Here is an 84,967-nt window from a genome sequence, read left to right as displayed (position 1 = left end):
GGACGGGCGGAAGGGGAGGGGCGCGTGAGTAAGGTGCCGGCGGCGGAGAACACGCTGCGGATACTGGAGTACTTGAGCGCGCAGCGCGGGCCGGTGCCGGCGGCGACGGTGGCTACGGCGCTGGGGTTGCCGCGGTCGACGGTCTACCACCTGCTGACGGTGCTGGGCGATCACGGGTTCGTGCTGCACTTCCCGGAGGCGAAGCGGTACGGGCTGGGGGTCGCCGCGTACGAGCTCAGCTCGGCGTTCTCGCGGCAGGAGCCGCTGAGCAGGCTGGGCCGTCCGATCCTGGCTTCGCTGGTCGACGGCATCGGCGAGTCGGGCCACGTGGCCGTGCTGCACGGGCGAGACGTCGTCTACATCGTCGAGGAGCGCGCGCCGCGCCGCCCGCGGCTGGTGACGGATGTGGGCGTCCGCCTGCCGAGTCACCTCACCGCGAGCGGCAGGGCGTTGCTCGCCACGCTCCCGGCCGGACAGCTGCGCGCGCTCTATCCGGATGCTGCCGCGTTCGAAGACCGCACCGGCGCGGGTCCGCACACCTACGGAGAGTTGAAGCGGGTCGTCGCCGAAGTGCGCGAGCGCGGCTACGCGACAGAAGACGGCGAGGTGACACCCGGCTTCGCCTCGGTCGCGGTGCCCGTGCGCGACCACGCCGGGTGGCCGGCGGCGGGAATCGCCGTCACATTCCCGCGAGAGAATATAGCGCGGAACCAGTGGGATGCGCTGGCCTCCCGGGTGGCGGACGCCGCCGCGGAGCTGTCGCGGCGCATCCGGGGCAGCTGACCGCTACCCCTCCGCGAGCGTCACCGTCGTCGTGTGACGCTGGCCCGCGCGCTCGAACTCGACCTTCACCGTGTCGCCCGGTTTGCTGGTGACCTGGATGGCGGTGAGCACGTCGATGCTGACCGCCGGCGCTCCGTCGATGGTCGTGATGATGTCGCCGGGGCGGATGCCTGCGGTCGCGGCGGGTCCTCCGCGAACCACCGACTGGACGAACAGGCCGTCGCTCAACCCGTAGTGCTGGGCGACCGCGTGCGGGATGGGGACCGCATCCAGCCCGGCGGTCGGGTAGCTGACGCTGCCGGTGTCGATGAGCTCCTTCGCGATCGGCATGGCCAGGGCCTGCGGGACGGCGAACCCGATCCCGACGCTGCCGGTGCTGCGCTGGCCGTCCTCGCCGGGAACGGTCGCGATGGCCGAGTTGACGCCGACCAGGCGGCCGTCGCAGTCGACGAGCGCGCCGCCGGAGTTGCCGGGGTTGATCGACGCGTCCGTCTGGATGGCACCCACCAGGATGGCGTTCCGATCGTCGTCGCTCGGAACGGGAACGGTGCGGCCGAGCGCGCTCACGATGCCGGCGGTGACCGTGCTCGACAGGCCGAGCGGGGCGCCGAGGGCGACCACCGGCTCTCCGACCACGAGGCGGCCGGAGTCGCCGATGGCGATCACGGACAGCGACTTCTCGTCCTCCACCTTGATGACGGCGAGGTCGGTCTTCGGGTCGCGGCCGGTGAGGGTGGCCTCTGCGGTGTGGCCGTCGCTGAACCGCACGGTCAGCTTCCCGCCGGAGGCGGCGGGGGAGATGACGTGGTTGTTGGTGAGGATGTAGCCGTCGCTGCTGATGACCTGCCCGCTGCCCGTCCCCGAACCCGCCGGGCCGACGACGTTGATGGTGACGATGCTCGGCAGTACTCGGTCGGCGACCGCGGCGGCGTTGCAGCTGCCGCCCGAACCCGAGGACAGCGCGACGGTGGTGACGGTCCCCGCGATGAAACCGCCGGCGATCAGGATGAGAGCCGCGGCGGTCACGAAACCGGCGATCAGCCAGGCGCGGCCGCTGGCGGAGGGGGTGCCGGATGGGGTGACAGATGGGGTGTTACTGGGACCGTCGTCACCGGGCGGCGTCGCGCCCCTCGTCTCGTCGCTCATCGCCGGCCCCTTCCCTCGATGGCGCCAGGCTAGCGCTCAGGCGTCGCCGCCGCTAGAGAACACGGGCCTGCGCGAGCCGCTTGGCGTAACAGACGGAGTGCGGGTCGCCCACGTACGGGCCGAAGTTCGGGACGCGCGCGTACCCGTTGCGCTCGTACAGCGCGATCGCCGCATCCTGCAGCGGACCCGTCTCGAGCTGCAGCGTCTCGACACCGGCCGTCACCGCTGCGCCCTCCACGGCGGCGAGGAGGGAGGAGGCGAGGCCGCGGCCCCGCGCATCCGGGTGGACGAACATGCGCTTGAGCTCGGCGGAACCGTCAGGCTTCACGACGAGGGCGGCCATGCCGATCGCGCGTCCCGTCTCGTCGCGGCCGACGAACACGGTCACGCCGGGCGCCTCCAGCTCGGACACGTCGAGCAGGTAGCAGCTGTCCGCCGGGTACAGCGCGAAGGTGAACTCGTCGCCGAGGCGCAGCAGTTCCTCCACGTCGGGCGTGCGAGGTGGCTCTGCGGCGATCGCGGTGTGCATGCCCACGATCGTACCGAGCCCGCGGCGGCAGTGGATGCGCGCCGAGCAGCGCGCGCGGCGGACGCGCGGCGCACCGGGTGGATGCGCGCGCCGACGCCTCAGGCCGCCGCGAACCGCCTGGCCGACCGCTCTTTCAACTTCGCGGCCTCCTCGTCCCGGTTCTTCGGCGGCGCGTTGGTGACGAGGTCGTCGAGGAGGTGCTGCGTGAGGTGGGCGATCTCGGCGACCGCGCGGTCGAAGGCCTCTGCATTGGCTTTCGACGGCTTGGTCGTTCCGCTGATCTTGCGCACGTACTGCAGGGCGGCCGCGTGGACTTCGTCGCTCGTCGCGGCCGGTTCGAAGTTATGGAGCGTGTGAATGTTCCGGCACATGCCGACCAGGGTACGCCGCCGCTCGCCGAATGGTCGGGCGATTGGTCGGCTTGCAGGCGGCGAGGGGAGCGCCTATAGTCTCTGTAAACGTTCTTGTAAACGTTTACGAACCACCTTCGATGATGCAGGGAGCACCATGGCTGAGAGCAGGAAGTCGACGCTCGTCCTCGTGGCGGAGCGCGCGGGAGTCTCGATCGCCTCGGTCTCCCGGGTGCTCAACGGGCTGCCGGCCTCTCCCCAGCTCACCGCGAAGGTGCGCGAAGCGGCGGATGCGCTCGGCTACGTCCCGGACGCCACAGCACGCTCCCTCAAGGTCGGCCGCACCGACCAGATCTCGTTCGCCGTGGCCGACGTCGGAAACCCCGTCTACGTGGCGATGATGCACGAGGTCTCCCGCGTCGTCTCCAAGGCGGGCTACCGCCTCGTGCTCTCCTCGACCGGCAACGACCCGCAGGACCAGATCGACCTGCTCAGCAGCCTCAACCGCGGGTTCGTCGACGGGCTCCTGCTCAGCCCGCTGCGCGTGACGGAGCCCCTGGTGGATGCGCTGCGCGCCAGCCGCCTCCCCATCGTCATCATCGGTTCGCTCCCGGCGGGCGTCGAACTCGACAACGTGCGCGCCGACTCCGTCGCGGGCATCGGCCTGGCCGTCGAGCATCTGGTCGGCCAGGGACGCAAGCGCATCGCGTTCGTCAACGGCCCCGTCGACACCGTTCCTGGTGCCGCCCGACTCAGTGGGTACCTGACCGCGATCGAGCGCTTCGGACTCAGCACGAGCGCCGACGTGCAGGTCGCGGCGTCCGACTTCACGTACAAGGCCGGTCGCAAGGCGGCCGCGAAGCTGCTGCGCCAGTCGACCCCGGATGCGATCGTCTGCGCCAACGACCTCCTCGCCGTCGCGACGCTGAAAGAACTGACCAGCCGCGGCGTGCGCGTTCCGGAGGACGTGGCCGTGGTCGGCATGGACGACACGGACGCCGCCGAGCTCGCCAACCCGTCCATCACCAGCGTCGACCTCGGTTCTGGCAAGCGTGCGAAGGCGGCGGCGAAGCTGCTGCTGCGTCGCCTCGCCAACCCGGATGCTGCGGTCAAGCAGGTGGTGATCGAGCCGACGCTCTCGGTGCGCGAGTCGTCTGTCGTCGGAGGCAAGAGCACCGCCGTCGCCGCAGCGACCGCCGCCCCCGTCGCCGTCGTCCCCGCCCCCGACACAGCCACCACCGAGGAGGTGCAGGCATGACCACCTCCGCCCCCGTGATCCTCGCTCCCGGCGACGCAGCCAAGACCCCGAAGCGCCGCCGCCGCAACCGCGGCGGACCGGCGGGCGGAAGCGGCCGCGACGCCTGGCTGCTCGTCCTTCCCGCGCTCATCCCCGTCGTGCTGTTCAGCGTCTACCCGCTGGTGCAGGGCATCTTCCTCGGCTTCACCGACGCGCGCGCCGGACTGAACCTGCCCGTCAACTTCAACGGCGTCGACAACTACGTCAAGCTCGGCTCCAACCAGCTGTTCTGGAACTCGTTCGGCATCGGGCTGGTCTGGGCGTTCAGCGTCACGATCCTGCAGTTCCTCGCCTCGCTCGGCCTCGCCCTGCTGCTCAACCTCAATCTCCGGCTGCGCTGGCTGGCCCGCACGCTCGCCCTCGTGCCGTGGGCCATGCCCCCGGTGATCATCGCGATCATGTGGCGCCTGATGCTGAACCCGAGCTACGGGCCGATCAACCAGATGCTGAAGGCCGTCGGGCTGCCGAGCGACATCAACTGGCTGGGGAACGCATCCATCGCCCTGCCCGTGGTGATCATCGTGGGCGTCTGGGCCGGGATGCCGCAGACCACCATCACCCTGCTGGCCGGGTTGCAGAGCGTGCAGACCGAGCTGCTCGAAGCCGCCGCCATCGATGGCGCGGGCACGTGGAGCAGGTTCTGGCACGTCACCCTGCCTGCGCTTCGCCCGATCATCGTCGCGATCACCACGCTCGACCTGATCTGGAACTTCAACTCGTTCGCCCTCGTCTACGTGCTGACGGCGGGCGGGCCGGGAGGCACGACGATGCTGCCGATGCTGTTCGCGTACAACGAGGCGTTCCGGTACGGCAACTTCGGGTACGCCGCCGCGATGGGCAACGTGATGGTCGTGGTGATCGCGATCTTCCTGTTCGCCTACCTGCGCGGCCAGATGAGGAGCCGGAACTCATGAGCGCCACGAACACCAGCATCCAGAACACAGCGGCGGAGGGCCAGCACCAGGTCCAGCGCCAGCGCCAGGGCGGCCGTAAGCCGGAGTCGTCTCAGAGCGGTTCGCTGCGCCGCGGCAGGATGATCGGCCGCCCGCTGCAGTACCTCGCGCTGTTCGCGTACATCGTCTTCCTCGGGTTCCCCCTGCTGTTCCTGCTGACGGCCGCGTTCAAGACCCCGCGCGAGCTGCAGTCGCCGAACCCCGGGTTCTTCCCGTCCACGCTCAACTGGGACAACTTCGCGCAGGCGATCGAGAAGGCCAACCTGTTCACGGCCGCGGGCAACAGCCTGATCGTCGCCGTCTGCACCACGGTGCTGGTGACGCTCATCTCACTGCCTGCCGCATACGCGCTCGCCCGGTTCCGCACCAAGCTGCGCGGGCTCGCGACCGGCTGGATCCTGCTCAGCCAGGTCTTCCCGTTCATCCTGATCATCATTCCGCTGTTCCTGGTGCTGAAGAACATCGGCCTCATCAACAGCCTGTTCGGGCTGATCCTCGTCTACACGGTGTGGTCGCTGCCGTTCGCGCTCTGGATGCTGCAGGGCTACGTGGCCGGCATCCCCGTCGAGCTCGAAGAGGCCGGAGCGATGGACGGAGCCACCCGGTTCCGCACGCTGCGATCCATCGTGCTCCCGCTGCTCGCGCCCGGGCTCGTCGCCACCAGCCTGTTCACGTTCATCTCGGCGTGGAACGAGTTCTTCTTCGCCCTGGTGCTCATCCAGGACCCCAACCTGCAGACCCTGCCGCTGGCGCTCGCCCGCTTCGTCGGTGCGGAGGGCCAGGTGCAGCTCGGGCAGCTCGCCGCCGCCTCGCTGCTCGCGACCATCCCGAGCCTGGTCTTCTTCATGCTCATCCAGAAACGCCTCACGTCCGGTCTCCTCAGCGGAGCCGTCAAGGGCTAGAACACCCGCATCACCCCCACCACATCGAGAGTCGAATCAACAGAAAGAGGTGTGCAATGCGCACAACAACCTTCGCCCGCCTGGGCGTTGCGGTTGCCGGCATCGTGGCCGCGTCGCTCGCACTGTCCGGATGCTCCACGTCTGGCAGCTCCGACGCCTCCAGCGGCGGCAAGGTCACCCTGACCTTCCAGTCGCTGGCCTACCAGGACACCACGGTCGCCGCGACGAAGGAGATCGTGGACTCCTGGAACAAGAAGAACCCAGATATCCAGGTGAAGCTCCGCCAGGGCAGCTGGGACAACGTGCACGACCAGCTGGTCACGCAGTTCCAGGGCGGTACGGCCCCGGACATCATCCACGACGAGTCGGCGGACATCATGGGCTTCGCCAACCAGGGCTACCTCGCCGACCTCAGCAAATACCTCGACGCCGACGTCAAGAAGCAGGTCTCCAAGGACGTCTGGAGCTCGGTCACCACCGGAGACGGGAAGATCGTGGCGGCGCCGACGCTGCTGCAGTCGTACGTGGTCTTCGCGAACACCGACGCGATCAAGGCGGCGGGCGCCGAGATCCCGAGCGGCAAGACGCTCAGCTGGGACGACTTCCAGGACCTCTCGAAGAAGCTCACCTCCGGCGGCAACTTCGGCACGGGATGGGGTCTGAAGCAGCCGACCGCCACCGTCATGAACCTCGCGCTCGGCTTCGACGGTACCTTCTTCACCAACAAGGACGGCAAGTCCACGATCAAGGTCGGCGACGACGAGCTGCAGGTGCCGAAGCGCATCAACGAGATGGCGTACACGGACAAGTCGCTCGACCCGACCTCGCTGACGCAGAGCGGCACGGATGTGCTTCCCGGCTTCTTCGGTGGCAAGTACGCGATGTACGTCGGCGGCAACTACGTCGCTCAGCAGATCACCGAGTCCGCGCCCGCCGGCTTCAACTGGGCCGTCCTCCCGCCCCTGGCCGGCTCGGACGGCACTGCGCAGGCGGCCAACCCGCAGACGATGTCCGTCTCCGCGCAGAGCAAGCACATCGAGCAGTCCGCGAAGTTCATCAACTACTTCATGGATGCGGCCAACCAGGCGAAGCTCGCAGAGGGCGACTGGCTGATCCCGGCATCGGCCGCCGCGCGCGACCAGGTCGCGAAGGACACCTCCGGCAAGAACGGCTGGGAGGCCATCCTGAAGTCGGGCGAGGCGCTGAAGGCCGCACCGTTCCAGGGGGCGACGAACTACCCGCAGTGGAAGGACCAGTACGCGACTCCCGCCCTGCAGAAGTACTTCGCCAACTCGATCTCGCTGGACGAGCTCAAGAAGCAGCTGACGGACGGCTGGTCGGCCGTCGGCTGACCTGGCCGGCCTGCTGACCTGCTGACCACGGCGACAGAGAACAACGGAAACAAGGAGAAGGATCGATGGACGCGCTGGTGATGAAGGCGACGGGGGCACTCGCGGGAGCGGCTGTCGGCGACGCGCTCGGAGGAGCGGCTGAGGGCAACACACCGGAAGCCATCCAGGAGCGCTACGACGGCTTCATCACCGGCATCGTCCCGCCGTTCCTGGAGGACTGGCGCAACGCCAGGCCGATCGCGCCGTACCACAAGGGCGACGGGCACGTCACGGACGACACCCTGATGACCACGGCGCTCGTCGACGTCTACGACACTGTGCGCGACCACCTGGATGCGTACGCCATCGCCGACCACCTGGTGCCGCTGCTGATCGGCGAGAAGCGCTGGATCCCGGAGTTCGAGTCGGAGGGGTTGCTGCTGCACCGCATCTTCCTCGCGGAGAAGTGGCTGGTGACGAGGCTGCACTACGGGCACATCGACCCGCGCGAGGCCGGGGTCGGCAACATCGTCAACTGCGGCGCGACCATGTACGTCGCCCCCATCGGCATCGTCAACGCCGGGGCCCCGGATGCGGCGTACGCGGAGGCCATCGACGTGGCGGGGGCGCACCAGTCCAGCTACGGCCGCGAGGCGGCGGGCGTCTACGCCGCGGCCGTCGCCGAGGCGATGCGCCCAGGCGCGTCGGTCGGCAGCGTCGTCGAGACGGCGCTCCGGCTGGCGAAGGACGGCACCAGGGACGCGATCGAGTCCGTCGTCGAGGCTGCGGCGACGGTGACGGACTGGCGCTCCGGTCTCGGCGTGCTCCGCGCCGCGGTCGAGCCGTTCGACACGGTCGGCCCGCAGTACCGGCAGCCGGCGAAGGATGCGCGCATCCCGAGCAGGACGAAGTCGATCGAGGAGCTGCCGGTGGCGCTCGGGATGCTCGTGGCTGCGCAGGGCGACTACCGCGAGGCGGTGCTCGGCTCGATCAACTACGGCAGGGACTCCGACTCGATCGCCGTGATGGCCGGCTCGATCGCCGGTGCTCTCGGCGGGGTGGACGTGGTGCCCTCCGAGTGGATCGACGGCGTGAGCGACGGCAGCAGGATGGACATCACGGCGACGGGACCGGTCGTCGCGTCCGTCGCGCGGGAGGTGTGGGCGGCGGACGCTGCCCGCGCCCGCGCGGTGGAGTCCGTGCGCGACGCCTTCGCCGCCGACCTCGAGGTGGCGTAGTGCTCAGGCTCAGCTGGACGCAGCCGGAGGACCTGCTGCCGCACGCGCTGGTCGCCGCCGAGCTCGACGGGCGGCCGGTGGCCGATCTTCGGGAGCGGTGGGAGGCGGCAGGCGGCGCGCCGACGGCGGCGGTCAGCGGCGCGACGGCGGAGCCTGCGCCCCCGGCGCTGGTGGCGCTGGCCAGGGAGCTGCTGGCGGAGATCGATGAGCGCGACGACCCGGATGCGCTGCTCGCGGCGGAACCGGATGCGCTCGACGCGATCCTGGCGGAAGCGCCGGTCGGCGCAAGCGGCACGGCCGACGGTGGTCGCTCCGCCCGGTCCGGTGACCCCGGCGACCCCGCCGACCTCGGCGACCGCATCCTGGGCGCGTGGCTGGGCCGCGCATCCGGATGCCTGCTGGGGAAGCCGGTGGAGAAGATCTCGCTGGAGGGCATCAGGGCCATCGCGCGGTCGACGGGCAATTGGCCGCTACGGTCGTACTTCACCGAGGTCGGGCTCGACCCCGAGGTCGCAGCGCGCTACCCGTGGAACCGACGCAGCCGCCCGACCAGCCTCGTCGAGAACATCGACGGGATGCCGGAGGACGACGACCTGAACTTCCCGCTGATCGCGCTCGGCCTGCTCGAACGCTCGGGCGACGCCTTCACGACCGACGATGTCGCCCAGGCGTGGCTGGACAGCCTGCCGGGCGGCCGGGTGTTCACCGCGGAGCGGGTGGTCTACCGCAACCTGCTCGACGGCTACGAGCCGGAGCAGGCCGCCGCCGCGCGCAACCCGTTCCGGGACTGGATCGGCGCGCAGATCCGCACCGACGTGTACGGCTGGGCGCACCCCGGCGACCCGGTCGCCGCTGCACGTCTCGCCTGGACGGACGCCCGCCTGAGCCACGCCCGCAACGGCGTCTACGGCGCGATGTTCGCCGCGGCGGCCTGCTCGGCCGCGGTCGTCGCAGACGGCGTCGTCGAAACCAGAGTCGCCGAGGCGATCCGGGCCGGGCTGTCGGTCGTGCCCACCGGCAGCAGGTACGCCGCCGCCATCCGTCGCGGCGTCGAACTCGGCACGAGCGACCTCGACGACGAGGCGGCCGTGGATGCGCTGCACGCCGAGTTCGGGCACCTGCACTGGGTGCACGTGCTCGGCAACTCCGCCGTGCTGGCGTTCGCGCTCACCCGCGGCGCAGGCGATTTCGAGCGGACGATCACGCTGGCGGTCAGCGGCGGCTGGGACACGGACTCCGTCGGCGCGACCGCCGGATCCATCGCGGGAGCCGTCACCGGCGCCCGTGCGCTCCCCGCGCGGTGGATCGACCCGCTGCACGACACCCTCGCCACCAGCGTTCCCGGGTTCTCCGGGGTGCGGTTCAGCGACCTCGCCGCGCGCACGCTGCGCCTGGCGGAGGGCGGGGAGCACCCGGAGCGTCAGAAGCGCACGGAGCGCCCGCGATGAGCGTCGTGGTCCTCGGCAGCGCCAACCTGGATCTCGTCTACCGCGTCGAGCGCATCCCGTCGCCCGGCGAGACGGTGCTCGCGCTCGGGTCGGACTCCGCTCCGGGCGGCAAGGGCAACAACCAGGTGATCGCCGCAGCCAGGGCGGGTGCTCCGTCGGCGTTCGTCGTCGCACTCGGCAGGGATGCTGCGGCCGAGCGGCTTATCGCGAGCCTCGCCGACGCGGGGGTCGACCTGCGCGCTCGCCGGGTGGACGCCCCGACCGGCACCGCCATCATCACCGTCGACGACGGAGCGGAGAACGCCATCGTCGTCGACTCAGGAGCCAACGGGATGCTCGACCGCCTCGACCAGGCGGAGCGCGACCTCGTCGCGGCGGCCGACGTGCTCCTGCTGCAGCTCGAGACGCCGCTCGCCACCGTGGCCGAGGCCGCAGCCGTCGCGCACGCCGCGGGGACGACCGTGGTGCTCAACGCCGCGCCCATCCGGTCGCTGCCCTCCGCTCTGCTGGGCGACGTGGACGTGCTCGTGGTGAACGAGCACGAGGCGGCGCACCTCGCCGCCGAACTGTCCGGCGAGCCTCTGCACGACGCGAGCGGCGAAGACCTCGCCGGGGTGCTCAGCAGGCTCGGCCTCGCCGTCATCGTCACGCTCGGCGCCCAGGGCGCCGTCGTGCGCGTGCCGGACGAGCCGCCTGCACACGTCGCGGGGCTCCGCGTCCAGGCCGTCGACACGACAGGAGCGGGCGACACCTTCTGCGGCGCCCTCGTCGCCGAACTCGACCGCCGCCGCGGCCCCGCCGAGCGATCCGGAAGCACAGCCGGCGCCCGCCCCGACCTCGGCACGCTTGTGCGCGCCGCCGAGTTCGCGACGGTCGCAGCCGCTCTCTCTGTACAGCGCGCAGGCCCCGTTCCGTCCATCCCCACTCTCGAGGAGATTCACGATTTCCACTCGGCCAGCTGACCAGGCTCCCGCTCCCGTCGCCGCGTTCGACCCGGACGAGGAGAACACCAACGACTTCGATCCGCTGGTGCCGCGCGCGATCGACCGGCCGACTGTGCTGCCGCGCGGCGGCGCCATCGACCCGGCGGTGGGCGACATCGTCAAGATCTTCGCGGCCCCCGACGATCCGGCGGACTGGCCGGCCTGGCGCTCCGACCTGGCCGCCTGGCGCGACGAGGCCCGGGCCCGTCTCGACTACGACGGCGCCGTGTACGAGCGGGCGGAGACCGGCTGGGCCCGCCGCGCCTACAGCGTCGCGCAGATCTGGCTCTGGGACGAGCGGCTGTTCGACCACGAACGCCAGGAGTTCACGGTCGACGCCTTCCTCGCGGCGACAGCGGACCACGGCGGCTTCGACGGCGTCGTGCTCTGGCACGCGTACCCGGTCATCGGCATCGACGACCGCAACCAGTTCGACTTCTACCGGGACGTGCCCGGCCTGGATGCCGTGGTGGCGGCCTTCCACGACCGCGGCGTCCGCGTGTTCATCGACTACAACCCCTGGGACACCGGCACGCGCCGTGCGCAGCACGCCGACCCGGAGGAGCTCGCGGCGATCGTCGGAGAGCTCAGTGTCGACGGCGTTTTCCTCGACACGATGAAAGAGGGTGACGCCCGCCTCATCGACGCCCTGCTGCAGGCCACGCCGCCGCAGGTGCTGGAGGGCGAATCCCGGGTGCCGAACCAGCGCATCCAGGATCACCAGCTGAGCTGGGCGCAGTGGTTCTCCGACTCGGCGGCGCCCGGCGTGATGCGGGCGCACTGGTTCGAGCGCAGGCACATGATGCACTCGACCCGCCGCTGGAACCGCGACCACAGCGAGGAGCTCCAGTCTGCGTGGATGAACGGCACCGGTCTGCTGGTGTGGGATGCGGTCTTCGGCGTGTGGGTCGGCTGGAACGAGCGCGACAAGGCCACTCTGCGCAGGATGCTCCGGGTGCAGCGGGCGTACGGCGACGTGCTGGTGGACGGCGAGTGGTCCCCGCTGCTCGGCGCGACGGAGGACGCGCTCGCGGCCGGGATCTACGTGTCCCGGTTCGCCGCGGACGGCGTGACGCTCTGGACGGTCGTGAACCGCGGAGACGCCGACTGGACGGGCGATCCCCTCGCCGAGCCCGCGGCAGCGGGTGCGCGCAGGCACGACGTGACTGGGGGCGTGGCCGACGTGACGACGGTGCGGGTGCCCGCGCGGGGTGTGACCGGGGTGATCGAGGTCGCTGCCGGGGGCGCGCATCCGGAGTCGCTGCTGCTGGCTGCCGCCGCGGACACCGCCGCGGACAACGAAGCAGGCGACGCCCGGTTCCCGGCGCGCGAGGCGGTGCGCACGGTTCCCGCGCTCGCGCCTGCGACGCGCATCCCGGCGGATGCGGTCGTCGTCGAGCAGGGGACGCGCGAGCTGACCGTGACCTTCCGCCGCCGCGAGACCGGTTTCTACCAGGGTGCGCCGTATGTGGAGGAGTGGAAGCCGCTGCCTCCCCGGCTGCACGACGACCGGAGCGAGACGCTGACGGTCACGATCCGGGGACGCGTCGCCGTCGCGGCCCGCGAGGTCACGGCGGCCGAGTTCCGCGCGTTCGTGGAGGAGACCGGGTACCGGCCGCTGGTCGCCGACCGGTTCCTGGTGGGCGTCGCCTCCGGCGCTGCACCGGTGACCGGCGTCTCGCTGGCGGACGCCCGCGCGTATGCGGCCTGGGCGGGCGCCAGGCTCCCCGACGAGTTCGAGTGGCAGCTCGCGGCCGAGCAGCCCGGATTCGGCAGGGCCGAACCGGCCGTGTGGAACTGGACGGAGAGCGAGCACACCGACGGCATCACCCGGTTCGTGATGCTGAAGGGCGGCAGCGACCACGTCACGACCGGCTCGGACTGGTACACCGACGGCGGACGACGCGACGCGACGTTCAGCCTCAAGTTCCTGCTTCCCGGTCTCGGCGTCGAGCGCTCCAGCAGCATCGGATTCCGGCTGGCGTGGGACGTAGCGGGGGACCTGGAGAGCGACCGATGACCGCGCCGGCCCTCGATGGTCTCCGCGTCCTGGATGTGTCGACGCTGTTCGCCGGGCCCCTCGCCGCGACCTTCCTCGGCGACTACGGCGCCGACGTGATCAAGGTCGAGCATCCCACCCGGCCGGATGCCGCCCGCGGGCACGGCCCGGCGAAGGACGGCGTGAACCTCTGGTGGAAGACGCTCGGGCGCAACAAGCGCACGGTCACGATCGACCTCGGATCGCCGGAGGGCGCGAAGCTGCTGCTCGCGCTCGCCGCGGACGCCGACGTGCTGATCGAGAACTTCCGGCCGGGCACCCTCGAGCGCTGGGGCATCGGCCCGGATGCGCTGCACGCGGCCAACCCGCGGCTCGTGATCGCGCGGGTCACCGCGTTCGGCCAGTTCGGCCCGTACTCCGGGCGGCCGGGGTTCGGCAGCCTGGCGGAGGCGATGAGCGGCTTCGCGGCACTCACCGGCGAGCCGGACGGTCCTCCGACGCTCCCGCCGTTCGGGCTGGCAGACGGCATCGCCGCGCTGTCCACCGCGTACGCTGTGATGGTCGCGCTGCGGGCTGCGGAGCGTGACGGGCACGGGCAGGTGATCGACCTCGCCATCATCGAGCCGATTCTGATGCTGCTCGGCGGGCAGATCACCGCGTACGACCAGCTCGGCGCCGTGCAGCCGCGCACCGGCAACCGCTCGGTCAACAACGCGCCCCGCAACGTCTACCGCACGGCGGACGGCGACTGGGTGGCGGTGTCCACCAGCTCGCAGTCCATCGCGGAGCGCGTGATGCGGCTGGTCGGGCGGCCGGACGTGATCGACGAACCGTGGTTCGCGACCGGGCACAGCCGGGCGGAGCACGCCGACGAACTGGATGCGGCGGTCGCCGCCTGGATCGCGGCCCGCCCCACCGAGGAGGTCGTCCGCGAGTTCGAGGAGGCGCAGGCCGCCATCGCGCAGGTCTACGACGTGCGCGGCATCCTCTCCGACCCGCAATACCAGGCGATCGGCACCGTGCAGACGGTCGACGACGACGAACTCGGGCCGGTGAAGATGCAGAACGTGCTGTTCCGGCTCTCCGGGACGCCGGGCGCGATCCGCTGGGCGGGGAGGCAGCACGGCCGCGACACCGACGACGTGCTCGCGGAGATCGGCGTGACCAGGGAACAGCTGGACGCACTGCGGGAGAAGGGGGTCGTGCGATGACGACGGACGAACGACGGATCGTTACCGGCCTGTACGTGCCGGGCGACCGGCCGGACCGCTTCGACAAGGCGGTCGCCACGGGAGCGGACCTCGTCATCCTCGACCTGGAGGACGCGGTCGCACCGGAGGCGAAGCCGGCGGCGCTGGATGCTGTCACGGCGTGGCTGCACGGGCGCGCATCCGGTGGACCGCTCGTCCAGGTGCGGGTGAACGCCGGAGCAGACCACGAGCTCGCCGCGCTGCGCGACCTCGGCGTCGCCGTCGAGCTGCGGGTGCCGAAGGTGGAGAGCGCCGCGGACATCGACAGGGTGGTCGCCGTCGCGGGAGACCTGCCCGTCGCCGCCCTGGTGGAGTCCGCGCTCGGTGTCGAGAACGCCGGGGCCATCGCCGCGCATCCCCGGGTCGTGTCGCTCGCCCTCGGGGAGTCGGACCTCGCGAGCGACGTCGGCAGCCGGGACGCCACCGTGATCGACTACGCGCGGACGCGCCTGCTGTTCGCCGCCCGTGCCGCCGGGCTGCCGGCGCCGATGCTGTCCGCATACCCGGACATCCGGGATCTCGACGGCCTCCGCGCCGACACCGAGCGCGGGGCGCGACTCGGCTGGTTCGGCCGCACGGCCGTGCACCCCAGCCAGTTGGCCGTGATCGCCGCGGTGTTCGCGCCGAGCGAGGCCGACCTGGCCTGGGCGCGCGCGGTGGTCGCCGCGGTGGACCGCGGAGGGGTGGCGACGCTGGACTCCGGCGAGATGGTCGATCCGGCCATGCTCGGCCGCGCCCGCGGCATCCTCGCCGCGCAGCCCGGCCGCTGAGGCAGAGCCGCGGCGACAGAGGCACCCGGATGCTGGAACAGCGCTCGTTCGTCAGCCCCGTGATCGGGCCGCTGACGTACACGCTGCTCACGCCGGAGCGCGCGGACGGCCCGCTGCCGATCGTCTACCTGCTGCACGGCCGCGGCGACAGCGCGGCGTCGTGGGCTCCCGTCATCGACGACCTGCTCGCCCTTCCGCTGATCGCGGTGCTCCCGGATGCGCCGTGGAGCGACCGCGCCGGATACTACGTCGACTCCGCCCACCGAGACGGCAGACCCGTCGAGACCGCGTTCACCCGCGACCTGGTCGCGCACGCCGAGGCGCAGCTGCCGGATGGGATCGCGGTGGCGGGGCGCGCATCCCGTGCGGTGGCCGGATACTCGATGGGCGGGTTCGGCGCCCTGCGGTTCGGGCTCGCGCATCCGGAGCTGTTCGGGCGGGCGGTCGCGCTCAGCCCCGCCGCGTACGATCCGGAGCCGCCGGCCGGGTCGTCGGCGCGCGAGCAGGGCGCGTTCGGAGTGGGGGACGCGCTCTACGAAGCAGACCGCTACCGGGCCCTCGGACCGCGCGCCATGCTCGACGCGTTCCACGGCCCGCCGCTCGACCTCGTGCTCGCGGCAGGCGACGCCGAGCAGCCGCATCCTGGTGCCCCCGCTGCGCTCGCCATCGGCCCCCAGACCGCCGCCATCGCGCGCCGTGCCAGCGCGACCCCCGCCATCACCGTCGAGTCCCGCACGTACTCCGGCCCCCACGACTTCACCGTCTGGCGCCCCGCCCTCCTGGACGCCCTCCGCCGCCCCACATAATCGAGTCCGAAGTTATTCACGCGCCACGCCGGGCGCAGGCGTGAACAACTTCGGACTCGATTATTCGGCGGCGCGGCCCTTGGCGACGTATTCGAGGCGGCGGAGCGTCTCGACGTTCCGGATGTGCAGGATGAGGTCGGCGATCGGGCGCGGGATGAGCCGGGCCGGGCCGCCGATCGGGTACTCCTCCATGCGTACGACGCAGCCCGTGCCGCGCGGCTTCACGTCGATGATCACGCGCTCCCTGCCGAACGGCCGGGTCTTGGCCTCCAGCACCATGCGCCGCGGCGCATCCCAGGTGTCCACCACCGTCTCGTCGTCGAGCACGAACGGCCAGACGCCGATCGAGTGGTGCAGGCGGGCGCCCTGGCGCGGGTACGTCGGGTCGGCGGCGCGCAGCCTGGACGCCCCGACCACCCAGGTCGGATAGACCCACGGGTCTTCGAGCACGGCGAAGACCTGCTCGGGGGTGCAGTCGAGTGCGCGCACGGTCACAGACATGTCACTGCTCCGGGAGTCCGTCGGGCCGGAGCGACGCTTCGGCGGGGTCGATGGGGCCGGTCGGGTCCATCCGGCCGGTTGAGTTCGCGCCGGGACGCGTCGACCCGTGCAGCGCATCCCGGTTCAGGTCGTCGGGCGCGAGCGACGGCATGGTGCGCATCCCGAACTCGTGTCGCAGCGCGCTGCGGGCGGCGTAGTACCCGACCAGCCCGTGCACGCCGGGCCCGGGGGCCGCGGCGGCGGAGGCGAGGTAGAGTCCGCGGCCGGGCATCCGCCACGGGTCGGGGGAGGCCACCGGCCGGGCGATCAGCTGCCGCAGGCTGGGCGCTCCCGCCGAGATGTCCCCGCCGACGTAGTTGGGGTTGTACGCGGCCATCTCCACGGCGGTCTTGTGCGCGCTGCCGAGGATCAGATCCCGGAAGCCGGGCGCGAACCGTTCGATCTGGCGCGTGATCGCCTCGGTCTGGTCCACGGGCGACCCGGCCGGCACGTGGGTGTATGCCCAGAGGACGTGCTTCCCGGCCGGAGCGCGGGTGCTGTCGAACAGCGACGGCTGCGACACCAGCACATACGGGTCGTCGCTGTGCCGACCGGCGGCGACCTCGCGCTCCGAGCGGGCGACGGCGGCGCGCGTCCCGCCGAGGTGCACGGTGGCGGACTCGGTGAGTTCCGCGTTCGCCCACGGAACGGGGCCGGACAGCGCGAAGTCGACCTTCGAGACGCCGTTGCCGTTACGGAACGCGGCGATGCGGCGCAGATACGACGGGGGCAGCCGGTCCTCGCCCAGCCGGGCGGCAGCCTCCGCGCCGGTGTCGAACAGCACCACGCGGGCATCGGGCAGCTCGGCCAGACTGGTGACCTCCGTGCCGGTGACCACCTCCCCGCCGTGCGCGACGATGTCGGCGACCATCGCATCCGCGATCGACTGGCTCCCTCCCACCGGGAATGGCCAGCCGCGGGCGTGCGCGTACGTCGCGAGCGTCAGCCCGGCGGCCGCACCCGCGAGACTCGGCAACGGGAGGGTGGAGTGCGCGAACACCCCGGTGAGCAACGCGCCCGGTGCCTCTGTACGGAAGAACGCATCCCACCACGGCCCGCCCTGCGCCAGCATCGTCGCGCCCAGCCTGGCGGCCACGAGTGGGTGGCGGGGCACCTGGAACAGCTGGGAGCCGGTGAACTGCGCGACGGCGTCCGCGTTCCGCACGAGCGGCCCGAGCATCCGGCGCCATGCGGGCCCGTCGACGCCGAGCGCATCCACCGTTCGCTCGAAGTCCCGGTATGCGACGGCAGCTCTCCCGCCGTCCAGAGGATGCGCGTACGACGCGGTCGGCACGATGAACGGCACCCGCTCCTCGATCCCGAACCGCTGGAAGAACCCGGACGCGAAAGCCAATGGATGCACGGCGGAGCAGATGTCGTGCCGGAATCCGGGAAGCGTCACCTCCTCGGTCCGCGTGCCGCCGCCCGCCGTCGCGTTGCGCTCGTACACGCGCACCGCGAGGCCGGCGCGGGCGAGCGTGACGGCGGCGGCGAGGCCGTTGGGTCCGGAACCGATGACGATCGCATCCGGTGGTGTGGAACTCATGCCTCCCTGTATACCCCTCGTTGATGGACGGGGTCAGATGTCTTTCAGTATCCAGTCCAGGACGGTCGGGTCGCCTCTGGTTCCGCCGACGGTGCAGATGGCGATGATGCTCCCCACCCCCGGCAACGGCTGCGGAGGGACGAAAGCGACGATGGCCTGGTACGTCCCATCGTCGTTCCTGGTCGGCGGGTGGTCGGGGTCGTACGGCTGCATCTCGGCGCCGGGGTTCTGAGCCGCATAGTTCGCGACGCCGACGTCGGCGCACGCCTGCCACGCGCCGAGTGCGTCGATGGGGTCGTCCGGGGACACGGTCGGGGTGACCGGTGCGGGGATGACGGTTGGTGTGTCTCTCTCCTCCGGGGTCGGTGTCGCGGTCGCGGTCGACGTTGCTGGAGCAGAGCGGTCGGACAGGATCGTGGTGCTGAGCGCGTACGCGACACCGCTGCCGGACACGACCAGCGCGGCGATCACCAGGCCGACGACGGTCCACACGTGTTTTCTGCCGTGTCCGCCCCTGGCCAGGTCGGCGCGGGCGGACTCCACGATGGCGTCTCGCCAGGCGGCGCTGCGACGGTCGTCGAACTGCGGGTCGTCGGGGTGCTGGTCGTCGAAGTGTTGGTCGTCGAGTGGCCGGTCGTCGTTCATCGGGTGCCTCCTTCCGTCTGGGTCAGCTGGGTCGTTTCGGCGAGCAGCCCGCCGAGTCGCGCTTTCGCCCTGGACAGCCGGGACTTCACGGTGCCGAGCGCCACGCCCAGCACGGCGGCGGCCTCGGCGGTGCTGAGCTCTTCGATCACGCACAGCGACAGCACATCCAGGTCGCGCTTGGGCAGCTGAGCGAGCGCGACGCGGAGGGCGTTCCGCTGCTCGTCGGAGTCGAGCCGGTCATCCACGGCTTCGCTGTGATCGGGGGTGGTCCCCTGCGCAGGAAGGATGCTGAGCACGTGCGCGTAGCGGCGGCTCGACCTGGCGAAGTTCCTGCTGACGTTGTTCGCGGTGACCAGCAGCCAGCCGATCACCGACCCGTCCACCTCCCGCATCGCGTCGCGGCGGCGCCAGGCTTCGAGGAACACCATGCCCGTCACGTCCTCGGCGTCGTGCACCGATCGCGTCAGCCGGAGGGCGTGCCGGAACACGCGGTCCCGGTGGAGGTCGAACAACTCCCCGAACGCCTCCGGATCGTCGCGTCGAGTCGTCGGGATCACCCCCAGCTCCTCGGTGTCATCGGTCGTCACACTCAGATAATGTCCGCATCGGCGAAACGGTTCCCGTCACGCGACCGGCCAGCCTAAACGTCTTTGGTCGTCACGTTCAGGAGGGTGGGATTGCCGAGGGTCCCGCCGATGGTGCAGATGTAGACGATGCTCTTCGCACCCTCGACGGGCTTCGGCAGGGAGAAGGACGCGATCGCCTGGAAGCTGCCATCCGGATTCTTGGTCGGCGGGACGGAGGCATCGTACGGATGCAGCGCCGCCCCCGGGTTCTGCGCCACGTAGTTCTCCAGGCCGAGCACGGCGCACGCGTGCCAGGCGGTGAGCGCGTCGATGGGGTCGTTGGGCGAGAGGGCGGCGGGGGCTGGTGTGGGCGTGGTGCCGGTGCTGGTGCTGGCGCTGATCGCTGACGCGCTCGGATCATGGGATGTGGCTGGGGCCGAGCCCGCGCATCCCGAGAGTGCGCCGAGGACGGCGAGAACGACAGCGGACGCGGCGAGCGCCGCCCTGGCCGTGGATGTGTGTGTCTTCACGATGTACCCCCGATAGTCGACTGCTGCAAACGGAGCATCCGGTTCTGGATGCACAACGGTAATGTCCGCATCGGCGAAACGGTTCCCGAGGTGGCAGCAGCCGGAGGGGTACTTCCCTCAGACCTGCGAGATGCTGTCCGCCAGCGTCCCAGCGCCGTGCAGCGCAGCGCCGATGGTGTTGGCCGTGCGCTGGAACGCCGTGTCGGTCTTCGACGCGCCGATCGCGCCGCCCTTGAGGGCTCCGCCGGACATGTTGCGGTTGAGGCGGGCGACCAGCCTGCCCTGCTCGTCGACCATGAAGTCGACGGTGAAGGTGATCTGGAAGTTGTTCCCGGCGAGACCGCCGAGGAGCACTGTCGCCGTCGTGCTGCCGCGCTTGGCGAGCAGGCCGCCGGTCGGCGTCGTCGTGACGGTGAACCCTTCGCTCTGGAGTGCGGATGCGACCAGGTGCTTGCCGCTCTCGTGGTCGCCGAGGATGAAGAAGTCGTGCGCTTTGGCCATGAGGATGAGCGTATCGTGCGAGGTTAACTCGATGTGAACACTTGTTTCATCAGACAAAAAAACGTGAACAGAGTGTTCATCAGCGCATAGGCTGCACTCGTGAACGACCGCCAGACCCCCAGCAGACCGATCCTCGTCCTCGATTTCGACGGGACGGTGTGCGTCGGCGATGCGCCGGTGTGGGAGTACGCCGAAGCCGTCATCGCGGGCATCCTCGACGCGGGATCCGCTGCCGCCGTCGACCTCGACGCCTCCCTCCGCGCCAGGCTCGGCGCGTTCCTCGACGGCGAGCCAGGCTCGCCCGCATACACCGACGGCTATGCGGCCGTCGCAGCGCTCGCGGCAGAGCACGCAGACGACGACCTGCTGCAGAGCGCGTACCAGACCAGCCGGCGGGCGCTCGCCGGGGGAACCGTCGCGGTGTCCGCGCCGGACGGGCTCGCCGGATTCCTCGGCAGCCTGGGGGAGAGCGTCGAGCGCGTGCTCGTGACGAACGCGCCGCTCGACGGGGTGCGGGAGACGCTCGCGGCCATCGGGCTGGCCGGGAGCATCGACCGCATCGTCACCGACGCGGACAAACCCGCCGGCTGGACCACGATCCTGCCGCAGCTCCTCGACGGCAGGGAGCCGTCGCAGCTGCTGTCGGTGGGCGATATCTGGGGCAACGACCTCGAGCAGCCCCTGGCAGCGGGATGCGTCACCGCCCTCATCGACCGCTTCGGCCACCGCGCCGGCCCGGCCCACCTCGTGGCGGCCGACTTCCCCGGACTGTACGACGGCATCCGCCGCTGGGCGGTGGACCCGGCAGGGTTCGCGGCCGCGCACGAGCCCGCCACAACCACCGCCTGACCGCACGACTTCTCCACACCCCGCTCGTCCATCCACAGATCGCACCACCCACCACTCGCAGTCCTCACCTCCGCACAGAATGGGAACGTCATGAAAATCCGGAAGATCGCCGTTGCGAGCGCCTCTGGCCTCGCCATCCTCACCGCGCTCGCGCTGAGTGGATGCGGTGTGCAGCAGCAGACCGCATCCGGCGCCACCGCATCCGGCGGGGCTGCTCCTGCCGCGTGCACGGGCACCTCGGACGACGCGGCCAAGGCGCCAACGTCGCTCACCCTCGCGCTCGTCCCGTCCGGCGACGCCGCCAAACTCGTCGAGACCGTCAAGCCGCTGGAGGAGGCCCTCACCTCGCGCCTCGGCATCCCGGTCAAGGGCGTCATCACGCAGGACTACCAGGCGGCCGTCGAGGCGATCGGCAGCAACCAGGCGCAGATCGGGATGCTCCCCAGCCTGCAGATGAGCCAGGCCTGCGACAAGTACGGCGCTGTCCCGGCCCTGCAGACCCAGCGCAACGGCAAGAGCTCGTACGCCGCGCAGTTCTTCACCAACGACCCCAAGAAGTACTGCGCAGACACCCCCGTCACGGGCGCGAACGGCATGCTCTACTGCAACGGAACGGAGAAGGGCACCGGTCCTGCCGGGCTCGACAGCATTACCAAGATCAAGGGCGCGACGGTCTCGCTGCTGCAGGCGGCCTCCCCGGCCGGCTACATCTTCCCCGTCGCGGCCATGAAGAAGGCCGGGCTCGACGTCGACAAAGACATCAAGACCGTCCAGGTCACGGCCAACGACGCCAGCGTGCTCGCCGTCTACAACGGCGACGCCGAGGTCGGCACCAGCTACTGGGATGCTCGCTCCGTCGTGCAGAAAGACACCCCGGATGTGGGAGAGAAGGTCGTGGTCTTCGCGCTGACCGACGAGATCCCGAACGACGGAGCCTCGATCAGCAGCAAGCTCAGCAAGACCTGGCAGACCAAGATCGCCGACGCGATGAAGGACTACGCGGGCACTCCGGAGGGCGTGAAGGCGCTCACCGCGATCTACCAGATCACCGGTCTGGTCGACGCGGACCCGAAGAGCCTCAAGAAGACGCAGGACGCAGCAGCGTCGATCGGCCTCGGCTGATCGCACTGACCTGAGCGGGGTGGCGGGGCGGAGACGCCATCGCCACCCCGCATCACCGCTTGACGAAAGGGACAGAGATGACGGAGACGGCAGGAGCGCGCATCCGGTTCGACCGGGTGGGCGTCACGTACCCCAACGGATTCTCCGGGTTGCGGGATGTGGACCTCACCATCGAGCCCGGCGAGATGGTGGCCGTCGTCGGACTGTCCGGCGCAGGCAAGTCGACCCTCATCCGGACCATCAACGGCCTCGTCCCGATCACCTCGGGGGAGATCACGGTCGGCGACTACCGGCTCTCCGGCCTGCGCGGCAAGCGCCTGCGCACGCTGCGCAGCGAGGTCGGGATGGTGTTCCAGAGCTTCAACCTGGCCAAGCGCACCACGGTGCTGAACAACGTGCTGATGGGCCGTCTGCACCACACCTCCGCCTGGCGCACACTGCTCGCGGCCTGGTCGGCCGACGACGTCGAGCTCGCGATGCAGGCGCTGGAACGTGTCGAGATCGTCTCCAAGGCATACTCCAGCGCCTCCGAGCTGTCCGGCGGCCAGCAGCAGCGCGTGGCCATCGCCCGCACGCTCGCTCAGCGACCGAAGGTCATCCTGGCCGACGAGCCGGTCGCGTCCCTCGACCCTCCTACCTCCCACGTCGTGATGCGCGACCTGCAGCGCATCAACGCCGAGCTCGGCATCACCGTGGTCGTCAACCTGCACTTCCTCGACCTCGCGCGTCGGTACGGCACCCGGCTGATCGGGCTGCGCAACGGCGAGGTCGTCTACGACGGACCGGGCGCAGGGGCGGACGAGTCGGTGTTCGAGTCGATCTACGGCCGCTCGCTCACCGCGGAGGACGTGCTCGACGCCCCGGCGGTGCTGCCGTGACCAGTGCGGCAGCGGGCGCGCGCCCTGTCAAGCCGCGCTCGGCGTGGAAGGTCGTCGTCACGCTGGCGATCCTCGCCGCGATCACGGTCTGGTCCGCCGTCGCGGTCCAGGTGGATGTGGGCGCCCTGTTCGCCAACGCGCAGAACGCATCCAACACCCTCGTGCAGCTGTTCCAGCCCGACTACTCCTTCTTCCCCGAGACGCTGCCGTGGCTGCTCCAGACCGTGCAGATGGCCGTCATCTCCACCGCCGTGAGCGTGGTCATCGCCCTCCCGCTGTCGTTCCTCGCCTCGCGCGCCACCAACCCGAACAGCGTCGTCCTCGGCATCGTGCGGTTTGTGATGAACATCGTCCGCAGCGTGCCCGACCTGCTCTACGCCTCGCTGTTCGTCACCGTCGTCGGCACGGGGGCGCTTTCCGGCATCCTCGCCCTCGTGCTGTTCAACGTCGGCATCATCGTCAAGCTCATCTCCGAAGCCCTCGACGGCCTCGACCGCGGAGGCCAGGAGGCCGCGCTCGCCGCGGGTGGCACCTGGTTCAAGGCCAACCGCGCTGCGATGGTGCCGGAGGTCGCGCCCACCTATCTGTCGCAGGCGATCTACGTGCTCGAACTGAACATCCGCGCCTCGACCGTCATCGGCCTGGTCGGCGCGGGCGGTCTCGGGATGCTCATCGACAAGGTGCGCACCTTCTACCAGTACCACTACCTCAGCATGATCATCTTCGAGATCCTCGTCCTCGTCGTGCTGCTCGAACTGCTCAGCTCGTACACGCGGCGGAGGCTGATCCGATGAGCGCATCCACTGTCGCCGACATCGCACGGCCGGCCGCGGGCATCCCGGGCGACGGGCAGCGTGGGCAGCGGCCCCGCAAGCCGCTGCGGGTGGCCCGTGCCGTGGTGTGGGCAGTCGTCACGCTGGTCGTGGTGGCCGCGTTCTGGGGCGTCGACATCTCCTGGGATGCGCTCTGGCAGCTGCCGCAGAAGCTCGCCCACTACCTCGGCCTGATGTTCCTGCCCCCGGCGTGGGACAAGCTCCCGGATGCGCTGTCCGCGACCATGCTGTCCGTCGCGATGGCCTGGTTCGGCACCGTGATCGGCGTGATCGTCTCCTTCCCGCTGAGCCTCCTCGCCACACGCGGGCTGACCCCCGCCGTGGTGCGCTGGCCGCTGCGCGCGGTGTTCGCCGTGCTGCGTGCCGTACCGGAGGTGGTGATCGCGGTGCTGATGCTGTCCGTCACCGGGCTCACGGCATACACCGGCGCGCTGGCCATCGCCATCGGCTCGATCGGAACGCTCGGCAAGTGGGGCTACGAGAGCTTCGAGTCCGTCGACAGAGGAGCCATCGAGGCGGCGACGGCGTCCGGCGGGTCCCGGGTGCAGATCATGCGCTGGGGAGTCTGGCCGAACGCGAAACCCGACGTGCTGGCGTTCTGGCTCTACCGGTTCGAGATCAACGTGCGCGCGTCCGCCATCCTGGGCCTGATCGGCGCGGGCGGCATCGGCAAGATGCTCGTCGACAACATCCAGTTCCGGGTGTGGGACGTGGTCGGGATGCTGATGATCGTGGTCATCGTCGTCACCATGATCATCGACCAGCTCTCCGGCCTGGTGCGGCACCGGATCATCTCCGGGCACTGGGAGCTGCCGGTGGTCACGGCCGTTCGCCGCCGTTCCGCGCGCAGGGCACGGGCGGAGAGCATCGAGCTGAAGGCGACGGAATAGGGTGACTTCGTGAGCTTCCCGGCTGAGCGCGGCCTGCGCATCCTGCACCTGTCAGACACGCACCTCTTCGGCGACGGCAGCCTGCACTACGGGATGGTCGACACGCTCGCCGCCCTCGATCGCGTCCTCGGCAGGGCGGCGACGCTCGGCGCCGTCGACGTCGTGGCGGTCTCCGGCGATCTGTCCGACGACGGCAGCCCGGAGTCGTACCGGCTGCTGGCCGGCCGGATCGCGCCCTGGGCGGCGGAGCACGGCGCCGTGATCGTGTACGCGATGGGCAACCACGACCTCCGCGACGCCTTCGAGAGTGTCCTCGGCGCGCGGGAGACGGTGGTCGACGTCGCCGGATTCCGCGTGGTCACGGTGGACACCTCCGTGCCCGGCGCCGGCTACGGGGCGGTGGATGCGGCGGCCCTCGACCGGCTGCGCGGCATCGTCGCCTCTCCGTCCGCGCACGGCACCGTCGTGGTGCTGCACCACCCGCCCGTGCCCGCCGCGAGCGCGCTGCTGGCGGCGCTCGAACTGCAGAACCCCGCCGACGTGCTCGACGCGTGCGCCTCCGGCGACGTGCGCCTGGTGCTCGCGGGCCACTACCACCACGCGCTGAGCACGGTCGCCTCCGGCATCCCCGTGGTCGTCGCGCCCGGCACGGCCAACTCGTCCGACCCGATCGCGGCCGCGGGAACCGAGCGCGCGACCGTCGGCTCCGGCTTCGCCGTGGTCGACCTGCCGATCGACGGGGAGCCGACCGCCGTCTTCGTCGCGGTCCCGAGCGCAGACGACGGCACCGAGATCTTCGATCTCGACGCCGCAGAGGTCGAACGCATCGCAGCGGCGGCAGGACCGAAGGAGCCCCGATGAACGACCACCGCCCCGGCGAGGTCATCGCGACCATCCGGTCCGTGCTTCCCTCCCTGCTGCCGACGGAGCAGGCCGTCGCCGCCGTGCTGCTCGAACGTTCGGCCGAGATCGTCGAACTCAGCTCGCAGCAGGTCGCCGAGCTGGCAGGAGCATCCAGGGCCACCGTGGTGCGCACCTGCCAGAGCCTCGGCTTCACCGGCTACCAGCAGCTGCGCGTGCTGCTCGCCAGAGACGCGGGCTACCGGCCGCCTGCCGCAGCGACCGCCGCGCCGGTCGGGTCGGCGGGGATCGTCACGCAGACCTTCACGCACATCGCGGGCCGCGTCGACGACATGGTCGCGCTCCTCGACGCCGACGCGGTGGAGCGGGCAGTGGATGCGCTGGTCGCCGCCCGCCGCGTCGTCGCCGTGGGCAACGGCCTGTCGGCACCGCTGGCACTGGATGCTGCCGCCCGCCTCACCAGCATCGGCCGCGCGGCGGAGGCCCCGCTCGACGTGATCGGGCAGCAGATCACCGCGCGGCTGCTGTCGCAGGACGACGTGCTGCTGGCCGTCAGCGGAAGCGGCTCGAACGCCTCCACGCTCCGCACGGTCGGCGCGGCGACGGCGGCGGGCGCCACCGTGATCGCGGTGACGGCGTTCGTGCGCAGCCCCATCGCGCAGGCGGCGCACATCGGCCTCGTGGTGACGATGCCCGACCTCACCTTCCGCGACGAGATCACCCTCGCGTCCCGTCTGCCGCAAGCCATCCTCATCGAGGGGCTCGTCGCGGCGGTCACCCAGCGCCTCGGTGACGCGGCCACCACGGCGAAGTCGCTCGCGCTCGACGCGATCAGCGACAACCTGGCCGAGTGAGGGCAGAATGACACCACATCCGGCAACCAGGGGAGGCAGCTCATGGCCGTGACAGGAATCGGCGGACTCTTCTTCCGCAGCGCAGACCCCGACGGCAGGGCCGCCTGGTATGCGGAGCACCTCGGCATCGACGCGGGGAGCAACGCCGTCTGGAATCAGGAGGCGGGCATGACGGTCTTCGCGCCGTTCCCCGCCGACACCGACTATTTCCCCGCCGACCAGGCGTTCATGCTCAACCTCCGGGTCACAGACCTGGATGCGCTGGCCGAGCGCCTGACGCAGGCGGGCATCCCGGTCGAGCGCCGCGACGAATGGGAGACGGAGTACGGGCGGTTCGCCCGCATCCACGATCCGGAGGGGCTGCCGATCGAGCTGTGGGAGGCTCCGGCCTGAACCGTGGGAGCATCCGGTCCGAGCGTTCCGGGCATGGCGACGCGCCGTAACCGACTATTGCTCACCAGCGCGGGAAGGGCTACCGTGTGCGGCGCCGGTCTTTGCAGCCCGGCAATTTTGTGCTCGATCGACGTTCTAGGAGAACAACATGAGTGATCGCACTCCACCGGCAAGCTACCCAGCGTCCTCGTCACCGGCCGGAGGCGGAGCGCCCGTCGCCCCGCCGCAGCAGGTGAACATCGCGTTCTGGCTCTACATCGTCGGCGCAGCGCTGAGCCTGATCGCGCTCATCGTCTCGCTGGCGACCATCGGGTCGCTGAAGGACGACGTACAGAAGCAGCTCGCCAACCAGGGCCAACAGATCTCCGACGCGACGCTGAACGCGACCGTCGGCGTGTCCGTGACCTTCGCCGTCGTGTTCGGCATCCTCTACATCGCCGCGTACGTGCTGTTCGCGTTCTTCATGCGTCGCGGTGCGAACTGGGCACGCATCGTGCTGCTCATCGTCACCGTGCTGTCGCTGTTCGGCATCCTCGGCGGCTTCGGTCTCGGCGCGGCCCGCGTGGTCGTCGGCGTCATCGCCACCGTGCTCATCTTCCTCAAGCCGGCGAACGAGTACTTCGCCGCCGTGAAGGCGAGCAAGCGGGTCTGATCCGCACCTGACAGGCTCGGGATGTGGGCGGTGGCGAAAGTCACCGCCCACGCTCAGGCTTGTTCCTGTATCGTAGATAAGTCGGCTCTTGACACCGCACGTTCGTGCGGATGGGTTTGTAAGTCAGGTGGGCCGGTTTCGCTGCCGTTCGGCAGGCGAATGATCACTGTATGTGAACGGCCCCGGCCAAAGACTGCCCGGGTTCTCCTTGAAGCGCGGAAATGATCCGCGCGCTTCGTCATGCATAACGAGAACAACCCAGGAAGACATCCATGCCCGGATTCAAGAAGCACGGAAACAACAGCGCCGGCGGCGCCCGCAAGGGTGCGCCCAAGGCAGGCAGCCGCAGCCCCAACCACCGCGGATATCGCGCGGAAGAGGGCGGCCCGAAGAAGGCCCGCTGGTCCGAGGAGGACCGCGCCGCCCGTGGCCGCGCCACCTACGGCAGCCGCGATGGCGGTCGTGACGGAGCGCGTGACGGCGGTCGTGACGGCGCAGGCTCGACCGGCGCCCGCAAGGAGCGCCCCAATTGGGAGCCCCGCGGCAAGGACGCACGCCGCACCTGGCAGCCGGACGGCGACCGCTCGCGCGGCCGTGACGACCGCGCTCCCCGCCGCGACTTCGACAACGACCGCCCGCGTCGTTCGTTCGATGGCGACCGTGCGCCGCGTCGTGATTTCGACAACGACCGTCCGCGTCGTTCGTTCGATGGCGACCGTGCGCCGCGTCGTGACTTCGACAACGACCGTCCCCGTCGTTCGTTCGACGGTGACCGCGCTCCGCGTCGTGACTTCGACAACGACCGTCCCCGTCGTTCGTTCGACAACGACCGTGCGCCGCGTCGCGACTTCGACAAGGACCGCGCGCCGCGCCGTTTCGATGGCGACCGCGCTCCCCGTCGCGACTTCGACAAGGACAGCGCCCCGCGCCGCTCGTTCGATGGTGACCGTGGCCCGCGTCGTGACTTCGACACCGACCGTCCGCGTCGTTCCTTCGACAACGACCGTGCCCCGCGCCGTGACTTCGACAACGACCGTCCCCGTCGTTCCTTCGACGGTGACCGCGCTCCGCGTCGCGATTCCGACGCCGACCGTCCGCGCCGCTCCTTCGACAACGACCGTCCCCGTCGTTCGTTCGACGGCGACCGCGCTCCGCGCCGCGACTTCGACGCCGACCGCGCCCCGCGCCGGGACAGCTCGTCCTCGTTCTACCCGTCGCGCGACGAGAAGCCCGCGTTCACGTCCAACGACGACGTCGTGCTCGAGCGCCTCGAGGCCGACGCCATCCAGGCGGAGGACGTCGACGGCGTGACCTTCGCCGACCTCGGTCTCGGCGGCAACATCGTGCGCGCGCTCGCTGAGCTCGGTGCGGACCGTCCGTTCCCGATCCAGGCGGCCACCACTCCGGATGTGCTCGCCGGCAAGGACGTGCTCGGCCGCGGCCGCACGGGCTCCGGCAAGACGATCGCGTTCGGCGCCCCGATGGTCGAGCGTCTGATGTCGCTCTGGGCCGAGTCCGGCAAGTCCGGCGGCAAGCGTCAGATGGGCCGCAAGCCGCGCGCCCTCATCCTGGCCCCGACCCGCGAGCTGGCCCTGCAGATCGACCGCACCGTGCAGCCGATCGCCCGCAGCGTCGGCCTGTTCACCACCCAGATCTACGGCGGCGTGCCGCAGGCTCGTCAGGTCGGTGCGCTGCAGCGCGGCGTCGACATCGTGATCGGCACCCCCGGTCGCATCGAGGACCTCATCGAGCAGGGTCGTCTCGACCTCAGCGAGGTCGTCATCACCGTCCTGGACGAGGCGGACCACATGTGCGACCTCGGGTTCCTGGAGCCGGTGCAGCGCATCCTGCGCGAGACGTCGGAGGGCGGCCAGAAGCTGCTGTTCTCGGCCACCCTCGACAAGGGTGTCGCCCAGCTCGTCGACGAGTTCCTGGTGAACCCGACCGTGCACGAGGTGGCCGGCGAAGACCAGGCCTCCTCCACGATCGACCACCGCGTGCTCGTGATCGAGCACCGCGACAAGGCCGCGATCATCGAGCAGCTCGCCGACCGCGACGGCAAGACCCTGGTCTTCGCCCGCACCCGCGCGTTCGCCGAGATGCTCGCCGACCAGCTCGACGACGCGGGCATCCCGGCCGTCAGCCTGCACGGCGACCTCAACCAGTCGCGCCGCACCCGCAACCTCGGTCAGCTGACCAGCGGCCGGGTCAACGTGCTGGTCGCCACCGACGTCGCCGCCCGCGGCATCCACGTGGACGACATCGACCTGGTCATCCAGGCCGATGCGCCCGACGAGTACAAGACGTACCTGCACCGCTCCGGCCGCACCGGCCGCGCCGGCAAGCAGGGCACCGTCGTCACGCTCATCCCGCGTCAGCGTCAGCGTCGCATGACCGAACTGCTCGGCCGTGCAGAGATCGAGGCCGACTTCGTGCCCGCGATCCCCGGCGACCAGCTCATCACCGACCTGGCCCAGGCGGCAGCGCAGGCGTAGCGCGACAGCAACACACGAACATGGCCGCACCGGATGCATCCGGTGCGGCCATCGTCGTCTCCGCGGCCACCGTCGTCCCTGCGGGGAGTAGCGTGTGCCCATGACCAACGGTTCGATCGTCTTCGCCGGTGGCGGTGTCGCGGGTATCGCGTGGGAGATCGGCGTCATCGCCGGGATCGCCGACGCTGATCCGCAGCTCGCCGAACATCTCCTCGCACCGGGGATCACGTTCATCGGCACCTCCGCCGGCTCCGCGGTGGCGGCCCAGCTCGCCAGCGGCGTCGGACTGGAGGAGCTCTACGCCGCGCAGCTCTCCGACGAAACGGCCGAGTTCGACCCCCGCGTCGACCTCACCGCGCTGATGGAACTGTTCACCGCGGCGGCGTCACCCGGCGCATCCCCGTCGGACACCCTGCTCGCGATCGGACGGCTCGCGCGCGACGCGCAGACGGTCACCGAGGCGGAGCGCATGGTGTCGATCGAGGGGCGGCTGCCGTCCAGTGAGTGGCCGGAGCGACGCCTGCTGATCACGGCAGTGGATGCGGAGAGCGGCGAGTTCCGCGTCTTCGACGCCGAGGCCGGGATGCCGCTCGCTGAGGCGGTCGCCGCCAGCTGTGCTGTGCCGGGCGTCTGGCCGCCGGTGACCATCGGCGACCGTCGCTACATGGACGGCGGGACGCGCTCGCTCGCGAACGCCGACCTCGCCGCAGGCTCGGACTGGGTGCTCGTCGTCGCGCCGACCATCGAGGGCGCGCCTGGCCTCGGCCAGATCCCGCCCGGCGAGCTGGCGTCGCTCGACCCTGCACCCGTGCTCGTCGTCTACGCCGACGACGCCTCGGCCGCCGCCTTCGGCGTCAACCCGCTCGACCCCGCGACCCGCCCCGCCGCAGCGGCGGCCGGCCGCGCCATCGGCGTCGCCGCCGCCCCGCGCATCCGCGCCGTCCTCGACCGCACCCACTGACCCTCTGTCCCGCCCCGCCCACTCCCGCCTCGCGAAGCAATCGAGCCGGGACTTGTGCACGCCTGACTCCGGCGTGTCGCGTACATAAGTCCCGGCTCGATTGCTTGGGGGCCGGGCCGGGGTCAGGGGAACTGGGCGAGGGCGTGGGTGGCGATGGAGGCCATACGGGGGTTGTCGTCGGAGTTGGCAGCGAGGGCGGAGCCCATGACGACCGCCCAGCCGCGGGCGCGCCGCCAGGTGGCGTCGGCGGCCAGCGCCGGCAGGGCGGAGGGGGAGCGGCCGGTGAGCTCGTCGCGGAACACGGCCCGCGCATCCGGATCGAACGTGAGCCACGCCGTCGCGAGGTCGGTCGCCGGGTCGCCGGCGGTGACGTCGCCGAAGTCGACAACGGCCGCGAGCCCGGAGCGGTCCGGCGTCAGCAGCAGGTTGCCGGGGTGCAGGTCTCCGTGCAGCCAGATCGGCGGCCCGTCCCAGACGGGGGCGTCGAGCGCATCCCGCCACGCCTCGGCGAGACCGGCGACCTCTCTCCGCTCCGACAGGTGCCGCAGGCGCTCCTGCACCGCCGCATCCCTGGTCGCCAGCGGCACGCCGCGCACCGGGTTGGCCGGGATGTCGCCCGTCGCCGGCTCGTGCAGCGCCGCGACGAACGCGGCGAGGGGCAGGGCGATGGATGCGCGTTCCTCCGCCGTCACGTCCGCCCCGTCGACCCCGTCCACCCACCGCACGATGCTCCACGCGAACGGGAACAGCTCAGACGGCGTACCGACCCGCACCGGAGCGGGGATGGGCACGTCGACGCGCGCGGCGAACGCCGGCAGCACCTGCTGCTCGTGCTCGATCAGGTGCGCGGCGACCTCCCGGCGCGGGATGCGCACCGCGTACTCGCTGCCCAGCCGGTAGATCAGGTTGTCCCAGCCGTCGGACACCAGCGTGAGCGGTCCGGCGAGGTCGGGATGCTGCGTATCCACGAGCCGGGCGACCAGCTCGGCGTCGCTCGCGATGTCTGCCTCTGGGGTGTGCACCGCTCGACGCTACCGCAGAGTAACCGAGATACCAGTAACTGTCGCGAAACGCCCGGGATGCGCGACAGTTACTGGCATCTCGTGCGTGGCTCGTGCCTAGGGTGTGGGCGGCGTGACCGCGATGACGATGGAGGTGTCCGCGTCGGAGGCGTTCACGTAGCGGTGGGCCTGGCGGGAGTCGAAGGTGATCGACTCGCCGGCCGTCAGCGTGTACTCCGCCTCGCCGATCTCGACCCGGAGTTCGCCGGAGATGACGAAAGCGCACTCGGTGGACGGATGGGCCCATTCGCGCGCCGAGCTGGCGCGGCCGGGCGGGATGGTGGCCGTGAGCATCTCGAGGTCGCCGCGACCGGGGGTGAGGCGCTCGTAGAAGAACTCGCTGCCCGTGGTGCCGAGCGTCGGCCGGTGGTTGGGGGAACTGACGTGTACGAGCGGCGCGTCCGGGTCGGTGAACAGCGACGAGATCGCCGCCTCGAAGACGCCCGCGAGTTTGCGCAGCGAGCCGAGGCTCGGATCGGCGGTGCCGTTCTCGATCTGGCTGAGCATTCCGACCGAGAGCCCGGATACTTCCGACAGCTGTTTCAGCGTCATTCCGCGTTCGAGCCGCAGCGCTTTGAGTCTGTCTCCGAGCACGTCGTGTGCACCCTCCGTTGTAACAAGTTCGATACAGATTAACGAATTTTAACCCAATTGAATTAGGCTTCCTGAAAATCGCCCGCTGCACCATCAGCCGAGCCGTCCAGGAACTCTATCGCTCCGGACGTTCTCCAATCACAAGGAAGTTTGGACCGAGAATGATGAACAAGCCTCAACGATTGCTCGCCGTCGTCGCGGGTCTCGCCGCGATCCCCTTGACCCTCACCGCCTGTGCTGGGACGAACTCCTCCGCATCCAGTGCGGGATCGAAGACTCTCACGGTCGACACCTCGTTCGTCCTGAAGACCCTCGACCCCGGGATGGTCTACGAGCAGACGGGAGCGACCGCCGTTCACAGCATCTACGACACGCTCGTCACGTTCGAGGGCTCCGACGTCTCCGACGTCAAGCCCGACCTCGCCTCCTCGTTCGACGCGTCCTCCGATGCGAAGACCTTCACTTTCCACTTGCGCGACGACGTGACCTTCTCCGACGGAACCAAGCTGACTGCAGACGACGTCGTCTTCAGCCTCACCCGCCTGCAGAACCTCAAGGGCAGCGCTTCGCAGACCGTCGCCGGTCTCGCCTTCAGCTCCCCGGACCCCAAGACGGTCGTGGTGACCTCCGACATCGCCAACCCGGATGTGCCGACCATCCTGGCCATGCCGAGCACGGGCATCCTGAACTCGGCCGAGGCGAAGAAGCACGGCGCGACGGACGCGGCAGACGCAGCGACCACGGACACCATCGGCACCTACCTGGACACGCACTCGATCGGGTCTGGTCCGTACACGATCGGCAGCTTCGACCCCAGCTCCAAGGTCGTGCTGAAGGCCAACGCCAAATACTGGGGCAAAGCGCCCGCGTACGGCAGGGTCGTGCTGCAGAACGTGGATGTGCAGAACCAGAAGCTCACCATCACGAAGTCGGCGGGCGACGAGATCGCACTCGACCTGTCCGGTGCGCTCTCCGAGGGCCTGCCGTCGAGCGTTCAGGTCTCCGGCGTCCCGGACACCTCGTACTTCCTGAGCCTCAACCAGGACCCGGCGGTCTCGGCGGTCACGTCGAACCCGGCGTTCGTCTCTGCGCTCCGCGCAGCCATCGACAACGCGGGCATCGCCAAGCTGTTCGGCAAGGACGCGACAGCGGCAGCCGGTCTCGTTCCTCCGGCATTCGCCGGCGCCCTCCCGCAGTCGGATGCGCCGAAGCGCGACCTCGCCAAGGCCAAGTCGCTGCTGGCGGCCGCCGGTCTCAGCAACCCGAAGGCGAAGCTGATCTACCCGGCCATCACCTACCGTGGCGTCGACCTCGGCACCGTGGTCACCAAGGTGCAGTCCGACGCGAAGGAGGCGGGCATCGACATCGAGCTGACGCCGCAGCCGATCAACGTCTTCCTCGATTCGCAGTCCGCGGGCAAGAACGAGATCGGATTCTCGCCGAACAGCCTGAACTACCCGGTGGCCGCGTCGCTGGTGAACAACATGGCTCCCGGCGCGAGCACGTCGCTGCGCACCGGCTGGACCGTCGAGCGCGCAGACCAGAAGGCCGTCGCCGCCGGTGAGGCCGTGCTGGCGGCCACGACCCAGGATGCACGCAACACCGCCATGCAGGACTGGCAGAAGGTCATGAACGCGACCTCTCCGTACATCCCGCTGGCCAACAACTCCGGCATCGTCGTCGCCGCCGGAAACCTGAAGGGCGCCGTGTACTCGCCCGCAGGCTGGACCGTCGACCTCGCCGCCGTGAGCAGCAAGTAGCCGGTTCCCCCGAACGCGGTGCCGGTGGGCCTCCTGTGCGGTCCACCGGCACCGTATCCCTCCCCTTCCCCTGCCTCCGCGCGGCGTCCGCCCCGCGCGGGAATCCCGAAAGACTGACATGCCCCCTCTCGTGAAGACGATCGCGAAGCGTGTGCTCACGACGATCGTGCTGCTCTGGGGTGTCACCGTCGTCACGTTCCTCCTGGTGAGCGTGGTGCCCGGCGACCCCGCGGCGGCGAACCTCTCGCAGCAGGCGTACGACGACCCTGCGATCCGGGAGGCGTTCCGTCAGAAGTGGGGCCTCGATCAGCCGCTGATCGTGCAGTACGGCCGCTACCTGTGGAACATCCTGCACGGCGACCTCGGCACGTCCCAGCAGACGCACCGCCCCGTCATCCAGGATCTCGGCCAGTACATCCCCGCGACGATCGAGATCGCCATCCCCGCCATGATCATCGCGATCGTGATCGCGGTCGGCCTCGGCATCCTGTCCGCGATGCGCAAGGGCAGCGCCACAGACAACGGCATCAGGGTGCTCTCCCTGACCGGCCTGTCGACGCCGCCGTTCTGGCTGGCGCTCGTCGCGCTCTACATCTTCTTCTACGTGCTCGGGTGGGTGCCGAACGGCGGCCGTCTCAGCAACAGCTTCGACCCTCCGCCCACGGTCACCGGCATGTACACCGTGGATGCGCTGTTCGCGGGCCAGTTCGACGTGTTCTGGGATGCGGTGTGGCACCTCGTGCTCCCGGTCGGCATCCTGGCCTTCCTCACGGTCTCCGGACTGCTGCGGTTCGTGCGCTCGTCGATGCTGGAAGTGCTCGACTCCGACTACATCCGCGCCGCCGTCGCCAAGGGGTTGCCGCGCCGTGTCATCACCTGGCGGCACGTCTTCCGCGCCGGGCTTCTTCCCGTGCTCACCGTGTCCGGGCTGACGATGGCGTCGCTGCTCGGCGGAGCGGTACTGGTGGAGCAGATCCTGAGCTGGCCGGGCCTCGGGCAGTACGCGTACAAGAGCGCCCTGTCGCTCGACCTCCAGGCGATCCTCGGCGTCACCCTGTTCGTCGCGCTCGTCTACACCCTGATCAACCTGCTCGTCGACGTGCTCTACAGCGTCGTCGACCCCCGGATCGGATCGAAATGACCGCAATCCCACCTCCCGCAGAGACCCTCGTGCGCGCCGGGCGCCGTTCGGCAGACGACCGGATGCTGCGCTCCCGCTTCGGGTCCGTCTGGCTTCGGCCGTGGACCGTCGTCTCGATGGCCGTCATCGTCGTCTGGGCGCTCCTGGCCGTCTTCGCCCCCTGGATCGCGCCGTACGATCCGCTCAAGACCGTGGGAGACAACCTTCAATCGCCGAGCGGCGCCCACTGGTTCGGCACGGACGAGCTCGGCCGGGATGTGCTCAGCAGGGTGATCACAGGAACCAGGCTCTCCCTGCCGCTCGCCGTGGTCATCGTCGCCCTCTCGCTGCTCGTCGGCGGCATCGTCGGGCTGCTCGCCGGATACCTCGGCCGCACGGTCGACACGGTCGCGATGCGGCTGGCCGACCTGGTGCTCGCCTTCCCGCAGATCATCCTGGCGATGGCCGTGACCGCGGCCTTCGGGCCGAGCACCGGGAACGCGGTGCTCGCGCTGGTGATCGTCTCCTGGCCGCTCTACGCGCGCATCATCCGGAGCTCGGTGCTGAGCGTGCGGGAGCAGGAGTATGTCGTCTCCGGGCACCTCCTCGGTTCGGGGACGATCAGATCCATCGTCAAGGACGTCATCCCGAACAGTGCAGGGCCCGCTCTGGTCATGGCGACCATCGAGCTGGGCAACGCGATCCTGATGCTCGCTGCGCTGTCGTTCCTCGGGCTCGGCCCCCGGCCGCCCGCCGCAGAGTGGGGCGCCATGATCGCCCTCGGGTCGCAGAATCTCTCGAACTGGTGGATCAGCCTGTTCCCCGGTCTCGCGATCCTCACGATCGTGCTCGCCTTCAACATGCTCGGCGACAGCGTCCAGGACTATCTGGACCCGCGCAACAGGACGGGGAAGCTCCGATGACGCCACTGCTGACCGTCGACGACCTCACGGTCTCGCTGCCGACCGCATCCGGATACGTCGGCGTCGTTCGCGGCGCCTCGCTGACGGTCGGGGAGGGCGAGATCGTCGGGCTCGCCGGGGAGAGCGGCTCCGGCAAGACGATGACGTCGTCCGCGATCCTCGGCATCCTGCCGAAGGGTGCGCGCACGTCGGGCACCGTGGCCTTCGAGGGTCGCAACCTGCTGACCCTGCCGGAACGAGAGCTCTCCCAGGTGCGGGGCAACCGCATCGCGATGGTCTTCCAGGACCCGTCTGCCGCCCTGCACCCCCTGCTGACGATCGGCACGCAGATCACCGAGCACATGCGGCACCACCTGGGCGTCAGCAAGAGCGTGGCCGTCGAGCGGGCTGTCGAACTGCTCGACCAGGTCAGGATCGCCGAACCGCGCAAGGCGCTTCGCTCGTACCCGCACCAGTTCTCCGGAGGGATGCGGCAGCGCGCGGCGATCGCCATTGCGCTGGCCTGCGAGCCTCGGCTGCTGATCGCCGACGAGCCCACGACGGCACTCGACGTGACCGTGCAGGCGGGAATCCTGCAGCTGTTCGACCGGCTGCGCGACGAGACAGGGGTGTCTGTGCTGTTCATCACGCACGACCTCGGCGTGCTGTCGACGATCGCCGATCGCACATACGTCTTCAAGGACGGCACGGTCGTGGAGTCCGGTGACACGGAGGACGTGCTGCTGCGGCCGACCCACGAGTACACCAGGGCGCTGATCGCCTCGCGCGCGCAGTCGCTCGCGCAGGAGCGCGTGGCCGAGGCGGCCGCGGAAGGGACGCAGCGATGAACCTGCTCGAACTCGACGATGTGCACGTGACGCATCACCGCCGCGGCAGAGACCCGGTCCGTGCTGTACGCGGGGTGAGCCTCACGGTCGCGCCCGGCCAGATCGTCGGCCTCGTCGGCGAATCGGGGTGCGGCAAGTCGTCGCTCGCCCGGGTGGCCGTCGGCCTGTCCGCGCCGACAGAGGGAGCGGTGCGCTTCGAGGGCAGGCCGCTCGAAGCGTCGCGCCTGCGGGCGAGGGCGAAGGATGCACTCGGGCTGCAGATGATCTTCCAGAACCCGTACGCCTCGCTCAGCCCCCGCCGCTCGATCGGCAGCCAGCTGCTCGACGGCGTGCGCTCACCGCTGCCCCGTCAGGAGCGCGCAGCAGAAGCAGCCAGGCTGCTGCAGTTGGTGGGGCTCGACCCGGACAGTCGCAACCGCTACCCCAACCAGTTCTCCGGAGGCCAGCGCCAGCGTCTCGCCATCGCGCGGGCACTCGCCGCCAAGCCGTCGCTGGTGATCGCCGACGAGCCGGTGACCGCCCTCGACGCCTTCTCCTCCGCCCAGATCGTCACCCTGCTCACCGGCCTCGTGCGCGAGCTCGGGATGGGCATGCTCTTCATCTCCCACGACCTCTCGCTCGTGCGCGCCATCGCCGACGAGACCGCCGTCATGTTCGCGGGTGAGATCGTTGAACGCGGGCCGTCGGAGCGGGTGTGGAACGAACCGGCGCACGAATACACGAAGACGCTGATCTCCGCCATCCCGGTGATCGGACCGAAGACCATACGCCGGAAGACCGCGGGCACCGCCCCGGCCGCCGGTCGGGAAAGGAACAGCCATGTCGGTTGACACCATCGCCGGACCATCGACAGGAACAGTGCTGACAGGCATGCGGATGTTCGACGGCAGGAACGGTGACCTGCTCACCGGTCACGCCGTCGAGATCGACCGGGAGGGGACCATCGTCGCGCTCGGTCAGGAGGCCGACGTCGTGGCGGCGGCTGCTGCGGATGCGCGCCGCATCGACCTCGGAGGCCGCGTGCTCTCGCCCGGCCTCATCAACATGCACGTGCACTTCGGTCTCGCACTGCCTGGCACGGCGGGCGACCTGGTCTCCAGCGGTTCCGACGGCGACCTCCTGCTCGTCATGGCCGACTCCGCCAGGCGCACCCTGCTGGCCGGAGTGACCACTGTCCGGCTGGTCGGCGAGAGCCGCTACCTCGACATCGCGCTGCGCCGCGGGGTGCGCGCGGGGGCCGTCGACGGCCCGCGCATCTTCACAGCAGGGCACGCCCTGTGCTGCACGGGAGGGCACGGCTGGGAGTCCGACGCGCTGGAGGGCGACGGCCCCGACGACTTCCGCAGGCTCACCCGGCTGCAGATCCGCGAGGGAGCCGACCTCATCAAGGTGTGCGTCTCCGGCGGCATCGCCGGAGAGCACGAGCAGATCGACACTCCGCAGCTGTTCGACGACGAGATGGAGGCCGTCATCCAGGTGGCGCACGACTGGGGCAGGAAGGTGACGGCGCACGTTGGACCGTCGTCGACGCTCGACCGCGCCATCCGGCTCGGACTGGACTGTGTCGAGCACGGGTACGAGCTCACCAGTGAGACGACGGACCTGATGGCCGAGCACGGTGTCTGGTACGTGCCGACGATCACGGTCAGCCGGTGCGCCGAATTCTTCGACGAGCAGGGTGTGCCGGCCTGGATGAAGGAGCGCGCGCTCGGCGCGGGGCCCCGGCACTGGGAGAGCCTGCAGAACGCCATCGCCAGCGGGGTGAAGATCGCGATGGGCACGGACATGCCGCCCGCCGCGAACTTCGACGGTACGACGGCGACCGTGCGCGAGATGGAGTTCATGGTCGATGCCGGCATGTCGCCCATCGACGTGATGCGCTCAGCCACGTCCTCTGCCGCCGAGCTGATCGGCGACGAGTCGTTCGGCTCGATCCGCGTCGGCGCCCGCGCGGATTTCGTCGCGATGGCGGACGACCCGACCCTGGATGTGTCCGCACTGCGCGGCATCGACTGGGTGATGAAAGACGGCCGCGTGTACCGCGACGATCGCGAGACGGCCCGATGAGCGCCGTGCGCGAGATCGCCGACCGCTACCTGGAGGCGCTGGCTCCGCACGAGCCTGCCGCGGCCCAGGCGCTCGGCCGTCCGGCCGCCGACCGCCTGCAGGACTTCTCGCCCGAGTGGGCGGAGGCCAGGCGGGCACTCGACGCCGCGGTCGCCGACGAGCTCCGCGCCATCGACCGGACGACACTGGATGCGGCGGACCGCCCCCTGCACGCGGCGATGCTCGAACGGCTCGACAGCGACGTGTCCCTGTTCGACACGGGATTCACGCCCCGCCTGCTCGCGCCGCTCGCCACCCCGGTGCACTTCATCCGCGAGGCGTTCGATGACACGGTGGTGACTCCGGACGCCGCAGGTGACGCCGTGCTCGCCCGCCTCGCCGCCGTCCCGGCAACCCTCGGCGACCTGCGCCGCCGCCTCGAATGGTCGCGCGACCAGGGCGAGCTCGGCCGTTTCAGCGGCGGCGGCGTCGCGGGCCGCACCCAGGTGATCGTCGTCGCGGACCAGATCGCGTCGTGGATCGATCCGGACGGGATGGACTACTTCGGTTCGCTGCGCAGCCACGGACTGGACGCCGCGCGCGCGACGAGACTCGCGTCGCTCTCCGCGGACGCGACCGCCGCCTTCGCCGCGTTCGAGCGGTTCCTGCGGTCGGACCTCGCGCCAGACGCTCCGACCCAGGACGCCGTCGGCGAGGAGGTCTACCAGGCCACAGCGCGTGCGTTCCTCGGCAGCGACCTCGACCTCGACGACATCTACGCATACGGCTGGAGCGAACTGGAACGCCTCGTCGCCGAGTCCAGGCGCATCGCGTCCGAACTCACCGGGACGCCTGTGGATCCGGACGTCGTCCGTCGCGCCGTCGCCGCTCTCGAGGCGTCTGGGGACCAGTCCCTATCCGGTCAGGACGAGATCGCAGCGTGGCTCCGCGCCCGCGTCGACCAGACCATCGCTCAGCTCGACGGCACGGCGTTCGACCTGCCCGCCGACATCGGCGAGGTGGAGTGCGTGGTCACGGAAGCAGCATCCGGAGTCGTCTACTACCTGCCGGGCGCACCGGATGGGAGCAGCAGGAGCAAGATCGTCTGGACCATCCCGCGTGGCCTGACGTCCATCGCCACCTGGCACGAGGTGACGAGTGTGCACCACGAGGGCGTCCCCGGCCACCACCTCGAGCACTCGATCAACCGGGCCAACGCATCCCTGCACCCCTGGCAGCGCTACCTCTGCGAGGTGCACGGCTACGCAGAGGGCTGGGCGCACTACTCCGAGGGGCTCGCCGACGAGTTGGGGCTGATCCGCAGCCCCGCCGAACGGCTCGGCATGGTGCTCGGCCAGATCTGGCGGTCGGTGCGCATCGTCGCCGACCTCGGCCTGCACACCGGACGCGCGATCCCCGCGACCACCATCACCGACGCCACCGCCTGGACGCCGGAGCTCGCCGGCTCCTTCCTGCGCGACCTCGCGATGACCGACGCCCATACGGCGAGTTTCGAGGTCGACAGGTACTTCGGCTGGCCGGGTCAGGCGCTCGCGTTCAAGGTCGGCGCGAAGCTGTGGCGGGATGCGCGCGAGCAGTCCCGCCAGCGCCTCGGCGCCGACTTCGACCTCGCACGTTTCCACCGGGATGCGCTCGGGGCCGGCCCGATGGGCCTCGGCCCGCTCCGCTCCACCCTCCTCGGCGACCGATGACCACGAAAGGCACGACAGTGCACCACGAACCCAACACCGACGCAGGCGAACTCCGCCTGTTCGTGGAAGACCTCTACGCGCACCTCGGCGACCGCGCCGCGTTCGATGCACGGCTGCATCCTGAGGTGACGGTCTGGGAGAGCGCGGACCCGCGGCTGCTCCGGGGGATCGCCGAGCTGGACGAACTCCGCGGACCGGCGATCGCCCTCGAGCAGCGCACGACGCCGCTCCCGCTCGTCGAGCCCGTCGGCATCGTCGCCGACCGGTGGGGAGACACCGGCGTGCTCCGCTACCTGCTGGAGGTGCGCGCATCCACCGGCGCGCCGGTCAGCGAGCTGGTGAGGGTCACCGACGTTGTACGCCGCGACGAATCCGGCTGGCGGATCGTGCACCACCACGCCACAGACATCGAACCGGCAGCGGTGCCGGCAGAGGAGGACCACCGATGAACAGAGACAGCGTGGAGTGGCACGGCTATATCCCGGCCATCACGACGCCGTTCACCCGCGACGGCGAGCTCGACTTCCCGGCGTTCGAGCAGCAGCTGGGCTGGCTCGCCGCCGAGAGGATGCACGGTGTCGTGCTCGCGGGGACGACGGGCGAGTGGTTCAGCCTGAGCGAGCAGGAGCGCGCCGAGCTGTTCCGGCAGGGCGCATCCATCGCCGGATCGAGCATGTGGGTGCTCGGCGGCTGCAACGCGTTCACGGCGGCGGAGGCCATCCGGCACGCCAAGGCGGCTGAGCGCGCCGGGCTCGACGGCATCCTGCTCACCCCGCCGCCGTACATCGTGCCGACCAGGCGCGAGGTCGTCGCCTTCTACCAGGAGGTCTCGGATGCGACGGACATCCCGATCTGCATCTACAACTGGCCGCGCGGCTGCATCGTCGACCTCGACACCGACCTGCTCTCCGAACTCGCGGAGATCGAGAACGTCGTCGCCATCAAGAACTCCACGGGCGACACGGCCGGGTTCCTGAGCGGTCTGTACGCGCTCGGCAACACGGTGCGGTACTTCGGCATCCCGACCAGCGAGCTCGGCGCCGACCTCGTCGGTCTGGGCCGCGGCGACGGGCTGATGGGCTCCGGCGCTCCGCTCGGCGCCGACCACCCCGACTTCTGGCGGGCGCTCGCCGCGGGGGACCGCGACCGTGCGCTGGCGCTCGGCGCCAAGGACCGCGTCGTGATGCAGCGCTGGTTCACCCAGGACTACGGGGCGCAGTTCGGCAACGCCCAGGCCATCATGAAGACCGCGCTCCGGCTGCGGGGCGTCCCGGCCGGATACGTCCGCCGCCCCCTGCTCGAACTCACCGAGGACGAGGTGCAGATCGTGCGTTCGACGCTGGAGGGTCTCGGCGTCGAAACCGTTCCGCTGTCGTGAGCACCATCGTCGACTCCGTCGTCGTCGGCGGCGGGCTGCTCGGATCGGCGCTGGCCTGGATGCTCGCCGGTGACGGCGCTGAGGTCGTGCTGATCGAGCGCGACCAGCTGAACCAGCACGCCTCCGGCCAGAACGCGGGCAGCCTGCACTTCCAGCTCGAATACCGGATGGTGGAGCACGGTCTGGAGGCGGCGCGGCAGGCGGCAGAGGCCATGCCACTGCACCTGGACGCCGCGGCCCACTGGGCGCGTCTCGCCGACGAGCTCGGCGAATCCGTCGGTGTGGTGCAGAACGGCGGCCTGATGCTCGCCGAGAACGCCGAGCAGGCCGCCGTCCTCGAACGCAAGGCCGAGCTGGAGCGGTCATGGGGCCTCGACGTGTCGCTCCTCGACCGGGATGAGGTGCACGCGATCGCGCCGTACCTCTCCGACTCCGTCGTGGCGGCGGCGTTCTGCCCGATCGAGGGCAAGGCGGACACCCGCAGGGCCGGGCCGGCGCTCGCGCGCGGTGCAGAGCGTCTCGGCGCGAGCATCCTGACCGGAACGGAGGTGACCGCGATCCGCCGCGACGGCTCCCGCTGGCGTGTCGAGACGTCGTCGGTGGATGCGGACGGGCGCGCCGTGCAGCGCACCTTCGTCGCCCAGACCGTGATGCTCGCCGGCGGCGTGTGGACGTCGCAGCTGGGGGCGATGCTCGACGTGCGCCTGTCGACCATCCCGCTGGCGCTGACCATGTCGGTGACCGCCAAGACCCCGTCGTTCATCCCGCATCTCGTACAGCACGCGGGAACCCGGCTGTCGCTCAAGCAGTCGCCGGACGGGACCGTGCTGATCGGAGGGGGCTGGCCCGCCACGCTCGCCACCGGAGCCGACGGGCTGCCGGACCTGTCTGCGCGACCGCACCTGCTGCAGGAGTCCGTCGCCGGGAATGCGCTCGCCGCGCTGCGCGTGGTGCCGCGGCTCGCTCCGCTGCCCGTGCTGCGCACCTGGGTCGGGACCACCACCGTGACCCCGGACCAGCTCCCCCTCGCGGGCGCGGTGCCGGGGCGGCCGGGCGTCTTCGTCGCAACGGGCGGCTCCGCTTTCACGCTCGGCCCGAGCTTCGCGCGCATCCTGACCGATCTGGCGCAGGGGCGCAGCACCGCGATCGAGATGGCGCCGTACCAGCCGCTGCGCTTCGGAGGGATGGCCCATGTCTGAGACCAGGAGGCTCCCGCGTGAGCGCGAGGAACCGGTGACGCTGGACGTCGACGGCGCACCGGTGGCCTGCTTCGCCGGCGAGACCGTGGCCGGCGCCCTGCTCGCGGCAGGGGTCACGGTGTTCACCACGCGCGGAGGGGAGCCGCGGCAGCCGCTGTGCAACATGGGCACCTGCTTCGACTGCTCTGTCGAGATCGACGGGCGGCCGATGACCCGCGCCTGCCTGACGCCGGTGGCGGACGGCATGAGCATCCGAACCGGACAAGGAGACTGACATGTACGACCTCGCTGTGATCGGGGCAGGACCGGCAGGCGTCGCCGCCGCGCTGGCAGCCGCCGACCAGGGGATCGGCGTCGTCGTCATCGACGAGCAGCAGCGCCCGGGCGGCCAGATCTTCCGGCGTCCTCCCGTGGAGTTCGGGGCGACGGGTGCCCCGTCCCCGGCCGGATACCGGTGGGCAGGCGGTCTGCTCGCCGCTGCGGAGACGCACCAGCGCATCCAGTGGCTGGCGGGGACGACGGCCTTCGGGGTGTTCCCCGAACGGGTGGACGGCGCTGCGGCGTTCAGCATCGCGCTGGCAGCGCCGGACGGTTCGAGGCGCATCAGAGCCCGCCGCCTGCTGATCGCGACCGGAGCGTACGACCTGCCCGTCGCCTTCCCGGGATGGACGCTGCCCGGTGTGATGATGGCGGGCGCCGTGCAGGGATTCCTGAAGAGCCAGCGGCTGCTCGTGGCGAAGCGGTTCGTGCTGGCGGGATCGCACCCACTGCTGCTCGTCGTCGCCGAGCAGCTGCGGTCAGCCGGGGCCGACATCGCCGAGGTCGCATTCGCCCGCGGGCTGCCGGGGCTCGGCGAGGCCGTCCGTGCTGTGCCCGCCGTCCCGGGACACGTCGGGCTGTTCGCGGAGACGGCGGCGTCCGTCGCCAGACTCGTCGCCGCCGGGGTGCGCATCTCCACGCGCACGATCGTGACGGCGGCAGAAGGGGATGGCGCGCTCACGGCGGCGACCCTCGCTCCGGTCGACCGGGCCTGGCGGAAGCGCGGGACACCGCGCACCGTGCAGACGGACGCGCTGGTGGTCGGCTACGGATTCCAGCCGTCGACCGAGCTCGCCAGGCAACTCGACTGCACGCTGCGCTGGGACTCTCCGAAGGGCGGCTGGGTCGTCGAACACGATGAGACGATGGCGACCTCGATTCCCGGCGTGTACGTGGCGGGCGAGCCGACCGGCGTCGCCGGGGCCGAGCAATCCCGCGCGGAAGGACGGCTCGCTGGACTCGGCATCGCCGCCGACCTGGCGTCGGCCGACGGGCGCACCGGTGCCACGGCGAGCGAGCGCGCCCTCCTGGATGCGCGTCGCGGCGTCCGCGCGGCCCGTCGCTTCTCCCGCGTGGTCGAGCGCATGTTCGAGCCGAACCGCGCGGCGCTCCTCGCCCTGGCGACTCCGGCGACCACCGTGTGCCGGTGCGAGGTCGTCAGCCGACGTACGATCGAAGACGTCCTCGACAGCAACCCCCATTTCGGCACGGCGAGTGCCGTCAAACTCGAGTGCCGCAGCGGCATGGGCCCGTGCCAAGGCCGCTACTGCGAGACCGCCGTCGCCGGCATCGTCGCGGCCAGACGCCACCGCCGGGTGGATGAGGTCGGACGGTTCGCCGCGCACGTGCCGGTCAAGCCCGTGCCTCTCAGTGCGTACGCCGCGCTCGGGGAGGACCCGATGGAACCCTGACCGAAGCGCTCCCAGACTCACGATCCGCAGCACAAACACAGGAGAAACAATGCACATCAGAAAGAGCAGGGCACGGCACGCGATCACCGCTGTCGCCGTCGCCGGCGTCGCAGCCCTTGCGCTGTCCGCCTGCACCACATCCGGCAGCACGTCGGGTTCGACCGCCGCGACGGGAGGCACCGTCACGGTCGCCGTGGTCAACGATCTGACCTCGCTGAACCCGTCGACGCCGCAGGGCAACGTGGACACCAACGGTCAGGTCGGCTACCTCAACGGCGCGTACGGCTCGGGGTTCCAGTACATCGACGACAACTACAAGATCGTCCACGACGACAAGTTCGGAACCTTCGAGAAGACCTCGGACGACCCGCTGACGGTCAAGTACACGCTGAACAAGGCGGACAAATGGTCGGACGGTGAGCCGGTCACGGCCGACGACATGATCCTCGGCTGGGCGATGCAGTCCGGATACTACGACTCGGCCACGTTCGACCAGGCCACCGGCGAGGTCACCTCCGGCACCCAGTACTTCACCCCGGCCGCCGGCACGGCGGGCATCGACCAGACGGCGTACCCCGCCGTCAGCGATGACAACAGGACGATCACCCTGACCTACGCCAAGCCGTTCGTGGACTGGGAGCTGTTCAACCCGATCGCGCTCCCCGCGCATGTGCTCGCCAAGAAGGCTGGTCTCTCGTCCCCCGCCGACCTGACCAAACTGCTGAAGGGCCTGCCCAAGGGCGACAAGGCCGCACCGACCGCCCCGGATGCGACGCTCAAGAAGGCCGCGGACTTCGCCAACACCGGCTACGACATCACCGCGTTCCCGACCGACAAGGACCTCCTGGTCGCCTCCGGCCCGTTCGTGGTATCCGGCTGGACGCCCGGGCAGTCGATCACGATGGTCAAGAACAAGTACTACGCCGGCGGCCTGAAGCCGAAGGTCGACAAGGTCGTCTTCCGCATCATCCCGGACTCGAACGCGCAGGTGACCGCGCTGCAGAACGGTGAGGTCGACATCATCAACCCGCAGGCCTCCGCGGACACGCTGACCGCCCTCAAGGCGACCAGTGCGACGGTGCTGGCGGGCGATCAGGTCTCGTACGACCACCTCGATCTCAACTTCGGGGCTCCCGTCTTCCAGGACCCGAAGGTGCGTGAGGCGTTCCTGAAGACCGTCCCGCGTCAGCAGATCCTCGACTCCATCGTCACCCCGGTGAACCCCAAGGCCGAGGTGCTGAACTCGCAGATCTGGCTTCCCAGCCAGGACGAGTACGCCGCCAGTGTGAAGCAGAACGGTTCTGACAAGTTCGACAAGGTCGACATCGACGGCGCCAAGGCGCTCCTCGCCGGTGCCACCCCGACCGTCCGGATCCTCTACAACACGAACAACCCGAACCGCGTCGACGAGTTCCAGGCCATCTCGGCCTCGGCCGCCAAGGCGGGCTTCAAGGTCGTCGACGCTGGTTCGCCCGACTGGAGCAAGCTCCTCCCCGGTGGCAACTACGACGCATCCCTGTTCGGCTGGATCAGCCCCGGGGCGGGAACCACGATGATCCCGCAGCTCTTCGCGACCGGCGGCGGGGGAAACAACAACCGCTACAACGCGATGAACGACGTGGCGGTCAAGACGCAGACCACCGTCGACAAGGACGAGCTCATCACGCTCGAGCAGCAGATCGACAAGGCCACGTTCGCCGACGGCTACGGCCTGCCGCTCTTCCAGCTGCCCGGCATCTTCGGCGTCAGCGCGCGCGTCGACGGCGTGAAGTACATGGGCAACCAGACCGGGCCGTTCTGGAACTTCTGGGAGTGGTCGGTGAAGAGCGGGAAGTAGTCGCCGCCTCCACCGATCAGGTGGCGGAGGCCGCGAGCACGGCCTCCGCCACCTCGCTGGGCGATCTGCCCGTCGTGTCGACCACGGGCCCCGGGATGCGCGCAGCATCGAGCACCGCGTCCAGCTCGCCGTGGCGGTGCAGGTGCCAGGCGAGGGCGTCGTGGTCGTCGCCGTGCCTGGCGCGCAGCCTGGCCTCGCCGACCGCCGGGCCGACGGTGAGCCGCACGACCGTGAACGGGAGGCCGCCGACCGCGTCGCGGTAGAGGGGAACGGCGTCCGGGTCCTCGATCACCCCGGCCAGCACCAGGATGCGCGCGCCGGCCGCGCGGTGGTTCGCGGCGACGGCGCGCAGGTTGGCCAGTTCCAGGGCGTTGTTGAACGGATCGCCCTCCGGCGCCGGCCAGGCGGCGCGGAGTGCATCCAGGTCGATGATCGCGTGCGGGATGCCGCGCTGGATCAGGATGCGGCTGATGGCGTCCGCTGTGGCGGTCTTGCCGACGCCGACGGTACCGTTCAGGAAGAGGGCATGGTCGTGCATTCGACCAGTCAACCGCACCGGGCGCGGCGAAGTATTGCGTGCAGTGCGCGGGATGCGCCCGATCGTTGCGCCGGACGGCGAACGAGTGCCGAAGCGTTGTGAGAGTCTGCTCTGGGCCCGAGAGGAAAACATGGATACACGCAAAGCCGACGACAGCCGGACCGGCACCCCGACCGCCACGCAGACCGGCACCCCGACCAGGATGCACGCCGTCTCGGACGAGACCAGGAGCCTCGTCGACCTCGTGCTCGAGTACTCGCGGCGGCGCATCCTGAGCACGGACACCCCGCTCGACAAGCCGCTGTCCGAGTTCGAGCTGAACCGGCTCGCCGGGCAGACGGTGGTGGAGGGCGGCATCGGCGCGGAGCGGGCGCTCGCGCTGTTCGAACACGTGCTCGCGCCGGCGTGCATCACCACGGACCACCCGCAGTATCTGTCGTTCATCCCCACCGCGCCCACCAAGGCGGCCACCGCGTTCGACCTCGTCGTCTCCGCCAGCGCCGTCTACGGCGGCTCGTGGCTGGAGGGGTCCGGCGCCGTGTTCGCCGAGAACCAGGTGCTCGCCTGGCTCGCCTCCGAGTTCGGGCTGCCCACGACCGCCGGGGGCGTGTTCGTGCAGGGCGGCACGCTCGGCAACCTGTCCGCACTCGTCGCCGCGCGCGAACACGCCAGGGCGGAGCGCGGCGCCCAGGTCGGCCACGGCCGCTGGAAGATCGTCTGCAGCGCTGAGGCGCACTCCTCCATCGCATCCGCAGCGCGGGTGATGGATGTGGAGGTCGTCCCGGTCCGCCCCGACGACTCCGGGATGCTCACCGGCGACGCCGTGCGCGAGGCGCTGGACGAGCACGGCGCGTCCGTGTTCGCGGTGGTCGCCACGGCCGGGTCGACCAACTTCGGCATCGTGGACGACCTCGCATCCATCGCGGCGCTCAAGGACGAGTACGACTTCTGGCTGCACGTCGACGGCGCGTACGGGCTGGCCGGGATGCTGTCGCCGGAGGCCAGGCACCGGTTCGCCGGGGTGGAGCACGCGGACTCCGCGATCGTCGACCCGCACAAGTGGCTGTTCGCGCCGTTCGACGCCTGCGCGCTGCTGTACCGGGATCCGGAGGCCGGACGCAGGGCGCACACGCAGCACGCCGAGTACCTCGACACGCTCACCGACACCTCGGAGTGGAGCCCGTCGGACTATGCGGCGCACCTCACCAGGCGTGCGCGGGGCCTTCCGCTGTGGTTCTCGCTCGCCACGTACGGCGCAGCGGCATACCGGGAGGCGGTGACGGCCTCCCTGCAGCTGGCGCAGCGGATCGCGCGCGAGATCGAGTCGCGCGAGGGGTTCCGTCTGGTGCGGGAGCCGCAGCTGTCCGTCGTCGTGTTCGAGCGGGAGGGCTGGACCCGCGACGACTACGCGCGCTGGTCGACGAGGCTGCTGGACGAGCAGCGGGCGTTCGTCACGCCCAGCTCGCACGACGGTCGGCCGAACACGCGGTTCGCGATCGTCAATCCGACCACGACCTTCGAGCACCTCACGTCCATCCTCGACACGATGTAGACGCAGGCACGGAGACGCAGAAAAGCCGAACCCCTCCACCCGGCGCGAGAGCTCCGGCGTGAAGGGGTTCGGACTGTGTGGTGCGTGTGGGGCGGGTCAGACGATGGGGTCGTCGCTCTCGCTGGTCCGGCGCGTGACGCGCTCGCCCGACGCAGGGTCGACAGCGCTGCGCGTGGTGGCGACAGACTGGCGACGGCGGGTGAGCAGCACGATGCCGATGATGATGCCGATCAGACCGGCGGCCATCAGGATGTACCCGACCAGGTGGAGGTCGATCCAGGCGACCTGCAGGTTCAGAGCGAACGCCAGGATGGCGCCGATGACGAACAGGACGATTCCGGTTCCGAGACTCATGGTCTTACCCGTCCTGTCAGACTCGTCGGCTTCCGGTGAGCATCCGAACAAGCCAGACGATCACCGCGATCACGAGCAGCACGATTCCGACCCAGAGCAGGAAGTTCAGGGACTGCACGAAACCGCCGGTAAGCAGAAGGATGATCGCGATGATGGCGATCACGATGAGCAGGATGTTCATGGCAGAGTTGTCCTTTCCTTGACCACACCACTGAACTACTAGTTCAGTTGCCTAGCAATCCCCTTGACATGGCGGAAAATCCTGCTTTACTCGCGCGCCCACGACGCGCTCACGACCTCGCTGCCGGGCCGGAACGCCGTGGTTTCGTCGCGATGCGGTCGACGGTCTCGCGCATCTTGGTGAGGAACCGCGTGATGGTGGCCGCTTCCTCCGGGCTCAGTTCGGCCGTGGCCGCCTCGATCTGGGTCTGCGCGGCCTCCAGCATCGGGCCGGTGTCTCCCAGCGCAGCGGCGGTCGGCACGATCTCGATGGAGCGCTTGTCCACGGTGCTCGGCCTGCGCTCGACGAAACCGCCCTTGGCGAGCCTGTCGATCAGGGCGGTGGTGGATGCGCTGGAGATGCCGAGGTATGCGCTGACATCCTTCGAGGCGGTCACCTGCCCGAGGGCGCGGCGGTCGAGGATGTACCGGAGGGCCAGGAGGTCGCTGTCCCCGATCCCCATCGCGGCGCCCGTGCGTCTGCGCATCGCCGCCTCCGCCGCCCGGTAGACCTGCAGCGCTTCCAGAACACCCGTCTCCGGCTGGTCGGGCACTTCGGTCTCGTCGCTCACACCATTCACTCAACCCAGGTTCGGCGATCTGGCAAGGGAGTGCGGCCACACTTTCGGCTGATTCACGGACAGGATGGGGTTGCATAACGCGGGTATGCTCGGGCAGTGAACGATCGTGTGCTTCTGGAACGCTACGAACTGCGCGAGGCTCTCGGCCGCGGCGGGATGGCGACGGTGTACCGCGCCCTCGACCGTCAGCTGGGCCGGTTCGTCGCTGTCAAGCTGTTCGCGTCCGGCACGGCCGTCGACGACGCCCGCCGTCGCGCGGAGGCGACGATGCTCGCGCGCCTCAGCCACCCGAACCTGGTGACGCTGCACGACGCCCACCTCGCCGGGGTGGACGACGACACCCCCAGCTTCCTCGTGATGGAACTCGTGGAGGGAACCGACCTGCGCACGCGTCTCGACGACGGCCCGCTGACCGGCGTCGAGGCCGCGGAGCTGGCCGCGGAGATCGCGGAAGGCCTCGTGGTCGTGCACGACGCGGGGATGGTGCACCGCGACCTCAAGCCGGCGAACATCCTTCTGCCCGCATCCACTGTCCCCGGCGGCCGTCTGCACGCCAAGCTCGCCGACTTCGGCATCGCCCACCTGCTCGGCGCGGAACGCCTCACCACCGACGGCACGGTGATCGGGACGGCCGCGTACCTGAGCCCGGAGCAGGTCGCCGGAGCTGAGCCGGATGCGTCCACGGACGTCTACGCGCTCGGTTTGGTGCTGCTCGAAGCGCTCACCGGCCGCCGCAGCTACCCCGGTTCGCCCGTCGAGTCGGTGAGCGCTCGCGCGGCGTACGACCCGCGCATCCCGAGCACGCTGCCGGACGACTGGCGCGGGATGCTCGCCGCGATGACGGCGCGCAGCCAGGCGCTGCGACCCACGGCGATGGAGATCGCGGTGATGGCGCGCGAGCTGGCCCCGCAACTGGCGGGATGGGATGCGTCGGGTGAGCCGGACGACGAGATGCCGACCGCGGTGATGCCGTCGTCGGGCGCGGCGGGAGTTGCGGGTGCCGCGGGCGCCGCGGGTGCTGCGGGCGCGACGGACGAGATGGAGCCCACCGTCGCGATGGCGCCGCCGGTGCCGCACGCCGGACCGGTTGGGGTGGCCGCCGCCGACGCGCCCACGGCCGTCCTCGCCCCTCCCGCGAAGCATCGGCGCGGGCTCCTGGTCGCGCTGGTCGCCGGCGCGCTCGTCGTGCTGGTCGCCGGCGCGATCGGGCTGGGCGTGCTGTTCGCGCCGTCCGGCACCAACCCGTCGAGCGTTCCGTCGACGCCATCGCCGACGACCTCCACGCCCGCGTCGCCGAGCGTGGCGCCGACCGTCGCGCCCGTCACGACCACCGATCCTGCGCCGGCTCCAGCGCCGGCCCCTGCGCCGAGCCAGAAGGAGAAAGGAAACCCGGGCAAGGGCAAAGGTAACGGCCCGGGGAAGGGCAAGGACAAAAGCCAGGAGAGGTAGCCGGCTACCGTCCGCGCGCTGCACTCAGAGCGGCTGGCACACCAGGATGTTCGCCCTCCGCCGCCGGGTGAACCCGAGCGCTTCGTACACACCGAGCGCGCGCTCGTTGGTCGCCTCGACGTGCAGGAACGGCCGCTCGCCGCGGGCGACGATCCCGCGCATCACCTCGACCATCACGGTCGCCGCGAAGCCCCTCCCACGGAACTCGGGGTCTGCGCAGACCGCGCTGACCTCGCACCAGCCGTCCGGCCGCATCCGCTGTCCGGCCATCGCCGCGAGCCGGTCGCCCACCCGGATGCCGCGGTACCCGCCGAACTCGATCGTGCGCGGGAGGAACGGCCCCGGCCTGGTCCGGTCGACCAGGTCGAGCGCATCCGGTACGTCGGCGTCGCCGAGCGTCACCAGCCGCGCGTCGTCGCCGAGCTGCCGCACCTCCGGCATCGTCTCGTGCTCGTAGACGAGCTGCCAGCAGTCGTACGCGCCGAGCGTCTCCCAGCCGTCCGGCCCCGTGGATGCGCCGAAGACGCCGAGCGCGGAGTCTCCGCCGCCGGAGAGGCCCACCAACTCGGTCAGGGCATCCAGAGGGCCGTCCGGGTCGGGGACGGCCGCGAACGGCGACATGTCCGGACGGTAGCGCTTGGCGTCCTCCGTTCCGACGGCGAACGAGCGGTGCGCCCCGGTGAGTGCGTGCCAGGCGGGGTTGTCGAGAACGTGCATCCCCCCAGCTTTCCATGCCGCGGGGCTGCGGATGTGCCGTGGCCCGGTTACGCCGGGGGCGTCCTCCCAGTAGTGTCGCGGCGTGACCCGTGCTTTCGCCGTCGCACCCGCAAGAGGAGGACTCCGTGAAGACCGCAGCCATCGTCGTGAACCCGATCAAGGTCGACCTGTCGGCGATCAAGGAGGCCGTCGCCGCCGCGGAGGCCGAGCACGGCTGGGCTGAGACGCTCTGGCTGGAGACCACGGAGGACGACCCCGGCACCGGTCAGACCAAGCAGGCGCTCGAACGCGGCGTCGATGTGGTGATCGCGGCCGGGGGCGACGGCACCGTCCGCACCGTGGCCGAGGAGCTCCGCGGCACCGGCACCCCGCTCGCTCTGCTGCCCTCCGGCACCGGCAACCTGCTCGCCCGCAACCTGAACCTCACCCTCGACGACGTGGAGAACGCGCTCCAGACGGCGTTCGGCGGCGAAGACCGGCCGATCGACGTGGGCGTGGCCGACATCCGGGATGCGGACGGCTCGGTGAGCAGGCGCGCATACCTGGTGATGGCCGGGCTCGGCATCGACGCGAAGATGCTCGCTGCCACCGACGACGACCTCAAAGCCAAGGCGGGCTGGCTGGCATACGTGAAGGCGATCGGCACCGTCCTCCGCGACAAGAACCAGCTGCGCCTCCGCTACCAGCTCGACGGCGGGCGGGTGCACTCCGTGCGCGCGCACACCGTGATGATCGGCAACTGCGGGTCGCTCCCGGCGAACATCCTGCTGCTCCCGGATGCGGCGGTCGACGACGGCGAGTTCGACATCGTGGTCCTCCGCCCGGAAGGGTTCATCGGCTGGGTGCAGATCGTCTGGAAGGTGTTCTGGGAGAACGGGGTGCTGCGTCGCACCTCCGCGGGCCGCCGCCTGATGGGCCTCTCCAGGGAGGTCAGGGCGCTCAACTACCTGAAAGGCAGCGAGTTCGTGCTGCGCCTCAGCAGCCCGGAAGACGTCGAACTCGACGGCGACCTGTTCGGCAAGGCCTCCGCGATCAAGACGTGGATCGACCCGCGGAGTTTGATCGTGAAGGTGCCGGAGGGGGCGGCGTAGGCGAGTGATGCTGGGGCGCTGAGGGGCGGCGCGCGCTGGCTAGGCGCTGCCGAGCGGCGCTTGCCGTCTAGCTGCGGTCGCCGAGGGCGGCGACGATCTGCACCAGGGCCGTACGCAACGCCTCCGGGTCGCTGACGGCCGGGAACACATCCCGTTCCAGGTCCTTCGCCCCCGCGAACGCCTCCCGCCCGGCCGCGGTGATGCTGAGCACGTGCCTGCGCCGGTCGCCGGGATACGGTGAGCGGGCGACCAGCCCTTCCCGTTCGAGCCGGTCGATGGTGCGCGACATCGTCTGCGCCTCCACCCTGGCCAGCCGCGCCAGCTCGGTCTGCGAGGTGATCCCCGCATCCAGGAAGTGCAGCACGATCAGCCCGGCATGGGTCAGCCCCCGCTGTTCGAGCGCCTGCGCCCAGCTCCGCTCGACCGACCGGGATGCGACACCGAGCAGCCTGCCGATCGGCCAGTTCTCCGGCCGCTGCTCGTCCGCCTCAGCGGGGTGGTCGTCCATCGGTTCATCCTCGTCATGCCCAGTGCGTGTGCCAATACTAAGCCTGCTGAGGAGGGTGGTCCGCCCCCTACTCCACCAGCGTCTGCGTCCCCAGCACCACCGCGAGCGCCAGGCGCTCCGCGTCTTCCGTGCCGGGTTCGGCCGTGTAGACCATGATGCGCAGGTCGTCGGTGGTGACGATGAGGGTGTCGCAGTCGAGGGTGATGCGGCCGACCAGGGGATGTTCGATCGTCTTGCGCTTCGACGGGTCTTGCCGGCGCGGGCCGAGGTCGCCGTTCTCCCACAGTTCGACGAATTGGGGGCTCGCCGCCGTGAGGGCGGCGACCAACCGTGTGACCGAGCGGTCGGCCGGGTAGCGGGAGGCGGTGAGGCGCAGGTCAGAGACCAGCCCGGCGACGAGGTCGTCGTGGTCTTCCTGCGACTGCAGGACTCGGCCTGCCGGGCCGACGATGTGGCGCCAGACCGCGTTGCGTTCGTTGCCGCGCCAGCTGCTTGTCTCGCCCATCAGCGCGTCGAACGGGGCGTTGGCCTGGATGAGCGTCATCGTGGCGTCGTAGACAGCGACCGGGGTGTTCGCCAACCGGTCGAGCATCCGCTGCACACTGGGCGGGATGCGCGTCGGCACCACGTCCAGGCCGGGGGCCGCGTGCCCGGCGAGCTGGTAGAGCAGTTCGCGTTCCGCGTCGGAGATGCGGAGGGCCCGCGCGAGCGATGCGACGATCTGCACGGACGGCGAGGTCGCCCGCCCTTGTTCCAGCCTGGTCAGGTAGTCGGCCGAGATGCCGGCGAGAGCGGCGAGCTCCTCGCGGCGCAGCCCGACGGCCCGGCGGCGGCGTCCAGGGGGCAGGCCGACCGTCTCCGGCGTGACTCGGTCCCGGATGCGGCGCACCATCCGCCCGAACTCGTTCGCTTCCACGCATCCAGTGTGCGCCACCCGGCTTCGCTTGTCCTGGCCCCCGTAGTCCCACCACTGCGAGATGCCAGTAACTGCGCCGCATCCCGAGCGTTTCGCGACAGTTGGTGGCATCTCGCTGGGCGCGAGTAGCGTTGCTCCCAGTCGGCAGCGAACGGAGCACCCATGCAGTACGTCAACCTCGGCAGCACCGGACTGAAGATCTCGGCGGTCGTGCTCGGCTGTATGAGCTACGGCGTCCCGGAGCGCGGCGCGCACCCGTGGAGCCTGCCGGAGGAGCAGAGCCGGCCGTTCATCCGGAGCGCCCTGGAGTCCGGGATCACCACGTTCGACACGGCCGACGTGTACTCGGACGGCACGAGCGAGGAGATCGTCGGCAGGGCGCTCGCCGACTTCGCGACGCGCGACGAGGTGGTCATCGCCACCAAGGTGCACGGCCGGATGGGCGAGGGGCCGAACCAGGCCGGCCTGTCGCGGGCGCACATCCTGTCGGCCATCGACGACAGCCTGCGTCGTCTCGGCACCGATCACGTCGACCTGTACCAGATCCACCGCTGGGACCCGTCCACCCCGATCGAGGAGACGATGGAGGCGCTGAACGACGTCGTGCGCTCCGGCAAGGCGCGGTACATCGGTGCGTCGTCGATGTGGGCGTGGCAGTTCGCGAAGGCGCAGCACACCGCCCAGGCCAATGGATGGGCGCGGTTCGTCTCGATGCAGGACCAGTACAACCTGCTGCAGCGCGAGGAGGAGCGGGAGATGCATCCGCTGTGCGTCGATCAGGGCGTCGGCGTCATCCCGTGGTCCCCGCTCGCCCGCGGCGTGCTGACGCGCGACTGGGGAGTCAGCACCGACCGTTCCGCCGGGGATGTGTTCGGCGCGACGCTGTATCGCGGCGAGGAGGAGTCGAACCGGCGCATCGTGGCCGCGGTCGCCGAGGTGGCGGAGGCGCGGGGCGTCTCACGGGCGCAGGTGGCGCTCGCCTGGGTGCGTCAGCAGGGCGCGGTGACGGCGCCCATCGTCGGCGCGACGAAGCAGCAGCACCTGGTGGATGCCGTCGCCTCGGTGGACCTGACCCTCACGCCGGAGGAGTGCGCGGCCCTCGAAGCCCCGTACACGCCGCGGAGGGCGGAAGGCTTCTAGCCGGCCTTCCCGAGGAACGCGGTCAGCGTCTCGGTGATCCTGTCGCGCGCCTGAGCGTTCGTTATGCCGGCGGGGTTGTCGCCCGGCTGCGGCCCGTAGTCGCCGAACTGGGCGTGGTTCATGCCGGGGATCTCGACCATCGTGGCGTCTGCGGGCAGCAGCGGTCTGGCCGCAGCGATCTTCGCGGGGGTGCTCAGGCCGTCGGCGCCCCCGCCGATCGAGAGCACGCGCAGGTCGCTGCGGCTGAGGTCGTTCGCGCAGTAGCTGCCGAACAGGATGAGCCCGTCCACGCTCGTGTCGTCGGCGAGCTGGCAGGCGCGCACCCCGCCGAGTGAGTGGCCGCCGACGTACCACGAGGACACCTCCGGTGCGTGGGAGGTGAACGTCGACAGTGGCCGCTGGTCGAAGAACGCCAGGTTCAGCGTCGGCTTGGTCACGACGACGGTCAGCCCGGTGTCCTCCACGGCGCCGGCGAGCTTGTAGAGATAGGCGTACGGGTCGACCAGCGCGCCGGGTACGAACACCAGCCCCTGACCGGATGCGTCCCCCGTCGGCGCGAGGAGCACCGAGTCTCCCTCGTCGGTGATGCTGACCGCCGGGTCGGTCCACACGTCGATCGCCCGTGCGCGGTCGCCCATCATCGGCGTGTTCGCCCAGGCGAGGAAGCCGACCACCACGAGGGCGAGCACGGCGACGACGGAGATCAGGATGCGGACGGCGGTGCGCATCCCTCGGCGGTTCGTTCGCGGCATCCTGGCTCCTCGATTCGGTCGGTCACTGCCGATTATAAGCAGGCTGACTATCTGTGTCGGCCGTGCGCGGCCATTGATCCCGGCGCGGCCAGGTGTACAACTCGAGAGTGACCAAGGATGCCCAGACCGAGGATGGCCGGACCGCCCAGCAGACAAACCGGGCGCGCGCCGTCGTCACCGTCGACACCGGTGCCCCGCCGGACGGCTCGGACGGACCCGACTACCTCCTCATCCACGGCATCGGCGTGAGCTCGCGCTACTTCGAGCGCATCATCCCGTTGCTCGCCCGCCGCGCGAGGGTCGTGGCCGTCGACCTGCCGGGGTTCGGCCGCGCTCCGAAGCCCGGTCATGCTCTGAGCGTCGAAGACTTCGCCGAGTGCGTTGCGGCGGTCGTCGACGAGTTCGGCCTGTCCGGATGCGTCGTGTTCGGCCACTCGATGGGCACGCAGGTGGCCACCAGGCTCGCCATCGACCGGCCGGAGGCGGTGGCGGCGCTCGCCCTGATGGGCCCGGTGATGGACCCGCGCGACCGGTCCCCGTTTCGCGCAGCGGCCCTCCTGGCGCTCGACTGCGCGGGGGAGCGTCCGCGCGCCAACTGGCTGGTGCTCAGCGATTACGCCCGCTGCGGCCTCCGGTGGTACCTCGCCGTGCTCCCCTCGATGCTGACCTACCGGATCGAGGACGACATCCCCCGGGTCGACTGCCCCGTGCTCGTGCTCCGCGGCGAGCGGGACCCCATCGCGCGTGCGGGGTGGGTGTCCGTCCTGGCGGCGTCGGCCCGGCGCGGGGGAGCGAAGACCATCGACGGCGCCCGCCACCTCGCCATGCACACGCGACCGGAGGCGACGGACGGGCTGCTCGCCCTCCTGGCCGGTTCCGTCCGGTGACCGCGCGGCCCCTCCGGCGGGCGGGCGTCTCCCTCCGCAAGGCCGGGGTGTGGATGCTCGACTACCTGTACGCGGCACGGCACCAGCTGCGCACCGCCGTGAGCCGCGACGACCCGGAGGTGCTCGCCGCTGGGCGGCCCGGCGCATCCACGGTCGTGCTGCTGCCCGGCATCCTGGAGACCTGGCGGTTCATGCTCCCGCTCGCCAGGCGCCTGCACGACCGCGGCAACGCCGTGCACGTCATCGCTGCTCTCGGCCGGAACCGCCTGAGCATCGCGGACGGCGCCGAGCTGGTCGCCGCGCACCTGGACGAGCACGACCTGCGCGACGTGACGATCGTGGCGCACAGCAAAGGCGGCCTGATCGCCAAGCAGCTGATGTCGTCGCTGCCGGCCGGCGGGCGCGTTCGGCTGGCCGTGACCGTCTGCACGCCGTTCGCCGGATCGGTGTACGCACGCTACCTGCCGACGCGCAGCCTCCGTTCGCTCGCGCCGACCGACGCGTCGCTGCTCCGCCTCGGGCGGGAGAGCGCGGCGAACGAGCGCATCGTGTCGGTCTACGGGTGGTTCGACCCGCACATCCCGGGCGGAAGCGCGCTGGAGGGCGCAAGGAACATCGAGCTGCCGGTGGGTGGCCACTTCCGGATCCTGGCGAGCAGGGAGCTGCTGGAGGTGGTGGACGGGTGCGTGTAGATCGGAGCTAGGCGAGGCTCCTGGCGCGCGCGACCTGGTCGGCGGTCAGCGCATCCCCGTTGGGCAGGCTCACGATCGCGACCTCCTCGACGCCGAGCCCTGCGTAGACCGCGTGCAGCCCGGCGACGACGGCGCCGACGGCCCCGGAGAAGACGCCGAGCTCGGCCGTGGCGATGTCGGGGGAGATGCGGAGGTTCTGTTCCAGGGCGATCCGGTAGCGGTCGATGGAGGAGATCAGCGAGTTCGCGATGCCCCCGCCGAGCACGATCGTCTGCGGGTCGCAGGAGACCGTGGTGGCGGTGAGCACCACGAGCAGCGCCTGGTCGAAGTGCCCTCTGAGCGACAGAAGGCCGGGGCCGGCATCGTCCGCGAACAGCTCAGCCGGTGCATCCAGGTGGAGTCCGGCCTCCGCAGCCCTGCGCAGGATCCCTCCGCCCGTCACCATGTGTTCGAGCCGGGTGCCGAGCGGGCCGATCGGCAGCTGGCCGAACTCGCCGATCAGTCCGCGTTCGCCCTGCAGGATGCGTCCCTCGATGGCGAGACCGGCGCCCAGTCCGAAGCCGATCGTGAGCATCGCGGCGTTGGGGGCTCCGCGGGCGGCGCCGTAGTGCATCTCGCCGAGGAGGGCGTAGTTGGCGTCGTTGTCGAAGCGCATCGCCCGCCCCACCGCGCGCTGCACGGCGGCGAGGAAGGTGGGCGACTCGACCTGGAGCAAGTTGGGGGCGTTGGAGACGGTGAGGTCCCGCTGGCTCACCGCGCCGGGGAGGCCGAGGCAGACGTGCTCGACGCTGTCCCAGACATCGGCGGCCGCCTCGCGGACCGTCGCGGCGATCCACTCCACCAGTTCGGCTTCCGGCATGGTGGTCGGGGTGGGCGTCTCCGAGGCGAAGACCGGGCGGGCGAGAAGGTCGGCCACGATGATGCGGGTGTTGGATGCGCCGAGGTCGACACCGACCACGTACGAGCGGTCGGCCACTATGTCGAGCTCGACCGCGCGGCGTCCTCTGGCCTCCGACACGATCTCCGTCGTCTCGCGCACGATGCCCTCGGCCAGGAGCTGATCGACCGAGCGGGTGACCGTTGCGGCGGAGATGCCGGTCAGCTCCGCGATCTGTTTGCGGCTGGCCGGACGCGACCCCATCAGGGCGGTGAGCACGGCGTTCCGGTTGATGGCACGGGTGTCTTGCACCGCTCCACCCCCTTTGTCTTCAATGTGAACCCAAAACTAGCTCAGGATGCGGATCCGGCGCCACCCGCAGCCCCGATTTCGCAGGATTTACCACCCCGAAACCTGTCTGACACAAATTCGCGCTTGACTTTGATTGCTTGTTGAAATCAAAATGGCTTCAGCAAGTCAACGGTGACGGGGTCACGAGATGCCCGGGGGACGCCACCGCACAGGAGTTCAACCCGGTCCCGGAAGGCAATCCACACATGAGCACAGCACATCCCACCCGGCGCCCCGGCGCCCGCGCCGCTTTGGTCGGCGCCCTCGCACTGGCCCTCGCGCTCACCGGCTGTTCGGCCGGAACAGCGGCGTCCTCCTCGTCCACCCCCGCCGAGAAGCCGAGCCTCGTGTTCGAAGGTCCCAACGGAGAGAAGCCGGGCGCGCTGTCCGAGCTGTCCCTCACCAGCGACGAGCAGAAGAAGGTCGAGGACGGCAAGTACACCGCGGCGTTCGTCTGGCACACCTCGTCCGACTTCGTCACGGCCGTCGAGAAGGGCGCCCGCGACGAGTTCAAGAAGCTCGGCATCGACGTGGTGGCGAGCACCCAGGCGAGCTTCAACGCGGCGACCCAGGCCAACAACGTCCAGACCGTGCTCGCCCTGCACCCGAGCATCATCGTCACGATCGCCGTCGACCCCACCTCGGCGGCCAAGGCGTTCAAGCCCGCCGTCGAGGCCGGGACGAAGCTCGTCATCATGACGACGCCGCCGGAGGGATACAAGGCGGGGACGGACTTCGTCTCGATCGTCACCGAAGACCTCGCAGCGGCCGGGAGGGACAACGCCGAGATCCTCGGCGACGCGCTCGGCAAGAAGGGCGAGGTCGGCTACCTGTCGTACAACGCGAACTTCTGGTTCACCAACCAGCGCGACAAGGCCTTCAAGGACTGGCTGGCCTACGAGTACCCGGATGTGAAGATCGTCGACTCCGAGGGCTTCGCCGACGAGACGGCGACGCAGACCATCGCGGCCGCGATGATCGCCAAGAACCCGAACCTCAAGGGAATCTACGTCTCCTGGGCGACAGCGGCGCAGGGCGTCGTCGCCGCCATCAAGGCATCCGGCCGCAGCGACATCAAAGTGGTCACGAACGACCTCGACACCACGCTCGGCGCCGCGATGATGTCCGGCACGAACGTCGCGGGCATGGTGGGCAACGGCTCCATCGGCATCGGCAAGGGCCTCGCACTGGCCGGCGCATACGGAGTCATCGGCAAGAAGGCCCCTGAGCTCGTCGCGTCCGTTCCGACCAAGGTCACGAAGGCCAATCTCGACGAGGCGTGGAAGGCCGACTACGGCGTGAAGCCGCCGGCGAGCGTCACCGGCTGACGCCCCCCCAGAACGGCTGAGCGGCCGGACTCCCCCTCCGGCCGCTCGGCTTCCACCAGCAGCACACGAAACAGGCGGCACAGCGCGCGCGAGCGCCTGCCGCACGCACCATGAAGGAGAACGATGACACGGCAGGTCATGACCGTGCTCGGCCCGGTCGACCCCGCGGACCTCGGGCGGGTGATGCCGCACGAGCATCTGCTGTCGCTCACGCCGGGCCCCTGGCTCACCGGGGGAACCAGCGACGACAGCGTCGACAGGGCGGTGGATGCGCTCGCCGGGCTCCGCGACCTCGGCTTCGGAACCGTGGTCGACCTGAGTCCGTACAACGTGGTCGGCCGCGACGCGAACGGCGACAACGCCGCGCAGCTCGTCGTGATCTCCCGGCGCAGCGGCCTCCACATCGTGTCAGGGACGGCGCTCTACCTCGAGGCGTACGCGCCGGGCTGGGCGCTCGACGCCGACCTCGACGCCCTCACGGCCCGCCTCATCCGCGACGCGGAGCAGGGGATCGGCGACTCCGGTGTCCGGGCCGGCGTGTTCGGCGAGCAGGCGACCAGCCTGGGCGAGATCACGCCGCACGAGGAGAAGTGCCTCCGTGCCGTTGCCAGGGCCCAGCGCGCGACGGGACTCGGCATCATGACGCACACCACGCACGGCACCCAGGCGCTGGAGCAGCTCGACATCCTCCGCTCGGAGGGCGTCGACCTCGACCGCGTGGTCGTCGGTCACATCGACACCCAGCTCGGCTCCGAACTGCCGCGCCGGGTGATCGACGCCGGCGCCCGGGTGGCCGTCGACACCATCGGCAAGGAGGACTGGGAGTTCTTCCTCGGGCCGGTGCCCGACGCGCGCGACGACGGCGAGTACGCCAAGCAGTCGTTCCACCGATCGGATGCGGGACGCGCCGACCTCGTCGCCGGACTCGTCGCGGACGGGCTGGCCGACCGCATCCTGCTCGCACAGGACCTGACCGGCGCGGAGGTGTGGATGAACCCCGGCACCCACGGCGCCCTCGGATACTCGTACCTCGGAACGGTGTTCGTGCCCGCGCTGCAGGAGCGCGGCGTCTCCGACGCCGCCATCGAGACGATGCTCGCGGCCAACCCCGCCGCCGTCCTGGAGGTCGTATGAGCGCCCAGCGCACCGACGGCCGGTACGTCGTCGGCATCGACCTCGGCGGAACGAAGATCCGCGCAGGCATCGCGACCATGACGGGCGACGTCCTGCACGAGCTGACCCAGCCGACCCTCGACGGGCGGGAGATCGTCGCGCAGGTGACGGAGATCGTGTCCGCCCTCGCCGCGGCGGTCGGCGCATCCGGAGCAGCCATCGTCGCAACGGCGATCGGCGGGGCGGGCGTGCCGGACGCGGACGCGGGCCACTTCGACCTGGCGCCGAACCTCGGCGGCCTCGAAGGCTTCGGCGTGGTCGCCGAGCTCGAAAGGCGACTGGGGCACGCCGTCGTGATCGACAACGACGTGAACATCGCAGCGCTCGGCGAACTGCACGACGGCGTGGGAACAGAGGTCGACAGCTTCGCCTTCGTCTCCGTCGGCACCGGCATCGGCGTCGGGCTCGTGCTCGACCGCCGCGTCTGGCAGGGCGTCCGCGGTGCCGCGGGCGAGATCGGCTACCTGCCGATCGGCGCCGACCCGCTCGACCCCGCCAACCACCGCCGCGGCCCGCTGGAGGAGGTCGTCAGCGGTGAGGCGATCGTCCAGCGCTACGAGCGTGCATCCGGCAGCACCGGTTCGACCACCGTCGACGTCTTCGAGCGCTCCGGCGACGGAGACCGGGATGCGGCGGCGTCGCTCGACGAGGAGGCGCGCTGGCTCGCCCACGCGATCCTCTCCGTCGACGCCGTCGTCGATCCTGGACTGTTCGTCCTCGGCGGCGGCATCGGCAGCCGCGAGGAGTTGCTCGCACCCGTCCTCCACTGGCTCGGCGAACTCGGCCGGCCGACGATCGAGGTGCGCATCAGCCGCCTCGGTTCCAATGCCCCCATCCTCGGCGCCGTCCGTCTCGCCATCGACGCCGCATTGCTCAGCACGGAAAGAGAAGCATCATGACTGTATCGACCACCGACGGCAGGATGACCGTCGGCGAACGGCTGCGTCACGCGGACTGGCGGCAGTACGTCGTCTACATCGGGTTCGTGGTGGTGTTCCTCTACTTCGCCATCACCCAGGGCGGCAACTTCCTCAACGGCACGACGCTGGTCAACATCATCACCCAGGCGACGCCGATCACGGTGATGGCGATCGGCACGGTGTTCGTGCTCAGCCTCGGCGAGATCGACCTCTCGATCGGCTCGACCGTCGCCCTCTCCGCCCTGGTCGCGGCCGTCACGCTGCAGAGCACGCACCAGTGGCTGATCGCGGCCATCGCCGGCCTCGCGGTCGGCGCCGTCATCGGCGCGGTCAACGGCATCTTCGTCACGCTCGTTCGGCTGCCGTCCTTCCTCGTCACGCTGGCGACGATGGGACTCATCACCGGCCTCGCCCAGCAGTCGACCAACCTGCAGTCCGTGCCGGTGACCGATGCAGCGTTCGGCTGGCTCTTCGGCGGTGGAACGCTGCTCGGCATCCCGATCCTGATCTGGTGGACGGCGGCGGTGACGGCGATCGGCTGGCACGTGCTCCGTCAGCGGGCGTTCGGCGCCCACGTGCTCGCCGTCGGCAACAAGGCGGCGGCTGCCGCGGTCAGCGGCATCAAGGTCAACCGCGTCCGGATGGCCGTCTTCATCGTCAGCGGAGTGACGGCGGCACTCGCCGGTCTGCTCTACGCGGGGCGGCTGGCCGGTGCGACGTACACGCTCGGCAGCTCGGACCTGATGAGCGTGCTCGCCGCCGTGATCGTCGGAGGAACCGCGCTCACCGGAGGAAAGGGCTCGATCATCGGCGCCCTGGTCGGCAGCCTCTTCATGAGCATGATCAACTACGGGCTGCTCCTCGGCGGGCTCACCGTCGCACAGCAGATGATCGTGCGCGGCGCGATCATCCTGGTGGCGGTCTCGCTCTCCCTCCGCGCCAAGAAGAGCAACTAGCCGGGAAGACAGTAAGGAAGACAAACGATGTTCCTCGACCTCCTCCGCCGCCGCAACCAGGCACTGCTCGACGCGGCCACCCGGTTCCACCAGAGCGGCGCCATCCCGCCCAACACCTACGTCATCGACCTGGATGCGGTCACCCGCAACGCCTCCGCCCTCGCGGCGGAGTCGGCCAGGCTCGGTCTCACGCCGTTCGCCATGACCAAGCAGATCGGCCGCAACCCGGACGCATCCCGTGCCATCGCGGCGGGAGGCATCGGCCACGCCGTCGGCGTCGACCTGGAGTGCGCGGTCGCAGCGGCGAGCGGCGGCCTGGCCACCGGTCACCTCGGCCACCTGGTGCAGATCCCCCGCCACTCGGCCGCGGACGCCGCGGCGCTCGAACCGCTCTACTGGACCGTCTTCTCCGAGCAGAAGGCGCGCGAGGCCGGTGCGGCGGCAGCGGAACGCGGCAGGGTGCAGGATGTGCTGCTGCGCATCGCGGCCCCCGGCGACCGGTTCTACCGCGGCCACGAGGGCGGATTCGACGCAGCCGACATCGTCGCGGCGGCCGACAGGGTCGACGCCATCCCCGGCGTGCGCTTCGCCGGCATCACCACCTTCCCCGCGACCCTCTTCGACGCGGAGACCGGCACCGCCCGCTCCACGCACAACCTGGAGACCCTGACGACGGCGCTCCGTGCGCTCGAAGGCGCCGGCCGCACCGGCGTGCAGGTGAACGCCCCAGGAACCACGTCCGTGTCCGTCCTCGAGACCCTCGCCGCCGCAGGGGCGACGCAGGTCGAACCGGGCCACGGCCTCACCGGGACGACGCCGCTGCACGCCGCCCACGACCTCATCGAGGAGCCGGCCATCGCCTACGTCTCCGAGGTGTCGCACCTCTGGAACGGCGACGCGTACGTGTTCGGCGGCGGCCTCTACGTCGACCCCGTGCTCGGCGGGACCACGACGAGTGCCCTGATCGTCGGGGAGGGAGCGGACACCGCATCCGCCCCCGAACTGCTGGTCGACATGCCGGCTCCGGAGGCCATCGACTACTACGCCACGATCCCGCTCTCCGGGCGCACCGTGCAGCCGGGGGACACCGTGCTGTTCGGATTCCGCCCGCAGGTCTTCGTCACCCGCGGCCTCACAGCGGGCATCGCCGGGCTCAGCACAGGAAACCCCACCGTCGCAGGCATCTGGTCGGCCGACGGCTCCGCACCGATCACGACCGCGGCGGCGCTCGCCGCATCCGGGAGGACAGCATGACCCCCACCACCGCTCCGCAGGACACGACGGTGAAGCCGCTTCGGCTCGACGGCATCACCAAGCACTTCGGCGGCATCGTCGCCATCAAGCGCTTCGACCTCGAGATCGAGCCTGGCGAGATCGTCGCCCTCGTCGGCGACAACGGCGCAGGGAAGTCGACGCTGGTCAAGATCATCTCCGGCATGTACCAGCCGACCGACGGCGAGATCTGGGTCAACGGCGAGCGGGCCAGCTTCCGCGACCCGTCGGACGCCAGGAGCAGAGGAGTCGAGGTGGTCTACCAGGACCTCGCGCTCGTCGACCTGCAGCCGGTCTACATGAACCTGTTCCTCGGCAGAGAACTCCGGCGCAAGCCCTTTGGAACGCTCGACCGCAAGACGATGGCCGCGCGCACGCAGGCGCTCGTCGACGAACTGGATGTGCGCATCCCGTCGGCGCGTGCCACGCTGAGCGACCTCTCCGGCGGCCAGCGCCAGGGGATCGCGATCGCCCGGGCCACCCACTGGGCCAGCAGCCTGGTCCTGATGGACGAGCCGACCGCCGCCCTCGGCGTCGCGGAGACGGCCAAGGTGGAGGAGCTGATCCTGAAGCTGAAGGAGCGCGGGGCCGCCGTGCTGATCGTCAGCCACAACATGGAGCAGGTGTTCCGGGTCGCCGACCGCGTCTCCGTGCTGCGCCGGGGAACGCAGGTGGGCACCAAGCGCATCGACGAGACCAGCCACAACGAACTGGTCGCGATGATCACGGGGCTCAGCTCGTGAGGGGCGCACCCGTCGCCGGCCACCGGATGCGCGCGGAGATCGCCGAGCAGCCCGACCGCTGGCTCGACCTCCTCGACGCGCGCGCGTCGATCGACGCCGCGGCAGAGCTGATCGCGTCGCAGCGGCCGGAGCTCCTGGTGTTCGCGGCGCGCGGATCGAGCGACCACGCCGCGATGTACGCCCAGTACCTCGCCCACAACCTGCTGCGCATCCCGGCGATGCTCGCGACCCCGGCCAGCGTCACCGGCTTCGGAACGCAGCTCGCCTTCCCCCGCTCGGTCGCGCTCGCCGTGTCGCAGTCCGGCAGCTCTCCCGACCTGCTCGCGACCGTCGCCTCCATCGCGGCCGCCGACGTGCCGGTGATCGCCTTCTCCAACGATCCGGGCAGCGCGCTCGCCGGGGCCGCCGATGTTCACGTCTCGCTCGCGGCGGGCCCGGAGACGTCGGTCGCCGCCACGAAGACGTACACCGCAGAGCTCCTCGCCCTCGCGCTGACCCTGCACCGCGCTGCCGGAACCGGATGGCCGGAGCTCGACGAGCGCGTGCGCCGCATCGCCGCCTCCGTCGCGGCCGACCTCGCCGCTCCCAGTGCTGTGGACGCCGCGGTCGCCGCCCTCTCCGGCGTCGACAGGGTGATCGTCGTCGGCCGCGGATACTCGATGTCGACCGCCCGCGAGGGCGCGCTGAAGCTGATGGAGACGAACGCGATCGCGGCATCCGGATGGAGCGCGGCCGACGCGACGCACGGCCCGCTCGGCCAGGTGGTCCCCGGCTCGGTGGTGGTCGCCCTCACCGGCAGCCCGGCCGGACGCGACTCCGTCTTGTCGTTCGCGTCAGCGGCTGCCGCGCTCGGCGCGCGTGTGATCGAACTCGGCCCCGGCCTGGTCGACGGCGCCGCCGTGCACCTCCCGCTGGACGAACGGGACGACGAACTGCTTCCCCTGCGCGAGATCGTGCCGCTGCAGCGCATCGCCCTGGAGCTGGCACTCGGCCGCGGCCTCGACCCGGACAACCCCGCCGGCCTGAAGAAGGTCACGCTGACCGTCTGACGCCCCCTCGGCCGTTCCCCCACCGCCCTTCGAGTTATATAGTTAATGCATATAAACCAACTCGAAGGACGCACTCTTTTGCCACGCACCGGCATGTTCGCCAAGGATCACCCGCACTACAAGTGGGTCGCGCTCAGTAACACCACCCTCGGGATGCTGATGGCGACGATCAACTCGTCGATCGTCATCATCTCGCTCCCCGCGATCTTCACCGGCATCAAGCTCAACCCGCTCGAACCGGGCAACGTCTCCTACCTGCTCTGGATGCTGATGGGCTACATGCTCGTCACCGCCGTGCTCGTCGTGATGTTCGGGCGGATGGGCGACCAGTTCGGGCGTGTGAAGATCTACAACGCCGGGTTCGTCATCTTCACCGTGGCCGCCATCGCGCTGTCGCTCGACCCGTTCACCGGCGGCCCTGCCGCCATGTGGCTGATCGTGTGGCGGTTCGTGCAGGGCATCGGAGGCGCGGCGCTGTTCGCGAACTCGACCGCCATCCTCACGGATGCGTTCCCGGCCAACAAGCGCGGGTTCGCCCTCGGCCTCAACCAGGTCGCGGCCATCGCGGGAAGCTTCATCGGCCTCATCGTCGGCGGGGTGCTGGCCGAGATCGACTGGCGTGCGGTGTTCTTCGTCTCCGTACCGATCGGCATCGTCGGGACCATCTGGTCGTACAAGTCGCTGCACGAGGTGGGCCAGAAGAACCCGGGCAGGACCGACTGGATCGGCAACGCGACGTTCGCGGTCGGCCTGATCGCCCTGCTCACCGGCATCACGTACGGCATCCAGCCGTACGGCGGAAGCTCGCAGGGCTGGGGCAACCCGTGGGTGCTGGGCTCGATCATCGGCGGCATCGTGCTGCTGGCGGCGTTCGTCCTGATCGAGCTGCGGGTGAAGTCGCCGATGTTCGACATGCGGCTGTTCCGCATCCGGTCGTTCTCGTCCGGCATCTTCGCCGGATTCCTCGCCGCCATCGGGCGCGGCGGCCTGCAGTTCATGCTGATCATCTGGCTGCAGGGCATCTGGCTGCCGCTGCACGGGTACAGCTACGAGTCGACGCCGCTCTGGGCCGGCATCTACATGCTGCCCATCACGGTCGGCTTCCTGGTCGCAGGGCCGATCTCCGGCGCGCTGTCCGACCGGTACGGCTCGCGCGTCTTCGCGACGGTCGGCCTCTCGCTCGTGGCGGTCACCTTCGTGGGCCTGCTGCTCATCCCGGTGAACTTCGACTACTGGCAGTTCGCCGTGCTCACCGGCCTCAACGGCATCGGCTCCGGCCTGTTCTCGTCGCCGAACCGCACCTCCATCATGAACAGCGTGCCGGCGAACGAGCGCGGGGCAGCATCCGGGATGGCGGGCGTCGCCCTCAACGCGGGAAGCTCGCTGTCCATCGGCATCTTCTTCTCGCTGATGATCGCCGGCCTTTCCGTGGCCCTGCCGACGGCGCTCACGAACGGGCTCACCACGCACGGCGTCCCGCACGCCGTCGCGACGCAGATCGGCGCCACCCCTCCGGTCGGCAGCCTGTTCGCCGCGTTCCTCGGCTACAACCCGATCGCGAGCCTGCTCGGGCCGACGGGCGTGCTCAGCAGCCCCCACGTGGATGCGGCCACCCTCACCGGCAAGGAGTTCTTTCCCCAGCTGATCTCCGGACCGTTCCACGACGGCCTCGTCGTCGTCTTCATCGCCGCCGCCATCATGAGCATCATCGGAGCTATCGCCTCATTCGCAGGCGGCGGCAAGTATGTTCATGAGGAGAAGATCGCAGAATCCCGGGCGGTCAGCGAAGAAGGCGAGGAAGTCGGTGCGAGCCGCGCATAGCGTCAAGGAACGACCGTGGTGACCGAGAAGGGGCGGTCCGTGGACGGACGCTCCGCCCTGAACGACGACGACCTCGCCGGACGCCTGGCGCTCGCGGTCGGCCGCCTCAACCGCCGGATGCGCTCGTCCACCGGCGACCTGAGCCACGGCCAGCTCTCCGCGCTGTCCACCATCGTCCGCCGCGGGCCGCTGCGCCCCGGCGAGCTCGCCGCCATCGAGGTTGTCGCCGCCCCGACCATCACCCGCGTGGTCGCCGACCTCGAGTCGCGCGGCCTGGTGCAGCGCGAGCCGGACCCGGACGACGGCCGCTCGTCGTTCGTCAGCGGCACCGAGGCCGGCATCGAGCTGCTCCTGCGCGCCCGCTCCGACCGGGCCCGCACGGTGCAGTCGATCATCGCCGAGCTGACACCGGAGCAGGTCACAGCGCTCGCGGCGGCCCTGCCGGCGCTGGAGGCTGCTGCGCACGTCTCCTAGCGGCGTCGGCCGTCGTCGCGCTCCGTACCCACCGGCTACGCGCGCTCGACGGGTGCCTGGAGTTCGGTGACCCAGTCGGGACCCGGCTCGTGCCCCGCCGCCTCCAGGTAGACCTCACGCGTCGGACCGGTGATGCGATAGCCGTCCGCGGAAAGCTGGTCGATCAGGGCCATCCAGGAGTCGCCGATGCCGGACATGTCGCCCCGGTGCAGCCGCGTCGCCGCCAGCGGGACGGCGGGAAGCTCGACCACGTCGTAACCGTCGCCCGGTTGCGGTGGATTCTCGGCGGGATACGAGATGGAGACCGCCATCCCGCCGTCGTCGAGCGGTTCGTACCAGAACGTGGAGGGGGCGAGAAGGGGACGCCCTGCCGCGGTCAGCGCCTGGTCGAGCGCGCCGATCAGGGGCCCGACGACGGGGCCGACCTTCTCCGGCCCTGTGCCGGGCGCCGTGCCGCTGACCGCATAGACGGTGACCGCATCCAGCGGCCGATACTCGATAGGTGTCGACATTCGTGCTCCTTCGCAGCGCAACGCAGTGGCAGCGTTGTCCCCCGAACATACCGGTCGGCGGCCGTCGGCGTCGCGTGCACCGGCCGCCTCGTCAGACCGCGAAGACCGCGACGGTCACGGCGACGCCGACCGCCACGAACACCGTGTCGCGCGCGCGCCAGCGCGACGGGGCGCGCTCCGTGCGGGTCGGGTGTGCGCCGAACGCCCGCGACTCCATCGCCAGCGCCATACGCTCGGCGTGCCTGATCGACGACGCCAGCAGCGGCACCACCGCGGCGAACGCGCGCCGCACGGCCGCGACGGGACCCCATCCCCCTGCGACGCCGCGCACCCGCTGGGCCTGCCTGATCAGCGCGAGCTCGCTGCCGAAGCGCGGCAGGAAACGGTAGGCGGCGATGGCCGTGTATCCGATCCGGTACGGGATGCGCAGCTGCGCGACGAGTGAGCGGGCCAGGTCGGGCCCGGTGGTGGTGAGTCCGCCGACGAGCGCGAGGGACACCAGCGCGCCGAGCCGCAGCGAGGTGGCGAGGCCCACCGCGAACGCACCGACGGTGTAGTGGAACTCCCCGACGGAGAACAGGATGCGCTGGTCCGCGACCCGGGAGGCGTCGGTCCAGAGCCCGAAGCTCAGCGCCATCACCAGCACGACCGCGGGCAGCACGAGCAGTAGCCCGACGACGATCGACGGACGCAGCCGGGCGCCGACGAGGATGAGCAGCACGGCGATGACGATGAAGATCAGCGGCGTCAGGATGTCGCGGGTGAACAGCAGCGCCACCCAGGCGGGGACGACGGCGGCCACCTTCGCGAGCGGGTTCAGGTGGTGCAGGAAGCGTCCGGCGGGCGCGGCGGTGGTGCCGTACGGATCGGTGGAGAGGAAGGTCACGGCGCATCCCCTCCCCGCAGGTCGGCGAGCCGGGTGACATGGCTCCAGCCGGGCACTCCGCTGAGCGCCCTGGCGAGCGGCGGCTGCCGCAGCCCGCTGCGTTCGAGCAGGGCGGCGTCGGCGAGGATGTCTGCGGTCGGTCCGTGGGCGGCGAGCGCGCCGTCGACGAGCACCGCCGCGTGCGTGGCGTACTCGGCGACCAGCTGGAGGTCGTGGGTGACGATGATCACCGTGGTGCCCTGCTCGTTGAGGTCGGCCAGCATCGCGAGCAGTTCGGTGGCGCGCTCGCGGTCCTGGCCGAACGTCGGTTCGTCGAGCACGAGCACGGGGGCACCGGCGATCAACGCGGTCCCGACGGACAGCCGTCTCTTCTGGCCTCCGGACAACAGGTATGGATGCGCGTGGCGGTGCCCGGCGAGATCGAGCGTGCCGAGCATCCCGTCGACGCGGCGTGCGATCTCGTCGGCGGGGGTGCGTCGCACGCGCAGGCCGTACGCCAGTTCGTCCTCGACGGAGTCGGCCACGAACTGATGTTCGGGATTCTGGAACACGAACCCGATGGCGGCGGTCAGCTCCGCGACGCTCGCGCGGGCGGGGTCGATCCCGCCCACCGACACGGTGCCGCGCGGCGGCCGCACCACCCCGGCGATGGCCTGCACGAGCGAGGTCTTCCCCGCACCGTTCGCGCCGAGCACCGCGACGAAGTCGCCGCGCCCCACCCGCAGCCGCACGTCGCGCAGCACCGTGCGCTTGCCGCGCCGCACCTCCAGTCCGCGCACGTCGACGGCGGGCTCGGTGGGCGCCTCGGGGCGCTCGGGCCGGTGGCGCTCGCCACCCGCGAACGCAGCTCCGGCACCCGCCACCACGTCCGCCAGCTCCTCCGCCGTCACCGGCAGCCGCTCCACGTCCCACCCCGCCGCCCGCAGCCGCAGCCCGGCGAGCGTCGCCACCGGCAGCCACACGCCCAGCGCCGCCAGCTCCTCCGCACGCTCGCGGAACACCGTCGCGACCGGTCCGTGCGCCACCTGCCTGCCCGCAGCATCCAGTACCAGCACCGTGTCCACCACCGGCATCGCCGCATCCAGGTTGTGCTCCACCAAAACCACCGCCCTGGTCGAACCCGGCCCGGTGAGCGCGGCGAGCACCGCGTAGACCTCTTCCGCTCCGGCCGGGTCGAGGTTGGCCGTCGGCTCGTCGAGCACGAGCACCGGAGCCTCAAGGGCGAGCGCGCAGGCGATGGCGAGGCGCTGTTTGCCTCCTCCCGAGAGTGTGTCCGGGTTGTCGCCCCTGCGCTCCCACAGCCCGACGACGCGCAGCGCGGCCTCCGCGCGGGCGAGCACCACGTCGGCGGGCACCAGCTGGTTCTCCGGGCCGAAGCAGACCTCGTCCAGCACCGTCGCGGTGACGAGCTGCGCATCCGGATCCTGGAACACCGTGCCGACGTGCTCGCTCAGCTCGGCGACCCGCGCATCCACCGTGTCGACGCCCGCCACGAGCACCGCGCCGTCGAGGGTCGCGGGGACCGCGTGCGGCACCAGGCCGTTGAGGGCGAGGGCCAGCGTCGACTTGCCGCAGCCGCTCGGACCGAGCACCAGCAGCACCTCGCCGGGGTGGAGGTCGAACGTCACGCCGTCGGGCGTCCACTGGTCGGCACCGTCGTGCCGGATGCGCACCCCGCGCACCGACAGCGGCGGGGACGCGGGCTCGGGGGCCACGGCGCTCAGAGCGACAGTGTCGGCGATGGTGCGGCGATTAGCGGCAGCGAGTCCGGACCGGCGTCACCGCTGCCACCGCGGCGCGTGCGCACGACGGGCAGCTGCAGTCCGCGGCCCGCCCCCGTGCGGTCGAGCCCGGCGGCGACGGCGCGGCCCGCCCAGGTGAACAGGAGCGGCGACACCACGAACAGGCCGATGTGCAGCACCTGCACCCAGGGCTGGCTCTGCTCCGCGCCCTGCGCGATGTACACGCCGATGCCGAACACCAGCCCGGCCGCCGTCACGGCCGCGTAGAACAGCCACGCCCTCCAGTAGCGATAGAGCGTGACCGCGAACGGCAGTTCCTGCAGCAGCCCGATCGACCCGGCCGCCATCACCGCCGCGAAACCGATCGGCTGGAACGGCACGGAGACGAGCCCGGCGATCACCGAGGTGATCAGTGCGACACCGCCCCGGCGCAGCAGGGCCTGGGCGATCACGCCCGGCAGGAAGTACACGCCGATCACCGCGCCGTAGAACATCGGCGCAGCGGCGGCGAGCGTGCCGGAGATGTACGCGCTGATCGAGAACACGATCCCACCGGCGACGCCGATCGCGGCGCAGGTGAGGAGGAGTCGGGTGCTGGTGTTCTTCATGTCCCCACCAGCGTAGATGAGGTAAGGATTACCTTACAAGCGCGCCTCCGGGCGGGAGAAGATGTTCACGAGGTTGCCGTCGGGGTCGCGGACGACGGCGGAGCGGTTGCCCCACGGCATCGTCGTGGGTTCCATCACGACGGCGGCGTCGGCGGTGGCCGCGTCGGCGCCCCCGATGTCGTTCCGGATGCGCGCGAACTCCGCATCCACGTCCTGCACCTGGAACTCGATGATGACGGAGGCGTTGCTGCCCGGGCGCGGGGCCTGGTCGCCGAGCATGGCGACGGTCGCTGTGCTGCCGATCGCGAGCGTGGCGCTCTGCGTGCGGAACTCGGCGAACACCGGCGCGGGGCGCGCGGCGGGGGTGCCGGTGACGAGCTCGTAGAAGTGCGCGAGCCTGTCGACGTCGTCGGTGATGATCCTGATCGAGGCGAAGTCCATGAGGGTCCTTTCGAGAGAGTCCGGCCGTGATCCGGCCGGTTGACTCCATCGTGGGCCGCCGAGGCGACACCGTCCTGTCGGTGTTTAGCGGGAGTTTTTCAGTCCGCATCCCGGCCGAGGCCGACAGAGCGCAGCTCGCCGTACGGGATCTCCAGGTCTTCCGCCCGCAGAGTGCGCTCCGGCGCTCGCTCGCCGGTCGGGGTCGCCCGCACGATCCGGTCGCCCTTGAACGCCCGGATGCCGTCGCGGAGGCGGCACCAGCCGATCAGATACCAGTCCGTTCCCTTGCCGACGTAGCCGAGAGGCTCCACGTCGCGCACGGTTTCCGATCCCGCGCGGTCGCGGTAGGCGATCGTGAGCACGCGGCCGGAACCGAGCGCGCCGCCGAGCATGTCGCTGAGCGCGGACGGTGCATCCCGGACGGGACCGTCGTCGAGCAGGTGGATGCGCGCCGCGAGCTCGGCGGTCCGTGCGAGCCCGCGCTCGTCCATCACCGCCGCCACCTTGCGCGCCGCGGAGGCCGCAGCGCTGCCGAACGGGCTCGCCGCGAGCATGCCGAGCCCGATGCTGACGGCGAGCGCCTCGTCCGGGGTGAAGCCCAGCGGCGCGAGGGTGTGTGCCGGGTCGATGCAGTACCCGCCCGTGCGGCCCTGCTCCGCCCAGATCGGCACGCCGGACTGCTGCAGGGCGGACAGGTCGCGCTCGATCGTGCGCGTGCTCACCTCGAAGCGCTCGGCCAGCCACCGCGCGCTCCGTGCTCGCGGCGCGACGGCCCGCAGCTCCTCCACCAGCGCATACAGCCGGTCCGTGCGGTTCATGCGTCGACGAAGACCGGGCTACGCCGGCGGGTCATCGGAGGGCGTCGACGGGGGACGGCGGCCGCCGTTCATGCCGGGCCGCGCCGCGATCACCGGATGCGCGCCGGTGTACCCCTGCCGCTCCTGCGCGATGGCCAGGATGCGCTGACGCTGCGCGAACCAGCCGATCACCAGCAACGGGATGATGATGACGAGCGACGCGACCGTGTATGTGCCCGTGGGGTAGTCGAACGCCATCAGCACGACGACGGCCACCAGGAACGCCAGCGTCAGGTACGCCGTGAACGGCGCCCCGAACAGCCGGAAGGCCGGTCGCTCGAGCTTGCCCTGCAGCGCCCACCTGCGCAGCTGCATCTGGCAGATCACGATCATGCCCCAGCTGGTGATGATGCCGAGGGACGCCACGTTCACGACGATGTTGAACGCCTCCTCGGGCACGATCAGGTTGAGGAACACGCCGAGCACACCGATGCAGGCCGTGAGCAGGATGCCGCCGTACGGCACTCCCCGCTTGTTCATGCGGCCGGTGAACCTCGGCGACGCCCCCGTCTGCGCCATCGAGTGCAGGATGCGCCCCGTCGAGTACATCCCGGCGTTCAGGCTGGACAGGGCGGCGGTGAGCACGACGAAGTTCATGATCGAGCCGACGATAGCGCCCAGCTCCGGCGATCCGAGATGGCTGAAGAACGTCACGAACGGGCTCTCGTCACCGCTGTAGACATGGGAGGGGAGCAGCAGGGCGAGCAGCAGCACCGAGCCGCAGTAGAACACCGCGATGCGCAGCACGACGCTGTTGATCGCGCGCGGCATGATCTTCTCCGGATGCTCGGTCTCGCCCGCTGCGATGCCCACCAGCTCCACGCCCGCGTACGCGAACACGACGCCCTGCACGAGCACGATCGCCATGCCGATCGTCGCGATCCCGTGCGGCAGCAGCCCGCCGTTCTCCGCGAGCATCGCGATGCCGGTCGCACCCTGGTCGGTCGGCCAGCCGAAGGCGAGCACGACGATGCCGATGATGAGGAACGCCACCAGGGCCGTCACCTTGATCAGCGCGAACCAGAACTCCATCTCGCCGAACACCTTCACCGAGATGAGGTTGAGGCTCACCACCACGATCAGCGCGATGAGCGCGAGCAGCCACTGCGGCACCGAGGAGAATGCACTCCAGTATTTGACGTAGAGCGCGATGGCGGTGGAGTCGACGATGGCCGTCATCGCCCAGTTGAGGAAGTACATCCACCCGGCGACGTACGCCATCTTCTCGCCGTAGAACTCGCGCGCGTACGACACGAACGAACCGGACGACGGCCGGTGCAGCACCAGCTCGCCGAGCGCACGCAAGACGAGGAACGCGAAGAACCCGCACAGCGCGTAGACGAAGACGAGGATGGGGCCGCCCTGTTCGAGCCTGCCGCCCGCCCCGAGGAAGAGGCCGGTGCCGATCGCGCCGCCGATGGCGATCATCTGCACTTGCCGCGGCTTGAGGCTCTTGTGGTAGCCCTCCTGCTCGCTCGAGAAGTCCTGAACCGCCTGGCTCATGTCGCCGATGTGTTCGCGATCGTTCTCCAGCTCGTCGGCCGGGTCGTGCTGTGTCATGTCGAGCCCCTCCGTGTTTCAGTTGTTCACACTAGTGAACGATGCGGCGTCAGGCGACAGCGAGCATCCCGGCTGCCGCGATCGCGAGCGCCAGCCCGACCCACTGGATGGGGGCGATCCGCTCCCGCAGGACCACGGCGGCGAGCACGATGGTCCCCGCCGGATACAGCGCGATCAGCACGGAGAACGCGGCAAGATCGCCGAGCCGAAGGCCGACGAGCATCACCACGTTCGCTACGGTGTCGAGCACTCCGCAGGCGAGCGCGAACGGGAGCCCGGGCAGCCAGTCGGCGGCGACGGTGGGCCGCGCGTCGGGGGCGACCGCCGCATCCGGTGCCTGGCGGGTGGCTGCGCGCGCCCGCCTGGACCTGGCCTGCAGCGCGACCAGCCCGATCACCGCCAGCATGATCGCGCCGTTCACGCCGCGGTTCAGCACGAGGGGCACGAGCCCGGACGAGTCCGGCGTCTGGTCGATGATGATGAGGAACGCGCCGATCATCGTCCCGGAGCCGACCGCCATCAGGATGCCGCGGACGCTCGGCCGCACCGCCCCCTTCTCCGGCACGAACCCGACGAGCACCACCGCCACGAGGGCGACGCCGAGCGCCACGTAGCCGATCGGTGCGAACTGCTCGCCGCCGAGCAGCCCCCAGGTCATCGGGACGATCGCGGACACCAGCGCGGTGAGCGGGGACAGGATGCTCATCGGCCCGATCGCCAGGCAGGCGTACAGGAGCGAGATGGCGACGGCGCCGGTCACGCCGGAGAGGGCGCCCCAGCCGATCGCGGCGGCCGACCACTCTCCACCGAAGACCGGAAGGGCGATGAGCAGCAGGACGAGCCCGGACAGCGCCCCGATAGCCGTCACCCTGAGCGCGCTGATCCGCCGGGAGGCGATCCCGCCGAGGAAGTCGGCGGACCCGTAGACGAACGCCCCGACCAGCCCGAGGACGACGGTGAGCATCAGCTCCCGGCGAGCCGGTAGACGTGCAGCACGGCGCCGCTGTCGAACCGTTCGAGCTCGGCCAGCTCGAACGACCACTTCTCCCTGTCGTCGGGGAAGATGCGCAGGCCACCGCCGACCATCACCGGGTAGGTGAGCAGGCGCAGCTCGTCCACGAGACCCCAGACCAGCAGGGAGCGCACGAGGGTCGCGCTTCCCGCCACCAGGATCGGGCCGCCGTCGCCCTCCTTCAGCTCGGCGACGGCCGTGCGCACCTCACCCTGGATGCGCGTGGCGTTCCAGCCGAGGTCGCCCGTGCCGCTCGCGGCCACCAGCTTCGGCATGGCGTTCATCTTGTCGGCGAACTCGCCGTCGCGCCCCGGCCAGGCAGCGCTGAAGCCTTCGAACGTCTTGCGTCCGAGCAGCAGGGACTCCGCCTCCATCGTCTCGCGCAGCTTGAACGCGTACAGGGCGTCCGTGCCGTACGGCATCGTCCATCCGGCGTGCGGATGCGTCGGCTCCCCTCCCGGGGCCTCGACGACCCCGTCGAGGGTCATGAACTCGGTCACGATCAATCGGCGCATGTGGCCGATGGTACCGCTGTTGCGGTCAGCGGCACTGCCCGGCGGTCGCGATCTGCTGGTCGCTCGGCCGCCCGTACGCCTGGATGCCGGAGCCGTCGTCGTCGAAGCCCATGCTGATCGCCCACGCGGTCGCCCACATCTCGTCGTCCGAGTTGAACACCGGCCCGGTGAAGAGCGTGCGGCACTCCGGGCGCACCACCTGCGAGTGTCCCACCTCGTGCGTGATGAGTGCTTTCGCATCCACGTCGCCCCGCGACCAGCCGTCGACGGTGTCGAAGTTGAGGTCGATGGTCGCCCAGCCGCCGTCCCCCTCGTGGTACATGGTGGTGCCCGAGTACCAGCCGGTGCCGTAGCCGCCCACCACCTGGTGCCACTGGAAGTCCAGGTTGACGCCGTGCGCGATGCTCCGGGCGTACGCCTCGATCGCCGCGTGCGCCGGGTACGCGGGATCCTGCTTGGCCGCCTGGCCCGCTGCCTCCGACGCTGCGACGGCGTCGGACGCACTGATGATCGCGGACAGTCCCATCCCGGAGAAGCTGACGGAACCGGATGCTCCGGCCAGCGCGTGCGTCAGGCCGATCCTGCTCTCGTACGTGGCGTCGACGGCCGCCTTCATGGTGGCTTCCGCGTGCGCCTTGACCTCGCCGTAGACGGCCGAGCCGGCGGCGCCGACCTCCTTCTGCGCGGTCTTCATCGCCGCGAGCTCCGCCGCCCGGGATTTGAGGAGAGCGACTTCGCCGTCGGTCGATGTCCGGATGAGCAGCAGTTCCCGGATGACGGTCAGTGGCCAGAGGTCGGACGGACGGGACGGGACCGGTGTGACCTCCTCCGGCGCGTAGGTGAGGTCGTTGCTCGCGGAGTGGAGGTCGTTGTCCGCCTTCTTCAGTGCATCCAGTGCCGCGGCGCTGACGTAGCCGGTGTGGGGCTGCGCGACGAAGCTGTCGACGGCGCTGGTGGTGACCTTCGCCTTGTCGATGGCGGCGCCGCGCTGGTCGGACACGTCGGTGAGCGCGTGCGCGACCTGCACGGACTGCTGGTTCGCCACCGTGAACCGGGCCTGGGCGAACACGGACCAGCCGTACGCCGCGCCGGAGACGACACCGGCTCCGAGCAGGACGGCGGCGGTGGCGACGATCCAGGGCCGGGCGCGCCGGCGTTCGCGGGGGCTGGTGGTCGGCGCGGTCTGGTGCGCGTCCGCGTGCGCGGTCGGGTGCGCGGCGTCGTCGATCATGGTCCCCCTTGGTTTCCCCCGTGGTCGAGCTTCCACAAGCTATCAAAACCGGGGTGTTTTCCACAGATCCGCGACGGCCAGGTTTTCGTCGGTCCCGCTCGTTACGATCAGGGGATGAGTTGGAACGCGGAACACCCCTGGGAGCCGGACGAGCGCGACGCGCCACCGGAGTATCCGGAGGAGGCGTTCCCGCCTGACGACGCGTACCTCGGCGGTGCGGTGGAGTTCGGTGGCGGTGCGGCTACGTCGACGCGCGTGGCGGCTCCTCAGCGGGAGGTCCGAGCATCCACGGCCAAGTTCGCCAGCCCGGCCGAGGCGCTGCACACGGTGTTCGGCTACGACTCGTTCCGCGGGGAGCAGGCCGAGATCATCGACCAGCTCGTCGGCGGCGGCGACGCCGTCGTGCTCATGCCGACGGGTGGAGGCAAGAGCCTCTGCTACCAGATCCCGTCGCTCGTGCGCGAGGGCACAGGCGTCGTCATCTCGCCGCTGATCGCGCTCATGCAAGACCAGGTGGATGCGCTGACCGCCGTCGGCGTGCGCGCCGCCTTCCTCAACTCCACCCAAGATTCCGCCGAGCGGTCCAGGGTCGAGAACGCCTACCTCTCCGGCGAGCTGGATGTGCTCTACGTCGCGCCGGAGCGGCTGTCCTCCGAAGCGACCAAGCGGTTCCTCTCCGGCGGCAAGATCGCACTCTTCGCCATCGACGAGGCGCACTGTGTCTCCCAGTGGGGCCACGACTTCCGTCCGGACTACCTGGCGCTGTCCGAGCTGGGGGAGCGCTGGCCGGAGGTGCCGCGCATCGCCCTCACCGCCACGGCCACCGAGGCGACCCACCGCGAGATCACCGAGCGCCTCGGCATGCAGAAGGCGGCGCAGTTCGTCGCGGACTTCGACCGTCCGAACATCCAGTACCGCATCGTTCCCAAGGTGGAGGTGCGCAAGCAGCTGCTCGACTTCATCACCACGGAGCACCCGAACGACGCCGGCATCGTCTACGGCCTGTCGCGCAACACGGTGGAGCGCACGGCCGAGTTCCTCAGCGCGCGCGGCCTGAACGCCCTCCCGTATCACGCGGGACTAGATGCGCGAGTGCGCGCTCAGACGCAGGCCAGGTTCCTGCGCGAGGAGGGCGTGATCGTGGTCGCCACGATCGCGTTCGGCATGGGCATCGACAAGCCGGATGTGCGGTTCGTCGCCCACATCGACCTGCCCAAGTCGGTCGAGGGCTACTACCAGGAGACCGGGCGCGCCGGCCGCGACGGCCTGCCGTCCACCGCCTGGCTCGCCTACGGCCTGCAAGACGTGGTGCAGCAGCGCCGCATGATCGACGACTCGCCCGGCGACCTCGCCCACCGCCGCCGCATGACGCAGCACCTGGATGCGATGCTCGCCCTCTGCGAGACCGTGCAGTGCCGCCGCGTCAACCTCCTGAACTACTTCGGTCAGCGCGCGGAGCCGTGCGGCAACTGCGACACCTGCCTCACCCCGCCGGAGAGCTGGGACGGCACCGTCCCCGCCCAGAAGCTGCTGTCGACCGTGGTGCGTCTGAAGCGCGAACGCAACCAGCAGTTCGGCGCGGGCCACCTCGTCGACATCCTGCGCGGCAAGCGCACCCCGCGCGTCGAGCAGCACGGCCACGACGCGCTCGCCACCTGGAGCATCGGCGCCGACCTCAGCGAGAGCCAGTGGCGCGGCGTCGTGCGGCAGCTCATCGCCCAGGAACTGCTGAAGCCGGAAGGCGAATACGGCGTGCTCGCGATCACACCGCAGAGCGCCGCGGTTCTCGCCGGGGACCGCCCCGTCGTGCTGCGCCGCGAGCCCGACCGCCCGGAGCGCCCGGCCCGCGCCACCCGCTCCGCAGCGGCGGCCGCCGACCTCGAACCGGCAGACCACCCCCTGTTCGAAGCCCTCCGCGCCTGGCGGGCAGAGGCGGCCAGATCGCAAGGCGTCCCCGCATACATCGTCTTCGGCGACGCCACCCTCCGCGCCGTCGCCTCCGCGAAGCCCGCCACTCTCGGCGACCTCGACGGCATCACCGGCATCGGCGCCAAGAAGCGCGAGGCCTACGGCGAGGCCCTGCTGGAAGTGGTGGCGTCGGCGTAGGCGACGCCTTCGTAAAAGCGGACATCCCGCGCCACCTCCGTCGCGTTCTCCGTCGGAACGGAGAACGCGGCGGCGTGTCGCGGGACATGTCCGGCTGAACGCCGGTCAGCGGGCAGGGCGGCGCATCCGGAGCAGGAGCAGGACGGTTCCGAGCAGCGCGGCGGCGAGGGCCGCGAGCAGCGGGACCGTGACTGACGAACCTGTCGCGGCGAGTCCGGCAGGGGTGTTGTCGGCCGGGGAGGTGACCGCCGGGGTCGTGCCGGGTGGAGTGGTGCCCGGGTCCGTGCCTCCCGGGGCGGCGGCCGCCGTCACCGTGATGGCCATCGAGCCCGTGACGCCCGAGGTCAGGCCTGTCACCACGATCGTGTGCGCGCCCGCTGGCGTCCCGCTCGGGATGCTCACGGTCGCCGAGATCGCGCCGGTTCCCGATGCCGTGAGCGTCGCCAGCTTCACCGGCGTCGAGTGCAGCCACACCTCGACCGTCTCGCCCGCCGTGAACCCGGAGGCCGTGAGGCTCAGCGCGCCGCCGACCGCCACCGTCCCGGACGACAGCGTCACGGTCGCGGGTGTGGTGCCCGGCTCACCGGGACCGCCCGGCTCACCGGGTCCGCCCGGCTCACCGGGTCCGCCCGGCTCCGTCACCACCGTGCACGCGATGGTGCCGGCGCGCAGCGCGTGGCCGTCGTCGTTCGTGTCGTCCGACCAGATCACCGGCTTGTGGCCGTCGACGCACTCCGCCTGCGGGGCGATCGCGAAGCCCTCGTTGTTGAAGTTGGGCATCCCGGTCGGCCGGGCGTATGTGGCGTCGACCGTGAAGTCACCCGCGTCCGCACCCGTGGACGCGATCGTCAGCGTCTCGTGCTGCCCGTCGCAGGTGTCGTCGCAGACCGCCCACAGCTTCTGCGTCTCCTTGTCGAACTGCAGTTCCATCACGCCGGGCATCCCGCTCACGATTGTCGCGACCCTGGTGAATCCTGCGCCGGACTGGTCGAGCGCGTACGCGTAGATGGAGCCGTTCGCTTCGAGGCCGGTGAAGAACAGGCCGTCGCCGTGTCCGGGGTACGACGCAGGGTCGTAAGCCGCTCCGGTGTGCTGGTCGGCGAACCCGTTGGCCGTGAGGTACGCATCCGGGATCCAGGTGACCGCTTCGAGGCCCAGGTTCGGGCCGACCGCCGGAAGGTCGGCGGTGAGGTTCCAGTCGGCCGTGGCGTTCAGGCTCGTGCCGGGCTGCGCCGGGTCGAAGCGGAGGATGGCCGGGCGGCTCACGCCGTTGTTGGCGTTGTTGCGCTCGGTTGAGACGAAGATGCCCCCATCCGGACCCGTGCCGGTGATGGTGACGCCCTCCGAGTCCGGGTCGCCCGTGCCGTCGGCGTAGTGCAGCGCCTTGCCCGCTGCCCAGCCGTTGGCCGTGTCCGGTGTCCACACCGTGCCGTTCCAGAGCAGGCGGTACAGGGTGCCCGGCCCGTTCTTCACGGCCCACAGCACGCCCGGCGCGCTGGTTCCGGACGCCTGGTAGTAGAGGCCGCTCATGTTGCCGCCGAGCACGGTGGCGTCGTCGGCGGTCGCGATCGTCGATCCGCCCGGCCACGGGGTGAGCTGCACATCGCCCTCGCACGCGTTCGGCGCGTTCTTCGTGGAAGCAGCCGTCGTGGCGAACGCGCCGGTGCCGTTGGGGCAGCGCCCGTAGGTGGTGGCGGCGTGCGCCGTCCATTCGTACGAGTCGACCAGGGTCGTGCCGTCCGGTGCGAAGAGGCGCGCGGAGTCCGCCCCTCCCAGTCCGAATGCCGCATCCACGTCGGCCGTGTAGTAGCCGCCCGCCGCGACGACGGTGCCGGCGGGGATCGGGAAGGCGTCGCTGTCCTTGTTGTCGCGCAGGATGTACCCGGACAGGTCGACTGGTGCGGAGCCGTTGTTGATAAGTTCGATCCAGTCGGTGGCGTCGCCGTTCGACTCGACCTCGTTGATGGCGACGGGGACGCTGCAGTCGTTGGCGGCGGCCTTGGTCGGCGAGGTGGTGGTGGTGAACGCGCCGGAACCGTCCGGGCAACGGCCGTAGGTGGTGGTCGCGTGCGCTGTCCAGCTGTACGAGTCGACCAGTGTGTGGGATGCGTCGTACAGACGGGCGGAGTCCGCGCCGCCGAGGCCGAAGCCGAGCAGGGATTCGTCGACGCTGAGGAATCCGCCGGCGGCGATGGTCGACCCTGCCGGAAGCGGAACGGCCGTGTGGGTGTCGTCGTTGTCGAGCAGCGACCAGCCGGTGACGTCGACGGTGGTGGTGCCCGTGTTCATCAGCTCGACCCAGTCGCCCGGCGTTCCGCCGCTCGACTCGACCTCGTTGATGACCACCGGCGATGGCGCGGGGGCTGCGGATGCGGGGGCCGCGACCGCGACCAGGGGAGCTGTGGCGAACGCTGCGGCCACCAGGGCCGCCATCGTTCCTCGCCAGTGAGTGCGCAAGCGTGTTCTCCTTCTGCGACGACGGGGGAGCGCGCATCGACGGCGACCGCGAGGCGACCGCGGCTGGCGCGGCTCACCGGATGGATGCGGCGCGCCCGGGTGCAGCTCGCGCGCCGCTCCGACGTGGATGCGAACACTCGCAGCTTCGTGACGCTGCGGGAACACGGGATGAACGGCTCGCGAACGGCGGATGACGCGCATCCATCGAGTCTGAGGTTCTTCACATCCGCGGGCTCGGGTGGCGTGGATGGAGGGGAGCCCGTCCCGCCGTCAGTACAGCGTCTCGTGGCGGGCGAGCTGGTCGACGAACGTGGCGATGCGGCGGGCGCGGGTGTCTGCGCGCTTGGCCGTGGACACGCGGAAGATGATCGCGAAGCGGTTCTGGCCGCTGATGGTCTCGAAGAACGCCGCGGCCTCCGGGTTGGCGGCGAGGGCGGCGGCGAGGTCGTCGGGCACCGTCTTGTCCGACTGGCGCTGGTAGGCCGCATCCCAGCGGCCGTCGGCCTGCGCTCGCTCGATCTCGCGCATCCCGTGCTCGGTCATCTCGCCGGATTCGATGAGCGCCGCGACGAGTTCGCGGTTGCGCTGCGACCAGATGCTGCGGCGGCCGCGCGGCGTGAAGGTCTGCAGGAAGTGGGTGTCGTCGAGGCTGTTCCTGCGGCCGTCGATCCAGCCGAAGCAGAGGGCGCCGTCGACCGCCTCCGCGTAGGTGGGGCTCGTGTGGCCGGAGTTCTTCTTCGCGATGGCGAGCCGGACTCCCGCTTCCGTGTCGTGGTTCTGCTGCAGCCAGTCCCGCCAGGCTGCCGCGTCGGGGAGGTACAGGATGCTGTGTTCGGCCATACCTGAATACTGCCCGGAAAAGTACGGGGTGGCTGTAACGAAAGCGACGGTGTACTGTCCCGGTTCTGCGGGACGATCAGGGAATCTTTCCTGGCCGTCTCGTGTTATCAGAATGTGGACTGAAGCGACGATCTCGAAGGGAGACGCGATGGCACGAATGATCGAAGAGCTCGAGGATGAGACCGGCGCCGTAATCAAGTACAAGAGGCACGTCAACGGGCGTGGCCTCGTTGCGCCCACCGCGCGTGTGGCGGAGTCGGCGTTCATCGACGCGACCGCATACGTCGAGAAGGACGCCCGCGTCGGACTCGACGCATACGTCGGCGCGGGCAGCTGGATCGACACCGGTGCGACGGTCGGCGACCGCACCTTCGTGGGCGCGAACGTCCACGTTGGAGCAGGATGCGTGATCGGCAGCGGTGTGCGCATCGGCAGCAACGCCAAGTTGGGCCAGGCCGTCATGGTCGGCAACGGAGCGCGCATCGACCGCGACGCGCAGGTGGAGGCCGGCACGGTGATCGAGCTCCGCGGCTCCGCCGCAGCCCGCGCCGCACTGTCGGCGCCCGTGCGCCCCGCCGCACAGCACGCCCGGAGGGACGCCACCCGCCGAGCGGCGTAGCGCCCCACCCCACGAGATACCAGTAACTGTCGCGCATCCCGCGCGTTTCGCGACAGCTGCTGGTATTTCGTCTGTCTGGGGGGAGTTAGTCCCGGGATGCGGGCAGGTCGCCGGGGGCGGAGGCGGCTGTGGG

Annotated in this window: 85 protein-coding genes; 53 read left to right on the top strand and 32 right to left on the bottom strand. The window is 70.4% G+C overall.

Annotated features, from left to right (window positions below):
- Positions 1–24 precede the first annotated feature (24 nt).
- A complete protein-coding gene (locus B7438_RS15445; protein ID WP_085370569.1) occupies positions 25–783 on the top strand; it encodes an IclR family transcriptional regulator in 759 nt (252 codons plus the stop codon).
- 3 nt (positions 784–786) lie between these two features.
- Here the strand turns inward: B7438_RS15445 and B7438_RS15440 are convergent, their stop codons facing one another.
- From B7438_RS15440 to B7438_RS15430, 3 genes are all read right to left on the bottom strand, one after another.
- Positions 787–1,929, bottom strand: coding sequence for a S1C family serine protease (locus B7438_RS15440; RefSeq protein ID WP_085370568.1), 1,143 nt, complete (start codon positions 1,927–1,929; stop codon positions 787–789).
- 52 nt (positions 1,930–1,981) lie between these two features.
- Positions 1,982–2,458 carry a GNAT family N-acetyltransferase gene (locus B7438_RS15435; protein WP_085370567.1) on the bottom strand — a complete coding sequence of 159 codons (477 nt, stop codon included), beginning with the start codon at positions 2,456–2,458 and terminating at the stop codon, positions 1,982–1,984.
- Positions 2,459–2,556: 98 nt separating this feature from the next.
- Entirely contained in the window at positions 2,557–2,829 is a 273-nt protein-coding gene (locus B7438_RS15430) for a DUF2277 domain-containing protein (protein ID WP_085370566.1), read from the bottom strand.
- 136 nt (positions 2,830–2,965) lie between these two features.
- On the opposite strand from B7438_RS15430, the gene B7438_RS15425 reads away from it, so the two are divergent.
- From B7438_RS15425 to B7438_RS15375, 11 genes are all read left to right on the top strand, one after another.
- Entirely contained in the window at positions 2,966–4,066 is a 1,101-nt protein-coding gene (locus B7438_RS15425) for a LacI family DNA-binding transcriptional regulator (RefSeq protein ID WP_085370565.1), read from the top strand.
- The gene (locus B7438_RS15420; RefSeq protein WP_085370564.1) at positions 4,063–5,019 is read left to right on the top strand and encodes a carbohydrate ABC transporter permease; all 957 of its coding nucleotides are present in this window, start codon (positions 4,063–4,065) and stop codon (positions 5,017–5,019) included. The genes B7438_RS15425 and B7438_RS15420 overlap by 4 nt, the downstream gene beginning before the upstream one ends.
- Positions 5,016–5,960 (top strand): carbohydrate ABC transporter permease, encoded by a 945-nt coding sequence (locus B7438_RS15415; RefSeq protein WP_179150844.1) that lies wholly within the window; start codon positions 5,016–5,018, stop codon positions 5,958–5,960. The genes B7438_RS15420 and B7438_RS15415 overlap by 4 nt, the downstream gene beginning before the upstream one ends.
- A gap of 56 nt (positions 5,961–6,016) precedes the next feature.
- Positions 6,017–7,312 (top strand): ABC transporter substrate-binding protein, encoded by a 1,296-nt coding sequence (locus tag B7438_RS15410; protein WP_085370563.1) that lies wholly within the window; start codon positions 6,017–6,019, stop codon positions 7,310–7,312.
- Between the two features lie 65 nt (positions 7,313–7,377).
- On the top strand, positions 7,378–8,529 hold the full coding sequence (locus tag B7438_RS15405; protein ID WP_085370562.1) for an ADP-ribosylglycohydrolase family protein: 1,152 nt from the start codon (positions 7,378–7,380) through the stop codon (positions 8,527–8,529).
- Positions 8,529–9,977: an ADP-ribosylglycohydrolase family protein gene (locus tag B7438_RS15400; protein WP_085370561.1), complete on the top strand. Its 1,449-nt coding sequence runs from the start codon at positions 8,529–8,531 to the stop codon at positions 9,975–9,977. The genes B7438_RS15405 and B7438_RS15400 overlap by 1 nt, the downstream gene beginning before the upstream one ends.
- Positions 9,974–10,939 carry a ribokinase gene (locus B7438_RS15395; protein WP_085370560.1) on the top strand — a complete coding sequence of 322 codons (966 nt, stop codon included), beginning with the start codon at positions 9,974–9,976 and terminating at the stop codon, positions 10,937–10,939. The genes B7438_RS15400 and B7438_RS15395 overlap by 4 nt, the downstream gene beginning before the upstream one ends.
- A gap of 67 nt (positions 10,940–11,006) precedes the next feature.
- Positions 11,007–12,980 carry an SUMF1/EgtB/PvdO family nonheme iron enzyme gene (locus B7438_RS20900; protein WP_256922065.1) on the top strand — a complete coding sequence of 658 codons (1,974 nt, stop codon included), beginning with the start codon at positions 11,007–11,009 and terminating at the stop codon, positions 12,978–12,980.
- Complete coding sequence (locus B7438_RS15385) at positions 12,977–14,170, top strand: CaiB/BaiF CoA-transferase family protein (protein WP_085370559.1); 1,194 nt, start codon at positions 12,977–12,979, stop codon at positions 14,168–14,170. Before B7438_RS20900 ends, B7438_RS15385 begins: the two co-directional genes overlap by 4 nt.
- Positions 14,167–14,979: a CoA ester lyase gene (locus B7438_RS15380; protein WP_085370558.1), complete on the top strand. Its 813-nt coding sequence runs from the start codon at positions 14,167–14,169 to the stop codon at positions 14,977–14,979. Before B7438_RS15385 ends, B7438_RS15380 begins: the two co-directional genes overlap by 4 nt.
- Before the next feature lie 29 nt (positions 14,980–15,008).
- Positions 15,009–15,785: an alpha/beta hydrolase family protein gene (locus B7438_RS15375; protein ID WP_085370557.1), complete on the top strand. Its 777-nt coding sequence runs from the start codon at positions 15,009–15,011 to the stop codon at positions 15,783–15,785.
- A 60-nt stretch (positions 15,786–15,845) separates the two neighbouring features.
- Here the strand turns inward: B7438_RS15375 and B7438_RS15370 are convergent, their stop codons facing one another.
- The 6 genes from B7438_RS15370 to B7438_RS15345 all read right to left on the bottom strand — a co-directional run bounded on the left by B7438_RS15370 (position 15,846) and on the right by B7438_RS15345 (position 20,113).
- Positions 15,846–16,286 carry an SRPBCC family protein gene (locus B7438_RS15370; RefSeq protein WP_085370556.1) on the bottom strand — a complete coding sequence of 147 codons (441 nt, stop codon included), beginning with the start codon at positions 16,284–16,286 and terminating at the stop codon, positions 15,846–15,848.
- Between the two features lies 1 nt (position 16,287).
- Complete coding sequence (locus tag B7438_RS15365) at positions 16,288–17,871, bottom strand: NAD(P)/FAD-dependent oxidoreductase (protein WP_085370555.1); 1,584 nt, start codon at positions 17,869–17,871, stop codon at positions 16,288–16,290.
- A gap of 33 nt (positions 17,872–17,904) precedes the next feature.
- Complete coding sequence (locus tag B7438_RS15360; RefSeq protein WP_085370554.1) at positions 17,905–18,516, bottom strand: hypothetical protein; 612 nt, start codon at positions 18,514–18,516, stop codon at positions 17,905–17,907.
- Positions 18,513–19,103 carry an RNA polymerase sigma factor gene (locus B7438_RS15355; protein WP_085370553.1) on the bottom strand — a complete coding sequence of 197 codons (591 nt, stop codon included), beginning with the start codon at positions 19,101–19,103 and terminating at the stop codon, positions 18,513–18,515. Before B7438_RS15355 ends, B7438_RS15360 begins: the two co-directional genes overlap by 4 nt.
- Positions 19,104–19,156: 53 nt before the next feature.
- Positions 19,157–19,612, bottom strand: coding sequence for a hypothetical protein (locus B7438_RS15350; protein WP_085370552.1), 456 nt, complete (start codon positions 19,610–19,612; stop codon positions 19,157–19,159).
- Positions 19,613–19,729: 117 nt separating this feature from the next.
- Positions 19,730–20,113: a hypothetical protein gene (locus B7438_RS15345; RefSeq protein ID WP_085370551.1), complete on the bottom strand. Its 384-nt coding sequence runs from the start codon at positions 20,111–20,113 to the stop codon at positions 19,730–19,732.
- Positions 20,114–20,212: 99 nt separating this feature from the next.
- On the opposite strand from B7438_RS15345, the gene B7438_RS15340 reads away from it, so the two are divergent.
- The 11 genes from B7438_RS15340 (at position 20,213) to B7438_RS15290 (ending at position 30,901) form a co-directional block, all read left to right on the top strand.
- Entirely contained in the window at positions 20,213–20,962 is a 750-nt protein-coding gene (locus tag B7438_RS15340) for an HAD family hydrolase (protein ID WP_085370550.1), read from the top strand.
- A 90-nt stretch (positions 20,963–21,052) separates the two neighbouring features.
- Positions 21,053–22,084, top strand: a complete 1,032-nt coding sequence (gene phnD / locus B7438_RS15335; protein ID WP_085370549.1) for a phosphate/phosphite/phosphonate ABC transporter substrate-binding protein — start codon at positions 21,053–21,055, stop codon at positions 22,082–22,084.
- A 77-nt stretch (positions 22,085–22,161) separates the two neighbouring features.
- Positions 22,162–22,962 (top strand): phosphonate ABC transporter ATP-binding protein, encoded by an 801-nt coding sequence (gene phnC, locus B7438_RS15330; RefSeq protein WP_085370548.1) that lies wholly within the window; start codon positions 22,162–22,164, stop codon positions 22,960–22,962.
- The gene (gene phnE, locus B7438_RS15325) at positions 22,959–23,756 is read left to right on the top strand and encodes a phosphonate ABC transporter, permease protein PhnE (RefSeq protein WP_085370547.1); all 798 of its coding nucleotides are present in this window, start codon (positions 22,959–22,961) and stop codon (positions 23,754–23,756) included. The genes phnC and phnE (B7438_RS15325) overlap by 4 nt, the downstream gene beginning before the upstream one ends.
- A complete protein-coding gene (gene phnE, locus B7438_RS15320) occupies positions 23,753–24,685 on the top strand; it encodes a phosphonate ABC transporter, permease protein PhnE (RefSeq protein ID WP_085370546.1) in 933 nt (310 codons plus the stop codon). The genes phnE (B7438_RS15325) and phnE (B7438_RS15320) overlap by 4 nt, the downstream gene beginning before the upstream one ends.
- 9 nt (positions 24,686–24,694) lie before the next feature.
- Positions 24,695–25,546, top strand: coding sequence for a metallophosphoesterase (locus B7438_RS15315; RefSeq protein WP_179150843.1), 852 nt, complete (start codon positions 24,695–24,697; stop codon positions 25,544–25,546).
- Positions 25,543–26,400 carry a MurR/RpiR family transcriptional regulator gene (locus tag B7438_RS15310; RefSeq protein ID WP_085370545.1) on the top strand — a complete coding sequence of 286 codons (858 nt, stop codon included), beginning with the start codon at positions 25,543–25,545 and terminating at the stop codon, positions 26,398–26,400. Before B7438_RS15315 ends, B7438_RS15310 begins: the two co-directional genes overlap by 4 nt.
- A 42-nt stretch (positions 26,401–26,442) precedes the next feature.
- A complete protein-coding gene (locus tag B7438_RS15305; RefSeq protein WP_085370544.1) occupies positions 26,443–26,793 on the top strand; it encodes a VOC family protein in 351 nt (116 codons plus the stop codon).
- Positions 26,794–26,941: 148 nt separating this feature from the next.
- A complete protein-coding gene (locus tag B7438_RS15300) occupies positions 26,942–27,445 on the top strand; it encodes a hypothetical protein (protein ID WP_085370543.1) in 504 nt (167 codons plus the stop codon).
- Positions 27,446–27,717: 272 nt separating this feature from the next.
- Positions 27,718–29,940 (top strand): DEAD/DEAH box helicase, encoded by a 2,223-nt coding sequence (locus B7438_RS15295; RefSeq protein WP_085370542.1) that lies wholly within the window; start codon positions 27,718–27,720, stop codon positions 29,938–29,940.
- Positions 29,941–30,040: 100 nt separating this feature from the next.
- Positions 30,041–30,901, top strand: a complete 861-nt coding sequence (locus B7438_RS15290) for a patatin-like phospholipase family protein (protein WP_085370541.1) — start codon at positions 30,041–30,043, stop codon at positions 30,899–30,901.
- 122 nt (positions 30,902–31,023) lie between these two features.
- Here B7438_RS15290 and B7438_RS15285 read toward each other — a convergent pair whose 3' ends face one another.
- Both B7438_RS15285 and B7438_RS15280 read right to left on the bottom strand, forming a co-directional pair.
- Positions 31,024–31,923: an aminoglycoside phosphotransferase family protein gene (locus tag B7438_RS15285; protein ID WP_085370540.1), complete on the bottom strand. Its 900-nt coding sequence runs from the start codon at positions 31,921–31,923 to the stop codon at positions 31,024–31,026.
- Between the two features lie 96 nt (positions 31,924–32,019).
- On the bottom strand, positions 32,020–32,556 hold the full coding sequence (locus B7438_RS15280) for a cupin domain-containing protein (protein WP_085370539.1): 537 nt from the start codon (positions 32,554–32,556) through the stop codon (positions 32,020–32,022).
- A gap of 161 nt (positions 32,557–32,717) precedes the next feature.
- On the opposite strand from B7438_RS15280, the gene B7438_RS15275 reads away from it, so the two are divergent.
- The 13 genes from B7438_RS15275 (at position 32,718) to B7438_RS15215 (ending at position 47,088) form a co-directional block, all read left to right on the top strand.
- Positions 32,718–34,316 carry an ABC transporter substrate-binding protein gene (locus tag B7438_RS15275; protein ID WP_085370538.1) on the top strand — a complete coding sequence of 533 codons (1,599 nt, stop codon included), beginning with the start codon at positions 32,718–32,720 and terminating at the stop codon, positions 34,314–34,316.
- Between the two features lie 118 nt (positions 34,317–34,434).
- Positions 34,435–35,457 carry an ABC transporter permease gene (locus B7438_RS15270; protein WP_085370537.1) on the top strand — a complete coding sequence of 341 codons (1,023 nt, stop codon included), beginning with the start codon at positions 34,435–34,437 and terminating at the stop codon, positions 35,455–35,457.
- Entirely contained in the window at positions 35,454–36,359 is a 906-nt protein-coding gene (locus B7438_RS15265) for an ABC transporter permease (protein WP_085370536.1), read from the top strand. The genes B7438_RS15270 and B7438_RS15265 overlap by 4 nt, the downstream gene beginning before the upstream one ends.
- Entirely contained in the window at positions 36,356–37,186 is an 831-nt protein-coding gene (locus B7438_RS15260; RefSeq protein ID WP_085370535.1) for an ABC transporter ATP-binding protein, read from the top strand. The genes B7438_RS15265 and B7438_RS15260 overlap by 4 nt, the downstream gene beginning before the upstream one ends.
- Positions 37,183–38,016 (top strand): ABC transporter ATP-binding protein, encoded by an 834-nt coding sequence (locus tag B7438_RS15255; RefSeq protein WP_085370534.1) that lies wholly within the window; start codon positions 37,183–37,185, stop codon positions 38,014–38,016. The genes B7438_RS15260 and B7438_RS15255 overlap by 4 nt, the downstream gene beginning before the upstream one ends.
- Entirely contained in the window at positions 38,006–39,253 is a 1,248-nt protein-coding gene (locus B7438_RS15250; RefSeq protein WP_085370533.1) for an amidohydrolase family protein, read from the top strand. Before B7438_RS15255 ends, B7438_RS15250 begins: the two co-directional genes overlap by 11 nt.
- Positions 39,250–40,944 (top strand): DUF885 domain-containing protein, encoded by a 1,695-nt coding sequence (locus B7438_RS15245; protein WP_085370532.1) that lies wholly within the window; start codon positions 39,250–39,252, stop codon positions 40,942–40,944. Before B7438_RS15250 ends, B7438_RS15245 begins: the two co-directional genes overlap by 4 nt.
- A gap of 17 nt (positions 40,945–40,961) precedes the next feature.
- Positions 40,962–41,393: a nuclear transport factor 2 family protein gene (locus tag B7438_RS15240; RefSeq protein ID WP_218775172.1), complete on the top strand. Its 432-nt coding sequence runs from the start codon at positions 40,962–40,964 to the stop codon at positions 41,391–41,393.
- Positions 41,390–42,322, top strand: coding sequence for a dihydrodipicolinate synthase family protein (locus tag B7438_RS15235; protein WP_085370530.1), 933 nt, complete (start codon positions 41,390–41,392; stop codon positions 42,320–42,322). The genes B7438_RS15240 and B7438_RS15235 overlap by 4 nt, the downstream gene beginning before the upstream one ends.
- Positions 42,319–43,521 (top strand): FAD-binding oxidoreductase, encoded by a 1,203-nt coding sequence (locus tag B7438_RS15230; RefSeq protein WP_085370529.1) that lies wholly within the window; start codon positions 42,319–42,321, stop codon positions 43,519–43,521. Before B7438_RS15235 ends, B7438_RS15230 begins: the two co-directional genes overlap by 4 nt.
- Positions 43,514–43,795, top strand: coding sequence for a (2Fe-2S)-binding protein (locus tag B7438_RS15225; protein ID WP_085370528.1), 282 nt, complete (start codon positions 43,514–43,516; stop codon positions 43,793–43,795). The genes B7438_RS15230 and B7438_RS15225 overlap by 8 nt, the downstream gene beginning before the upstream one ends.
- Position 43,796: 1 nt before the next feature.
- Complete coding sequence (locus B7438_RS15220) at positions 43,797–45,251, top strand: NAD(P)/FAD-dependent oxidoreductase (RefSeq protein ID WP_085370527.1); 1,455 nt, start codon at positions 43,797–43,799, stop codon at positions 45,249–45,251.
- Between the two features lie 49 nt (positions 45,252–45,300).
- Positions 45,301–47,088 carry an ABC transporter family substrate-binding protein gene (locus B7438_RS15215; RefSeq protein ID WP_085370526.1) on the top strand — a complete coding sequence of 596 codons (1,788 nt, stop codon included), beginning with the start codon at positions 45,301–45,303 and terminating at the stop codon, positions 47,086–47,088.
- Between the two features lie 16 nt (positions 47,089–47,104).
- Here the strand turns inward: B7438_RS15215 and B7438_RS15210 are convergent, their stop codons facing one another.
- Complete coding sequence (locus B7438_RS15210; protein ID WP_085370525.1) at positions 47,105–47,626, bottom strand: hypothetical protein; 522 nt, start codon at positions 47,624–47,626, stop codon at positions 47,105–47,107.
- Positions 47,627–47,828: 202 nt separating this feature from the next.
- Between B7438_RS15210 and B7438_RS15205 the strand changes: the two genes are divergently transcribed.
- Complete coding sequence (locus B7438_RS15205) at positions 47,829–49,178, top strand: aminotransferase class V-fold PLP-dependent enzyme (protein WP_256922067.1); 1,350 nt, start codon at positions 47,829–47,831, stop codon at positions 49,176–49,178.
- Positions 49,179–49,274: 96 nt separating this feature from the next.
- On the opposite strand, the gene B7438_RS15200 is transcribed toward B7438_RS15205, so the two are convergent.
- The 3 genes from B7438_RS15200 to B7438_RS15195 all read right to left on the bottom strand — a co-directional run bounded on the left by B7438_RS15200 (position 49,275) and on the right by B7438_RS15195 (position 50,323).
- The gene (locus B7438_RS15200) at positions 49,275–49,532 is read right to left on the bottom strand and encodes a DUF6458 family protein (protein ID WP_085370523.1); all 258 of its coding nucleotides are present in this window, start codon (positions 49,530–49,532) and stop codon (positions 49,275–49,277) included.
- Positions 49,533–49,548: 16 nt separating this feature from the next.
- Complete coding sequence (locus B7438_RS20625) at positions 49,549–49,713, bottom strand: hypothetical protein (protein WP_168690344.1); 165 nt, start codon at positions 49,711–49,713, stop codon at positions 49,549–49,551.
- 109 nt (positions 49,714–49,822) lie between these two features.
- Positions 49,823–50,323 (bottom strand): MarR family winged helix-turn-helix transcriptional regulator, encoded by a 501-nt coding sequence (locus B7438_RS15195; RefSeq protein ID WP_143465973.1) that lies wholly within the window; start codon positions 50,321–50,323, stop codon positions 49,823–49,825.
- Positions 50,324–50,428: 105 nt separating this feature from the next.
- Here B7438_RS15195 and B7438_RS15190 point away from each other — a divergent pair, with 105 nt between their 5' ends.
- Complete coding sequence (locus B7438_RS15190) at positions 50,429–51,781, top strand: serine/threonine-protein kinase (protein WP_256922063.1); 1,353 nt, start codon at positions 50,429–50,431, stop codon at positions 51,779–51,781.
- A gap of 24 nt (positions 51,782–51,805) precedes the next feature.
- Here B7438_RS15190 and B7438_RS15185 read toward each other — a convergent pair whose 3' ends face one another.
- Positions 51,806–52,498: a GNAT family N-acetyltransferase gene (locus tag B7438_RS15185; protein ID WP_085370522.1), complete on the bottom strand. Its 693-nt coding sequence runs from the start codon at positions 52,496–52,498 to the stop codon at positions 51,806–51,808.
- A 125-nt stretch (positions 52,499–52,623) separates the two neighbouring features.
- Here B7438_RS15185 and B7438_RS15180 point away from each other — a divergent pair, with 125 nt between their 5' ends.
- A complete protein-coding gene (locus B7438_RS15180; protein WP_247597169.1) occupies positions 52,624–53,589 on the top strand; it encodes a diacylglycerol kinase family protein in 966 nt (321 codons plus the stop codon).
- Between the two features lie 67 nt (positions 53,590–53,656).
- On the opposite strand, the gene B7438_RS15175 is transcribed toward B7438_RS15180, so the two are convergent.
- Complete coding sequence (locus B7438_RS15175) at positions 53,657–54,097, bottom strand: MarR family winged helix-turn-helix transcriptional regulator (protein WP_085370521.1); 441 nt, start codon at positions 54,095–54,097, stop codon at positions 53,657–53,659.
- Between the two features lie 67 nt (positions 54,098–54,164).
- Entirely contained in the window at positions 54,165–55,013 is an 849-nt protein-coding gene (locus B7438_RS15170; protein ID WP_085370520.1) for a helix-turn-helix transcriptional regulator, read from the bottom strand.
- Between the two features lie 162 nt (positions 55,014–55,175).
- Here B7438_RS15170 and B7438_RS15165 point away from each other — a divergent pair, with 162 nt between their 5' ends.
- Complete coding sequence (locus B7438_RS15165; protein WP_085370519.1) at positions 55,176–56,153, top strand: aldo/keto reductase; 978 nt, start codon at positions 55,176–55,178, stop codon at positions 56,151–56,153.
- Here the strand turns inward: B7438_RS15165 and B7438_RS15160 are convergent.
- On the bottom strand, positions 56,150–56,905 hold the full coding sequence (locus tag B7438_RS15160; protein WP_256922062.1) for an alpha/beta hydrolase: 756 nt from the start codon (positions 56,903–56,905) through the stop codon (positions 56,150–56,152). The genes B7438_RS15165 and B7438_RS15160 overlap by 4 nt on opposite strands.
- Before the next feature lie 107 nt (positions 56,906–57,012).
- Between B7438_RS15160 and B7438_RS15155 the strand changes: the two genes are divergently transcribed.
- Together B7438_RS15155 and B7438_RS15150 are read left to right on the top strand one after the other, a co-directional pair.
- Complete coding sequence (locus B7438_RS15155; RefSeq protein WP_085370517.1) at positions 57,013–57,792, top strand: alpha/beta fold hydrolase; 780 nt, start codon at positions 57,013–57,015, stop codon at positions 57,790–57,792.
- A complete protein-coding gene (locus tag B7438_RS15150; RefSeq protein WP_256922061.1) occupies positions 57,789–58,484 on the top strand; it encodes a triacylglycerol lipase in 696 nt (231 codons plus the stop codon). Before B7438_RS15155 ends, B7438_RS15150 begins: the two co-directional genes overlap by 4 nt.
- A gap of 7 nt (positions 58,485–58,491) precedes the next feature.
- Here B7438_RS15150 and B7438_RS15145 read toward each other — a convergent pair whose 3' ends face one another.
- The gene (locus tag B7438_RS15145) at positions 58,492–59,673 is read right to left on the bottom strand and encodes an ROK family transcriptional regulator (protein ID WP_085370516.1); all 1,182 of its coding nucleotides are present in this window, start codon (positions 59,671–59,673) and stop codon (positions 58,492–58,494) included.
- A 245-nt stretch (positions 59,674–59,918) separates the two neighbouring features.
- Here B7438_RS15145 and B7438_RS15140 point away from each other — a divergent pair, with 245 nt between their 5' ends.
- The 9 genes from B7438_RS15140 (at position 59,919) to B7438_RS15100 (ending at position 69,448) form a co-directional block, all read left to right on the top strand.
- Positions 59,919–61,040, top strand: a complete 1,122-nt coding sequence (locus B7438_RS15140; protein WP_085370515.1) for a substrate-binding domain-containing protein — start codon at positions 59,919–59,921, stop codon at positions 61,038–61,040.
- A gap of 123 nt (positions 61,041–61,163) precedes the next feature.
- Positions 61,164–62,174, top strand: coding sequence for a phosphotriesterase (locus B7438_RS15135; protein ID WP_085370514.1), 1,011 nt, complete (start codon positions 61,164–61,166; stop codon positions 62,172–62,174).
- On the top strand, positions 62,171–63,112 hold the full coding sequence (locus B7438_RS15130; RefSeq protein WP_085370513.1) for an ROK family protein: 942 nt from the start codon (positions 62,171–62,173) through the stop codon (positions 63,110–63,112). Before B7438_RS15135 ends, B7438_RS15130 begins: the two co-directional genes overlap by 4 nt.
- Positions 63,109–64,089, top strand: coding sequence for an ABC transporter permease (locus B7438_RS15125; protein WP_085370512.1), 981 nt, complete (start codon positions 63,109–63,111; stop codon positions 64,087–64,089). The genes B7438_RS15130 and B7438_RS15125 overlap by 4 nt, the downstream gene beginning before the upstream one ends.
- Positions 64,090–64,116: 27 nt before the next feature.
- A complete protein-coding gene (locus B7438_RS15120; RefSeq protein WP_085370511.1) occupies positions 64,117–65,343 on the top strand; it encodes an alanine racemase in 1,227 nt (408 codons plus the stop codon).
- On the top strand, positions 65,340–66,104 hold the full coding sequence (locus B7438_RS15115) for an ATP-binding cassette domain-containing protein (RefSeq protein WP_085370510.1): 765 nt from the start codon (positions 65,340–65,342) through the stop codon (positions 66,102–66,104). Before B7438_RS15120 ends, B7438_RS15115 begins: the two co-directional genes overlap by 4 nt.
- A complete protein-coding gene (locus B7438_RS15110; protein WP_085370509.1) occupies positions 66,101–67,153 on the top strand; it encodes an SIS domain-containing protein in 1,053 nt (350 codons plus the stop codon). Before B7438_RS15115 ends, B7438_RS15110 begins: the two co-directional genes overlap by 4 nt.
- A 78-nt stretch (positions 67,154–67,231) precedes the next feature.
- Entirely contained in the window at positions 67,232–68,974 is a 1,743-nt protein-coding gene (locus B7438_RS15105; protein ID WP_085370508.1) for an MFS transporter, read from the top strand.
- A gap of 15 nt (positions 68,975–68,989) precedes the next feature.
- The gene (locus B7438_RS15100) at positions 68,990–69,448 is read left to right on the top strand and encodes a MarR family winged helix-turn-helix transcriptional regulator (protein WP_247597166.1); all 459 of its coding nucleotides are present in this window, start codon (positions 68,990–68,992) and stop codon (positions 69,446–69,448) included.
- Positions 69,449–69,483: 35 nt separating this feature from the next.
- On the opposite strand, the gene B7438_RS15095 is transcribed toward B7438_RS15100, so the two are convergent.
- The 10 genes from B7438_RS15095 to B7438_RS15050 all read right to left on the bottom strand — a co-directional run bounded on the left by B7438_RS15095 (position 69,484) and on the right by B7438_RS15050 (position 78,812).
- On the bottom strand, positions 69,484–69,960 hold the full coding sequence (locus B7438_RS15095; protein ID WP_085370507.1) for a GyrI-like domain-containing protein: 477 nt from the start codon (positions 69,958–69,960) through the stop codon (positions 69,484–69,486).
- Between the two features lie 91 nt (positions 69,961–70,051).
- Entirely contained in the window at positions 70,052–70,846 is a 795-nt protein-coding gene (locus tag B7438_RS15090) for an energy-coupling factor transporter transmembrane protein EcfT (RefSeq protein WP_085370506.1), read from the bottom strand.
- A complete protein-coding gene (locus B7438_RS15085; protein WP_256922060.1) occupies positions 70,843–72,561 on the bottom strand; it encodes an ABC transporter ATP-binding protein in 1,719 nt (572 codons plus the stop codon). The genes B7438_RS15090 and B7438_RS15085 overlap by 4 nt, the downstream gene beginning before the upstream one ends.
- Before the next feature lie 5 nt (positions 72,562–72,566).
- Complete coding sequence (locus tag B7438_RS15080; protein WP_085370504.1) at positions 72,567–73,196, bottom strand: ECF transporter S component; 630 nt, start codon at positions 73,194–73,196, stop codon at positions 72,567–72,569.
- Positions 73,197–73,229: 33 nt separating this feature from the next.
- Entirely contained in the window at positions 73,230–73,637 is a 408-nt protein-coding gene (locus B7438_RS15075; protein WP_085370503.1) for a VOC family protein, read from the bottom strand.
- 98 nt (positions 73,638–73,735) lie between these two features.
- Positions 73,736–74,455 (bottom strand): YafY family protein, encoded by a 720-nt coding sequence (locus B7438_RS15070; RefSeq protein ID WP_085370502.1) that lies wholly within the window; start codon positions 74,453–74,455, stop codon positions 73,736–73,738.
- Positions 74,456–74,473: 18 nt separating this feature from the next.
- Positions 74,474–76,054, bottom strand: a complete 1,581-nt coding sequence (locus tag B7438_RS15065) for an amino acid permease (RefSeq protein ID WP_085370501.1) — start codon at positions 76,052–76,054, stop codon at positions 74,474–74,476.
- Between the two features lie 49 nt (positions 76,055–76,103).
- The gene (locus B7438_RS15060; protein WP_085370500.1) at positions 76,104–77,018 is read right to left on the bottom strand and encodes an EamA family transporter; all 915 of its coding nucleotides are present in this window, start codon (positions 77,016–77,018) and stop codon (positions 76,104–76,106) included.
- A complete protein-coding gene (locus tag B7438_RS15055; protein WP_085370499.1) occupies positions 77,018–77,581 on the bottom strand; it encodes a dihydrofolate reductase family protein in 564 nt (187 codons plus the stop codon). Before B7438_RS15055 ends, B7438_RS15060 begins: the two co-directional genes overlap by 1 nt.
- A gap of 25 nt (positions 77,582–77,606) precedes the next feature.
- Positions 77,607–78,812: a hypothetical protein gene (locus B7438_RS15050; RefSeq protein ID WP_085370498.1), complete on the bottom strand. Its 1,206-nt coding sequence runs from the start codon at positions 78,810–78,812 to the stop codon at positions 77,607–77,609.
- Positions 78,813–78,926: 114 nt separating this feature from the next.
- Here B7438_RS15050 and recQ point away from each other — a divergent pair, with 114 nt between their 5' ends.
- On the top strand, positions 78,927–80,918 hold the full coding sequence (recQ, locus tag B7438_RS15045; protein ID WP_085370497.1) for a DNA helicase RecQ: 1,992 nt from the start codon (positions 78,927–78,929) through the stop codon (positions 80,916–80,918).
- Positions 80,919–81,023: 105 nt separating this feature from the next.
- Here recQ and B7438_RS15040 read toward each other — a convergent pair whose 3' ends face one another.
- Together B7438_RS15040 and B7438_RS15035 are read right to left on the bottom strand one after the other, a co-directional pair.
- A complete protein-coding gene (locus B7438_RS15040) occupies positions 81,024–83,375 on the bottom strand; it encodes a lamin tail domain-containing protein (RefSeq protein ID WP_218775171.1) in 2,352 nt (783 codons plus the stop codon).
- Between the two features lie 270 nt (positions 83,376–83,645).
- Positions 83,646–84,215 carry a YdeI family protein gene (locus B7438_RS15035; RefSeq protein ID WP_085370495.1) on the bottom strand — a complete coding sequence of 190 codons (570 nt, stop codon included), beginning with the start codon at positions 84,213–84,215 and terminating at the stop codon, positions 83,646–83,648.
- Positions 84,216–84,363: 148 nt separating this feature from the next.
- On the opposite strand from B7438_RS15035, the gene B7438_RS15030 reads away from it, so the two are divergent.
- Positions 84,364–84,834: a DapH/DapD/GlmU-related protein gene (locus tag B7438_RS15030; RefSeq protein ID WP_247597163.1), complete on the top strand. Its 471-nt coding sequence runs from the start codon at positions 84,364–84,366 to the stop codon at positions 84,832–84,834.
- Positions 84,835–84,967 lie beyond the last annotated feature (133 nt).

The organism is Leifsonia sp. NCR5 (genome assembly GCF_002105485.1).
Classification (GTDB): Bacteria; Actinomycetota; Actinomycetes; order Actinomycetales; family Microbacteriaceae; genus Leifsonia.
This window is presented reverse-complemented; position numbering and strand designations above follow the sequence as displayed.

What these genes read in the sequence shown, in the direction of transcription:
- B7438_RS15440 (WP_085370568.1), bottom strand. Translation starts at nt 1,929, where the DNA reads ATGAGCGACGAGACGAGGGGCGCGACGCCGCCCGGTGACGACGGTCCC.
- B7438_RS15435 (WP_085370567.1), bottom strand. Translation starts at nt 2,458, where the DNA reads ATGCACACCGCGATCGCCGCAGAGCCACCTCGCACGCCCGACGTGGAG.
- B7438_RS15430 (WP_085370566.1), bottom strand. Translation starts at nt 2,829, where the DNA reads ATGTGCCGGAACATTCACACGCTCCATAACTTCGAACCGGCCGCGACG.
- B7438_RS15425 (WP_085370565.1), top strand. Translation starts at nt 2,966, where the DNA reads ATGGCTGAGAGCAGGAAGTCGACGCTCGTCCTCGTGGCGGAGCGCGCG.
- B7438_RS15420 (WP_085370564.1), top strand. Translation starts at nt 4,063, where the DNA reads ATGACCACCTCCGCCCCCGTGATCCTCGCTCCCGGCGACGCAGCCAAG.
- B7438_RS15415 (WP_179150844.1), top strand. Translation starts at nt 5,016, where the DNA reads ATGAGCGCCACGAACACCAGCATCCAGAACACAGCGGCGGAGGGCCAG.
- B7438_RS15410 (WP_085370563.1), top strand. Translation starts at nt 6,017, where the DNA reads ATGCGCACAACAACCTTCGCCCGCCTGGGCGTTGCGGTTGCCGGCATC.
- B7438_RS15405 (WP_085370562.1), top strand. Translation starts at nt 7,378, where the DNA reads ATGGACGCGCTGGTGATGAAGGCGACGGGGGCACTCGCGGGAGCGGCT.
- B7438_RS15395 (WP_085370560.1), top strand. Translation starts at nt 9,974, where the DNA reads ATGAGCGTCGTGGTCCTCGGCAGCGCCAACCTGGATCTCGTCTACCGC.
- B7438_RS15385 (WP_085370559.1), top strand. Translation starts at nt 12,977, where the DNA reads ATGACCGCGCCGGCCCTCGATGGTCTCCGCGTCCTGGATGTGTCGACG.
- B7438_RS15380 (WP_085370558.1), top strand. Translation starts at nt 14,167, where the DNA reads ATGACGACGGACGAACGACGGATCGTTACCGGCCTGTACGTGCCGGGC.
- B7438_RS15375 (WP_085370557.1), top strand. Translation starts at nt 15,009, where the DNA reads ATGCTGGAACAGCGCTCGTTCGTCAGCCCCGTGATCGGGCCGCTGACG.
- B7438_RS15370 (WP_085370556.1), bottom strand. Translation starts at nt 16,286, where the DNA reads ATGTCTGTGACCGTGCGCGCACTCGACTGCACCCCCGAGCAGGTCTTC.
- B7438_RS15365 (WP_085370555.1), bottom strand. Translation starts at nt 17,871, where the DNA reads ATGAGTTCCACACCACCGGATGCGATCGTCATCGGTTCCGGACCCAAC.
- B7438_RS15360 (WP_085370554.1), bottom strand. Translation starts at nt 18,516, where the DNA reads ATGAACGACGACCGGCCACTCGACGACCAACACTTCGACGACCAGCAC.
- B7438_RS15345 (WP_085370551.1), bottom strand. Translation starts at nt 20,113, where the DNA reads ATGGCCAAAGCGCACGACTTCTTCATCCTCGGCGACCACGAGAGCGGC.
- phnD (WP_085370549.1), top strand. Translation starts at nt 21,053, where the DNA reads ATGAAAATCCGGAAGATCGCCGTTGCGAGCGCCTCTGGCCTCGCCATC.
- phnC (WP_085370548.1), top strand. Translation starts at nt 22,162, where the DNA reads ATGACGGAGACGGCAGGAGCGCGCATCCGGTTCGACCGGGTGGGCGTC.
- phnE (WP_085370546.1), top strand. Translation starts at nt 23,753, where the DNA reads ATGAGCGCATCCACTGTCGCCGACATCGCACGGCCGGCCGCGGGCATC.
- B7438_RS15310 (WP_085370545.1), top strand. Translation starts at nt 25,543, where the DNA reads ATGAACGACCACCGCCCCGGCGAGGTCATCGCGACCATCCGGTCCGTG.
- B7438_RS15305 (WP_085370544.1), top strand. Translation starts at nt 26,443, where the DNA reads ATGGCCGTGACAGGAATCGGCGGACTCTTCTTCCGCAGCGCAGACCCC.
- B7438_RS15300 (WP_085370543.1), top strand. Translation starts at nt 26,942, where the DNA reads ATGAGTGATCGCACTCCACCGGCAAGCTACCCAGCGTCCTCGTCACCG.
- B7438_RS15295 (WP_085370542.1), top strand. Translation starts at nt 27,718, where the DNA reads ATGCCCGGATTCAAGAAGCACGGAAACAACAGCGCCGGCGGCGCCCGC.
- B7438_RS15290 (WP_085370541.1), top strand. Translation starts at nt 30,041, where the DNA reads ATGACCAACGGTTCGATCGTCTTCGCCGGTGGCGGTGTCGCGGGTATC.
- B7438_RS15275 (WP_085370538.1), top strand. Translation starts at nt 32,718, where the DNA reads ATGATGAACAAGCCTCAACGATTGCTCGCCGTCGTCGCGGGTCTCGCC.
- B7438_RS15270 (WP_085370537.1), top strand. Translation starts at nt 34,435, where the DNA reads ATGCCCCCTCTCGTGAAGACGATCGCGAAGCGTGTGCTCACGACGATC.
- B7438_RS15265 (WP_085370536.1), top strand. Translation starts at nt 35,454, where the DNA reads ATGACCGCAATCCCACCTCCCGCAGAGACCCTCGTGCGCGCCGGGCGC.
- B7438_RS15260 (WP_085370535.1), top strand. Translation starts at nt 36,356, where the DNA reads ATGACGCCACTGCTGACCGTCGACGACCTCACGGTCTCGCTGCCGACC.
- B7438_RS15255 (WP_085370534.1), top strand. Translation starts at nt 37,183, where the DNA reads ATGAACCTGCTCGAACTCGACGATGTGCACGTGACGCATCACCGCCGC.
- B7438_RS15250 (WP_085370533.1), top strand. Translation starts at nt 38,006, where the DNA reads ATGTCGGTTGACACCATCGCCGGACCATCGACAGGAACAGTGCTGACA.
- B7438_RS15245 (WP_085370532.1), top strand. Translation starts at nt 39,250, where the DNA reads ATGAGCGCCGTGCGCGAGATCGCCGACCGCTACCTGGAGGCGCTGGCT.
- B7438_RS15235 (WP_085370530.1), top strand. Translation starts at nt 41,390, where the DNA reads ATGAACAGAGACAGCGTGGAGTGGCACGGCTATATCCCGGCCATCACG.
- B7438_RS15225 (WP_085370528.1), top strand. Translation starts at nt 43,514, where the DNA reads ATGTCTGAGACCAGGAGGCTCCCGCGTGAGCGCGAGGAACCGGTGACG.
- B7438_RS15220 (WP_085370527.1), top strand. Translation starts at nt 43,797, where the DNA reads ATGTACGACCTCGCTGTGATCGGGGCAGGACCGGCAGGCGTCGCCGCC.
- B7438_RS15215 (WP_085370526.1), top strand. Translation starts at nt 45,301, where the DNA reads ATGCACATCAGAAAGAGCAGGGCACGGCACGCGATCACCGCTGTCGCC.
- B7438_RS15210 (WP_085370525.1), bottom strand. Translation starts at nt 47,626, where the DNA reads ATGCACGACCATGCCCTCTTCCTGAACGGTACCGTCGGCGTCGGCAAG.
- B7438_RS15205 (WP_256922067.1), top strand. Translation starts at nt 47,829, where the DNA reads ATGCACGCCGTCTCGGACGAGACCAGGAGCCTCGTCGACCTCGTGCTC.
- B7438_RS15200 (WP_085370523.1), bottom strand. Translation starts at nt 49,532, where the DNA reads ATGAGTCTCGGAACCGGAATCGTCCTGTTCGTCATCGGCGCCATCCTG.
- B7438_RS20625 (WP_168690344.1), bottom strand. Translation starts at nt 49,713, where the DNA reads ATGAACATCCTGCTCATCGTGATCGCCATCATCGCGATCATCCTTCTG.
- B7438_RS15185 (WP_085370522.1), bottom strand. Translation starts at nt 52,498, where the DNA reads ATGCACGTTCTCGACAACCCCGCCTGGCACGCACTCACCGGGGCGCAC.
- B7438_RS15175 (WP_085370521.1), bottom strand. Translation starts at nt 54,097, where the DNA reads ATGGACGACCACCCCGCTGAGGCGGACGAGCAGCGGCCGGAGAACTGG.
- B7438_RS15165 (WP_085370519.1), top strand. Translation starts at nt 55,176, where the DNA reads ATGCAGTACGTCAACCTCGGCAGCACCGGACTGAAGATCTCGGCGGTC.
- B7438_RS15160 (WP_256922062.1), bottom strand. Translation starts at nt 56,905, where the DNA reads ATGCCGCGAACGAACCGCCGAGGGATGCGCACCGCCGTCCGCATCCTG.
- B7438_RS15140 (WP_085370515.1), top strand. Translation starts at nt 59,919, where the DNA reads ATGAGCACAGCACATCCCACCCGGCGCCCCGGCGCCCGCGCCGCTTTG.
- B7438_RS15135 (WP_085370514.1), top strand. Translation starts at nt 61,164, where the DNA reads ATGACACGGCAGGTCATGACCGTGCTCGGCCCGGTCGACCCCGCGGAC.
- B7438_RS15130 (WP_085370513.1), top strand. Translation starts at nt 62,171, where the DNA reads ATGAGCGCCCAGCGCACCGACGGCCGGTACGTCGTCGGCATCGACCTC.
- B7438_RS15125 (WP_085370512.1), top strand. Translation starts at nt 63,109, where the DNA reads ATGACTGTATCGACCACCGACGGCAGGATGACCGTCGGCGAACGGCTG.
- B7438_RS15120 (WP_085370511.1), top strand. Translation starts at nt 64,117, where the DNA reads ATGTTCCTCGACCTCCTCCGCCGCCGCAACCAGGCACTGCTCGACGCG.
- B7438_RS15115 (WP_085370510.1), top strand. Translation starts at nt 65,340, where the DNA reads ATGACCCCCACCACCGCTCCGCAGGACACGACGGTGAAGCCGCTTCGG.
- B7438_RS15095 (WP_085370507.1), bottom strand. Translation starts at nt 69,960, where the DNA reads ATGTCGACACCTATCGAGTATCGGCCGCTGGATGCGGTCACCGTCTAT.
- B7438_RS15080 (WP_085370504.1), bottom strand. Translation starts at nt 73,196, where the DNA reads ATGAAGAACACCAGCACCCGACTCCTCCTCACCTGCGCCGCGATCGGC.
- B7438_RS15075 (WP_085370503.1), bottom strand. Translation starts at nt 73,637, where the DNA reads ATGGACTTCGCCTCGATCAGGATCATCACCGACGACGTCGACAGGCTC.
- B7438_RS15070 (WP_085370502.1), bottom strand. Translation starts at nt 74,455, where the DNA reads ATGAACCGCACGGACCGGCTGTATGCGCTGGTGGAGGAGCTGCGGGCC.
- B7438_RS15065 (WP_085370501.1), bottom strand. Translation starts at nt 76,054, where the DNA reads ATGACACAGCACGACCCGGCCGACGAGCTGGAGAACGATCGCGAACAC.
- B7438_RS15060 (WP_085370500.1), bottom strand. Translation starts at nt 77,018, where the DNA reads ATGCTCACCGTCGTCCTCGGGCTGGTCGGGGCGTTCGTCTACGGGTCC.
- B7438_RS15055 (WP_085370499.1), bottom strand. Translation starts at nt 77,581, where the DNA reads ATGCGCCGATTGATCGTGACCGAGTTCATGACCCTCGACGGGGTCGTC.
- B7438_RS15050 (WP_085370498.1), bottom strand. Translation starts at nt 78,812, where the DNA reads ATGATCGACGACGCCGCGCACCCGACCGCGCACGCGGACGCGCACCAG.
- recQ (WP_085370497.1), top strand. Translation starts at nt 78,927, where the DNA reads ATGAGTTGGAACGCGGAACACCCCTGGGAGCCGGACGAGCGCGACGCG.
- B7438_RS15035 (WP_085370495.1), bottom strand. Translation starts at nt 84,215, where the DNA reads ATGGCCGAACACAGCATCCTGTACCTCCCCGACGCGGCAGCCTGGCGG.
- B7438_RS15030 (WP_247597163.1), top strand. Translation starts at nt 84,364, where the DNA reads ATGGCACGAATGATCGAAGAGCTCGAGGATGAGACCGGCGCCGTAATC.